This window comes from Rhizobiales bacterium NRL2, from assembly GCA_001664005.1.
GTDB lineage: Bacteria > Pseudomonadota > Alphaproteobacteria > Minwuiales > Minwuiaceae > Minwuia.
Window position 1 is genome coordinate 4,449,572 of sequence record CP016093.1, and the last position, 115,343, is coordinate 4,564,914.

The 115,343-nt window shown below is 66.3% G+C and carries 104 protein-coding genes, 1 tRNA gene, 1 other RNA gene and 3 pseudogenes (2 of these 109 running past the window's edge); 54 read left to right on the forward strand and 55 right to left on the reverse strand.

Going from position 1 to position 115,343, the window contains the following annotated elements; genetic code table 11:
• The 7 genes from TEF_20800 to TEF_20830 all read right to left on the reverse strand — a co-directional run.
• Window positions 1-142, reverse strand: partial view of a hypothetical protein gene (locus tag TEF_20800; protein ID ANK83641.1) — the beginning only. It extends 2,168 nt beyond the left edge of the window; only the first 142 of its 2,310 coding nucleotides appear in the window; it begins with the start codon at window positions 140-142; its stop codon lies beyond the left edge, outside the window.
• Window positions 136-735 carry a hypothetical protein gene (locus tag TEF_20805; GenBank protein ANK83640.1) on the reverse strand — a complete coding sequence of 200 codons (600 nt, stop codon included), beginning with the start codon at window positions 733-735 and terminating at the stop codon, window positions 136-138. The genes TEF_20800 and TEF_20805 overlap by 7 nt, the downstream gene beginning before the upstream one ends.
• Window positions 732-1,412 (reverse strand): glycosyl transferase family 2, encoded by a 681-nt coding sequence (locus TEF_20810; GenBank protein ANK82971.1) that lies wholly within the window; start codon window positions 1,410-1,412, stop codon window positions 732-734. The genes TEF_20805 and TEF_20810 overlap by 4 nt, the downstream gene beginning before the upstream one ends.
• On the reverse strand, window positions 1,409-2,221 hold the full coding sequence (locus TEF_20815; protein ANK82972.1) for a fatty acid hydroxylase: 813 nt from the start codon (window positions 2,219-2,221) through the stop codon (window positions 1,409-1,411). Before TEF_20815 ends, TEF_20810 begins: the two co-directional genes overlap by 4 nt.
• Window positions 2,222-2,281: 60 nt before the next feature.
• Window positions 2,282-2,611, reverse strand: coding sequence for an antitoxin HicB (locus TEF_20820; protein ID ANK83642.1), 330 nt, complete (start codon window positions 2,609-2,611; stop codon window positions 2,282-2,284).
• Between the two features lie 5 nt (window positions 2,612-2,616).
• Window positions 2,617-2,871, reverse strand: a complete 255-nt coding sequence (locus tag TEF_20825; protein ANK82973.1) for a HicA protein — start codon at window positions 2,869-2,871, stop codon at window positions 2,617-2,619.
• Window positions 2,872-2,952: 81 nt separating this feature from the next.
• On the reverse strand, window positions 2,953-3,816 hold the full coding sequence (locus TEF_20830; protein ID ANK83643.1) for an MBL fold metallo-hydrolase: 864 nt from the start codon (window positions 3,814-3,816) through the stop codon (window positions 2,953-2,955).
• 223 nt (window positions 3,817-4,039) lie between these two features.
• On the opposite strand from TEF_20830, the gene TEF_20835 reads away from it, so the two are divergent.
• The 7 genes from TEF_20835 (at window position 4,040) to TEF_20865 (ending at window position 12,168) form a co-directional block, all read left to right on the forward strand.
• Complete coding sequence (locus TEF_20835; GenBank protein ID ANK83644.1) at window positions 4,040-4,915, forward strand: ABC transporter permease; 876 nt, start codon at window positions 4,040-4,042, stop codon at window positions 4,913-4,915.
• 4 nt (window positions 4,916-4,919) lie between these two features.
• Window positions 4,920-6,095, forward strand: coding sequence for a hypothetical protein (locus TEF_20840; protein ID ANK82974.1), 1,176 nt, complete (start codon window positions 4,920-4,922; stop codon window positions 6,093-6,095).
• Window positions 6,092-6,850, forward strand: coding sequence for an ABC transporter ATP-binding protein (locus TEF_20845; GenBank protein ANK82975.1), 759 nt, complete (start codon window positions 6,092-6,094; stop codon window positions 6,848-6,850). The genes TEF_20840 and TEF_20845 overlap by 4 nt, the downstream gene beginning before the upstream one ends.
• A gap of 4 nt (window positions 6,851-6,854) precedes the next feature.
• Window positions 6,855-7,628: an ABC transporter ATP-binding protein gene (locus tag TEF_20850; GenBank protein ANK82976.1), complete on the forward strand. Its 774-nt coding sequence runs from the start codon at window positions 6,855-6,857 to the stop codon at window positions 7,626-7,628.
• 80 nt (window positions 7,629-7,708) lie between these two features.
• Window positions 7,709-9,529, forward strand: a complete 1,821-nt coding sequence (locus tag TEF_20855) for a fatty-acid--CoA ligase (GenBank protein ID ANK83645.1) — start codon at window positions 7,709-7,711, stop codon at window positions 9,527-9,529.
• Between the two features lie 83 nt (window positions 9,530-9,612).
• Entirely contained in the window at window positions 9,613-10,776 is a 1,164-nt protein-coding gene (locus TEF_20860) for a hypothetical protein (GenBank protein ANK82977.1), read from the forward strand.
• Between the two features lie 222 nt (window positions 10,777-10,998).
• Window positions 10,999-12,168: a hypothetical protein gene (locus tag TEF_20865; GenBank protein ANK82978.1), complete on the forward strand. Its 1,170-nt coding sequence runs from the start codon at window positions 10,999-11,001 to the stop codon at window positions 12,166-12,168.
• Window positions 12,169-12,377: 209 nt separating this feature from the next.
• Here the strand turns inward: TEF_20865 and TEF_20870 are convergent, their stop codons facing one another.
• A complete protein-coding gene (locus tag TEF_20870; protein ANK82979.1) occupies window positions 12,378-12,920 on the reverse strand; it encodes a hypothetical protein in 543 nt (180 codons plus the stop codon).
• A gap of 129 nt (window positions 12,921-13,049) precedes the next feature.
• Entirely contained in the window at window positions 13,050-14,087 is a 1,038-nt protein-coding gene (locus tag TEF_20875) for a gentisate 1,2-dioxygenase (protein ID ANK82980.1), read from the reverse strand.
• 83 nt (window positions 14,088-14,170) lie between these two features.
• Between TEF_20875 and TEF_20880 the strand changes: the two genes are divergently transcribed.
• The 12 genes from TEF_20880 to TEF_20935 all read left to right on the forward strand — a co-directional run bounded on the left by TEF_20880 (window position 14,171) and on the right by TEF_20935 (window position 25,359).
• Window positions 14,171-14,995, forward strand: coding sequence for a hypothetical protein (locus tag TEF_20880; protein ANK82981.1), 825 nt, complete (start codon window positions 14,171-14,173; stop codon window positions 14,993-14,995).
• A 71-nt stretch (window positions 14,996-15,066) separates the two neighbouring features.
• The gene (locus TEF_20885; protein ID ANK82982.1) at window positions 15,067-15,795 is read left to right on the forward strand and encodes a nitroreductase; all 729 of its coding nucleotides are present in this window, start codon (window positions 15,067-15,069) and stop codon (window positions 15,793-15,795) included.
• A gap of 86 nt (window positions 15,796-15,881) precedes the next feature.
• Window positions 15,882-16,658, forward strand: coding sequence for a hypothetical protein (locus TEF_20890; GenBank protein ID ANK83646.1), 777 nt, complete (start codon window positions 15,882-15,884; stop codon window positions 16,656-16,658).
• A 195-nt stretch (window positions 16,659-16,853) separates the two neighbouring features.
• Complete coding sequence (locus tag TEF_20895; GenBank protein ID ANK82983.1) at window positions 16,854-18,080, forward strand: carboxylate--amine ligase; 1,227 nt, start codon at window positions 16,854-16,856, stop codon at window positions 18,078-18,080.
• Window positions 18,081-18,117: 37 nt separating this feature from the next.
• The gene (locus tag TEF_20900; protein ID ANK82984.1) at window positions 18,118-20,121 is read left to right on the forward strand and encodes a hypothetical protein; all 2,004 of its coding nucleotides are present in this window, start codon (window positions 18,118-18,120) and stop codon (window positions 20,119-20,121) included.
• Between the two features lie 115 nt (window positions 20,122-20,236).
• Complete coding sequence (locus tag TEF_20905) at window positions 20,237-21,097, forward strand: hypothetical protein (protein ID ANK82985.1); 861 nt, start codon at window positions 20,237-20,239, stop codon at window positions 21,095-21,097.
• A gap of 163 nt (window positions 21,098-21,260) precedes the next feature.
• Window positions 21,261-21,707 (forward strand): hypothetical protein, encoded by a 447-nt coding sequence (locus tag TEF_20910; GenBank protein ID ANK82986.1) that lies wholly within the window; start codon window positions 21,261-21,263, stop codon window positions 21,705-21,707.
• 132 nt (window positions 21,708-21,839) lie between these two features.
• Entirely contained in the window at window positions 21,840-22,475 is a 636-nt protein-coding gene (locus tag TEF_20915) for a methyltransferase type 12 (GenBank protein ID ANK83647.1), read from the forward strand.
• Window positions 22,472-23,116: a methyltransferase type 12 gene (locus TEF_20920; protein ID ANK82987.1), complete on the forward strand. Its 645-nt coding sequence runs from the start codon at window positions 22,472-22,474 to the stop codon at window positions 23,114-23,116. Before TEF_20915 ends, TEF_20920 begins: the two co-directional genes overlap by 4 nt.
• Complete coding sequence (locus TEF_20925) at window positions 23,113-24,111, forward strand: hypothetical protein (GenBank protein ID ANK82988.1); 999 nt, start codon at window positions 23,113-23,115, stop codon at window positions 24,109-24,111. The genes TEF_20920 and TEF_20925 overlap by 4 nt, the downstream gene beginning before the upstream one ends.
• A gap of 93 nt (window positions 24,112-24,204) precedes the next feature.
• Window positions 24,205-24,765 (forward strand): hypothetical protein, encoded by a 561-nt coding sequence (locus TEF_20930; protein ID ANK82989.1) that lies wholly within the window; start codon window positions 24,205-24,207, stop codon window positions 24,763-24,765.
• A gap of 3 nt (window positions 24,766-24,768) precedes the next feature.
• Entirely contained in the window at window positions 24,769-25,359 is a 591-nt protein-coding gene (locus tag TEF_20935; protein ID ANK82990.1) for a hypothetical protein, read from the forward strand.
• Between the two features lie 53 nt (window positions 25,360-25,412).
• On the opposite strand, the gene TEF_20940 is transcribed toward TEF_20935, so the two are convergent.
• On the reverse strand, window positions 25,413-25,922 hold the full coding sequence (locus TEF_20940; GenBank protein ID ANK82991.1) for a single-stranded DNA-binding protein: 510 nt from the start codon (window positions 25,920-25,922) through the stop codon (window positions 25,413-25,415).
• Window positions 25,923-26,161: 239 nt separating this feature from the next.
• Here TEF_20940 and TEF_20945 point away from each other — a divergent pair.
• The 3 genes and pseudogenes from TEF_20945 (at window position 26,162) to TEF_20955 (ending at window position 30,469) form a co-directional block, all read left to right on the forward strand.
• Window positions 26,162-29,052 (forward strand): annotated as a pseudogene (locus TEF_20945) (excinuclease ABC subunit A).
• Window positions 29,053-29,083: 31 nt separating this feature from the next.
• The gene (locus TEF_20950; GenBank protein ANK82992.1) at window positions 29,084-29,890 is read left to right on the forward strand and encodes a short-chain dehydrogenase; all 807 of its coding nucleotides are present in this window, start codon (window positions 29,084-29,086) and stop codon (window positions 29,888-29,890) included.
• 24 nt (window positions 29,891-29,914) lie between these two features.
• Entirely contained in the window at window positions 29,915-30,469 is a 555-nt protein-coding gene (locus TEF_20955; protein ID ANK82993.1) for a hypothetical protein, read from the forward strand.
• 177 nt (window positions 30,470-30,646) lie between these two features.
• On the opposite strand, the gene TEF_20960 is transcribed toward TEF_20955, so the two are convergent.
• From TEF_20960 to TEF_20970, 3 genes are read right to left on the reverse strand one after another with little or no spacing between them, the layout of a single operon-like run.
• Window positions 30,647-31,561 carry an epimerase gene (locus TEF_20960; protein ID ANK82994.1) on the reverse strand — a complete coding sequence of 305 codons (915 nt, stop codon included), beginning with the start codon at window positions 31,559-31,561 and terminating at the stop codon, window positions 30,647-30,649.
• Window positions 31,562-31,568: 7 nt separating this feature from the next.
• Window positions 31,569-31,937 (reverse strand): hypothetical protein, encoded by a 369-nt coding sequence (locus tag TEF_20965; protein ID ANK82995.1) that lies wholly within the window; start codon window positions 31,935-31,937, stop codon window positions 31,569-31,571.
• Between the two features lie 36 nt (window positions 31,938-31,973).
• A complete protein-coding gene (locus tag TEF_20970; GenBank protein ANK82996.1) occupies window positions 31,974-32,324 on the reverse strand; it encodes a hypothetical protein in 351 nt (116 codons plus the stop codon).
• Between the two features lie 195 nt (window positions 32,325-32,519).
• On the opposite strand from TEF_20970, the gene TEF_20975 reads away from it, so the two are divergent.
• From TEF_20975 to TEF_20985, 3 genes are all read left to right on the forward strand, one after another.
• Complete coding sequence (locus TEF_20975; protein ANK82997.1) at window positions 32,520-33,368, forward strand: AAA family ATPase; 849 nt, start codon at window positions 32,520-32,522, stop codon at window positions 33,366-33,368.
• A 256-nt stretch (window positions 33,369-33,624) separates the two neighbouring features.
• Window positions 33,625-34,803, forward strand: coding sequence for a VWA domain-containing protein (locus TEF_20980; GenBank protein ID ANK82998.1), 1,179 nt, complete (start codon window positions 33,625-33,627; stop codon window positions 34,801-34,803).
• Window positions 34,804-34,895: 92 nt separating this feature from the next.
• Window positions 34,896-35,825 (forward strand): hypothetical protein, encoded by a 930-nt coding sequence (locus tag TEF_20985; GenBank protein ANK82999.1) that lies wholly within the window; start codon window positions 34,896-34,898, stop codon window positions 35,823-35,825.
• 7 nt (window positions 35,826-35,832) lie between these two features.
• On the opposite strand, the gene TEF_20990 is transcribed toward TEF_20985, so the two are convergent.
• Complete coding sequence (locus TEF_20990) at window positions 35,833-36,264, reverse strand: hypothetical protein (GenBank protein ID ANK83000.1); 432 nt, start codon at window positions 36,262-36,264, stop codon at window positions 35,833-35,835.
• A 109-nt stretch (window positions 36,265-36,373) separates the two neighbouring features.
• Here TEF_20990 and TEF_20995 point away from each other — a divergent pair, with 109 nt between their 5' ends.
• A complete protein-coding gene (locus TEF_20995; protein ANK83001.1) occupies window positions 36,374-36,937 on the forward strand; it encodes an XRE family transcriptional regulator in 564 nt (187 codons plus the stop codon).
• Between the two features lie 13 nt (window positions 36,938-36,950).
• Window positions 36,951-37,502 carry an acetyltransferase gene (locus TEF_21000; protein ID ANK83002.1) on the forward strand — a complete coding sequence of 184 codons (552 nt, stop codon included), beginning with the start codon at window positions 36,951-36,953 and terminating at the stop codon, window positions 37,500-37,502.
• Between the two features lie 161 nt (window positions 37,503-37,663).
• On the opposite strand, the gene TEF_21005 is transcribed toward TEF_21000, so the two are convergent.
• The 5 genes from TEF_21005 to TEF_21025 form a co-directional block, all read right to left on the reverse strand.
• Complete coding sequence (locus TEF_21005) at window positions 37,664-38,683, reverse strand: ABC transporter ATP-binding protein (GenBank protein ANK83003.1); 1,020 nt, start codon at window positions 38,681-38,683, stop codon at window positions 37,664-37,666.
• On the reverse strand, window positions 38,680-39,663 hold the full coding sequence (locus tag TEF_21010) for a methionine ABC transporter ATP-binding protein (GenBank protein ID ANK83004.1): 984 nt from the start codon (window positions 39,661-39,663) through the stop codon (window positions 38,680-38,682). The genes TEF_21005 and TEF_21010 overlap by 4 nt, the downstream gene beginning before the upstream one ends.
• A gap of 4 nt (window positions 39,664-39,667) precedes the next feature.
• Complete coding sequence (locus tag TEF_21015) at window positions 39,668-40,600, reverse strand: ABC transporter permease (GenBank protein ANK83005.1); 933 nt, start codon at window positions 40,598-40,600, stop codon at window positions 39,668-39,670.
• Window positions 40,600-41,583 carry an ABC transporter permease gene (locus tag TEF_21020; protein ID ANK83006.1) on the reverse strand — a complete coding sequence of 328 codons (984 nt, stop codon included), beginning with the start codon at window positions 41,581-41,583 and terminating at the stop codon, window positions 40,600-40,602. Before TEF_21020 ends, TEF_21015 begins: the two co-directional genes overlap by 1 nt.
• A gap of 71 nt (window positions 41,584-41,654) precedes the next feature.
• Complete coding sequence (locus TEF_21025) at window positions 41,655-43,235, reverse strand: ABC transporter substrate-binding protein (GenBank protein ID ANK83007.1); 1,581 nt, start codon at window positions 43,233-43,235, stop codon at window positions 41,655-41,657.
• A gap of 312 nt (window positions 43,236-43,547) precedes the next feature.
• Between TEF_21025 and TEF_21030 the strand changes: the two genes are divergently transcribed.
• Window positions 43,548-43,928 (forward strand): hypothetical protein, encoded by a 381-nt coding sequence (locus TEF_21030; protein ANK83008.1) that lies wholly within the window; start codon window positions 43,548-43,550, stop codon window positions 43,926-43,928.
• A gap of 6 nt (window positions 43,929-43,934) precedes the next feature.
• Here the strand turns inward: TEF_21030 and TEF_21035 are convergent, their stop codons facing one another.
• The 7 genes from TEF_21035 to TEF_21065 all read right to left on the reverse strand — a co-directional run bounded on the left by TEF_21035 (window position 43,935) and on the right by TEF_21065 (window position 50,847).
• Window positions 43,935-45,200, reverse strand: coding sequence for a hypothetical protein (locus tag TEF_21035; protein ANK83648.1), 1,266 nt, complete (start codon window positions 45,198-45,200; stop codon window positions 43,935-43,937).
• Between the two features lie 4 nt (window positions 45,201-45,204).
• Complete coding sequence (locus TEF_21040) at window positions 45,205-45,951, reverse strand: hemolysin (protein ID ANK83009.1); 747 nt, start codon at window positions 45,949-45,951, stop codon at window positions 45,205-45,207.
• Window positions 45,948-47,300 carry a C4-dicarboxylate ABC transporter permease gene (locus TEF_21045; protein ID ANK83010.1) on the reverse strand — a complete coding sequence of 451 codons (1,353 nt, stop codon included), beginning with the start codon at window positions 47,298-47,300 and terminating at the stop codon, window positions 45,948-45,950. Before TEF_21045 ends, TEF_21040 begins: the two co-directional genes overlap by 4 nt.
• A 3-nt stretch (window positions 47,301-47,303) precedes the next feature.
• Complete coding sequence (locus tag TEF_21050) at window positions 47,304-47,966, reverse strand: hypothetical protein (GenBank protein ID ANK83011.1); 663 nt, start codon at window positions 47,964-47,966, stop codon at window positions 47,304-47,306.
• Between the two features lie 63 nt (window positions 47,967-48,029).
• A complete protein-coding gene (locus tag TEF_21055) occupies window positions 48,030-49,079 on the reverse strand; it encodes a C4-dicarboxylate ABC transporter substrate-binding protein (GenBank protein ANK83012.1) in 1,050 nt (349 codons plus the stop codon).
• A 74-nt stretch (window positions 49,080-49,153) separates the two neighbouring features.
• Complete coding sequence (locus tag TEF_21060) at window positions 49,154-50,374, reverse strand: hypothetical protein (GenBank protein ID ANK83013.1); 1,221 nt, start codon at window positions 50,372-50,374, stop codon at window positions 49,154-49,156.
• Complete coding sequence (locus tag TEF_21065) at window positions 50,371-50,847, reverse strand: hypothetical protein (GenBank protein ANK83649.1); 477 nt, start codon at window positions 50,845-50,847, stop codon at window positions 50,371-50,373. Before TEF_21065 ends, TEF_21060 begins: the two co-directional genes overlap by 4 nt.
• A gap of 183 nt (window positions 50,848-51,030) precedes the next feature.
• Here TEF_21065 and TEF_21070 point away from each other — a divergent pair, with 183 nt between their 5' ends.
• Entirely contained in the window at window positions 51,031-52,389 is a 1,359-nt protein-coding gene (locus TEF_21070) for a hypothetical protein (protein ID ANK83014.1), read from the forward strand.
• Here the strand turns inward: TEF_21070 and TEF_21075 are convergent.
• Window positions 52,343-53,356: a hypothetical protein gene (locus TEF_21075; protein ID ANK83015.1), complete on the reverse strand. Its 1,014-nt coding sequence runs from the start codon at window positions 53,354-53,356 to the stop codon at window positions 52,343-52,345. The two genes, TEF_21070 and TEF_21075, sit on opposite strands and share 47 nt — an antisense overlap.
• Window positions 53,357-53,505: 149 nt before the next feature.
• Here TEF_21075 and TEF_21080 point away from each other — a divergent pair, with 149 nt between their 5' ends.
• Window positions 53,506-54,471 (forward strand): hypothetical protein, encoded by a 966-nt coding sequence (locus TEF_21080; GenBank protein ANK83016.1) that lies wholly within the window; start codon window positions 53,506-53,508, stop codon window positions 54,469-54,471.
• Between the two features lie 70 nt (window positions 54,472-54,541).
• On the forward strand, window positions 54,542-55,501 hold the full coding sequence (locus tag TEF_21085; protein ANK83017.1) for a hypothetical protein: 960 nt from the start codon (window positions 54,542-54,544) through the stop codon (window positions 55,499-55,501).
• On the opposite strand, the gene TEF_21090 is transcribed toward TEF_21085, so the two are convergent.
• The 4 genes from TEF_21090 to TEF_21105 all read right to left on the reverse strand — a co-directional run bounded on the left by TEF_21090 (window position 55,502) and on the right by TEF_21105 (window position 61,039).
• Complete coding sequence (locus TEF_21090; GenBank protein ID ANK83018.1) at window positions 55,502-57,835, reverse strand: hypothetical protein; 2,334 nt, start codon at window positions 57,833-57,835, stop codon at window positions 55,502-55,504.
• A 212-nt stretch (window positions 57,836-58,047) separates the two neighbouring features.
• Window positions 58,048-59,580, reverse strand: a complete 1,533-nt coding sequence (locus TEF_21095) for a methylmalonyl-CoA carboxyltransferase (protein ID ANK83019.1) — start codon at window positions 59,578-59,580, stop codon at window positions 58,048-58,050.
• A gap of 89 nt (window positions 59,581-59,669) precedes the next feature.
• The gene (locus TEF_21100) at window positions 59,670-60,359 is read right to left on the reverse strand and encodes a hypothetical protein (GenBank protein ANK83020.1); all 690 of its coding nucleotides are present in this window, start codon (window positions 60,357-60,359) and stop codon (window positions 59,670-59,672) included.
• Window positions 60,356-61,039 carry a hypothetical protein gene (locus tag TEF_21105; GenBank protein ID ANK83021.1) on the reverse strand — a complete coding sequence of 228 codons (684 nt, stop codon included), beginning with the start codon at window positions 61,037-61,039 and terminating at the stop codon, window positions 60,356-60,358. The genes TEF_21100 and TEF_21105 overlap by 4 nt, the downstream gene beginning before the upstream one ends.
• A 27-nt stretch (window positions 61,040-61,066) precedes the next feature.
• Between TEF_21105 and TEF_21110 the strand changes: the two genes are divergently transcribed.
• Window positions 61,067-61,516 (forward strand): NADPH-dependent 7-cyano-7-deazaguanine reductase QueF, encoded by a 450-nt coding sequence (locus TEF_21110; protein ANK83022.1) that lies wholly within the window; start codon window positions 61,067-61,069, stop codon window positions 61,514-61,516.
• A 66-nt stretch (window positions 61,517-61,582) separates the two neighbouring features.
• Here TEF_21110 and TEF_21115 read toward each other — a convergent pair whose 3' ends face one another.
• Both TEF_21115 and TEF_21120 read right to left on the reverse strand, forming a co-directional pair.
• Entirely contained in the window at window positions 61,583-62,401 is an 819-nt protein-coding gene (locus tag TEF_21115) for a flagellin (GenBank protein ID ANK83023.1), read from the reverse strand.
• 250 nt (window positions 62,402-62,651) lie between these two features.
• Window positions 62,652-63,350: a hypothetical protein gene (locus tag TEF_21120; protein ID ANK83024.1), complete on the reverse strand. Its 699-nt coding sequence runs from the start codon at window positions 63,348-63,350 to the stop codon at window positions 62,652-62,654.
• A 406-nt stretch (window positions 63,351-63,756) separates the two neighbouring features.
• On the opposite strand from TEF_21120, the gene TEF_21125 reads away from it, so the two are divergent.
• Window positions 63,757-65,439: a 2-isopropylmalate synthase gene (locus TEF_21125; GenBank protein ANK83025.1), complete on the forward strand. Its 1,683-nt coding sequence runs from the start codon at window positions 63,757-63,759 to the stop codon at window positions 65,437-65,439.
• A 261-nt stretch (window positions 65,440-65,700) separates the two neighbouring features.
• Complete coding sequence (locus TEF_21130) at window positions 65,701-67,392, forward strand: hypothetical protein (protein ID ANK83026.1); 1,692 nt, start codon at window positions 65,701-65,703, stop codon at window positions 67,390-67,392.
• A gap of 1,102 nt (window positions 67,393-68,494) precedes the next feature.
• Here the strand turns inward: TEF_21130 and TEF_21135 are convergent.
• The 6 genes from TEF_21135 to TEF_21160 form a co-directional block, all read right to left on the reverse strand.
• Complete coding sequence (locus TEF_21135) at window positions 68,495-68,998, reverse strand: hypothetical protein (protein ANK83027.1); 504 nt, start codon at window positions 68,996-68,998, stop codon at window positions 68,495-68,497.
• A 155-nt stretch (window positions 68,999-69,153) separates the two neighbouring features.
• Window positions 69,154-70,575 (reverse strand): iron-sulfur cluster-binding protein, encoded by a 1,422-nt coding sequence (locus TEF_21140; protein ID ANK83028.1) that lies wholly within the window; start codon window positions 70,573-70,575, stop codon window positions 69,154-69,156.
• A 122-nt stretch (window positions 70,576-70,697) separates the two neighbouring features.
• On the reverse strand, window positions 70,698-71,471 hold the full coding sequence (locus tag TEF_21145; protein ANK83029.1) for a Fe-S oxidoreductase: 774 nt from the start codon (window positions 71,469-71,471) through the stop codon (window positions 70,698-70,700).
• A 69-nt stretch (window positions 71,472-71,540) separates the two neighbouring features.
• A complete protein-coding gene (locus TEF_21150) occupies window positions 71,541-72,413 on the reverse strand; it encodes a hypothetical protein (GenBank protein ID ANK83650.1) in 873 nt (290 codons plus the stop codon).
• 8 nt (window positions 72,414-72,421) lie between these two features.
• Entirely contained in the window at window positions 72,422-73,579 is a 1,158-nt protein-coding gene (locus TEF_21155; GenBank protein ANK83030.1) for a CoA-transferase, read from the reverse strand.
• A gap of 122 nt (window positions 73,580-73,701) precedes the next feature.
• Entirely contained in the window at window positions 73,702-74,883 is a 1,182-nt protein-coding gene (locus tag TEF_21160; GenBank protein ID ANK83031.1) for an acyl-CoA dehydrogenase, read from the reverse strand.
• Between the two features lie 87 nt (window positions 74,884-74,970).
• Between TEF_21160 and TEF_21165 the strand changes: the two genes are divergently transcribed.
• A complete protein-coding gene (locus TEF_21165) occupies window positions 74,971-75,963 on the forward strand; it encodes a methionine synthase I (GenBank protein ANK83651.1) in 993 nt (330 codons plus the stop codon).
• A gap of 28 nt (window positions 75,964-75,991) precedes the next feature.
• Here TEF_21165 and TEF_21170 read toward each other — a convergent pair whose 3' ends face one another.
• The gene (locus TEF_21170) at window positions 75,992-76,648 is read right to left on the reverse strand and encodes a hypothetical protein (GenBank protein ANK83032.1); all 657 of its coding nucleotides are present in this window, start codon (window positions 76,646-76,648) and stop codon (window positions 75,992-75,994) included.
• Window positions 76,649-76,720: 72 nt separating this feature from the next.
• Between TEF_21170 and TEF_21175 the strand changes: the two genes are divergently transcribed.
• Window positions 76,721-77,509 carry a hypothetical protein gene (locus TEF_21175; protein ANK83033.1) on the forward strand — a complete coding sequence of 263 codons (789 nt, stop codon included), beginning with the start codon at window positions 76,721-76,723 and terminating at the stop codon, window positions 77,507-77,509.
• Window positions 77,510-77,536: 27 nt separating this feature from the next.
• Here TEF_21175 and TEF_21180 read toward each other — a convergent pair whose 3' ends face one another.
• The 4 genes from TEF_21180 to ssrA form a co-directional block, all read right to left on the reverse strand.
• Window positions 77,537-78,763, reverse strand: coding sequence for a hypothetical protein (locus TEF_21180; GenBank protein ANK83034.1), 1,227 nt, complete (start codon window positions 78,761-78,763; stop codon window positions 77,537-77,539).
• 96 nt (window positions 78,764-78,859) lie between these two features.
• Window positions 78,860-79,606 carry a hypothetical protein gene (locus TEF_21185; protein ID ANK83035.1) on the reverse strand — a complete coding sequence of 249 codons (747 nt, stop codon included), beginning with the start codon at window positions 79,604-79,606 and terminating at the stop codon, window positions 78,860-78,862.
• 425 nt (window positions 79,607-80,031) lie between these two features.
• Complete coding sequence (locus tag TEF_21190; protein ANK83036.1) at window positions 80,032-80,529, reverse strand: hypothetical protein; 498 nt, start codon at window positions 80,527-80,529, stop codon at window positions 80,032-80,034.
• A 63-nt stretch (window positions 80,530-80,592) separates the two neighbouring features.
• Window positions 80,593-80,906, reverse strand: a transfer-messenger RNA (tmRNA) gene (ssrA, locus tag TEF_21195).
• 75 nt (window positions 80,907-80,981) lie between these two features.
• Here ssrA and TEF_21200 point away from each other — a divergent pair.
• The 3 genes from TEF_21200 (at window position 80,982) to TEF_21210 (ending at window position 85,147) form a co-directional block, all read left to right on the forward strand.
• Window positions 80,982-81,914 carry an FAD-dependent thymidylate synthase gene (locus TEF_21200; GenBank protein ANK83652.1) on the forward strand — a complete coding sequence of 311 codons (933 nt, stop codon included), beginning with the start codon at window positions 80,982-80,984 and terminating at the stop codon, window positions 81,912-81,914.
• Window positions 81,915-83,103: 1,189 nt separating this feature from the next.
• Window positions 83,104-83,541, forward strand: a complete 438-nt coding sequence (locus TEF_21205) for a hypothetical protein (protein ANK83037.1) — start codon at window positions 83,104-83,106, stop codon at window positions 83,539-83,541.
• A 67-nt stretch (window positions 83,542-83,608) separates the two neighbouring features.
• A complete protein-coding gene (locus tag TEF_21210; GenBank protein ID ANK83038.1) occupies window positions 83,609-85,147 on the forward strand; it encodes an acid--CoA ligase in 1,539 nt (512 codons plus the stop codon).
• A gap of 4 nt (window positions 85,148-85,151) precedes the next feature.
• Here the strand turns inward: TEF_21210 and TEF_21215 are convergent, their stop codons facing one another.
• Window positions 85,152-85,424, reverse strand: a complete 273-nt coding sequence (locus TEF_21215) for a BolA family transcriptional regulator (protein ID ANK83039.1) — start codon at window positions 85,422-85,424, stop codon at window positions 85,152-85,154.
• A gap of 79 nt (window positions 85,425-85,503) precedes the next feature.
• Here TEF_21215 and TEF_21220 point away from each other — a divergent pair, with 79 nt between their 5' ends.
• Genes TEF_21220 through TEF_21230 form a run of 3 tightly spaced genes read left to right on the forward strand, consistent with a single transcriptional unit; the run spans window position 85,504 to window position 89,005 of the window.
• Window positions 85,504-86,073, forward strand: coding sequence for a hypothetical protein (locus tag TEF_21220; protein ID ANK83040.1), 570 nt, complete (start codon window positions 85,504-85,506; stop codon window positions 86,071-86,073).
• Between the two features lie 36 nt (window positions 86,074-86,109).
• Window positions 86,110-87,114 (forward strand): cobaltochelatase subunit CobS, encoded by a 1,005-nt coding sequence (locus TEF_21225; GenBank protein ANK83041.1) that lies wholly within the window; start codon window positions 86,110-86,112, stop codon window positions 87,112-87,114.
• A gap of 7 nt (window positions 87,115-87,121) precedes the next feature.
• Window positions 87,122-89,005 (forward strand): cobaltochelatase subunit CobT, encoded by a 1,884-nt coding sequence (locus TEF_21230; protein ID ANK83042.1) that lies wholly within the window; start codon window positions 87,122-87,124, stop codon window positions 89,003-89,005.
• Window positions 89,006-89,321: 316 nt separating this feature from the next.
• Here TEF_21230 and TEF_21235 read toward each other — a convergent pair whose 3' ends face one another.
• The 6 genes and pseudogenes from TEF_21235 to TEF_21260 all read right to left on the reverse strand — a co-directional run bounded on the left by TEF_21235 (window position 89,322) and on the right by TEF_21260 (window position 96,721).
• Window positions 89,322-89,753, reverse strand: a complete 432-nt coding sequence (locus TEF_21235; GenBank protein ID ANK83043.1) for an ATP synthase F1 subunit epsilon — start codon at window positions 89,751-89,753, stop codon at window positions 89,322-89,324.
• Window positions 89,754-89,808: 55 nt separating this feature from the next.
• A complete protein-coding gene (locus tag TEF_21240; protein ID ANK83044.1) occupies window positions 89,809-91,233 on the reverse strand; it encodes a F0F1 ATP synthase subunit beta in 1,425 nt (474 codons plus the stop codon).
• 50 nt (window positions 91,234-91,283) lie between these two features.
• Window positions 91,284-92,165, reverse strand: coding sequence for a F0F1 ATP synthase subunit gamma (locus tag TEF_21245; GenBank protein ANK83045.1), 882 nt, complete (start codon window positions 92,163-92,165; stop codon window positions 91,284-91,286).
• A 25-nt stretch (window positions 92,166-92,190) separates the two neighbouring features.
• A pseudogene (locus tag TEF_21250) lies at window positions 92,191-93,722 on the reverse strand (F0F1 ATP synthase subunit alpha).
• A complete protein-coding gene (locus tag TEF_21255) occupies window positions 93,722-94,282 on the reverse strand; it encodes an ATP synthase F1 subunit delta (GenBank protein ID ANK83046.1) in 561 nt (186 codons plus the stop codon). Before TEF_21255 ends, TEF_21250 begins: the two are co-directional and overlap by 1 nt.
• A 220-nt stretch (window positions 94,283-94,502) precedes the next feature.
• Window positions 94,503-96,721 (reverse strand): annotated as a pseudogene (locus TEF_21260) (primosomal protein N').
• Window positions 96,722-96,795: 74 nt separating this feature from the next.
• Between TEF_21260 and TEF_21265 the strand changes: the two are divergent.
• The 9 genes from TEF_21265 to TEF_21305 all read left to right on the forward strand — a co-directional run bounded on the left by TEF_21265 (window position 96,796) and on the right by TEF_21305 (window position 107,815).
• Window positions 96,796-97,470 carry a fructose-6-phosphate aldolase gene (locus TEF_21265; protein ANK83047.1) on the forward strand — a complete coding sequence of 225 codons (675 nt, stop codon included), beginning with the start codon at window positions 96,796-96,798 and terminating at the stop codon, window positions 97,468-97,470.
• Window positions 97,471-97,473: 3 nt separating this feature from the next.
• A complete protein-coding gene (locus tag TEF_21270) occupies window positions 97,474-98,199 on the forward strand; it encodes a hypothetical protein (GenBank protein ANK83048.1) in 726 nt (241 codons plus the stop codon).
• Between the two features lie 22 nt (window positions 98,200-98,221).
• A complete protein-coding gene (locus TEF_21275; protein ID ANK83049.1) occupies window positions 98,222-98,617 on the forward strand; it encodes a hypothetical protein in 396 nt (131 codons plus the stop codon).
• The gene (locus tag TEF_21280) at window positions 98,614-99,549 is read left to right on the forward strand and encodes a hypothetical protein (GenBank protein ID ANK83050.1); all 936 of its coding nucleotides are present in this window, start codon (window positions 98,614-98,616) and stop codon (window positions 99,547-99,549) included. The genes TEF_21275 and TEF_21280 overlap by 4 nt, the downstream gene beginning before the upstream one ends.
• A gap of 56 nt (window positions 99,550-99,605) precedes the next feature.
• Window positions 99,606-99,693: transfer RNA gene (locus tag TEF_21285), tRNA-Ser, on the forward strand.
• 1,518 nt (window positions 99,694-101,211) lie between these two features.
• Window positions 101,212-103,581, forward strand: coding sequence for a hypothetical protein (locus tag TEF_21290; protein ANK83051.1), 2,370 nt, complete (start codon window positions 101,212-101,214; stop codon window positions 103,579-103,581).
• Between the two features lie 141 nt (window positions 103,582-103,722).
• Complete coding sequence (locus TEF_21295; protein ID ANK83052.1) at window positions 103,723-104,247, forward strand: hypothetical protein; 525 nt, start codon at window positions 103,723-103,725, stop codon at window positions 104,245-104,247.
• A 1,400-nt stretch (window positions 104,248-105,647) separates the two neighbouring features.
• Window positions 105,648-106,367, forward strand: a complete 720-nt coding sequence (locus TEF_21300; GenBank protein ID ANK83053.1) for a hypothetical protein — start codon at window positions 105,648-105,650, stop codon at window positions 106,365-106,367.
• Between the two features lie 236 nt (window positions 106,368-106,603).
• On the forward strand, window positions 106,604-107,815 hold the full coding sequence (locus TEF_21305) for a hypothetical protein (GenBank protein ID ANK83054.1): 1,212 nt from the start codon (window positions 106,604-106,606) through the stop codon (window positions 107,813-107,815).
• Here TEF_21305 and TEF_21310 read toward each other — a convergent pair.
• Window positions 107,808-109,016, reverse strand: a complete 1,209-nt coding sequence (locus TEF_21310; protein ANK83055.1) for an integrase — start codon at window positions 109,014-109,016, stop codon at window positions 107,808-107,810. The two genes, TEF_21305 and TEF_21310, sit on opposite strands and share 8 nt — an antisense overlap.
• Window positions 109,017-109,347: 331 nt before the next feature.
• Between TEF_21310 and TEF_21315 the strand changes: the two genes are divergently transcribed.
• Window positions 109,348-110,124 carry an abortive phage resistance protein gene (locus TEF_21315; GenBank protein ID ANK83056.1) on the forward strand — a complete coding sequence of 259 codons (777 nt, stop codon included), beginning with the start codon at window positions 109,348-109,350 and terminating at the stop codon, window positions 110,122-110,124.
• Window positions 110,125-110,391: 267 nt separating this feature from the next.
• Here TEF_21315 and TEF_21320 read toward each other — a convergent pair whose 3' ends face one another.
• Window positions 110,392-110,940 carry a hypothetical protein gene (locus tag TEF_21320; protein ID ANK83057.1) on the reverse strand — a complete coding sequence of 183 codons (549 nt, stop codon included), beginning with the start codon at window positions 110,938-110,940 and terminating at the stop codon, window positions 110,392-110,394.
• A 371-nt stretch (window positions 110,941-111,311) separates the two neighbouring features.
• On the opposite strand from TEF_21320, the gene TEF_21325 reads away from it, so the two are divergent.
• Window positions 111,312-112,325, forward strand: coding sequence for a fatty acid desaturase (locus tag TEF_21325; protein ANK83653.1), 1,014 nt, complete (start codon window positions 111,312-111,314; stop codon window positions 112,323-112,325).
• On the forward strand, window positions 112,322-113,194 hold the full coding sequence (locus TEF_21330) for a transglutaminase (GenBank protein ID ANK83058.1): 873 nt from the start codon (window positions 112,322-112,324) through the stop codon (window positions 113,192-113,194). The genes TEF_21325 and TEF_21330 overlap by 4 nt, the downstream gene beginning before the upstream one ends.
• Before the next feature lie 15 nt (window positions 113,195-113,209).
• Here TEF_21330 and TEF_21335 read toward each other — a convergent pair whose 3' ends face one another.
• The gene (locus TEF_21335) at window positions 113,210-113,938 is read right to left on the reverse strand and encodes a hypothetical protein (protein ANK83059.1); all 729 of its coding nucleotides are present in this window, start codon (window positions 113,936-113,938) and stop codon (window positions 113,210-113,212) included.
• On the reverse strand, window positions 113,938-115,343 hold the 3' portion of the coding sequence (locus tag TEF_21340; GenBank protein ID ANK83060.1) for a hypothetical protein. It continues 544 nt past the right edge of the window; the window shows 1,406 of its 1,950 coding nt (coding positions 545-1,950); its start codon lies beyond the right edge, outside the window; its stop codon occupies window positions 113,938-113,940. Before TEF_21340 ends, TEF_21335 begins: the two co-directional genes overlap by 1 nt.

A 115,343-nucleotide genomic window follows, 5' to 3' on the forward strand; every position in this document is an offset into this window, starting at 1 on the left:
GGGCGTGCGCGACCGGCGCGCGCACGACGAAGCCGTGCAGGCAACCTTCGGGCGCGGCGTCGTCCAGATAATTGCCCAGGCCGGTGGTGAACCGCCGGTCCTCGACGCGCGTGACCGCCTGTCCGATGCCGAACTTCATGATGTACCCCCGCTCCCGGCCCTGAGCGCGGCATAATCGTCCACATCGTCGATGTCGTTCAAGGTGCGCTGGCGCGCCACCCGCGCATGGGCGGGCAGCGTGGCGAGGCTGTCGGCCAGCGTCTCGGGCACCGACCAGCGCACGCCGCGGAACAGACGCGCCGGGCGGAAGCCCCTTTTCAGTCCCACGAGCCAGAAGCCGCCATCGGCAGCCGGACCGAAGACGGCATCGTGGCGGCGCAGCGCCGCGAAGGCCGCGCCGAGGTCGTCGGCGGTCATCCCGGGTATGTCGCAGCCGACCAGCACCGCGTCGCCCGGCGTGGCATCGAGCGCCCGCTTCATCCGCTCGCCGATGTCGCCGCGGCCCTGGGGCAGGCGTGGCAGGCCGGCGGGAAAGGCGCGGCTGCCGGTGGCGTCGTCCGGCGTCACCCGGATCAGCGTCCGGACGCCCTTCAGGCCGCACCCCAGGGCGATCGTCCGCGACAGCGTCGCGCGATAGAACGCCAGCGCGGCGGCGTGACCGATACCGCGCGCCAGCCGGGTCTTCACCGAGCCCATCCGCGGGGCCTTCGCGAAGATGATGAGGGTCCGCCTCATCGGCCGTAGAGCCGGGCGATCAGGCGCGGCGGGACCCCGGCGAACCAGAGGGTCAGGCAGACGAGATTGCGCGCCGAACGCCGCCGCCAGCCATCGCGCTCGAACTTCGCCGCCGAAGTGACCGCGGCCGCGTCGAAGAAATGCAGCCGCCTGCGGCCGATGCGGCGGACGATATCGACGTCCTCCATCAGGGGAACCGGGGCGAAGCCGGCGATCTCGTCGTAAAGGCGGCGTGAGATCAGCAGACCCTGATCGCCATAGGGCAGGCCCAGCCTGCGGCAGCGCCAGTCCACGCGGCCCTCCAGCCGCCGCGCCTCGGGGGCGCCGCTGTCGAGGCGGAACCGGAAGACGCCGGCCCGCCGCCGGTTCGACGGAATGTCCATGAAGTTGCCGGCCTCGGCCTGCCAGGACGGGCTGAGCCGGGTGTCGGCGTGCAGGAACAGCAGCCAGTCGCCGCCCGCCGCCGCCGCGCCGGCGCGCAGTTGAGCGCCACGTCCCTTCGGCGCTTCGATCACCTGCGCGCCATGAGCTTCCGCGACGGCCCGCGTGTCGTCCGTCGAGCCGCCGTCGGCCACGAGAACCTCGCTCGTTCGCGGGCCGGCCACGCTGTCGATGGCCGCGCCGATGGTCCGGGCGGCGTCCAGCGCCGGAATGACGACGCTGAGGGCGGCGCTCATAGCCGCCGGAACGGCAGGGCCATCATCCACAGCAGTCCCTGCCGCGCCCCGTCGCGATAGGCGCCGAGGCCGATGTCCATGCCCCGGTGACCTTTCTCCGGCTGCGCCCGCCAGGTGCGGAAGATGCGGTCCCAGACCGAGAGGTTGAAGCCGAAGTTCGAATTGTGCTCCCGGACGATGGTCGAATGATGCACGCGGTGGACGTCCGGCGTGATGATCAGCCGGCGCAGGGGACGCTCCAGCCAGCCGGGCAGGTCGATATTGGAATGGTTGAACATGGCCAGGCCGTTCAGCGCGATCTCGAACACCAGCACGGCCAGCGCCGGAGCGCCGAGCGCGGCGATGACCGCAAGCTTCAGCAGCATCGACAGGACGATCTCGCCGGGGTGGAAACGCAGCCCCGTGGTCACGTCGATGTCCAGGTCCGCATGATGCATTCGGTGCATCCGCCACAGGAACGGGACATGGTGGAAGGCGACATGCTGGCCATAGATCACAAGATCCAGCAGCAGGACCGCGATCAGGAAATCGGCCCAGTAAGGCAGCGCAACCACGTTCAACAGGCCAACGCCCTCGGCCTCCAGCAGCGCTGCAAAGCCGACGGCAAGGGCGGGGAGGAAGAAGAAGCCCAGGCGCAGCGCCGCGGTGTCGACGGCGACCACCGCAAGATTGGCGAACCAGCGGCGCGGACGCGGCTGGCCCAGCGGGCGCTTCGGCACGAGCCGTTCCAGCCCCGCCATGCCGGCCAGAACGGCGACGAAGACCGCGATGCGGACCGCCCCCTCGTTCTCGATCAGGAAATCGCCCATGACGCCCGATCTAGCGCCCGCGGCCGCTTCGCGCCAGTCACGGCTGCGCCAGCGCCCGCCCTAACCCGCCTTGCGCGACGCTTCATCCAGAACATCCTCCGCCCACTGGTTCAGGCTCTTGCCGGCCAGCTCGGCGGCGAGGGCCGCACGGCGGTGGGTTTCGGGGGCCACGCGGAACATCATGCGGCCGCTATAGGGTTTCTGCGGCGTCTTGCCGATGCGGGCGCAGGTCTCGAGATAGTCGTCGACCGCATCGTGGAACGCCGCCTTCAGGTCGCCGACCGTATCGGCGTGAAAGCTGACCGAATCCCGGATGCCGGCCAGACGGCCGAAGAAGATTTCGTCCTGGTCGTCATACTCGATGCGGGCGCTGTAGCCCTTGTAGCTCATCGTGTTCACGGCGTGACTCCGATCTCCATCAGAAAGCGCCGGGCTTCGCGGACCTGATAGCGTTTTGCTTCCGGGGCGGGATGCGGCCGGTGGAACGACGCGACCGCGCCGTCCCTGGCGAACCGGACGCGCGATCCGCGCCCCTCGATCGACTCCGCGCCCGCGGCGACGAGCAGCTTCTCGATATCAGACCAGAGGATGGTACCGGAGACGGGATCCCGGAACACAGACTGCAGCGTCCGACGTTGCTTGCTGTTCACGCTGGCAATCTAGTTATTGATGGCAAATTCTGCAAGCACGAATCTTCGGTCATTCCTCCGTATGCCCCCGCTTGCTGCGCTTCAGAGGCTGTAGACGGCGTTCGCGGTCGGCTCGCCGTCGGCCTTCACGCGGCCGTCGCCGGCCATGTGCAGCAGATGCGCGAAGACCGAGCGCGCCGCGGCCCGGTGCAGGGAGCGGTCGACATCGGCGTACATCACCGCGACCATCTCCGGAATGGTCTTCGGCCCGTCGGCGAGGACATCCAGGATCTGCTTCTCGCGCAGTTGCCGGTGCGCGCGGTAGGCGCGGACAAAGTCGTGGACGTTGTCGATCGGCACGCCGTGGGTCGGGTAGTAGCGGACGTCGTCGCGGGCCAGCAGCTTGTCCAGCGAGTTGAAATAGTCGGTCATGTCGCCGTCGGGCGGCGAGACGATGGTGGTCGACCAGCCCATGATGTGGTCGCCGGTGAACAGCGCCTTCTCCTCGCGCAGGCCGAAGCAGATGTGGTTGGAGGTGTGGCCGGGCGTGTGCACGCACTCGACCGACCAGCCGTCGCCCTCGATGACGTCGCCGTCGCGCACCTGGTGGTCGGGCGCGAAGTCGAAGTCGCCGCCCTCCTCCACCTTCGGGCCGTCCTTGCCGGAACCGTGCGGACCATAGGCCCAGGTCTCCGCGCCGGTGGCCTCCTTGATCAGGCGCGCGCCGGGGCTGTGGTCGACATGGGTGTGGGTGACCAGCTGGTGGGTCACCGTCTCGCCTTCCACGGCCTTGAGGACCGCCGCGATGTGATTCGGGTCCGCCGGGCCGGCGTCGACGATCGCGACCCTGCCCTCGCCGATGATGTAGGTGCCCGTGCCCATGAAGGTGAAGGCGCCCGGATTGCGGCAGACGACACGGCGAATCAGCGGGCTGAGCCGGTCGGGCTCGCCATATTCGAAGTCCATCTCGCGCACGAAAGGTATCGCGTAGGCCAAGGTATTCCTCCCCTTCCCGAGCCGATTGACAGGTCATGACCGTCGCTTATGCTTCGCCGACCTGCCGGATCAAAAGCTAGCGCCTCGGACACGACAACGGAAGGCGCACCGGCGGAGGGAGAGGTCCGGGTCACCGGATCGACAGATTCAGGATGCCGGGCGGCATTGGGGAGGATGAACGCCTGTGGATACCATGCAGATCTACATCTCGTTGCTGATCAACGGGCTTTCGCTCGGCTGCATCTACGGCCTGATCGCGCTCGGCTTCGTGCTGATCTACAAGGCGACGGAAGTGGTCAACTTCGCCCAGGGCGACCTGATGATGGTCGGCGCGTTCGTCGCCTTCGGCCTGATCGGCGTGCTCGGGCTGAACTACTGGCTCGGCTTCCTGCTGACCATCGCCGTGATGATCGTGTTCGGCTTCTTCCTCGACATCGTGGTCATCCGACGGCTGATCGGCCAGCCGCAGTTCTCCATCGTCATGGCGACGATCGGCATCGGCTACGTGCTGCGCTTCGTCATGCCCTACGCCTACAATGTCGAGCAGATCGCCTTCCTGACGCCGTTCACCGGCAAGGCGATGCAGGTCGCCAGCGTGACGCTGGACGTCGGCAAGCTGGCGGCCATGGGCGGCACCCTGGTGCTGTGCGCGGTGCTCTACTTCTTCTTCCAGCGCACCCGGGTCGGCGTCGCCATGCAGGCGGCCTCGCAGAACCAGCTCGCCGCCTACTACATGGGCATTCCGGTGGCGATGATCTTCTCGCTGATCTGGGGCATCTCCGCCGGCGTGGCGGGGATCACCGGCGTCATGATGATGCCCATCGCCAACGTCATGGATCCCTCGATCGGCTTCATCGCCATCAAGGCCTTCGCCGGCGCGGTCGTGGGCGGCTTCGGCTCGATCCCGGGCGCCCTGGTCGGCGGCATCATCATCGGCATGGTGGAGCAGTTCTCGGACTATCTCCTCCCCGCCGGCTACAAGGACATCATGGTCTTCTCGGTGCTGCTCGCGGTGATGGTCTTCCGGCCCGAGGGCATATTCTCGCAGATGGGCCGGAAGAAGGTATGAGCCGATGAGATTCGTCCTCAAGACCCGCTACGAACAGGATCTGCGCCTGTGGCGCCACCGCGGCGACCTGATCGCCTACGGGCTGTTCCTCGCCTTCCTGCTGCTGCTGCCCGTCTTCGCCGACGTCTATTATGTCGGCGAGGCCAACATGTGGCTGATCTACGCCATCGCCGCGCTGGGCCTGATGATCGCGCTGGGCTTCACCGGCATGGTCAGCCTGGGCCACTCAGCCTTCCTCGGCATCGGCGCCTACGCCCACGCCTATTTCCTGCAGCAGGGCGTGCCGTTCCTGATCTCGCTGCCCATGGCCGGGCTGCTGTCCGGCGCGGTGGGCGTCGCGGTCGGCCTGCCGACGCTGCGCATGCACGGCATCTACCTGGCCATCGCGACCCTGGCCGTCGCCCTGATCACCCAGGAGGTGATGTCGAAATGGTCGTCTGTGACCGGGGGTTTCGACGGCCTGCCGGTGGCGGCGCCCGACTTCCTGTCGTTCCAGACCCAGGCGATCTACCAGGGCGAATGGTTCGCCGTCGGCGGCCTGCATGTCGGCTGGACCGAGTTGTGGAACCCGGTCTCGCTCTATTACATCTGCGCCATCGTCCTGGTGCTGGCGGCCCTGCTGGCGCGCAACCTGATGCGCAGCCCGACGGGCCGGGCCTTCGTCGCCATCCGCGATTCTGAGATTTCCGCCCAGTCCAACGGCATCAACCTGGCGCGCTACAAGACCACCGCCTTCGGCATCTCGGCCTTCGTCACCGGCATCGCCGGCGGCCTGTTCGCGCACCAGATCAGCCATCTGGCGCCGGACGCCTTCAACATCTTCATCTCCATCGAGCTGCTGCTGATCTGCGTCGTCGGCGGCATCGGCACCATCCAGGGCGCGGTGCTCGGCGCGGCCTTCCTGGTGGTGCTGAAGGTGATGCTGCCGATCGCCCGCGACTGGGTGACCGCCGGGTTCGGCGATGTCACCTGGATGGAATGGCTGGTCCGCTTCGTCAACGCGCCGGGCCTGGAGATCGGCATCTTCGGGCTGCTGCTGGTGAGCTTCATCATCTTCGAGCCCTTCGGCCTCTATGGCCGCTGGCTGAAGATCAAGACCTATTTCGACCTCTTCCCGCTGTACAAGAAGGCCACCTTCAAGCGGCAGAAATCGTACCTGAAGACGGAGCGGCTGCGGTGACGTTCTTCAAGGCAGACAGCCTGGCAATCCACTTCGGCGGCGTGAAGGCCGTCGACGGGGTCGACTTCGAGGTCGGCGCCGGCGAGGTGTTCACCATCATCGGGCCGAACGGCGCGGGCAAGACCACCATCTTCAACCTGATCAGCCGCATCTACGAGCCCTCCGAGGGGCGGCTGATCTACGACGATCAGGACATCACCGGGGTGGCGCCGCACCTGATCGCGAAAATGGGCATCGCGCGCACGTTCCAGAACATCGAGCTGTTCGAGCAGGCGACGGTGCTGCAGAACCTGCTGATCGGCCGCCACGCGCACCGCAGCGGCAACTTCCTGGGCGACATCTTCTTCCTGCCCTCGGTGCGCCGCCACGAGCTGGAGCACCGCAGGAAGGTGGAGGAGGTGGTCGAGTTCCTCGACCTCGCCCGCTACCGCGACCAGCGGATCGCCAACCTGCCCTACGGGGTACGCAAGGTGGTGGAGCTGGGCCGCGCACTCTGCACCGAGCCGCGGCTGCTGCTGCTGGACGAGCCGTCGTCGGGCCTCAACGTCGAGGAGACCACCGACATGGCGTTCTGGATCAAGGACATCCGGGACCTGCTGGGCATCACGGTGCTGATGGTCGAACACGACATGAGCCTGGTGAACCGGGTTTCCGACCGCGTGCTGGCGCTGAACTACGGCCGGGTCATCGCCATGGGCACACCCGCCGAGGTGCAGTCCAACGACGAAGTCATCCGCGCCTACCTGGGGGGCTGAGGAGTTGAGCGAGCCGATACTCACCATCTCCAATGTGGAGACCTACTACGGTCCGATCGTGGCCATCCGCGGCGTCAGCCTGGAGGTCAACCAGGGCGACATCGTCACCGTTCTGGGCTCCAACGGCGCCGGCAAGACCACCATCCTGAAGACCATCTCCGGCGTGATGGACCCCCGCAAGGGCAAGGTCACCTATCGCGGCCAGGACATCACCTCGAAGGAACCCGACTGGGTGATGCGTCAGGGCATCAGCCACGTGCCCGAGGGCCGCGAGGTCTTCCCCTTCCTGTCGGTGCAGGAAAACCTGCGCATGGGCGCCTACACGCGCAAGGACGCGCGCGGCGTCGCCGACGACATCGACATGGTGTTCAACTACTTCCCCGTCCTGAAGGAGCGCCGCGACCAGCCGGCCGGGCAGCTTTCGGGCGGCGAGCAGCAGATGCTGGCGATCAGCCGCGCGCTGATGTCGAGGCCGACGATGATGCTGCTGGACGAGCCGTCGCTGGGCCTGTCGCCGCGGCTGGTGAAGGAAATCTTCGAGATCATCACGCGTCTCAACCAGGAGCGGAAGATGACCATGCTTCTGGTCGAGCAGAACGCCCACATGGCGCTCAAGACCGCGAAGTACGGCTATGTCCTCGAGGTCGGCCGCATCGTCATGGAAGACACCTGCGAACGGCTGATCGAAAAGGAAGACATCCAGGAGTTCTATCTGGGCGTCCAGGAGGAAGGCCAGCGCGCCGAGCGGCGCTGGAAGAAGAAGAAGCTCTGGCGCTGAGGCGGCGGAGCGCAGGGAGCTTTCTGATGGTGACCACGTCTCTGATCGAGCACAGCTACGAGGGCGAAACCGGCCGGGTCGTGTGGCACGAGGACCCGGACGCGCCGACCATTCCGAAGATGTTCTGGCATCGGGTGACCGGCTGGTCGGACCATGTCGCCATGCGCAAGAAGGAATACGGCATCTGGCAGGAGATCACCTGGGACCTGTTCGGTGAGCGCGCGCGCAATGTCGGCATGGCCCTGGACAAGCAGGGCCTGAAGAAGGGCGACGTCGCCTGCGTGCTCTCCAATACCCTGCCCGAGTGGATGTACGCCGACATGGGCATCCAGTGCATCGGCGCCGTCTGTGCGGGCATCTACCCCACCGACGCCGCGGCGCAGGTGGAATACCTGGTCAACGATTCCGCCTGCCGCACGATCTTCGTCGAGGACGAGGAGCAGCTCGACAAGGTGCTGAGCGTCCGCGCCAGGTGCCCCAGCCTGGAGAAGATCGTGATCTTCGACATGGAGGGGCTGGCGGATTTCGACGACCCGATGGCGACCAGCTTCGCGGACTTCATGGCCGAGGGCGCACGCCACGCGGAGGCCAATCCCGGCCGCTGGGCGGAACTGCTGGAAATGGCGCAGCCCGGCGACCTGGCGATCCTGGTCTACACTTCCGGGACCACCGGCCCGCCCAAGGGCGCCATGATCAGCCACAACAACCTGGTGTTCCAGATCGTCAACGGCACGCAGCTGCTGCCCCAGGAGACGGGCGGCGAGCGCATGGCCTTCCTGCCGCTCTGCCACGTGGCCGAGCGGACGCTGACCTATTTCGCGCTCTACACCGGCAATGTCGCGAACTTCGTCGAGAACCCGGAGACGGTGTTCGAGAACATCCAGGAGATCCAGCCGACGACCTTCTTTGCGGTGCCGCGCATCTGGGAAAAGCTGTTCAGCCAGATCAACATCGCGGTCAAGGACGCCACGAAGCTGCAGCAATTGGCCTACCGGACCGCGCTCGGCTGGGGCTACGCGATCGCCGAGAAGAAGCTGGAGGGCCAGACGCCGGGGGCGCTGGAACAGCTGCGCTTCCGCATCGGCGACTTCCTGGTGCTGCGCAACATCAAGAACCTGATGGGCCTGAGCCGCGTCGACTGGGTCGGCACGGGTGCGGCGCCGATCTCGCCGGACCTGATCAAGTGGTACCTGGCGCTGGGCATCGAGATGCTGGAACTCTATGGCCAGACCGAGAACAGCGGCCTGGCCACCACCAACGTTCCCGGCGACCTGAAGCTGGGCTGGGTCGGCCGGTCCGTGCCCTATGGCGAGACAAAGCTGTCGCCTGAGGGCGAGATCCTGCTGAAGGGCCACCACATCTTCATGGGCTATCTGAACCAGCCGGAGAAGACCGCCGAGACCATCGTCGACGGCTGGCTGCACACCGGCGACGTGGGCCGGATCGACAATCAGGGCTATGTCAAGATCACCGACCGGATGAAGGACATCATCATTACCGCCGGCGGCAAGAACATCACGCCCTCGGAGATCGAGAACCAGCTTAAGTTCTCGCCCTACATCTCCGACGCGGTGATCATCGGGGACAAGCGCAAGTACCTGACGGCGCTGATCATGCTGGACCAGGAGAACGTCGAGAAATACGCGCAGGACAACGACATCATCTTCACCAGCTTCGGCAGCCTGGCGCGGGCGGCCGAGATCGAGGCGCTGATCGCCGAACATATCGAGCAGGTCAACCAGAAGTTCGCGCAGGTCGAGACGATCAAGAAGTTCAAGCTGATCGACAAACAGCTCGACCCCGAGGACGAGGAAGTCACGCCGACGATGAAACTGAAGCGGAAGTTCGTCGAGAAGAAGTACGAGGCGCTGATCGAAAGCATGTATGCAGACGCTGCATGATGAATTTCGCTCGCGTCTGTTAGTGTTGCCGGGGAGGCAACGTCGCCACGTGTAACGGCGGCAGACATACAGGGGAGTATTCCATGAAACGCTCAACGCTCATCGCGGGCGCGGCGGCGCTTGCGTTCGCCGGCGCCGCCCAGGCCCAGACCCGCGGTGTCACCGACGAGGAGGTCCTGTTCGGGATCCACACCGCCATGTCCGGACCGGTCGCGGTCTGGGGCGTGCCCTCGGTCGAGGGCATCAAGATGCGCTTCGACGAGGTCAACGCCAATGGCGGCGTCCATGGCCGTCAGCTCAGGCTGCTGGTCGAGGACAACGAATACCAGGTGCCGAAGGCGGTGCAGGCGGCGAACAAGCTGATCAACCGCGACCAGGTCTTCGCGATGCTGGGCGCGCTGGGCACGCCAATGAACAACGCGGTGCTGCCGCGCCAGCTCGCCGCCGGGATTCCCAACCTGTTTCCGCTGACCTCCGCGCGGCAGATGTACCAGCCGTTCCACGAGCTCAAGTTCGTCGCCGGCTCGACCTACTACGACCAGATCCGGTCAGGCTTCAAGCTGTTCGCCGAGCAGCACGGCAAGACCATGCCCTGCGTGATGTATCAGGACACGGACTTCGGCCGCGAGATCGAGATGGGCGCCAAGGACCAGGCCAAGGAGATGGGCCAGGAAGTGGTCGCCGAGACGGCGCACAAGCCGACAGACAAGGACTTCACCGCGGCCATCACCAAGCTGCGCGAGGCCGAATGCGACGTCGTCTACATGGGCACGATCGTCTCCGACACGATCATCCCCTACGCCACGGCCCGCAAGATGGGCTGGGACGTGGACTTCGTCGGCTCCATCGCCACCTACAACGGCTACACCGCCGCGGCGAAGGGTGGCGTGACCGAAGGCTTCATGGCCATGACCGGCTTCCAGATGGCCTATTCGGATGCGGAAGACGAGCGGGTTCGCCAGTGGGCCAAGGCCTATTCCGACGAGTACGGCAAGAACCCCGACTTCCCCTCGCAGCTCGGCTATCTGATCGCGGACCTGACCGTGGTCGGCCTCGAGAACGCCGGCCGTGAACTGACCGTCGATTCCTTCATCGGCGGCATGGAAGCGATCGAGGATTACCACGATATCTTCGGCGGTCCGGTGCAGAGCTTCGGCCCCGAAAAGCGCCAGGGCTCCGATCAGTCCTTCCTCTCCCAGGTCCAGGACGGACGCTGGGTCCGGATCGGCGAGAACATCGGCTACTGACCCGCGCAAACAGCGCCGTCAAACGGGGCCCGGTCGCCATTGGCGGCCGGGCCCTTTGCGTTTCCGCGGCCTCGCCTGCGCCCCGCCACAGCGGCCTCCCACGATGCGTTTTTTTGCTGACGCCGGGGAAAGCCTTCTCTTTGCGATCGTTGCATATCTGCTAAGCTGCATGGACAAGCTGCCGAGAACAACAAACGGGCGGCTCTCACAGGGAGGAAATCCATGAAACGCACACTGCTCATGTTCGGCGCGGCGGCGCTCGCGGTCACCGCGGCGGGCGCCGCCCAGGCCCAGACCCGCGGCGTCACCGATACGGAAATCGTCCTCGGCACCCACACCGCGCTGTCCGGCCCGGTGGCGGTCTGGGGCGTGCCTTCGGTCGAGGGCATGAAGATGCGCTTCGACCCGGTCAACGCGGAAGGCGGCGTGCACGGCCGTCAGATCCGCCTGATCGTCGAGGACAACGAATACCAGGTGCCGAAGGCGGTCCAGGCCGGCAACAAGCTGATCAACCGTGACCAGGTGTTCGCCTTCATTTCGGCGCTGGGCACGCCGATGAACAACGCGGTGCTGCCGCGCCAGCTCGCCGCCGGGATTCCGAACCTGTTCCCGTTCTCGTCGGCCCGGCAGATGTTCGAACCGTTCCACAAGCTGAAGTTCGCCGGCGGCTCGACCTATTACGATCAGATCCGTTCGGCCTACAAGCTGTTCGCGGAGCAGCACGGCAAGACCAAGCCCTGCGTGATGTATCAGGACACGGATTTCGGCCGCGAGATCGAGCTGGGCGCCAAGGATCAGGCCGAAGTCATGGGCCAGTCGGTCGTCGCGGAAACCGCGCACAAGCCGACGGACAAGGACTTCACCGCGGCCATCACCAAGCTGCGCGAGGCCGGCTGCGACGTCGTCTACATGGGCACCATCGTCTCCGACACGATCATTCCCTACGCCACGGCCCGCAAGATGGGCTGGGACGTCGATTTCGTCGGCTCCATCGCCACCTACAACGGCTACAGCGCCGCGGCGAAGGGCGGCGTGACCGAGGGCTTCATGGCCATGACCGGTTTCCAGATGGCCTATGGCGACTCCGAGGATCCGCTGGTCCGCAACTGGTACAACGGCTACAAGGAGAAGTTCGGCAAGAACCCCGATTTCCCCTCGCAGCTCGGCTACATCTTCGCCGACATGACCGTGATCGCGCTGGAGAACGCCGGCCGCGACCTGACGGTCGACAAGCTGGTCGAGGGTTTCGAGCAGATCAAGGGTTACCGCGACATCTTCGGCGGCCCTGTGCAGAGCTTCGGCCCGGACAAGCGCCAGGGTTCGAACGAGTCCTTCCTGTCCCAGGTCCAGAACGGCCGCTGGGTCCGGATCGGCCAGAACATCGGCTACTGATCGGCTGACCTGTGGCAAGGGGCCCGGCCGCGGCGCGGTCGGGCCCCTTCGCTTTTCGGGGAGAGAACGCCCGTCACCTCGCCGGAATACGAGGCGCAGAACCGCCCGCGGCTCAACGGCATGGCGCGCGACCCGTCCTCATCGTATTCCCGCAGGCCTGTGACTGGTTACGGCAGGACCCCGACCCGGTCCGGGCCGCCGCGGCGGCTTCAGCCGATCACTTCCATGACATACCAGTCCCCGCCCTTGCCGCGCACGTCGCCGGGCTCATCGTCGCCGGCGAAACGGTAGAGCGGCTTGTCGGCGAAGGTCAGCACCCAGGCCTTCATGTCATCGTTCCACGCCTTGCCCCAGAGCCCTGTCGTCTCCGTCGTCTCCGGGACCGTCAGGGGCCGCCACTTGTCCAGCGCCGCGCCCGTGACCGAAGAAACCCGGTAGTCGCGATCCTGTGAGGTTGCATAGAGCGTCATGTCCTGCAGATCGGTCAGGATCTTGCCGACGCCCTTGAAGTACTTGACGTTGGTGCGCCAGTAGCCGGCGCCCCGTAGCCCCTTGCGCGGGATGCGGTCGACGATGGGCCGCTGCGCGCGGCCAAAGCCATCCGAGGTCTGCCCGTAATAGGGCGCGCCCAGCTGCTCCTCCAGGACTTCCTCCAGGCTGAGCGGATCCTGGTCGCTCGGTCGGTTCTGCGCTGCCGCCGGCTGGGCGGCGATCAGGGCGGCGAAGGCCGCCATCAGTGCAATTTTGAGCATGACGTCACATCCTCGATCAGAAGCCGAGCCTGACCTCATTGTGGGGACGCGGCGGCGGAACACCAATCACAAGACGACGCAGTGTGTCATGCGCCACATGCAGGACCGAAATTCCGGCGGGCGAAAGCCTCAGTCGTTGCCGCGCTGCTCCCGCCAGAGATCCAGCTTCTGCTGGATCGGCCGGTCGGAGAAGCTGAAGATCACGCAGTCCTCCGCCGCCTCGAAGCGGTACCAGGCCCAGGACGGCGCGACGAAGTGGTCCCGCGGCCCGAACTCGAAGCGCTGCTCGCCGATCTCCACCGTCCCTCGCCCCTCCACGACCGAGAACACGGTAGCGTCCGTGGCGCGGTAGGGCACGCCCGCGAAACCGGCGGGCAGCAACTGCATGAAGGTGCCCATGGTCGGGATGGCGAAGTCGCCGTTGACCGGGTTGACGTAGGACAGCTTCAGCCCCTGGGCCGCGTCCCATTCCTCGCGCCGGCGCATGGTCTCCAGCGCCTCCCGCGTGCGGTCATAAGGGTAGCTGAAGACCGGCGAGGTGTGACTGCGCCGCTCGTAGCCGTCGGGCAGCAGGCCCTGGCCGTAGCGGGCCAGCGAGTCGCCTTCCGGGCGGCTGATCGGCTGACGGTCCTCGCCCCATTTCTCGGCGAAGCTCGCCCCGAAAAAGCCGACGACGGGAATGTCGAGGCCGTCCAGCCAGACCATGGGTTCGTCCGAATCGTTGCCATGGTCATGCCAGGTCCAGTTCGGCGTGATCACGAAGTCGCCCGGGTGCATGGTGGTTCGCTCCCCGTCGACCGCCGTGTAGGCGCCCGCCCCCTCCACCACGAAGCGCAGCGCCGACTGGGTATGGCGGTGCGCCGGCGCGACCTCGCCGGGCAGGATCAGCTGCAGCCCGGCATAGAGCGAGGTGGTGATCTTCGATTCGCCCGGCATGCCCGGGTTCTCCAGGATCAGCACCCGGCGCTCGGCCTCCTTCGCCGTGATCAGTTCGCCCGAGGCCATGATGTCGTCGCGGATGTCGTTATAGCGCCAGATGGCCGGCTGCACCCGGTGCACAGGCTCCGGCGTCACCAGCCCGTGCAGCACCTCCCACAGCGGCGCCAGGTTCTTCTTGCCGATGGCGTCGTAGTATTTCCGGCGTTCCCCGGCGTTGCTCTCGCCCATGACTGGATCCTCCCGGCAGGCGCGAAATTGCCCGCAGCGCGATCTTCGGCCACTATCGCCCCGGGGTCAAAGGAGGGCGGGAAATGCAGGTGACGTCGGACCTGGCGGCAGGGCTGGCCCTGATCCGCCGCTCGCCACTGGTCTACTTTCTCCTGTCGCTGCTCTTTCCGGCAAGTCTCGCCGCGGTGTTGCTCGGGTTCGGCCTGACGCCGGGAAGGCATCCGATCACGCTGCACACGGCGGGCGGCTTCCTGACCATCTTGCTGTCGCTGTGGGCATTCATCTATTTCACGATGATGGCGGCAGTCCGTCAGATCGCCAATGACGACGGTTCGGCGCGCGGCTTCCTGCGTCTCCGGGCCGGACCCCTGTTCGGCCTTCCGCTCGCGGTGGTCTTCACCGTCGGGCTGTCGCTGATCGCCATGATCCCCGTCTTTCTGGTGCAGTGGCTGATCGTCTCGGAAGGTCGGGATATGGTTCTCCGGGGCGCGATGCTCGGAGGCCAGGGCGATCCCGCATATTTCGTCAGCTTCGCCTTCGTCTATTCTCTTTCCACCGCGCTCGTCAGCACGGCGATCGGCAGCTATTTCTTCGCCGGCTTCGTCGTCGCGCCGATCCTGAGCGGTCTGCGCGGATCGGGGACATGGCGGGCCATCCGGGAAGGCCGCGAGGTCGCCGCGGCGGTCCGCTCACGCATCTTCCATGTACTTTTCGCGCCCATCGCCGTGACCCAGACGGTGGTCATCGTCGCTGAAGCGCTCTGGCCGATCGCGGCGATCATGCTGGGATTGATGTACGTGCAGGTGCTGACGATGGCCATGCTTCCACTGGCGGCGACTGTGGCGATCGTCGGTGAGCATCTGTCACGGACGGCCGCGCCCGGCGAAGTTCCGGAGCCGCCGGAATGAACGCCAGCCGATCGGATTGGCCTCCCGACGATCTCGCCCTATTGTCTGCGCCAATCAGGGGAGATTGACGCATGAACATCCACACGCAGTTCGCAGATGTGACACGCCACGACGCCGCCGACGTGGCCGAGACGGCGGAGGAGGCCATCGCCACGCGCCGTTCGGTGCGCGGCTTCCTGCCCGATCCGGTGCCGCTGGACCTGGTCCGCCATATCCTGGACGTATCGGCGCGCGCGCCATCGGGCACCAACATGCAGCCCTGGCACGGGCACGTGATGACGGGGACGAAGCTGAAGGAACTCTGCGACGCCGTGGTCGAGGCCTCGCTGCACGACCGGGCGAGCCACGAGAAGGAATACAAGTACTACCCGGACCAGTTCTTCGAGCCCTATCTGACGCGGCGGCGGACGGTGGGCTTCGGGCTCTACGATCTGCTCGGCATCAGGAAGGGCGACAGCCAGCGCATGGTCGAGCAGGGGGCGCGCAACTTCACCTTCTTCGACGCGCCGGTCGGCATGATGTTCACCATCGACAAGCGTCTCGAGATCGGCTCCTGGCTGGACTACGGCATGTATCTGGAGAACATCATGATCGTCGCCCGCCAGTACGGCCTGCACACCTGTCCGCAGGCGGCGTGGCCGCAATACCACCGCATCGTCAAGCCGATCCTGGGCATTCCCGACGACCACACCGTGGTCTGCGGCATGGCGCTGGGGTATGAGGACACCTCCCTGGTCGAGAACTCTCTGCGTACCGACCGCGCGCCGCTGGAGGACTACATGACCTTCCACACGGACTGACGGCGATGGCCTGGGAAACGGCGAAGGCGGCGCTGAGGGAGGCGGCGCACAGCGCGAAGGCGATGACGAGCGGCGGCGCGCGCGTGCTGCCCGATTTCGTCATCGTCGGGGCGCAGAAGGCCGGCACGACCTCGCTGTTCGCCTATCTGGCCCAGCATCCGCGCATCGCCGAACCCTCGTCGAAGGAAGTGCACTATTTCGACTACAACTACCACCGGGGCGGAAACTGGTACCGCGGGCACTTCCCCCGCGCCGAGGAGATGGCGGCCCGGGCGGAAGAGCGCGGCGGGCCGATGCTGACCTTCGAGGCCAGCCCCTATTACATGTACCACCCGCTCGCCATCGAGCGGATGGCCGCCGACCTGCCGGCGCCGAAAGCCGTCGCCATGCTGCGCGACCCGATCGCGCGCGCCTACTCCCACTACTGGCACGAACACAACAAGGGCCAGGACGACCTCAGCCTGGAGGAAGCGATCGCCCAGGAGCCCCGGCGCCTGCAGGGCGAGGAGGAACGCATCCGGGAACAGCCCGAATACCGCTCCTACGCGCATCAGCACTTCTCCTATATCGGGCGCAGCCGCTACGCCCCTCAGGTGGAGCGGCTGTACCGGGTGCTGGGGCGCGAGAATGTCTGCCTGGTGAAGTCGGAGGCTTTCTTCGCCGATCCGGCGACCGAGACCGAGCGCGTCTTCGGCTTTCTGGGTCTGCCGCGCGCCGACGGCATCGACTACGCGCCGCGGAACGTCGGCGCCTATGACGACGAGATACCCGAGGCGACGCGCCGCCATCTGCGCGATCTGTTCGACGCCGACTACCGCCGGCTGCGCGAGGTCGCCGGCCCCGAATTCGACTGGTTCGAATAGGGTCTGGGCCGGCTCGCCGGGGCCAGCGGTTGCGCCACGGCCGCTCAATGCCTACGCTTGGCACCGACGACCCACGCTGACGATTTGCTCGCCGGGTTCGATCCTCCCGCACCGTGACCGTTCTTCTGGTCCGCCGCGAGCAGCGGTGGTCGTCGTGTTGTGTATCACCGGTCGCACCCGACCGAGAGAGGAGACATGAACAACTACAATCCCGAGAAGGGCTACGTGGCGCTGCTGGGCTGGAGCCTGAACGCCATCGACGCCGTCGACCGTTTCGACCGGCGCTACATTGTCGTCGCGCCCCCGTGGGCGGAGGACTACTGCAAGGAACACGGCATTCCCTACATGCCGTGGAATTTCGACCGGCTGAACGAGCGCTCTCACGAACTGGCGCACCAGCTCAAGGACGAGGGCGTGGATGTCGCAATCCCGCTGTTCGAGGAGACCGTGGAGTGGGCCGGCGCGGTCAATTCCGTGTTGCTGGGCAATCCACGGCTGCTGGGCCAGTCGATGCTGTTCCGCGACAAGTCGCTGATGAAGCGCCGGGCCCAGCTGGGCGGCATCCGCGTCGGCGTCTTCGAGGAGGCGCAGGACCGCAGCGACGTGATCCGGTTCCTCAAGCGCGTCAACCAGACGCTGCTGAAGCTGGACGGCGACCCGAACGATCCCATTCACTTCAAGGCGTTCGACAAGTCCGGCACCGCCGGCCACCGCGTCATCCGCACGCCCGAGGACGTCGACAACATTCCCGACGAGGAATTTCCGGCGCTGCTGGAATCGCATCTCGACGGCTGGGAATTCGCTGTCGAGGCCTGGATCAAGGACCGCAAGATCCAGTTCCTGAACATCTCGGAGTACGTCACCCTCGGCTATTCGGTGTTCGTACCGGCGACGCCGGAACTCGAGTCGCACCGGGCGCGTATCACCGAGGAAATCGAGAAGCTGATCGAGACCTTCGACATCGATTTCGGCTTCATCCACCCGGAATATTTCCTGACCAGCGACAACAAGCTCTACTTCGGCGAGGTCGCCTACAGGCCGCCGGGCTTCAACGCGCTGGAGCTGATCGAGCGCGCCTACGGCTTCAACGGCTATCAGGGCCTCGTCGTGATGTTCGACCCGAAAACCAAGCAGGAGGAGATCGACGCCTTCTTCCCCGAGCCCGTGAAGGGCGCCAGGGGACATGCGGGCTGCTTCGGCGTCTATCCGCGCCGCCGCGTCGTCAGCCAGCTAAGAGTGCCAGAGGAAACCGCCAATCACCCCTATTTCGAGTTCCACGAACTCGCGGATCCGATGGAGCAGAAAGTGGCGAAACGCACCGCCTTCGGCACGCACTGGGGGCTGGCCTATTTCTTCGGCGACGATCCGCACAAACTGCGTGATCTGCTGAAAGCCCAGGAAGAACTGGACTTCTACGTGTGATGGAAGCCAACGGCCCGCCTCGCCGGAGCGAGGCGCCATGACGGAAGCGAGTGCGGAGGTCGAGCGTCTCGCCGGGACGCTCGACGTCGCCCTGCAGCGCCTGGAACAGGCCCGAAGCTTCGCCAAGCAGCGCCATCAGCGCCCGGTTCTCGACGTGATCGGGCGGTTGCTCCGGCTTGCCGGTGGCCCGGATGCCGTCTATCAGCGCGCGCCGCGCCTTGACGCGGCCGGGCTCTTCGCCGGCTCGGACTGGGAGAATCCGACGGTGCTGCTGCCGCAGCTGGTGAGCCCGTCTCTGGACAGCCCCGATGAGGCCCTGGCGAGTCTGGAGGCGGCCAGTCTGCTGCGCTTTCTTGCCGTCGCCTGCGGCGAGGCCCAGCATCCGACGCTGGGCGGGGATCATGCGCAGCATTTCCTGACCCAGATCCTGGCCCTCAACCTGAGGCGATTCTTCAACCTGTCCGACGAATCCAGCCGGACGAGCGGGGAACGGGCCGACGTGAACGCGCGGCTTCTGCACTTCATCGCGGCGCGGATCGGCCTGCGCGACGTGCTCGGCGTCCTCGTTGCGGAAATCTGGCGGATTCTCGAACAGCGGCCGGTCCAGGTCGGGCCGGTCAAGGACATGATCACGCAGATCGCCGTCGCGCTGAACCGGCAGGGCAGCGAGCCGGGCGCCGAACGCCTCGGCGCGGAGCGGCTGGTCAGCGCCCTGTTCGGGCCGACGGCGGAAACGCTCGACGACCCGGGTCTCGAAGCCTATCGCGAGCGGCTGTCGCACATGGACGATTCCGGGTTGTCGCGGGAAGCGATGGGTTTCGCGCGATCGATGCACGACACCGGCCTCGTATCCGACTATCACGTCGCCTTTCTTCTCTGGGCCCTGGATTATCCCGACCGGCCGCTCGTTCCCGAGGCGATGGGGCTGGGCTCGACCGGGCTCGACTGCTGGCGGAATTTCCGCGGCCTGACGGAGGAACTCATCCGCGCCGCGGTCACGCCGGCGACGCCGCAGGCGCTCTACGGCCTGGCGTCGCTGATGGAGAGGGGCGTGCTGCATCACGCGCCCATGCCACCGTCCCTCAAACGCGTTCTCCGCCTCGAACCCACAACCGCGGTGCGCGAACGCCTGGCGCAGGCCTTCGGCCCGGGAACTTCGCCGGAGTCCCATCTCCTGGCGGGCGCGCTGGAAGTGCTCGGCCTGCCCCTGGGCGTCGGCCAGGGCGCCAATCCGACCTGCCAGTCCGCACGCGCGATCTCCATGTGGGCGCTGAACGACCCCGACTACCTGCTGCATCTGATCGTGCAGGCGGGTGAGGCCGAAACCATCCTGATGCACTTCGAGGGCGAGGCGGTGAACTCCGCCGACCTGCCGGCGGGGCTCGCCGGGTTCGGCCCGATCGACGCCGATCCGGTCTCGGTCCTGCTGGTGCCGCATCTGGACCGGATCTATGCCGAGATGGGCCGGCGCTGCGCGGGGCGGCCGGGCGACCCCCATCGCTGGATCAATCCGGAGTTCCATGGCTGGTGGGTGGCGCGCGACTGTGCTGTGGCCGTCGACATCGCCACCGGCCAGCTTGCCGACTACGAGGGGTTCGTCGCCCGGTTCCACGAGACCTATCACCCCGCCTACAACGGGGACCGCCCGCTGATCCATCCGCAGCCGGCCGGGATCGCCTTCACGGACGCCACGGGCGCGTTCGTCGGCTGGCACGCCATCACCATCCTGCGCGTCGCGCCGGGACGGTCGGGGGAGATGCGCGTGTACTTCTTCAACCCCAACAATGACAGCGGTCAGGACTGGGGCCATGGCGTGACGGTGACCACAGGCGGCAACGGGGAGCGCTCCGGCGAGGGATCGCTGGAGTTCGAGCAATTCCTTTCGCGCCTCTACCTGTTCCACGACCAGCCGCTCAGAGAGGCGCGGCGCGGCGCCGTTCCGCGCGACGTGGTCGAGCGGGTTAGGGAGATGGCCGTGGGCAGCTGGGCCGCCGACCGCATCCCCGTGACGTCGCTGGCCGGAGAAGCACCAGGCGGATAGGCGCGGGGCAGGACCGGTCGCGGGAGAGCGGGACGCCGGAGATGGCTTGGCCTCGCGCGTCGCAACGCTACATTGCCCCGCAGCCAGTCAATGAAATCAGCAGGGAGCGGAAGAGATGAAATTCGGGATCGTGCCGGTGAATGTCGGCGTGCAGTCGGCGGCGCAGATGATCGCCATGGCGCAGGCGGCCGAGGAACTCGGCTTCGACAGCGTCTGGACCTTCGAACACGTGATCGTGCCGCATGACTACGATTCGAAGTATCCCTACAACAAGTCCGGCAAGATGGGCGCGGCCCCGGAGACCAACTTCGTCGATCCGCTGATCGCGCTCACGGCGATCGCCCAGGCGACGAGCACCATCAAACTGGCGACGGGCATCAACATCGTCTCCCAGACCAACCCGCTGCTGCTGGCCAAGCAGGCGGCGAGCCTGGACTTCGTCTCCGGCGGGCGATTCATGCTGGGCGCGGGCATCGGCTGGCTGCGCGAGGAGTTCGAGGCCATGGGCACGCCGTTCGAGCGCCGCGGCGCGCGCTTCGACGACTACATGGTCGCCCTGAAGAAGGTCTGGTCCGGCGAGACGGTCGAGCACGAGAGCGAGTTCCTCAGCTGGCACAACTTCAAGAGCTATCCCGTGCCGGTGCAGCGCCCGGGCGTGCCGATCCACATGGGCGGCAACAAGGGCAGGATCTTCGAACGGATCGCCAAATACGGCGATGGATGGTTCATCCCCGGCGCCGACCTGCGGCAGCTTCCCGGCCAGCTCGACGAGCTGAAATCGGCGCTGGAGGCCGAGGGCCGCGAAATCGGCGAGATCGAGCTGTCGACCATCTGGGTACCGCAGATGGGCCGGGAGATGCTGGAGGGCCTGGAGAAGCTGGGCGTCGAGCGCGCGGTGATCATGCCGAGCGCGCTGGGCGGCGACGGCGGGCCGGAGGCGTTGAAGGACTTCGCCAAGGACTTCATCGCCGGCTGATCCCTGACGGGCCGCAGCCGGTGGGGGCGCGCTTCGCGAAGCGCGAACTGCGCCCCCTGCGCAACCTGCGAAACCTGCGGCGCAGCCGGCGCAATCGCGCTGGCGGCGTGCCGGCGGCCTCTGCATCTCTCCGCCATCGCCAACCCGATGCGGAGAGACCGCCATGGAATTCGCCCATACCGCCCTCGCCTTCGCCGCCCTCATTCTCGGCGCCGTCCAGATCGCCGGGCGCAAGGCCGGCCGCCGCCACCGCCTTGTCGGCCGTGCCTACGTGGCGGCCATGGCGCTGACGGCGCTGAGCTCCTTTTTCCTGACTTCGCTGACCGGCGGCTTCAGCTTCCTGCACGCGCTCTCGGCCTGGACGCTGTTCACGCTGGCCTGGTCCATGGCGATGGTCCGCCGCGGCAATCTGGCCGGCCACGGCTATTCGATGATCATGCTCTATGGCGGACTGGTCACCGCCGGCTTCTTCGCCGCTCAGCGCCATGGCCTCGACCTGCCCGCGACCGCCCTCGTGACGCTGGTCGCCGGCTTCTGGATCGTCTGGATCGCGTTCGCAGAGATGCTGCGCCGGCGGCTTGCGCGGCGGACGGCGGATTTGCGATCCTGAACCTAAGGCAATCATGGCCGGACACGACAGCCGATGAGCGGCAAGGATCCGAATGAGGTGGATGAAACGAACGTGAGGACCGCCGCCCGCCGTGGGCCGCCGCCGCCGACCGAGCCGGCCTGCCCGGTCTGCCTGTCCGCGCGAACCGCGGTCCTGCTGGCAGTGGACGGGCGCGACTACTGGCGATGCCGCGATTGCGAGGCCCGCTTTCTCGATCCGGCTCAGCTGCCGGCGCGCGCGGCCGAGCGGGCCTATTACACAGGGCACCAGAACGACGTTGGCGATCCGAGCTACCGGCGTTTTCTCTCGAAGCTGGCGCTGCCGCTGCTCGACCGTCTGGAGTCCCCGTCGGCCGGACTCGACTATGGCTGCGGGCCGGGCCCGGCTCTCGCCGCGATGTTCCACGAGGCCGGTCACGAAGTGGCGCTCTACGATCCCTTCTTCGCGCCCGATCCGACAGTGCTCGAAGACGTCTACGATTTCGTCGTCTGCAGCGAGACGGCGGAGCATTTTCACCGGCCGGCGGAAGAGTTCCGCCGGCTGCGCCGGCTCGTACGGCCCGGGGGCTGGCTCGGCATCATGACGTGTTTCCAGACGGACGACGCGCGCTTCGCCGCCTGGCACTACCGCCGGGATCCGACCCATGTCGTGTTCTACCGCGAATCGACCTTCCGCCATCTCGCCGACAGCTGGGGCTGGTCCTTCCGCACGCCCGTCAAGGATGTCGTCCTGATGCAGCGGCCCGAGCCGGGGAATGACGGCGAATGACCACCTTGCTGCATACGCAACGGCTGGATTCGGTCTGCGCCGCCATCGACGAGAGCGGGCCCGCCAGCCTCGTCGATCTGGGCTGCGGCGACGGCGATCTCCTCGTGCGACTGGCGCGGAATTCCGGCATCGGACGGCTGGTCGGGATGGATCTGTGTCCCCGGGCGCTGGACCGTCTGAGGGAGAGACTGAAGACCGAGGCGGACGGCGCCGGGCGGATCGAAGTCCGTATGGGTTCGATGCTGGAACCCCAGACGGACCTGCGGGGGTTCGACTGCGCGGTGCTGCTGGAGACCATCGAGCATATCGAGCCGGAACGGCTGTCGAAGCTGGAGCGCGCAGTGTTCCACGACCTGCGCCCGAAGACCGTCATCGTGACGACGCCGAACGTCGAGTACAACGCCATCCTCGGCGTGCCGGCCCGCCGCTTCCGCCATCCGGGCCACCGCTTCGAATGGCCTCGGGCCAGGTTCCGGAAATGGGGCGCCAGGGTCGCCGGAAGCGCCGGCTACCAGGTCGAATTCCGCGATATCGGAGGCGTTCACCCCGAGTTGGGGGGCGCCAGCCAGATGGCGGTTTTCCGGTCGGACGCGCATGATGCGTTGGCGCGGCGGAATCCCGGCGGTAGCTTGGACGCATGAATGCCATCGACCCGATTCAGGCGGCGCGCTGGGACGCGGCGCGCGAACTGCACCACCGCTACTTCATCGGCCTGATCCTCTTCGTCCTGCAGAAGCACGGTACGGATGCCGCAGCCGAGATGATGAAGCGCACCTTCGAGCGCCAGCGGGGGCAGAAGTTCCTGCAATCCATCGAGAAACTCGGCCTTGCCGGCCTGCCGCCGGCCGAGACGGCGGCGAAGTTCCTCTATCTCGCCAACAAGCTGGGCGGTGTGCTGGTCGAATGCGCCGTCGAGAGCCCGGAAAAGGCCTGGATCCGCTATCCCACGCCGCGCTGGATGTACGACGGCACGGCGATCTGCGCCATTCCGCCCGAAGTCTCGACCGCGCCCATGCGCGGCTTCCACAGCCAGATCGGCGCCACCCTCGGCGTCGAGAGTCTCGGCTATGTCTGCGTCGGGCAAACGGCGGAGGGCCACCCGGGCCTGGAAGGGTTCTTCATCGACCGGGGCCGGCCGCTGGCGCCCCATGAACGACTCAGTTTCGAGCCGGACCACCCCCGGCCCGACTACGACCCGGCGCAATTCCCGACGGTCGACTGGCCGGAAGACCGGCTGCTGAAGGTGAAACGCAACTACGCCGTCACCTATCTGACCAACGCCCTGCCGGCGCTGATCGAGGTGCTCGGCGCGCGCGACGCCGGGGAGGCCGGCCACGGCGCCGGGGTCAGGATCGGCCTGCACTACTATGGCAAGCTGCGCGATATCATGGGCGAGTCCGGCGACTTCGGCGATTTCCTGCTGGCTCTGCTGTCCGGGATGGACGAGGCGGCCGGGCGCGAGGACGCCCATACGGTCGCGCAGACCGGCTGGCGCACCATGCGCGGCCGGGAGGACCAGTTCGATCCCCTGCTGCGCGCCTGGTCGGGACTGATCGAGGGTTGTCTTCTGGTCCACGACCGCACCCGGCGCTTCCGCGTCGAACGCGACGGCGAACGGATCGTCTGGCGGTTCTGATCCGCGGCGCCGCGCCACTTGACCCAGATCAAGCCTGCGGCGGCCGTCCCGTGATCTATTGTCCATCTGAACCCTGTAAAATGGAGGTGGGCGATGATCCTCTCGCCACGCAATGGCGGCATCCTGCTGGGTGTCGTCTTCTTCGCCGCGGTCCTGCTGGTGAAGCCCATCGGCGTCTCGACCCAGTTCGTGATCCTGGACGGCATGATCTGGGACCTGTTCGCGCCTGAAATCGTCGTCGTCGACGAGACGGCGAAGAGCGGCTACGCCAGCCCCAACGCCTATCTCGACAAGAGCGGCGGGAGCTATGCGAAGAATGTCGCCAACCCGCTGAACTACAGTTTCGTCTTCGTCATCGCGATGATGGCCGGCGCCCTCGTCTCGGCGCTGCTTCGCGGCGGCGTCGGCCGGGAAGAGCGTACGATGCCGGCGGTCTGGCGCGCCAACTTCGGCGACTCTCCGGCGAAGCGCTACACCGCGGTCTTCGTCGCCGGATTCATCGTGCTCTTCGGCGCCCGCCTGGCCGGCGGCTGCACCTCCGGCCACATGATGAGCGGCATGATGCAGACCGCCCTTTCCGGCTACGTCTTCGCCGCCGGCGCCTTTCTCGCCGCGATCCCCGTGGCCCTCATCCTGTTCCGCAAGGAGGCCTGAGCCATGACCGAGATGCTTCTCGCCATCGTCCTCGGCGCGGCGTTCGGCGCCACGCTGGACCGGATCGGCGCCACCAATCCCGGCTACATCATCCGCATGCTGAACCTGACCGAAACGCACCTGATGAAGACCATCTTCACCGGCATCGGCGTCGCATCGGTGCTGCTGTTCGGGGGCCTGCTGCTCGGCGTGGTCGACCCGGGCCACCTGTCGGTGAAGTCGGCCTATGCCGGCGTCTTCATCGGCGGCCTGCTGCTCGGCGCGGGCTTCGCGGTCGCCGGCTACTGCCCCGGGACAGGGCTGACGGCGCTGGCCACGGGGCGCAAGGACGCACTGTTCTTCGCGATCGGCGGTCTCTGCGGTGCGGCGGCCTACATGGTGAGCTACGAGGACTTCGCCGGCAGCGCGATGCTGGCCGACATCGCCGGCGGCAAGACGACCCTGGGTCTGATCGAGGGCGCCGGCTACCCGGCGCTGTTCGAGAGCCTGAGCGGCGAGATCGTCGGCATCGTCATCGGCGTCGTCTTCATCGCCATCGGTCTGCTGCTGCCGCACCGTCTGGCCGGCAAGCCACGGTCGATCGCCGCGGAATAGCAGACCGGCAACCGGGGCCGGACACCGCAGTCCGGCCCCATTTCGTGCCGTCCCTAGAACGGAATTTCGTCGTCCAGGTCGCTGCCGCCGCCATAGTCGTCGCGGCCGCCGCCGCTACCGCCGCCGGCGCCGCCACTGCGGCCGCCGCCACCGTAACCGCCGCCGCCATCGCCATAGCCACCGTCATCGCCGCCACCGCTGCCGCCACCGCCGCCGCGGCTGTCGAGCATCTGCAATTCGCCCCGGAAGCGGTTGAGCACGACCTCGGTCGAGTAGCGGTCCTGGCCCGACTGGTCCTGCCATTTCCGGGTCTGGAGCTGGCCCTCGATATAGATCTTGGAGCCCTTCTTCAGATACTGCTCGGCGACGCGGGCAAGGTTCTCGTTGAAGATCACCACGCGGTGCCATTCGGTGCGCTCGCGGCGTTCGCCCGAGTTGCGGTCGCGCCACTGCTCGGACGTGGCGAGGCGCAGGTTCACCACCGGATTGCCGTCGTTCATGCGGCGCACTTCCGGGTCGGCGCCCAGATTGCCCACCAGAATGACCTTGTTCACCCCTGCCATGTTCAGCCCTCCGCGCCGGAATCGATTCTGCCCCGAGTCTTAGCCCCTCGCGGCGGCGGACGCCACCGGCTTGCGACTGTCGGCGAAGGGGGCGGCTGATCGGCGCACGCCGCAGCCGGGGCGGTCCAAATCCGGCTGCACGCCCTATATTGTGCGGAGACGCGCCGAGGGTCTGGTCTGGCCCGGCGAGGCGCGATAGGTTTTCCATTCGTTCCGCTTTTTCCGGCAGATGGTGTTTCATGCAGAAGGTCATCAGTGTCCGCGGCGCCCGCGAGCACAATCTGAAGGGCATTGACGTCGACATTCCCCGCGACCGGCTGGTGGTGATTACCGGGCTGTCCGGTTCGGGCAAGTCGTCGCTGGCCTTCGACACCATCTACGCCGAAGGGCAGCGCCGCTATGTCGAGAGCCTTTCGGCCTATGCGCGCCAGTTCCTGGAGCTGATGCAGAAGCCCGATGTCGACCACATCGAGGGACTGAGCCCGGCCATTTCGATCGAGCAGAAGACGACGTCGAAGAACCCGCGCTCCACCGTCGGCACCGTGACCGAGATCCACGACTACATGCGCCTGCTCTGGGCCCGGGTCGGCATCCCCTATTCGCCCGCCACGGGGAGCCGATCGAGAGCCAGACGGTCAGCCAGATGGTCGACCGGGTCATGGCGATGGAGGAAGGCACACGGCTCTATCTGCTGGCGCCCATGGTGCGCGGCCGCAAGGGCGAGTACCGCAAGGAGTTCCGGGATCTCAGGAAGGGCGGCTTCCAGCGCGTCAAGGTGGACGGCGAACTCTACGACATCGAGGACGTGCCGGCGCTCGACAAGAAGCTGAAGCACGACATCGAGGTGGTGGTCGACCGCATCGTCGTCCGCGACGACATCGCCACCCGCCTCGCCGACAGCTTCGAGACCGCGCTGGCGCTGGCCGAGGGCATCGCCATCGCCGAGAACGCCGACGGCGGCGAGCGAACCGTCTTCTCGGCCAAGTTCGCCTGCCCGGTCTCCGGCTTCACCATCGAGGAAATCGAGCCCCGGCTGTTCAGCTTCAACAATCCCTTCGGCGCCTGCCCGGCCTGCGACGGCCTGGGCACGGAGATGTATGTCGACGCCGACCTCGTGGTCCCCGAGAAGGACCTGAGCCTGCGCGCCGGCGCCATCGCGCCCTGGTCGAAAACCACGTCGCCCTACTACATGCAGACGCTGGACAGCATCCTGCGCCATTTCGGCCAGTCCATGACCACGCCCTGGGAGGAACTGCCCGAGGCGGTGCGGGACGTGATCCTGTTCGGTTCGGGCAAGGAGCAGATCGAGTTCCGTTATGATGACGGCCTGCGCAGCTACAAGACCGCCAAGGGCTTCGAGGGCGTCGTCCGCAATCTGGAGCGGCGCTGGCGCGAAACCGATTCGGCGCGCATGCGCGAGGAGATCGAGACCTATCAGGCGAAGACTGCCTGCTCGGTCTGCGGCGGCTACCGGCTGAAGCCCGAGGCGCTGGCGGTGAAGATCAACGGCCTGCATATCGGCCAGGCCTCCGAATTCTCCATCAAGGGGGCGGCGGAGTGGTTCGGCGGGCTGGAGCCGAAGCTGACCCCGAAACAGCGGGAGATCGCCGAACGTATCCTGAAGGAAATCAACGAACGCGTCGGCTTCCTCAACAATGTCGGCCTGGAGTACCTGACGCTCAGCCGCAATTCCGGCACGCTGTCGGGCGGCGAGAGCCAGCGGATCCGCCTGGCCAGCCAGATCGGGTCCGGCCTGACCGGCGTGCTCTACGTTCTCGACGAGCCCTCCATCGGCCTGCACCAGCGCGACAACGGCCGCCTGCTGGAGACGCTGAAGAACCTGCGCGATCTCGGCAACACGGTGATCGTCGTGGAGCACGACGAGGAAGCCATCCTGTCGGCCGACCACGTCATCGACATCGGCCCGCTGGCCGGCGCCCATGGCGGCGAGCTGATCGCCGAGGGCACGCCCGAGCGGATCATGCAGACCGAGGCCTCGATCACCGGTCAGTATCTCGCCGGCATCGCCCAGGTGCCGGTGCCGCAGCGGCGGCGGGAGGGCCATCGCGACCGCTTCCTGCGCATTGTCGGCGCCACCGGCAACAACCTGAAGAACGTCACCGCCACCCTGCCGCTCGGCGCCTTCGTCTGCATCACCGGCGTTTCGGGCTCGGGCAAGTCGACGCTGACCATCGAGACCCTGTACAAGGCCCTGGCGCGGCGGCTGCACGGCGCCAAGGCCGCGCCGGCGCCGCATCAGCGCATCGACGGGCTGGAGTGGCTGGACAAGATCATCGACATCGACCAGTCGCCCATCGGCCGCACCCCCCGCTCCAACCCGGCGACCTATACCGGCGCCTTCTCGCCGATCCGGGACTGGTTCGCGGAACTGCCCGAGGCCAAGGCCCGCGGTTACAAGCCCGGGCGCTTCAGCTTCAACGTCAAGGGCGGGCGCTGCGAGGCCTGCCAGGGCGACGGTCTGATCAAGATCGAGATGCACTTCCTGCCCGACATCTACGTCACCTGCGACGTCTGCAAGGGCCGGCGCTACAACCGCGAAACCCTCGACATCCTGTTCAAGGGCAAGTCGATCTCCGACGTGCTGGAGATGACCGTCGAGGAAGGCCAGGAGTTCTTCAAGGCGGTGCCGGCGGTGCGCGAGAAGCTGGACACGCTGATGCGGGTCGGGCTCGGCTACATCAAGATCGGCCAGCAGGCGACGACGCTCTCGGGCGGCGAGGCCCAGCGCGTGAAGCTGGCCAAGGAGCTGTCGAAACGAGCCACGGGCCGCACGCTCTACATCCTCGACGAGCCGACCACGGGCCTGCATTTCGAGGACGTGCGGAAGCTGCTGGAAGTGCTGCAGACGCTGGTCGACAGCGGCAACAGCGTTCTGGTGATCGAGCACAACCTGGAGGTCATCAAGACCGCCGACTGGATCGTCGACATCGGCCCGGAGGGCGGCGACGGCGGCGGCGAGATTGTCGCCTGCGGCACGCCCGAGGAGGTCGCGACCGTCGCCGAGAGCCACACCGGCCGCTATCTGGCCGAGGTGCTGGCCCGGCGTGCGTCGAAGGCGCTGCCGGCGCCGAAGAAGGCGAGGACGCGGAAGCGGCGCAACGCCGCCTGAAGCAGGCCGCGGTGCGGCGGAGGGGAACAAGATGGCGGATACCGAATCCTTCGGCCTGGAGGGCAAGGCGGCGCTGGTCGTCGGCGGCGGCGCGGCGGGCGACGGCATCGGCAATGGCCGGGCGGCGGCGATCCTGCTGGCCCGCGCCGGCGCGCGCGTGATGGTCGCCGACCGCGACGGGACGCTGGCCGAGCGCACGACGGAAATGATCTTGAGCGAGGGCGGCGAGGCCCGCGCCTTCGAGGCCGACGCCACCGACGAAGCACAGTGCGAGGCCATGGTGCGGGCGACGCTGGACGCCTTCGGCCGGCTCGATGCCCTCGACAACAATGTCGGCATCGGCAGCCGCGGCAGCGTCGTCGCCACCAGCCAGACCGACTGGGAGCGGGTGATGCGGGTCAACGTGGAAACCATGTTCCTGGTCTCGAAACACGCCATCCCGGCGATGATCGACAGCGGCGACGGCGGCGCCATCGTCAACGTCTCGTCGATCTCGGCGCTCAGGCCGCGCGGTCTGACCGCCTATTCCGCCTCCAAGGGCGCGGTGATCGCGCTCACCCGGGCCATGGCGGTCGACCATGGACCCGACGGGGTCCGGGTGAACTGCGTCGCGCCGGGGCCGGTCTACACGCCCATGGTCTATGGCCGCGGCATGAGCGAGTCAGCGCGCGCCCAGCGGGCGAAGGCCTCGCGGCTGGGCATCGAGGGCACGGGCTGGGACGTGGGCCAGGCCGTGCGTTTCCTGCTGTCCGCCCAGGCGCGCTATGTCACCGGCCAGACGCTGGTGGTGGACGGCGGGGTGACGCTGACCGGGCCGGAACGGGATTCGGCCGGCTGAGGCAGCCAGAGGGGGGACCGGAAAATGGCGCGCGTGAAATACCTGACGAAAGATGACCTGGCAGAGGACGACAGGCCGCTGCTGGAGCGTTCGGGCATCAACCTGTTCCGGGCATTGGCCAACAATCCGTCCGCCGCGCGGGCCTTCGCCCGCCTGGGCAACCACATCCGCAACGTGAGCGAGCTGGACGGGCGGATCCGGGAACTGGCCATCCTGACCGTCGGCTGGCTGGCGCGCTCCCCCTACGAGTGGTCGCATCACATCAGGATCGGCTACGACTTCGGCGTCAGCGATACGGATATCGAGGGCCTGATCGCCGAAGCGGAAGGCTGTGAAAGCGAACTCGATCCGCTGGCGAAGCTCGCCTGCCGGGCAGCGCGGGAGATGACGCTGGACGGCGCGGTCGCGGACGCGACCTTCAGGGCCCTGGAGGATCATCTGGGCCACGACCTGATCATCGAACTCGTGCTGGCCGTGGCGACCTACAATGCGGTCGTCCGCATCCTCGGCAGCCTGCAGATCGACGTCGAGGACGCCTACATGCCCTATCTCGAGCGCTTCCCCCTGCCGGAGAAGTAACTGCCGCCAGCGGAGAATATGATCTGACTGAATCGCCGCGGATCATTTCTTTGTCATGCCCGCCTCCGTGCGGGCATCCGGTGAACTATTGACTCGCGGCGAAGCCGCACCGGACCCCCGCACAGGGCGGGGGTCACAGGCCGGGCGGGTGGCTCTCCAGTCAGATGCTGGACGACATCAATGGCTCTCCAGCGTCAGGCGCAGACCGCTGCGGAAGTCGGTCTCCGCGGGGACGTTGAAGGCGGCGTCGGCTTTCGCGGGATCGCCCAACGAGGTGCGGATGTCACCGGCGCGCGGCTCGGCGAAGGTGATGTCGGCTTCGGCGTCCGACAGCTCCGCGATCGTGTTCGCCAGATCCAGCACCGAGGTCTTGCGGCCGGTGCAGACATTGAAGACCGTCCCCTCGCCGCCGCCGCCGTCCATCGCCGCCAGCAGGTGGCGCACCACGTCGCCGACATAGACGAAGTCCCGGACCTGCTCGCCGTCGCCGAAGATCGTGATGCCCTGACCGGCGCGGATGCGGTCGGTGAAGATGGCGATGACGCCGGAATAGGGCGACTTCGGATCCTGGCGCGGCCCGAAGACGTTGAAGAAGCGAAAGCCAGTATTGGGCACGCCGTGCACGCCATGGGCGACGCGGCCGTGCAGCTCGCAGCCCAGCTTGTCGGCGCCATAGGCCGAGAGCGGCCTGGTCCGTGCGTCCTCGTCCAGCGGCACGTCGGGGTTGTCGCCGTAGACGGCGGCCGAGGAGGCGTAGATCACCGGCCGGCCGCCGGCCTGGCGGGCGGCGTCGAACACCGTGATGGTGCCGGTCAGGTTGGTGCGGTGGCTGGTCACCCATTCCTCGGTGCAGCGCTGCACCGAGGCCACGGCGGCGAGGTGGAAGCAGCCATCGGCCTTTTCCATCAGCCGCCGGACCAGCGCGGCGTCGGCCACGTCGCCCTCGACGACCTCCGCCTCGGCGGGTGCGTTCTCCCGCTTGCCCGTGGACATGTCGTCCAGGATCGTCACCGCGTCGCCGCGCGCGGCCAGGGCGTCGCAGAGATGGGAGCCGATGAAGCCGCAGCCGCCGGTCACGAGCCAGTGCGCCATGGCCGGATCAGCCTTCCAGCGTCCGGCGGACGGCTTCGATGAACTCGTCGACCTGGATCGGTTTGGGCAGATAGGCGTCGGCGCCCGCCGCCCGGATCATCTTCTGGTCGCCGGCGGTCGCCATGGTGGTGACGACGATGATCGGCACGTCGGCGAGCTTCGGATCGGCTTTCATCTTCTGCACCAGGTCGAGCCCGGAAACGCCGGGCAGCATGATGTCCATGATGATCAGGTCCGGCCGCTCCTCCTCGGCCAGCGCCATCGCCTCATGGCCGTCATCGGCGGTGACGATGTCGCAGTCGAGCTTCTGCAGCGCCGACGCATAGACTTCCTGGACAAGCATGTTGTCCTCGACCACCAGAATACGCTTGTTCATACGCTTCCCTTTTCTCCCCTCGGCGGCGTCCGGCGTTCACGGCAGGCCGGGAAACGTCTCGCGGATGGCCGCCGCCGTCTCCGGCGCCAGCGCAATCAGCGCGCGGGCGTGCTCCAGCGCCGCATCCTCGCGCCCCTCCTTGACCGCGAATTCGCATTCGCTCGCCTTGTCCCTCATCGCGCCCAGCCCCACAGAGCCGGAACTGGAGGTCAGATCGTGAGCCTGCTGGCGCACCTGGGCCATGTCGCGGGCCTCGACGCCCTGGCGCAGCAGGCCGATCTTCTCCTCCATCTGCACGAGATACTTTCCGAGCAGCATCCCGACCATCTCGTCGCCCAGGGTCTGCCTGAGCGCGCCGAAGGCCGCCGCGTCGAAATGTTCGGTCATGACCAGTCACCCCCCGGAACGAATCAAGCCGGCCGCACCGGTACCGGCCGGCAAGCTACAGCAAGTGCCGCGCCAAGGCGAGCGGCCGCATGGCGCATGCGCGCCGCCCGCGCCGGCAGGCTTGATCGTACCCGCGAGTAGACCTAGTTTGCCGGCCAGCTACCGAAGGAACCAGATGACGGGGATGGAGTGAACATGCGTTTCGAAGGCACCAGCACCTACGTGGCGACCGAAGACCTGATGGTCGCGGTGAACGCCGCCGCTACCCTTGAACGGCCGCTGCTGATCAAGGGCGAGCCCGGCACCGGCAAGACCATCCTGGCCCACGAGGTCGCGAAGGCTTTCGACACCCAGCTCATCGAATGGCACGTCAAGTCGACCACCAAGGCGCAGCAGGGTCTCTACGAGTACGACGCCGTCAGCCGCCTGCGCGACTCCCAGCTCGGCGACGAGCGGGTCAACGACATCCGCAACTACATCAAGCGCGGCAAGCTCTGGGAGGCCTTCACGGTCGAGAAGCGCCCCGTGCTGCTGATCGACGAGGTCGACAAGGCCGACATCGAGTTCCCCAACGACCTGCTGCTGGAACTCGACCGCATGCAGTTCTACGTCTACGAAACCGGCGAGACGGTGGTCGCCAAGCAGCGCCCGCTGATCATCATCACCTCCAACAACGAGAAGGAGCTGCCGGACGCCTTTCTGCGCCGCTGCTTCTTCCACTACATCCGCTTCCCCGACGACGACACCATGCGGGAGATCGTGGACGTGCACTATCCGGGCATCCAGCGCGAGCTGGTCTCCGAGGCGCTGCGCATCTTCTACGACATCCGCGACGTCCCGGGCCTGAAGAAGAAGCCCTCGACCTCGGAACTGCTCGACTGGCTGAAACTGCTGATGTCCGAGGATCTGCCGGCCGAGACGCTGAAGTCGCGCGATCCGAAGAAGCTGATCCCGCCGCTGCACGGCGCGCTGCTGAAGAACGAGCAGGACGTGCACCTGTTCGAGCGGCTGGCCTTCCTCGCCAAGCGCGAGCAGAACAAGTAATGTCGGCTGGGGCGAAGTCGCCGGCCCCCGGGCCGGCATGCTTCGCTCCCATGACGGATCATGCGAAATCCGCCCTCGGGGCGGCCCTGCGGACGGATTTCACGATTTCGGCCGGCCGGCGGCGTCGCCGCCGGGACAGGCGCGAAACAAGTTGGTCGACGCGGCGCAGAGCCGCCTCAAGCCGCGTCGACGCCGGATTGACTGGCAGGAAAGTACACCGAGCGCAGCGAGGGACTTTCCGCCAGGGGAGGATGCCGTGTTCGTGAATTTCTTCCTCGAGCTGAGGCAGCACAAGGTGCCGGCGACGCTGCGCGAGTACCTGACGCTGCTGGAGGCGATGAAGCAGCACGTCACCGACTACCGCGTCGACGAATTCTACTACCTCGCCCGCGCCACGCTGGTGAAGGACGAGAAGAACATCGACAAGTTCGACCAGGTCTTCGGCAAGTGCTTCAACGGCCTCAACTTCGTCTCCGCGGAGGAGACCCACGAGATCCCCGAGGAGTGGCTGGAGAAACTGGCCGAGAAGGTGCTGACGCCCGAGGAAATGGCCGAGATCGAGGCCATGGGCGGCTTCGAGAAACTGATGGAGGAGCTGAAGAAGCGCCTCGAGGAGCAGAAGGGCCGCCACCAGGGCGGCAACAAGTGGATCGGCACCGCCGGCACCTCCCCCTTCGGCGCCCATGGCTACAACCCCGAGGGCGTCCGCATCGGCCAGAAGGAGAGCCGCCACCGCCGCGCGGTGAAGGTATGGGACAAGCGCGAATTCAAGAACCTGGACGACGACGTCGAACTCGGCACCCGCAACATCAAGGTGGCGCTCCGGCGCCTGCGCCGCTTCGCGCGCGAGGGCGCGGAGCTGGAGCTCGACCTGCCCAACACCATCAAGTCGACCGCCGACAACGCCGGCTATCTCGACATCAAGATGGTGCCCGAGCGGCGCAACACGGTGAAGGTGCTGCTGCTGCTCGACATCGGCGGGTCGATGGACGACCACATCCGCACGCTCGAGGAGCTGTTCTCGGCGACCAAGACCGAGTTCAAGCACCTCGAATACTACTACTTCCACAACTGCCTCTACGAGAAGCTGTGGAAGGACAACCGCCGCCGCCACACCGAGTTCGTCGACAGCTGGCAGGTGCTGCACACCTTCCCCGCCGACTACAAGCTGATCTTCGTCGGCGACGCCACCATGAGCCCCTACGAGATCGTCTATCCCGGCGGTTCGGTGGAGCACTGGAACGAGGAAGCCGGCGAGGCCTGGATGCGGCGCTTCCTGGACGTCTACCACAAGGCGATCTGGCTCAACCCGGTGCCGCAGAAGTACTGGGACTATACGCCGTCGATCAAGCTGCTCCAGGACCTGATGGGCAACCGGATGTTCCCGCTGACCCTCGAGGGCCTGGAAGACGGCATGAAGGAACTGTCGAAGTAGGCTGACGGTCCGCCGGTTGGCAGGGCCGCCGGCGCTCGCCACATCCGTGACCGGAGCGATCCGGACACGGAGACCATCCCATGCAGAGATTGATGATTTCAGCCGCCGCCGCGCTGCTGACGCTCGCCTCCGCGGGCGGAGCCGCCGCGCAGGATCAGGGAACCGCCTATCGCTGCGGCGACGTGGATGTCGACCTCCAGCGGACGGACAGCGGACCGGAGATCATGATCGGCGATGAGCGCCGCCAGCTCATCCGGGTGCGGTCGGCCTCGGGCGCGCGCTACGAGTCAGCGGGCGGCGGCGAGCCGGTACTGTTCTGGGACAAGGGCGCCACGGCGCTGCTCAAGGTCGGCGCCGCGGAGACCCTGGACTGCCGCCGCGCCGAACACGGACCCTTCCTGCCCTTCGAGGCCAGGGGACAGGAACCGGGCTGGCTGCTGGAGATCACGGCGGACCGCCTCCGGCTGGAGGCCGACTATGGCGAGCGCACCGTCACCATGCCGACGCCGCCGCCCGAAACCGGCCCCGGTGTCCGCACCTACCGCGCCGCCACGGAAGACCACGCGCTCGATATCCGCATCGACGACCGGCTCTGCCAGGATTCCATGGCCGGCACGCCCTATCCGAAGACGGTGACGGTGACCCTCGACCATGAGACCTGGGAGGGCTGCGGCGGCGAGCCGCGCGATCTGCTGGTGGGCGCGCGCTGGGCGGTGACGGCGCTGGCCGGAGCCGATTCCGTGGGCGAGCGACCGCCGTCGATGATCTTCGACCGCGAAGGCCGTCTCTACGGGCAGGCCGGCTGCAACGCCTACACCACCAGCTACGACCTGAACGGCCCCGAGTTCTCCACCGGGCCGGTCGCGGCGACGAAAAAGGCCTGCGCCGGGCCTCTGATGGAAACGGAAAGCCGTTTCCTTCACCTGCTGGGCGAGGTCCGCGGCTACCGGATCGGCGAAGACCGCGTCCTGGTCCTGGACGCGGGTCAGGCCGGAGAGATCACCGCGCGGCGCACGGAATGAGCCGCACTCATCCCGTTTTCGCGGGCGGCAGGGCGTAGGAGCCGGTGATGTGGGCGACCATGTCGTCCTTGCCCTCCGAATAGATCGCGACCTCGCCGACGGCCAGCCGCCGGCCCAGCTTCATCAGCCGGACGTCGGCGATGAGATCGGCGCGTTCCGGCTTGCTGAGGAAGTTCACCGTGGCGTTGGCGGTCACCGCCATCGCGGCCGCCTCGGTTCCCAGGTCCGCCAGCACGGCGATGTAGAGCCCGAGATCGGCGAGCCAGAACAGCGTCGGCCCGGAGACCGTGCCGCCGGGGCGCAGATTGTCCTCGCCGATCGGCATGCGCACCCGCGCCTTGCGGCCGCCGGCCTGCTCCACGCGCAGGTTGAGGTCGGCGATCTGGGGGAAGGCCTCGGCCAGAAAGGCCTCGATCTCGCGGGGGGTGGCTTCGGGCACGGACGCTCTCCTCTGCTGCGGCGCGCGGAGGGGACCATTGGCCCGGCGGCCGGTCAAGCGCCTGAATGCGGGCTTGCGTCTGTCCCATTTTCAGGATTTATTCCCGAATATGGGAGGACAGGATACCGATCTGACACTGCGCCTGGCCGGACGGCTGAAACGCCTGCGCGGCGAGCATGGCCTGTCGCTGCAGGAGCTGGCGGCGCGGAGCGGCGTCAGCCGGGCGACACTTTCCCGCCTGGAGAACGCCGAGGTCAGCCCGACAGCCGAGGCGCTGGGCCGGCTCTGCGCCGCCTACGGCCTGCCGATCTCGCGGTTGATGACCATGGTCGAGGACGACTGGCGGCCGCACATGAAGCGCGGGGAACAGCCGGTCTGGACCGATCCGGACGCGGGCTTCGTGCGCCGTTCGGTCTCACCGCCCGCGCGCGGCCTGGCCGCCGAGGTGATCGAGTGCGAGCTGGCGGCGGGCGCGGAGATCGCCTACCCGTCCCCGCCGGTCGCCGGGCTGGAGCATCACCTGGTGATGCTGAACGGCGCGCTGGAGATCGAGCACGAGAACGCCGCCTGGCGGCTCGGACCCGGCGACTGCCTCCGCTACCAGCTGCACGGCGCCAGCGCCTTCCGCACGCCCGCCGGCAGCGGCGCCCGCTACATCCTCGTCGTCGTCTGAGAAGGAAACGGACATGGAAGGCATCAGGATCGAGGAGGTCGACGCGGCCGGGCTCCAGGCGCGGCTGGACGGCTTCACCGAGGTGCTGCACGCCGCCGTCCAGGCCGGCGCCAACGTGAACTTCATCTGGCCCTTCCCCCGCGAAGAGGCCGAGGCCTTCTGGAGGATGAAGGTGCTGCCGCCGCTCCGGGCCGGCGGACGCATCCTCTGGGCGGCGCTCGACGGGGAGCAGGTCTGCGGCACGGTGCAATTGCTGCTCGACATGCCGCCCAACCAGCGCCATCGCGGCGAGGTCACCAAGCTGCTGGTTCATCCCGGCTGGCGGCGGCGCGGCATCGGCCGGGCGCTGATGGCGGCGCTGGATGCGAAGGCCGCGGCGCTGGGCAGAACGCTGGTGACGCTCGACACCCGGACCGGCGATGCGGCCCAGCCGCTCTACGCGGCCGCCGGCTACCGGGTGGCGGGCGAGATCCCGCGTTTCGCCATGACGCCCGAGGGCGGGCGCTACGACGCCACCACCTACATGTACAAGCTGTTCCCGGCGGACCGGCAGAACGCCAGGTGACCGATTGAATCGGTCCTGGCCCTTCGGTGTCATGCCCGCCCCCGTGCGGGCATCCGGGCCATTTTCAAAGTTGCGGCGAAGCCGCTCCGGACCCCCGCACTGAGGCGGGGGTGACGCGCAGCGCAAGTGGCGGTCAGGTCAGGTGCGGAACCGGTCCGGCGTCAGGCGCGCTCGCCCCAGGGCGGCAGGCGGCCTTCCTCGACGGCGTGGCAGGCGACCATGGACGGCCCGGCGTGGATCGCATTCGGCACTTCGACGCGGCAGCGGTCATTGGCCAGCGGGCAGCGCGGATGGAACGGGCAGCCGGGCGGCGGATCGATGGGGCTCGGCACCTCGCCGGCGACCGGCGTGCGCGCGCGTCCCGACATTTCCAGGTCCGGGATGGCGTCCAGCAGCATGCGCGTATAGGGGTGCCGGGGCTCGGTGAACAGCGTGTCCGTCTCCGCCCACTCCACCAGCCGTCCGAGGTACATGACGCCGACGGTGGTGGAGACGTGATAGACCACGGCCAGGTCGTGGCTGATGAACAGGTAGGTCAGGCCGAGCTCTTCCTGCAGATCCTTCATCAGGTTCAGGATCTGCGCCTGCACCGACACATCGAGCGCCGAGGTCGGCTCGTCGCAGACCAGGAACTCGGGCTCGCCGGCGAGCGCCCGTGCGATCGAAACCCGCTGGCGCTGGCCGCCGGAGAACTCGTGCGGATATTTGGCCCCGTCCTTCGGGCTGAGGCCGACCTGGGAGAGATGCTCGCCCACCCGGCGGCGGATTTCCGCCTCGCCGGTCGCCAGCTTGAGATGGCGGATCGGCTCGGCCACGATGTCTTCGACCCGCCAGCGCGGATTGAGCGAGGCGTAAGGGTCCTGGAAGATCATCTGCATGCGCCGCTGGGCCGACGGGTTACGCCGCCGCGCCCGGTCGCCGGCCACGTCCATCCCGTCGAAGGTGAGCCGGCCCGCCGTCGGGTTGTAGAGACCGACCACCAGGCGGGCGACGGTGGACTTGCCGCAGCCCGACTCGCCCACCAGGCTGAAGGTCTCGCCACGCCCGATCTCGAAACTGACGCCGTCGACGGCCTTCACGAAGGCCTTGGGCCGGCGCTCGATCACCCGGTTGAGCCAGGGCGGCGAGACGTCGAAATGGCGGACCAGCCCCTCGACCTCGAGCAGGACGTCGTCGCTCATACCACGCCCTCCTCGACCGGCTCGTGCAGCCAGCACGACGCGTCGTGGCGCCCGTCGCCCATCAGGTCGGGCCGGACGGTATGGCATTTGAACATCACCTTCGGGCAGCGCGGGTGGAAGGCGCAGCCGTTGGGAATGTCGGTCAGGCGCGGCATGGAGCCGTCGATCTGGGTGAGCTTGCCGACGCGGCTGCCGAGCGCCGGAATCGCGCCCATCAGCCCCTCGGTATAGGGATGCTTCGCCCGCTTGATGACGTCCTGGACGGGGCCGATCTCGGCCACCCGTCCGGCATACATCACCGCCACGCGGTCGGCGGTCTCCGCGATCACGCCCATGTCGTGGGTCACCAGCATGACCGAGGTGCCGTGCTCGGCGCAGAGCCGCTTCAGCAGGGTGATGATCTGGGCCTGGATGGAGACGTCGAGGGCCGTCGTCGGTTCGTCGGCGATGATCAGCTTCGGCTCCGCGCACAGCGCCAGCGCGATCACCACCCGCTGGCGCATGCCGCCGGAGAACTGGTGCGGATAGTGATCGATCCGCTCCTCGGCGGCGGGGATGCCGACTTCCTTCAGCAGGTCCAGGGCGCGCTGGCGGGCCTGCCGGTCGGTGAGGCTGGTGTGCGTCTGGATGGTCTCGACCAGTTGTTCGGAGACCTGGTAGAGCGGATTGAGGCTGGTCAGCGGATCCTGGAAGATGGCGCCGATTTCCTTGCCCCGGACGCGCCGCATCAGCTCGTAGGGCAGATTGTCGATACGCCGGCCGTTGAGCAGGATCTGGCCTTCGGCGATACGCCCGGGCGGCTCGATCAGGCCGATGATCGCCGCGCCGGTCATCGACTTGCCGGCGCCGGATTCGCCGACGACGCCCAGCACCTCGCCCTCGTCGATGGTCAGCGAGATGTCGTCGACGGCCACCAGCGTGCCGCGGCGGGTCGGGAACTCGACCCTCAGATTCTTCACTTCCAGAACCGGCGTCGCCATCGGGCTACCTCAGCTTCGGGTTCAGGGCGTCGCGCAGCCAGTCGCCCAGCAGGTTCACCGACAGGACCAGGAGCGCCAGGAAGATGCCGGGGAAGATGACGATCCACCACTCGCCCGAGAACAGGAAGTCCTGACCGATGCGGATCAGCGTCCCCAGCGACGGCTGGGTCGCCGGCACGCCGACACCCAGGAATGAGAGCGTCGCCTCCAGCAGGATCGCGACGGCGAGGTTGATGGTGCCGATGACCAGCACCGGCCCCATGACGTTCGGCAGCACGTGACGGAACATGATCGCCCCGCGCGACAGGCCGATGACCCGCGCGGCCTGCACGTACTCCTTGCCCTTCTCCACCATTGTAGAGCCGCGCACAGTGCGCGCGAACTGCGGCCAGATCGACAGTGCGATGGAAATGGTGATGACCGCGATGGCGATGTCCGTATGGCTCTCGCCGGGAAAGAAGGCCTTGGAAACGCCGCTGATCAGCAGCGCGATCAGCAGGGCGGGAAAGCTGAGCTGCACGTCGGCGATGCGCATGATGATCGAATCCGCCGTGCCGCCCAGATAGCCGGCGAGCAGGCCCAGCGTGACGCCGATCAGGATCGCCAGCAGCACCGAGGCGAAACCCACCAGGATCGAGACACGCGAGCCGTAGAGGATCGCCGAATAGAGGTCGCGGCCCTGGTCGTCGGAGCCGATCAGGAACGGCCAGTAGCCGTCCGGATGCCAGATCGGCGGGGTGAAGGCGTCGAAGATGTCCAGCGAGGCCGGATCGAACGGGTTCTGCGGCGTGATCAGGGGCGCGATCAGCGCGGCGACGATCATCAACAGCGCCAGCGAGGTGGCGGCGACGGTCACCGGCGAGGTCCGGAAACTGTGCCAGATGTCGCTGTCCAGAAAGCGGGCCAGATTGTCCTTCAAGCGCGCCCAGGGCCCCATCAGTGGCCGCCCCCCGTGCGCTCGACGCGAAGCCGAGGATCGACGGCGTAATAGAGGATGTCGACCAGCAGGTTGAGGGCCACGAAGATGAACGCGACCAGGATCAGGTAGGTCGACATGACGGGGATGTCGACGAATTGGATCGCCTGCAGGAAGAGCAGCCCCATGCCGGGCCACTGGAACACCGTCTCGGTGATGATGGCGAAGGCGATGAGTGAGCCGAGCTGCAGACCGGTGATGGTAATGACCGGCACCAGGGTGTTCTTCAGCGCATGGCGATAGTGGACAGCGCGGTTGCGCAGGCCCCTGGCCCTGGCGAACTTGACGAAATCGGTGCGCAGCACCTCCAGCATCTCGGAACGCACCAGACGCATGATGAGCGCGAGCTGGAACATGCCCAGGGTGAAGGCCGGCATGATGATCGACTTCCAGCCGGAAACCGTCAGCAGCCCGGTCGTCCAGAGGCCGATGTCGACGGTCTGGCCGCGTCCGAAGGTCGGCAGCCAGCCGAGCACGACGCCGAAGACGAGGATCAGCAATATCCCGATCAGGAAGGTCGGCAGGGAGATGCCGATCAGCGACACCGTCAGGAAGACGTGACTGAGCCAGCTTCGGGGATAGAGACCGGTGTAGACGCCCAGCGGCACGCCGACCACCAGCGCGAATATCGCCGCCAGTATGGCGAGCTCCAGCGTCGCCGGCAGACGCTCCTGCAACAGTTGGTCGACCGGCCGGCCGATTCGGTAGGAGATGCCGAAATTGCCCTGCACGACATTGCTGACATAGCGCCCGAACTGGACCGGAACCGGGTCATTGAGCCCCAGCCTCTCGCGCAGTTCCGCCCGTTCGGCCAGCGAGGTGTCCTGGCCGACCATCTGCGCCACAGGGTCGCCCACGAAGCGGAACATGGTGAAGCCGATCAGCGCCACGACCAGCATCACGATCATGGCCTGGATCAGGCGTCGAATGACGAATGCAATCATGCCGGCCCCTTAACGGAACGGCCCCCCGCCGCCGGGTGGCGGGCGGAGGGCCGCAATCACGTCCGCGTCGATCAGTCGATCGTGACGTGGCGCCACGAGAACTGGTTGTCGGCGCGCTGCTTGACGTTGACGCCCTTTCGCACGCCCCAGGCCAGAGCCTGCTGATGCAGCGGAAGATACGCCACCTCGTCGGTGGTGATCGTCCAGGCCTGCTTGATCATGGCGTTGCGCTTCTCCGCGTCGGTTTCCGACAGGATCTTCGCGGTCAGAGCGTCCACTTCCTCGTTGCAGTAGCGGCCGAGGTTGAACTTGCCGTTGCCGGTTTCCTCGTTGTAGCAGCCATGCAGGTTGTAGAGCGCATTCCAGCTGTCGAAGGAACCCGGCGTCCAGCCCAGCAGGTAGAACGACGTGTCGAGGCTCGGCGCCAGAATCTTCTTGAAGTAGAGCGCCTTCGGCTGTGCCAGCAGGTTCACCTTCACGCCCACCTGCGCCAGCATGGAGACGACGGCCTGGCAGATCGCTTCGTCATTGACGTAGCGGTCGTTCGGGCAGTCCATGCCGACCTCGAAGCCATCCGGATAGCCGGCTTCGGTCAGCAGCGCCCTGGACCTGTCCGGGTCGTAGGGCAGACGCTCGAAGGACGGGTCGGAGCCGTTGATGCCCGGCGCCACCATCAGCGCGCTCGGCTCGGAGAGACCGCGCATCACCTTCTGCTTGATCGCGTCGGCGTTGATCGCGTGATGGAAGGCCTGCCGCACGCGGACGTCCTTGAAGGGGTTCTTGCCCTTGACGCTGGAGTACAGCAGTTCGTCGCGGTGCTGGTCCATGCCCAGGAAGATCGTGCGCAGTTCCGGTCCCACCAGCATGGAGGTGCCGTCATTGCCATCGACGCGGTTCATGTCCTGCACCGGAATCGGATAAGCCATGTCCACTTGGCCCGAGAGCAGGGCCGCGACCCGGGTCGCGTCCGAGCCGATCGGCTTCAGCGTCACCTTGGTCAGGTTGTGCGACTTGTTCGCGTTGTCCCACCAGTCCGGATTGGCTTCCGCCACGGTCTCGACGTCGGCCTCGCGGCTGACCAGCCTGAACGGGCCGGTGCCGTTGGCATTGCGGGTGGCGTGGTTCTCCTGGTCGCCGGTCGCCGACTGGGCGGTGACGGCGCCGTTCTCCTCGGCCCAGCCTTTCGACATGATGCCCCAGGTTTCCCACTCGAAGTGCAGGATCGGGTTCGGCTCGTCGGTGACGAAATCGACCGTGTAGTCGTCGACCTTGATCACCTCGGCAACGCCGGCAAGACGGGTCTTGAGGTCCGAGCCCTCGCCGCGGACGCGATCGGCGGAGAAGACCACGTCGTCGGCGGTGAAGTCGCGGCCGTCATGGAACTTCACGCCCTTGCGCAGGTGGAAGCGCCAGCGCGTCGGCTCGATGATCTCCCAGCTTTCGGCCAGGGCCGGTTCGATCTCCAGATTGGCGCCGCGCCGGACCAGGCCCTCGTACATGTTGCCCATGAAGCCGAGGGTGAAGGTCTCGTTGAGGTTGTAGGGGTCCATCGAGTTGGCGTCGCCCTGGAATGCGAAGGTCATGTCCTTCGCCGACGCCGTCCCCACGCCCAGCGCCAGCGCCGCAGCACCGGCCAGAAGCATGTTCCGCATTTTCATGTGAAGCCTCCCGCTTGAGTCGGGTTGAAATGGTGAGGCGCGCCTTGCGCACCCACGACCGGGGCATAGTGGCGATGCCCCCGAACAGCCGTCAACGGCTTTGTTCCGGAGTGATGCGCGTGTCAGGTCGCCGCTGCGTCAACATGCTCGCCATTGGCCACGCGCCGGGTGGTGTTGATCCGCCACCATCGATTCATCGTTCAAGTTGGGGAAAGATCCATGGGGTGGAACCACCGCCGCCGCATCCTATCTGACAGACGGCGCGCGCCGGTCCGGCCGCGTCGCACACGGAGAGACGAGACGACCATGAAGAAGAAGATTCTGACCCTGCCCGTGTTCCTGCTCGCCCTCGCGCTCGGCGGCGCGGCGCAGGCCGAAGGTGACCCGGCGTCCGGCTTCAAGGTCTTCAAGAAGTGCGGCGCCTGTCACAAGATCAAGCCGGGCCAGCCGAGCCAGGTGGGTCCCAACCTGCACGGCCTGTTCGGGCGCGAGGCCGGGACCGCCGACTTCGGACGCTACTCCGAGGCCATGAAGGCGTCCGACGTGGTCTGGACCGAGGAGACGCTCGCAGCCTGGCTGCGCGACCCCCGTGGCTTCATGCCCGGCAACAAGATGGCCTTTCCCGGCCTGAAGAAGGAGGAGGACGTCCGCGACCTCATCGCCTTTCTGAAGCGCGCGACCAGGTAAGATTCGTCAGTCGCGCACCAGCAGCGCGGCGAGCTCCACGTCCGGCGCCCAGAAGAACTGATCCAGCGGCTCGACAGCTGCCAGCCGGAAGCCGGCATCGGCCAAGATGCGCGCATCGCGGGCGAAGGTCGCCGGCGCGCACGAGACGTAGATCACCCGCGCCACGCCCGACCGGGCGATCTGTTCGCACTGCTCGCGCGCGCCCGCCGCGGGCGGATCCAGCATCACCAGGCCGAAGCCCGAAAGCTCGCCGGCCTGGAAGGGCCGGCGCTGCAGGTTGCGGACCGCGGTTTCGAGTTCGACGCCGGGCGCCCGGTCGACGCCCGCCTTCAGCGCCGCCACGGCGGCCGCATCCGAATCGGCGGCCAGATCCCCGGCCCTGAGCGGCAGCGCCGAGGCCAGGGTGCCGACGCCGCAGAAAAGGTCCGCGGCGCGACCGGCGTCCGCCGACCATTCGGCCACCAGTTCCCGCATGCGCGCTTCTATCCGGCGATCCGCCTGCAGAAACGCCCCCGGCGGCGGGGTGACGCTCAGCGGTGGCCAGCGCAGCTCGGGCCGGCGGCGTTCGACCAGCGTCGTCGGCGCATCGCCCGCCCGCTGCAGCGAAAGCCGCGCCAGGTCGCGGGCGGCGGCGAAATCCGCCAACCGTTCGTGCAGCGCCAGGCTTTCGGTCAGATCGCCGGCGATGAGCAGGTCCGCGCCCGCGTCCGTCAGGTTGACGGTCAGCCGCGCCTCCCCGCGCAGCGTCAGCAGACCCTCCATTGCCAGCTTCAACGCCGGGATCAGGGACTCGATCTCCGGCTCCGTCACCGGGCATTCGCCAATGTCGACCAACGCCCGGCCGCGGCGTTCGTGGAAACCGAGCGATATGGCGCCGCGGCGGTCGGCGCGGGCCGTGAAGACGGCGCGGCGGCGGCGCGCCGGGCCGCCCCGGAATGTCGGCGCAACCGGCGGCTCCTCGAAGCCCCGGCGGCCCAGCGCCGTGATCACGGCGGCGCGCTTCCAGTCCGCCAGAAAGCCTTCCGAAAGATGCTGCAGCGCGCAGCCCCCGCAGCGGCCGAAATGCCGGCAGGGCGGCTCCACGCGGTCGGGACCGGCCTCGATCAGGCGGCCGATGCGGCCGCGCCTCGGCGACCCGCGGCCCGTCTGCGGTTCCACGCGCAGTTCGATCAGGTCGCCCGGCGCGGTGAAGGGCACGAAGACGCGCTCGCCGTCCGCCGTGACGACGCCGTCGCCGGCCTGGCCGACGGTCTCGACCCTGAATTCCATGATGAAGCTACTCCGGTGCGAATGCTGCGAGCAGATATTCCCGATTGCCGTCCGAGCCCGCAACGGGACTGTCGGTCACGCCCGCGGCCCGCCAGCCCGGATCCCCTTCCAGCCAGTCGACGACGGCGTCGACCGTCCGACGCCGGACCGCCTCGTCTCGGACCACGCCGCCCTTGCCGACGCTCTCCGGGCCGGCCTCGAACTGCGGCTTGATCAGCGCCACGAGGGCCGCCCCCGGCGCCGCCAGAGCCAGGGCTGCGGGCAACGCGGTCCTGATACCGATGAAGCTGACGTCGCAGACGACGAGTCCGGGCGGCTCGGGGATCAGCCCGCGATCGAGCGCGCGGGCGTTGACGCCTTCCAGGGAGATCACCCGCGGATCCGCCGCCAGGCGCGGATGGAGCTGGCCGTGACCCACGTCCACGGCGTAGACGCGGGCCGCACCGCGGGCCAGCAGAACATCGGTGAAGCCGCCGGTGGAAGCCCCAAGATCGAGCGCCACCTTCCCGGCCGGATCGATCTGGAAATGCTCCAGCGCCGCCTCGAGCTTCAGGCCGCCCCGGCTGACCCAGGGATGGTCCGGTTTCGTCAGTTCCACATGCGCCGCCCGCGCCAGCATCTGCCCTGGTTTGGCGACAGGTTGGCCGTCGGCGCGGACCTTGCCGTCCAGGATCAGGGCCCGGGCGCGCGCCCGGCTGTCGGCCAGACCGAGATCGACCAGCAGCCGGTCCGCGCGCTCGCGGCCGGCGGTCACATCTGGGCCGGCAGCCAGGTGATGATCGCGGGGAACATCACCAGTCCGGCGACGGTCAGGACGTCAGCGATGAAGAAGGGCCCGATGCCGCGGAAGATGTCGGATAGCGGAATATCCGGTCTGACGCCGTTGACGACATAGCAGTTCAGTCCGATCGGTGGCGTTATCAGACAGATCTCGACCATCTTGACGACGATGATGCCGAACCAGATCGAGACTTCCGTGGCGCTCTCGAAGCCCAGTTCCGGGCCCAGCTTGATCACCGCCGGATAGACCACCGGCAGGGTCAGCAGCAGCATGCCGATGGCGTCCATGAACATGCCGAGCACGGCGTAGGCCAGCAGGATCAGGATCATCACCACCCACGGGTCGAGCGGCAGGTTGACGATCCAGTTGGCGAAGGCGTTGGGCAGACCCGCGAAGCCCAGGAAGCGCACGAAGATCAGCACGCCCCAGATGATCGAGAAGATCATCACCGTGAGCTTGGCCGTCTCCAGCAGGGCGTCCTTCAGGCTGTCCCATTTCATGCCGCGGAAGATCGCCATCACGAAGACGACGAAGGCGCCGAGCGCGCCGGCCTCGGTCGGCGTCGCCAGACCGAAATAGATGCCGCCGATGATGATCGCCATGACAAGCAGGATCGGAAAGGTGCCGGGCACCGACTCGAAGCGCTGGGCCCAGGTGAAGCCCTTGATCGGCCGGCCGAGTTCCGGATTGCGCCAGGCGCGGAAGACGATCAGCATGGCGTAGATGACCGCCGAGAAGATGCCGGGCAGAAAGCCCGCCAGCAGCAGCGCGCCAACCGATTCCTCGACGATGATGGCGTAGAGCACCAGGATCGCGCTGGGCGGAATGAGCGACGCCAGCGTGCCGCCCGCGGCGACCACGCCGGCGGCCAGTCGCCGGTCGTAGCCGTTCTTCAGCATTTCCGGAATGGCGATGCGCGCGAAGACCGCCGCGGTGGATGTCGACGCGCCGGAGACGGCGGCGAAGCCGGCGGTGGCGAAGACGCTGGCCACGGCGAGGCCGCCCGGCACCCAGCCGATCCAGCGCCGGGCCGCTTCGAACACCGCCTTGGTGATGCCGGCGTAGAAGGCCAGGAAGCCGATCAGGATGAACATGGGCAGGACGCTCAGCGGATAGGCCACCGCCTTCGAATGCGGCGTCTGGCCCGCGATGCCGCCGGCGACCTCGAAGGCGCGCAGCAGATCGAAATTGGGTTTCACGTAGAAGATCGCCACGAGGCCGAGCAGACCGACGAGCGCGGTGGCGAAGACCACGCGCATGCCGATGACGATGAGCACGGCCAGAACGGCCATGCCCAGCACGCCGATTGTCAACGGATCCAAGGCTCAGCCCCCCTGCCGGTAGCGCGATTCATCCGATTCGTCGATTTCGTGACGCGCGATTTCTTCGATGGTCTGGATGGTCGGCACGGCCACCGGCTCCTTCTCCGGGGAGGCGACCAGCCGCAGGAAGGCCACGAACTGCAGGAGCAGGCGGAGCCAGAGCAGGGAGAAGGCGACCGGGACGAGCAGTTTCGAAGGCCAGACCGGAAGACGGATGTCGATCGTCGAGTCCTCGGATTCGACGGCGCGAAGGAAATGCTCGATTCCGTAGTAGACCAGCACGGCGACCACGAAGAGCGACAGCAGGATCGCCGTCGCTTCGGAAATCCAGAGCGCCCGCCGCGAGAGGCCGCGGAGCGCCAGATCCATGCGCACGTGCCCGCCCATCTTCTGGCAGTAGGCGATGCCGAGAAAGGCGAACAGCGCAATGGCCTGCTCGACGACGTCGATGTAGCCGACGATCGAAAAGCCGAGACCGAGTTCGAAGCCCCACGCCGCGGTCATGCTCTGGTCGAGCCAGAGCAGGATGCGGCTGAACACCTGCACCACGCCGAGCAACATCAGCCCGAAGATCGAGAACGCGGCGATCAGGTTGAACGCCGTTTCGATCGCAAAGAGCCACCGGTCCGTGCGGGACAGACCGCCGGCCGCACTCTGTTCTGTCATGTATCTATCCTGGAAAGGGCAGCGTCAGGGCGGCCGCCGCGGCGGCCGCCCATTGGCCGTGCCTCAGGAGCCGCCGCGCACCTTCTCGGCTTCCGCCAGCAGGAAGTCGAGCAGTTCCTGCGTCGGCAGACGGTCGGCATAGCGATCCACGAAGCTTTCCTGCCAGATCGGCACGCCGATCTGCTTGCGGAACTCGGCCAGCTCGTCCTCGGTGAAGCGGACCTCGGTCAGCTGCTTCTGGAACATCGGAATGTTCACTTCGTCGGCGGCGAGGTAGGCGGCCTTCTGCTTCTCGTAGACCTCCCACTTCAGCTCCATCAGCAGATCCTGGTACTGCTTCGGCAGGGCGTTCCAGGCGTCGATGTTGAAGACCGTCGGGCAGTCCGCGGTGCCGGGCTGGAAGTTGCCGGTGAACCAGTCGGCGACCTCATGCACCTTGTAGGCGGCATGGGCGTAGGAATACGGGAACGAAACCGCGTCCACGGTGCCGCGTTCCAGCAGGGTGTAGACTTCGGTCGCCGGCACGGTCATCAGCGTGGCGCCGAGCTTCGACATCGCGTCGGCGACACCGCCGCCCGCACGCACCTTCTTGCCGTTCCAGTCCTCCAGCTTCCGGGGCGGCTCGCCGCGGCCGAGGAACTCGTACTGGGGCAGCACGCCGGCCATGTAGATCATGGCGTTCATGCCGGCCATTTCCTTCTTCACGGCCGGATGCTGGTAGTAGGCGTCCGAAGCCTTGATCCGCACTTCCCAGTCGCCGATCGGCAGGAAGGGCAAGGAGAAGATCATGGCCGACGGGGTGCGGTCCGGGCTGTAGAAATTGCAGAAGTTCGCGGCCTCGAAGGCCCCGATCTCGATACCGTCGAGATTCTCCTTCGGCTTCGAGAGGCCGCCATAGTTCAGGTTGTACTCGAACTTGCCGCCGGTGCGGCGCGCGAGTTCATCCGACAGGTGTTCGAGACCCATGGTGAAGGCGCGGGGCTTGCCCCAGAGCGAATGGTTCCAGGTGACGGCCGGACCGTCGACCATGTCGTCGGCCGACCAGGCCGCGCCCGCGAAGGCGAAGGTCGTCGCGGCGGCGACCGCAAGACCCGTCAAGGTACGATGAAGCATTAAGAAGTCCTCCCTGATTAGCTTTCTTTTGAAGCTGTTTATGGAGAGTACCTTAACCGCCGGCCCCGGGGGGATCAATTCGGTTCTGATGCAGTCCCTTCGGCGATCATGGCGTCGATCCCGGCGTCGTCCAGTCCCGCCTCCCTGAGATAGCGCCGCGTGTCCGCGCCCTTGAGCGGCGGCGGGCTCGGCGTCTCCACCTGAGCCGAGGCGTCGCCGAACAGGAAGCCGGGCCCCAGCACATCGATACCGCGGCCCAGCCCGGGCACGTCGTCGACATGGCGAATCAGTCCGCGTGCGGCGACCTGCTCGTGCGCCGCGATCTCGCCGACATGGCGCAGCTTGCCCGCGGGCACGGAAGCCGGCGCCAGCAGCGCCTCCCACTCCAGCGCCGAGCGCGTGGCGAAGGCCGCCGCCAGCAGCGGCTGGACGCGCGCCGATATTTCCGGGCGGCCCTGCCAGGGCATGACGTCCGGATTGCCTGCCAGATCCTCGCGCCCGATCACGCGGCACAGCGACGACGCCTGCTTCGGCGTGTTCGCCGCCACCACCAGAATGCCGTCGGCGGTGTCGAACATGCCGGAGAAGGGACTGCCGGACGCCGCCTGGCGGCCGGTCTTCGCCGGCAGGCGGCCGCTGGTGAGCCAGGGACCCACGGCCGGTCCCATGATCGACAGCGCGGCGTCCAGCATGGCCACATCGACATACTGCCCTTCGCCGCTCGCCTGCCGGCGGTAGAGCGCCGCCGACAGCGCGAAGGCGGCGGCCAGCCCGGCGACGTAGTCGATCACCGGCCAGCCGACGCGCATGGGCCCGGTCGATTCGTCGCCCTGCAGCGCCATCATCCCCGAGATACCCTGCACGAAATGGTCGTAGGCCGGCACGTCGCGCAGCGGCCCCGTCTGGCCGAAGCCCGAAACCGAGCAGTAGACAAGCCGCGGGTCCGCCGCCATCAGGTCCCCGGGTCCCAGCCCCAGCTTCGCCATCGTGCCGGGGCGGTAGTTCTCGATCACCACATCGCTGGTCTTCGCCAGCCGGCGGAAGGCGTCCTGGCCTTTCGGCGACTTCAGGTCGAGCGCGACGGACGCCTTGTTGGCATTCTGGATCAGGAAGGCGTCGGCCATGCCGGCGCGCTGCTGGTCCTCATCGGGCGAGGCGTAGCGGATGAAGTCCAGCGGCTCGACCGCCTCGACCCGGATCACCTCCGCGCCCAGCCAAGCCATCTGGTAGGTGCAGAACGGCCCGGCGAAGACGTGCGTCGCATCCAGGATGCGGATGCCCTCGAAAGCCTTCATCGCTGCCCCTCCCCGCCTTTCGGCACCCACAGGATCAGCCATTCGGCGTAGGCGATGGGGTCCGGATTGCCGTCCTGCTCGAAATGGTTGGCGGTCTTGACCATCAGCCGTCCGCCGGGCCGCCACGTCGTTTCCATGATGGAGATACGGTCGCGTATTCGGGTCTGCGGGCCCGTCACCAGCGGCGCCAGATAGCGCACCCGGTCATAGCCGTAGTTCAGCCCGAAGGCGGCGTCGCACGGGCGCATGCGGACATTGTCCATGAAGTGGCTGAGCAGGCTGGTGACCAGGAAGCCGTGCGCCAGCGTGCCGCCATAGGGGCCGTCGCGGACCGCGCGCTCCGGGTCCAGATGCAGCCAGTGGCGGTGCTCGGTGGCCACGCCGAACATGGTCACGCGTTCCTGGTCGATCGCGACCCAGTCGCTGACCGCGAACTCGCGGCCGGCGAGTTCCGGATAGTCGGCGATCGCCAGTTCGCCGGGCTGCGGATCCGTCGGCTCGGTATTCATCATCGCGCTTGCGCCTCCCCGCGCCGTTCATGCCTCCCGGCGGCAGGGTATCGCCAAACTTGTCCGAAGCCCGAGGAAAATTGCCTCGTCCGCGGCCGCGCCGCCGCTAGTTCATTCCCGCGAACCAGGAATGAAAAGGACACGCCGATGAATGCGAGGACCGCGCGCAGCCGCACCGCCCTGCTGGAGGGGCCGATCGGGCCGACGCTCGCGCGGCTCGCCGTCCCCGGCATCGCCGCCATGGCGATCCAGTCGTCCATGAGCATCGTCGAGGCCTGGTATCTGGGCCGACTGGGCACGGTGGAGCTCGCCGCGGTCGCGCTGGTCTTCCCGATCCTGATGCTGGCCAACATGCTCTCGGCCGGCGCGGTGGGCGGCGCGGTCAGCGGGGCCACGGCCAACGCCACGGGTGCCGGAGACGAGGCGCGTGCGGAGACGATCCTGCGCGCGGCGCTGCTGATCGCGCTGGGCTGCGGCCTCGCCATGGCGGCGCTGTTCCATCTCGCCGGTCCGGCCTTCTATCGCCTGCTCGGCGGCGAGGGCGACGTGCTGGCTGCGGCGCTGGCCTATTCGGATCGGCTGATGCCCGCCCTGGTGCTGATCTGGCTGTTCAACATGGCCGCCGGAGTGATGCGCGGGGCCGGTGACATGCTGCGCCCGGCGATGCTGCAGGCGCTGGTCGCGGCCAGCCATTTCGGCCTGAGCTGGCTGCTGATCCTGCGCCTCGACCTCGGCATCGCCGGCGCCGCCTGGGCCATGGGCGGCGCCTATGTCGCCGGCCTCGCGGCAATGGCGCTGCTGTTCGCGGGCGGCGGCGCGACCGTCGCCTTCCGCCCCGGCCCGGTCCCGCGATCGCTGGTGACGCCGCTGTTGCGCATCGGGTCGCTGGCCGGGTTCCAGGCGGTGATGACCATCGTCACCGCGCTGACCGTGACCGCCCTGGTGGGCCGCCTCGGACCCGTATGGCTGGCCGGTTACGGCATCGCCGCCAGGCTGGAGTTCCTGATGATCCCGATCATCTTCGGCATCGGCTCGGCGATGATCGCCATGGTGGGCGCCAACCGCGGCGCCGGGCGCATGGACCGGGCGCAGGCCGTGGCCTGGCGGGGCGCGGGGGCGGCGGCCCTGATCGTGGGCGCGATCGGTGTGGCCTCGGCCCTGTTCCCGGCCTTCTGGGCGTCTCTCTACACCGCCGATGCGGCGGTGATCGAGGCCTGCGCCGTCTACATGCGCCGCGTCGCGCCATTCTACGCCTTCTTCGGCCTCGGTCTGTCGCTCTACTTCGCGGCTCAGGCGATGCAGACCATGGGCGTGCCGGTGATCGGCTCGCTCAGCCGCTTCGCCATCATCGCCGGCGGCGGCGGCGCGTTGCTGGCGGCCGGACGCGCCGAGCCGGTCGCCGTGTTCATCTGCGTCGCCCTCGGCATGGCGGCCTATGGCGTGATCGTCGCCGCGGGCCTCAGATGGGTCTCGTGGCGGCCGCGTCCTGATCGTCGGCCGGCATGAGCGCCGCGCGCCGGCGCCGCCGCCAGCCGAACCAGTCGTCCACCAGCCCCACGGCGAGCACCAGTCCCACGGTCACCGCCGCCAACCCGGCGAGCTGATAGAGCGTCGGGATCTCGCCCAGCACCGGCGCGCCGATCAGGATGGTCAGACCCGGCACCAGCGACGGAAAGACCGCCGCCCTGGCCGGCCCGATCTTCGAGACCGTGATGACGAACAGCAGGGTCGCCAGGAAGCCGTTCATCACCCCCTGTCCCAGCAGCTGCACGCCGATCTCCCCCCAGCCGATCCGCATCAGCGCGTCGTAGTCGGCGAAGGCGATGTGGAACGGGATCAGGCCGATCGAGCCGATCACGACGACGGCGGCGGTGCCGCGCACCGGATCGATCCGCCAGACCCGGAGCAGCAGGGTAAAGACGGCCCAGCAGGTCGGCGCGCCGATCACCAGCAGGTCGCCCATCAGCACGTCGGCGTTGAAGGTCGCCAGGAAGGAGAGGCCGGCGACCATGACGACGCCGGCCGTGATCAGCACCAGACCGGCCAGGCGCAGCCGGCTCAGCCGCTCGCCGATGAAGATCACCGCCAGCAGCGTCGCCATCAGGGTCAGGGAGGCCGGCGCGATGACCCCGGCGTGGGAGATGGGCGTGTAGCTCAGCCCGAAACTCATGAACAGCGCGAAGGGCGGGCCCGCGAAGACGGTCAGCACCAGCCCGCGGCCCCAGCCGACGCCGCCCAGGTCGCGGAGCCCCGCGCGCAGCAACACCGGCAGCATGATCAGCCCCGCGGGCCAGTAGCGCGCGGCGGCCATGTCGATGGGCGCGAAGCCGCCAGTGACGCCGTCGCGGACCAGCACCATGTAGGCCGACCAGATCAGCGCCGTGGTCAGGCCGAGGGCGACGCCGAGGCCGAGCGAGGCGGTATCGCCCGCGCCGTGAGGGGCGCCGGACGGGCTGGACGGCGGGGATGACATGGGCGGCCTCTTCTCGGGATCGGAATGCTGCCCAACATGTTGCGCCGCAGCGGGATCCGGCAAGTCAAACCCGCCCGCGCCGGACGCAATGCGGCCATGCCCGGACGCCGAACATTGCCGGAACGGAGGGCGGCTGGCATCCTGCGGCCATGGGCGCGGAAAGGGAAAAGCCGGTCTGGGAGCGGATCGCCGAACTCGGCTTCGCCGATGCGGTGGAATCCACGGGGTTCCGGCGGGTCAACGCCACCCACTGGAAGATGGAGGGCGAAGGGCTGACCTGGCGGATGCGGCTGGTCCGGGGCTACAAGGCGACGCCGACCTCCTTCCTGCCGGTCCACGGCGCGTTCGTGCACGGCCTGGACGAACTCTACGCCAGATGGGACGGCTCGAAGGCGAGCCAGTATCTCCACGGCGGCGGCCAGCGCGTCCACATGCAGAGCGATACCGGCATGGACGTCATCCTGGCGCAGAAGCGCGAGTTCGACCGTCTGCATCCGCCCCCGCCGCCTCTGCCCGGGCGCGGCGGCTGGCGGGGATTGCTCGACGAAATCTTCCAGCCCGTTCGGCCCGACTTCGAGAAGGAATTCCTCGACATCAGGTACTGGGGCCGGGCGGGCAATGACCTGCGCGCGCAGGCCTTCCTCACCGAGGGGCACGACCTGCGGGACGTAGCCGCCACCATCATCGGCTACTGGGAACGCTACAGCTGGCCCTGGATCGAGGCGCGGCTGGACTTCCGGAACCTCTACCGCTTCCACTGGGGACCGGGGACGATTCCCGATATCCGCCATCCCGATCCGTTCTACTACGCCGTGGCCAGGCTTGCCGGCGACCAGGCGCATATCGAACGCATGGCGGATGCCGCCTTCGCCGAAGCCCGCAAGAGCTACGAGGACGTCTGGAAGGAATGCGAGCGGGAGGGCTCTTTCGAGCGCTCGAATGTAACATCGGGCGAGATTTCCAGGGATCAATTGGCAAAGAACAGTCAGATGCTGCGGCAAGGGCGAGCATACCGGTTGGAGAAGATCGGGCGCGCGCTGGATATACGCCTTCCCCCCTCGGGCATCGACTACACCGAGTTCTTGGCCGTCATTGAACAGGACAGAACTCGCTGACCGCGTGCCGTCCGGCCATGCCCGGACGCCGAACATTGCCGGAACGGACGGCGGCTGGCATCCTGCGTGGATGGCGGAGAGCAAGGAAAAGCCGGTCTGGGAGCGGATCGCGGAGCTGGGTTTCGCCGACGCCGTGGAATCGAGGGGATTCAGGCGAGTCGGCAGGACGCACTGGCGCCTCGACGGCGACGGCATCGTCCACCACGTCAAGCTCTATCGCGGGTTCTCGACCGAACCCGGTTCGTTCCGGGATTTCCTTGGTGTCTATATCCCCCAATTGGACGAAATGTGCGAGCGGGTGGGCGAATGGCGGCGAAGCCGTCGAATACCCTATGGGACGGCCCCCATCCATTTTGAAGATAGTATTTACGAACGCTATGTTGATGCCGAATTTGAGCGATACTGCCATATGTATCCGGCGGGCCGAAAAGGCAGACCCAGCTTCACCCTTGGTTTCTTGCGACCATTGCCATTTTACGAATCACGAATCACCGCCGATTCTGGAAGTGGCGCATGGTTGAGCCAAGGGGCCGACCTTCACGAATTGACGTGTACCGTGGCGGAATCGTGGCTCCGCTACGCTTGGTCGGATATTGGACAGGGCCCTGACTATCTGTCGTACTATGCTCAGGTGCTAAGAAAGGGACTTGGTCGCACCCACTTTCCGAGATCGGTCAGCTTCATTCTGGCAAAGATTGCGGAGGATGGAGAAATGATTGAAAATCTGGGCCACAAGCTCTTCGAGCGCGCCTCTCTCGATTTTGCGACCGAGCAGGATCGTGTGAAAAATCACCGAATGCGGCTGGCTGGCGGCCCTGGCTCAAAGAATCCCGTTCTGCAGCAGGAACTCCGGATCGAAATAGAGAAGGAAACGGTCCAGAACGTCTTCAGACCCAGACAGGTCGCGAGGAAGATTTTGCGTCATTCGCAAATTCTCGGCTATGACATCAAGGATCCCGGCATTGATTTTGACGAACTCGAACGAGCGGAGCGGAATAAAAGATGGGGGCAATGGCTGGGAGCCAAGTGATCAAAGCGAGAGGCCTTCTGCCGCCACAAGGGCCGCTTCCACGGCCGATTCAAGAGTGATAATGACAGAGGTATTGCGATCCAATTCGTGAATCGTTCCTACCCCCTCCACAACAGCAGCAACGACTTCGCTTGAATATCCCTTGCTTTCCAATACCGCACGAATTTTATGTTCCAGCCTGTCTCGCGGTATTATATGAATTGGCGTCCTGATAATCTCCGATGAGGAAATTTCGATTTCCAGATCCGTTGCCCGTAGGGGCATGATTTCATTTTCAGCGTCACCGATACTGTCGTCGAATTTCTTCTGATTTGGTGAAAGTTTCGCCCGCCCGGATTTCACATCACCCGCCACTCCCTTGACTCGGTCAACGGTCTCAAACATGCCTTTCCGGGTCGAAGGCACAATGTCTCGCATTCTCATAGTATCAAATATTCTCACTATTCCAGCTCGATTCTGGAAGGCAAGGGGCAACCTCCGCCCCGCGCTATCCATGGCTAGATCACCCAATTCAAATAGTGCTGCAACGACCTCTTGCCCCTTTCTTCCGCTGATCGGATTCAAGGTATTTTGTATTCGTGTAAGTTCTTGGCGTGGCAAGGTGGCCAAGGCCGGATTTTTCTTTGCCATCTCGAATACGGAGAGTGCCTTTCCCTTCATTCTGTATTTTGAAATCATTTCGGTAGTCACAAGGAAGACTGCCTGCCGCCTGATAAAATCTTCATGCTCTTCGTCAGGAATGCCGAGTTTCCTCAGGTTTCGCCGCGCTTTCAGCGAGAACTTTATCGGGTCGCCGATGATCGGCACCAGTCCGACCATGGCGAGGGACGCGTCGGAGAGGTGCTGCAGGCGCTCTTCGGCCGTGTCGGCATTGGCGGCGTGCCACAGGGCAAGAATGCCGTCGTGTATGGCGAGCGCATCTCCGGCGACAGGTACGAAGTCGAGCAGGAGGCGGAGGTCTTTTGGGCGGAGCCCCATTCCTTCGCCGATTCGGGCGAGAACGCGCTGATTGGCTTCGGTCGCTGAAAGGTCCGGATCGGCGTCGAGATAGCGCTGCTTGAGAATGTCTGCCTGGGCCAGGACGCGGCGCCGGTAGTCGAGCCCGTCCGAAGCCTTCATGCTGTCGAGTTGCGGCCCAAAGGGATCCTGCACGCTGCGGCGCGTGTGGAGCGTCAGACGCCGCAGACGGTCCTCGATCTGCTCGGTGGTGAAGGATCCGACGATCCGCTCTTCCTGAGCGGTAATCTCGCTCAAGCGTTCCGGATTTTCCGCGGCGCGCGCAAAGGGCGTGCTTCGGAGCATGCGATGGACACGGTCGAGGTCCGGATCACCCGTGACCCCGGGAACCGCAGCGGCCTCGACACGGTCGGATGCCTCGCCGCCCTGTGCCGGGCTCGCCGCGTCGCCGCGCGCCGCCGCCTCGGGCCGGGCGGCGTCTTCGTCTACGCCGGCCGGTCCGGTCGTTTCCGGGTCGCCGCCGAGGCTGTCCTCGCCCGAACCGCCGTCGAGCGCGTCTTCGCCTGCTTCACCATCGAAGCCGTAGAGCGCATCGGTGCGCCGGGTCTCGGCCATGTGGGCGAGGCCGTGGGCGCGGAGGGTCTCCAGCATCGCCGCCTGGGTCTGCGGACGGGCCTCCGGGTCGGCGGAGATCAACAGCGGTTCGGCTGCGGCGGGGCCGGATGCGGGGTTCTCGATGTCGAAGCCGAAGGCGCGGTCGAGGGCCGGCTGCAGCAGCTCGTCGAGCCTGGCCTGGGTCGGCCCGAAGGGGTCCATCCGCCGGTCGGTCTTCAGCCCGAAGCGGCGCTGGAAGGCGCCGAGGCCGAATTCGAAATCATGATCGTCGGCCTTGCCCGTCAGGCCGTCGGGCCGGCGCACCTTCTCCGGCGGGTAGTAGCCCAGCAACCCCAGCGCCGCCTTGGCCGCCTTCACATCCGCCTCGCGGTTGGCGCCGCCCTCACCGACCGACAGATCAAGCGGCAGGTTGGCGCCCCGGCCCAGCAGGTCCCGCGCCGGCCGCTTTGCACCCGCCGTCGCCTTCGCGTGCCGGGCCGCGTCCAGCGCCTGGGCCGTCGGGCCCGCCGGACCCATCGCGCCGTCCGGCTCCAGACCCTTCGACTTCTGGAAGGCCTTCAGCCCCTCGAACAGCCGCCGCTCGGCGACCGGCTGGAAGCCCAGATCCGGCCAGGGCCGGTAATGGCCCACATCCGCCAGCGCCCGTTGCGCACCCACGATGTCCTCCCCGCGCATCGGCGTCTTCGCCGAAACCCAGTGGGCGGGGCGGAAGGCTTCGGGCGTGCGGAAGGACCGCGTCGGCGGGGTCGGGATGGCCGGCATCTGTCATGCTCCCTGGCTGGGCGTCGCACATGACAGAGGTATTTATACCGGCACAGCCTTAAGCGTGCCGGGATTCTTCAGGCAGGCCGAGAAGGGGTGCTCCGGGAACAGGGCGGTGCTGCTCCACCACGGCGAGCCTCACCCCCCTCTCCCTTCGAGGGGAGGAGAAGTCATTTCGTCCGAAACCAGGAACAATGCCGAATCGCGACCGCTCAGAGCGGGATGTTGTCGTGCTTCTTCCAGGGGTTCTCGAGTTTCTTCGACTTCAGCATCCGAAGCGACTTGATGATCCGGAAGCGGGTGTTGTGGGGCATGATGACGTCGTCGATGAAGCCCCGCGCGCCGGCGATGAAGGGGTTGGCGAAGGTCTGGCGGTACTCCTCGGTACGCGCCGCGATCTTCTCCTCGTTGCCGATGTCGGCGCGGAAGATGATCTCCACCGCCCCCTTGGCGCCCATCACCGCGATCTCCGCGTTCGGCCAGGCCATGTTGACGTCGCCGCGCAGATGCTTGGAGCTCATGACGTCATAGGCGCCGCCATAGGCCTTGCGCGTGATCACCGTGACCTTCGGCACCGTCGCCTCGGCATAGGCGAACAGCAGCTTGGCGCCGTGCTTGATGATGCCGCCGAATTCCTGGGTCGTGCCCGGCAGGAAGCCCGGCACGTCGACGAAGGTGACGATCGGGATGTTGAAGCAGTCGCAGAAGCGCACGAACCGCGCCGCCTTCTTCGCGCTGTCGATGTCCAGACAGCCGGCGAGCACCATCGGCTGGTTGGCGACGACGCCCACGGTGTGCCCTTCCATGCGGCCGAAACCGCAGATGATGTTCTTGGCGAATCCCGGCTGGATCTCGAAGAAGTCGCCCTCGTCCACGACCTTCTCGATCAGTTCCATCATGTCGTAGGGCTTGTTCGGATTCTGCGGCACCAGGGTGTCCAGCGAATGCTCCTGGCGCTCCGGGTCGTCGAAAGTGGGCCGGTGCGGCGGCTCCTGCCGGTTGGAGGCGGGCAGGAAATCGATGAAGCGCCGGGTCTGGGCGATGGCCTGGACATCGTTCTCGAAGGCCAGGTCGGCGACCGAGGACTTCGTCGTGTGGGTCACCGCGCCGCCAAGCTCCTCCGCCGTGACGGTTTCGGCCGTGACCGTCTTCACCACGTCCGGACCGGTCACGAACATGTAGGAGGTGTCCTTGACCATGAAGATGAAGTCGGTCATCGCCGGGCTGTAGACCGCCCCGCCGGCGCAGGGGCCCATGATCATGGAGATCTGCGGCACCACACCCGAGGCCAGCACGTTGCGCTGGAAGACGTCGGCATAGCCGGCCAGGCTGTCGATACCCTCCTGGATGCGGGCGCCGCCCGAATCGTTGATGCCGATGACCGGCGCGCCGACCTGCATCGCCTTGTCCATGACCTTGCAGATCTTGCGCGCGTGCATCTCCGACAGCGCGCCGCCGAAGACGGTGAAATCCTGGCTGAAGACGAAGACCAGCCGGCCGTTGACCGTGCCGTAGCCGGTGACCACGCCGTCGCCCGGCACCTTGTTCTCGGCCATGCCGAAATCGGTGCAGCGGTGCTCGACGAACATGTCCCATTCCTCGAACGAGCCCTCGTCCAGCAGCAGTTCGATGCGCTCGCGCGCGGTCAGCTTGCCGCGGCCGTGCTGCGCCTCGATGCGCTTCTCGCCCCCGCCCAGGCGCGCCTTGGCGCGCTTCTCTTCCAGCATCCGTACGATGTCCTGCATCCGCCTCTCCCGGCGCCATTCCCCAGATATGGCCCCTCGATAGCATCGGGCATTCGGCCCCGCCAGCCCTTTGGCGGGACGCAGCCCTGTCAGAGCGCGCCGATCAGGCGCTCCACCCGGGCCAGTTCGCCGCGGATCGCCGCGCGCCGGTGCGCGGCCTCCGCGTCCTCGCCCCACTCCTCGATCTGGAAGCTCTCGTCGAGCTGCGCCGCATCGAAGGCGGCGGCGGCGTCCACCCGGCGCTCCACCAGGGCCAGGCCGATGACCAGCGAGCCCGCCGCGCCGGCGGCGACCGACAGGCCGACCAGCCGGAAATCGTCATAGCTGCGGACGGCGCCCTCCAGCGCCGCCAGCGCCGCCGGGCTCTGGCGCACCGGGTTCAGGCTGGAGGTCACCTGCAGCCTGGCGCCGAAACGGTCCTCCGCCCAGTCCAGCAACGGCCGCCAATGCGCCTGCTGACGCTCGATCAGGCGCTGAGGCTGGTCCGCCCAGTAGCAGAGCATGTCGGCATCGGCGAAGCGCGCGACAGCTCGCCGGGTGTCCTCGCGGCGGCCTGCGAAGCCGTCGACGGCCGTGCCGGCCATACGGGTCAGCGGCATGGACTGATGATCGATCTTCTCGCCCTGAGCCGCCCATTCGCCCGCCACCAGATCGGCCAGCGCCCGGGTCGGGAGACGGAAGGGCTGCCGCGCGGGCGTGCGCATGGCGCGGCCGTCCAGGCGGACCTCCCAGCCCCCCGGCGCCTCTTCCACGCCGACTTTCTCGTAGAAACGCTTCACGCCGCCCGGGCTCCCCCCAGCAGCGCGGCGACGGCGGCCGGGATCTCGTCGCCATGACCCACGATCCGCGCGGCGCCCGCGCCTTCCAGTTCCCCGGGCGGATGATAGCCCCAGGCGACGCCGATAGCGCCGCAGCCGGCGGCCCGCGCCATCTCCATGTCGTAACTGGTATCGCCGATCACCACCGCGTCCGCCACATCCACGCCGGCCTCGGCGCAGGCCTGCAGGCACATGTCGGGCGCGGGCTTGCCGGCCATGACGTCGTCTGCGGTCTGCAGCGTGACGAAGCGGCCCTCCAGCCCCAGTCGCTCGACCACCGCGAACAGGCCGCGCCGCGACTTGCCGGTGGCGACGCCCAGCAGGTAGCCCGCCGCATCGAGCGCGCCGATGGCGTCGAGCACGCCGGGAAAGTCCGGTTCGGGCAGGTCGCCGCCGGCGCGCAGCTCCCGGAACAGCGCCTTGTAGGCGCCCGCCACCTGCCAGACGTCCGACGCGCCTAGTTCCGGCGCCAGCCGGCCCACCGCCTGGTCGAGGCTGAGCCCGACGACGCGCTTGACCGCGTCCGGGTCGGGTGCGATCAAGCCGAAGCTCAGGAACGCCTGCTGCATCGAGCGGACGATACCGTGCTGGCTGTCGACGAGCGTGCCGTCGCAGTCGAAGATGACGAGCCGAAGGGTCATCCCGCCAACCTGCCACAGGACCGGGCCATGAATGATGCGGTAAAATATCTCGGAAAGCAGAGCGCCGTGCCGGAGAGCCCCGGGGAAGCGGTGCTGGACGCCGTGCCCGATCCGCATCCGGACGCCAAGTACGTGGTGCGGTTCACCGCACCGGAGTTCACCTCGCTCTGCCCGGTCACGGGCCAGCCGGACTTCGCGCGGCTGGTCATCGACTACGTGCCGGCCGGCCGCATCGTCGAGAGCAAGAGCCTGAAACTGTTCCTGGGGTCGTTCCGCAATCACGGCGCCTTCCACGAGGACTGCACGGTGACGATCGCGAAGCGGATCGTGGCGGCGATCGGGCCGGACTGGCTCAGGATCGCCGGATACTGGTACCCGCGCGGCGGGATACCGATCGACGTCTTCTATCAGACGGGAGAGCCGCCGGCAGGAGTCTGGCTGCCCGAACCGGGCGTCGAGACCTATCGCGGGCGGTAGGGTAGCGACATGAAGGGGGACCGGCCCGGAGGCCGGCCCCGATCATGTGGGTGCTCCGCCGCCGGCCTAGCCGAACAGCGAGAGGATCGACTGCGGCGCCTGGTTGGCGATCGAAAGCGCTTGGGTGCCGAGCTGCTGCTTGATCTGCAGCGCCTGCAATCGGGCGCTTTCCTTGGCCAGGTCCGCGTCCACCAGGTTGCCGACGCCGGTGTTCAGGCTGTCGATCAGCTTGTCGACGAAGTTGGTGTGGATATCCAGCGTCTTGGCCCGGGTGCCGAGCACCGCGAGCTGCTGGTTGGCGGCGTCGATCGCCGCATCGATGCCAGAGCGGGCGGCGGCGGCGTTCGTCGCCGTGGACAGGCTGAGCGCGCTCAGCGTCAGTCCGGCCGTCCCCGTGGTCATGTTCTGCGCCGTCACCGTGATGGTGTCGCCGTCCGGATTGGCCAGCACCGACATGGAGCTGACGGAACCGTCCAGGGCGTTGAAGCCGTTGAACTCCGCGTTGCCGACGATGGTCGCGATCTGGTCGCGCAGCGCGGCAAAGTCATTCTGCAGCGCATTGCGGCTGGAGGTCTCGAGCGACTGATCGAGGGCCGCGACGGCCTTCTCCTTCATCTCGATCAGCAGATCCGAAACGGACTGGCCGGCGGCCAGACCCACATCGATGACGCTGACCGCGTTGTCGAGGGCCGTCTTCACGGCCTCGAAGCCGGCGATCTCGCCGCGCATGTTCTGCGCGATGGCGAAGACGGCGCCATCGTCCTTGGGACCGGCGATCTTCAGGCCGGTGTTGATCCGGGTCTGGACCTCGGAAAGATCCCTGTTGGTCGCATTGAGCTGCTGCAAGGCCAGCATCGCGCCCGTATTGGTGTTTACCGAAAGCATTTCTCTCTCCTGTTCAGACGGGCTGCCTTCATGAGCCCCGCGGTTCACCCACAAGCGCCGATATGGCGCAGGCCTCACAACTCAACCGCCGTGCCAGTCGAGAAAATCCGCGCCAAACCGTTGTGTTAAATAAGCTTTCTTGAATCTTCCGGACGCGGGCCGCCAGGACGCCCCGGCAGGATTTGCCGCTGCAGGGCGCGCTTCGTCGTCGAAACAGGGTCAGAACTTGCCGGGCGCGGCCCGGCCGCGCTCAGGTTTCGCCGGAACCGTCGCCGTCCGGAACGGGGGCGATCGTGGCCCGGTCGATCGGCAGGGTCCCGCTGCTCATGACGGCCAGCACCGTGTCGGCCAGCATGTCCGGCATGACCGGATCGTCGATCAGGATCGGCCCGGGCCGGTTCAGCACCGCGTTGGAGCAGGTGGAGAGAACGATCTGGAAGCCGAAGCGGAAACGGGCGCGCACCGCCTCGTTCGCTTCCTCGGGCCAGAGCCGGCCGTAGAAATCCCAGGCGCGGCTCACGGTCTTCTGTGCGACCGGCCTCAGCGGCGAAAAGGCTTCCTTCTCGCCCAGATGACGGGCGACGACGGCGCGGACGAAGCCGGGATTGTCGCGGAAGAACTCGACGATCAGCGCGGTGACGCACCGTATCGCGTGACGCCGGTCGCCGCCGCCCAGCGCCTCGAGAGTGATCTCCCGATCGACCCGCTCGGCCATACGCGCCAGGCGCTCGCCCACAAGGGCGTCGAGCAGCCCGTCCTTGTCGCGGAAGCGCTGATAAAGGGTGCCGACCGAGCTGTTCGCCTCGGCCGCGATATCCTCCATCTTCATGCGCTCGTAACCCAGTCCTTCCACAAGACGGTTCGCCGCGTCCAGGATGGCGCGCCGGCGGCGCTGGCTACGCAACTGCTTGGCCGGAAGGACGCCTTCCGAATAGGGATCCCTGTCCATCGGTTCCTGTCATCGTGATCCGCGCCGTCGGACGTCGTCGTCGGCAATCGGCGCTTGACGGAGGCGGCGGGGCCGCCGGAGACAAAAGTGAAGTGACTTTGCTTGACGCCGGGCGGGAGATCAAGTCCCCAGCCGGGAACCCCTTTTCGGTTGACGCCGCGCGAGGCCGGGCCTAGGTTTCAGCCCATGTCCGGCGCAAAGCGTCATATCCTGCTAGGCCTCGTCCTAGGCAGCCCGGCTCTCGGATAGAGTCGGGTTAAGCCTTTCGCGCGTCGGGGCCGGGCATCCGGTCGACATCATTTCTCGAAATCGCCAAACGACTGAAGACCACGCTGCGTGCGCGGTCCGACACGGGTCACAGACCCCGACGCCTCCAAAGCTACAAGCGTCACCGGAGACAACGACCATGCCCACCATGCCCAACCTCCACAAGTACCGGGCCTTTCCGAAGATCGACCTGCCGGACCGGACCTGGCCGACGAAGACCATCGACAAGGCGCCCATCTGGTGTTCCGTCGATCTGCGCGACGGCAACCAGGCCCTGATCGAGCCGATGAACCGCGACCGCAAGGTCCGCTTCTTCCGCCACCTGCTCGCGGTCGGCTTCAAGGAGATCGAGGTCGGCTTCCCCGCCGCCTCCGACACCGACTTCGATTTCGTCCGCCACATCATCGAGAACGACATCATTCCCGACGACGTCGCCATCCAGGTGCTGGTCCAGTCGCGCGAGGAGCTGATCCGCCGCACCTTCGAGGCGGTGAAGGGCGCGAAGAACGTCATCATCCACTTCTACAACTCGACCTCGACCGTGCAGCGCCGCGTGGTCTTCGGGCTGGAACAGGAGGGCATCACTCGGATCGCCGTCGACGCCGCGAAGCTGATCCGGGAACTGATTCCGACGCTCGAGGGCAGCAATGTCCGCATCGAGTACAGCCCGGAAAGCTTCACCGGCACCGAGCTGCCCTATGCCCGCGACATCTGCCACGCAGTGATGGACGTGTTCGAGCCGACGCCGGAGAACCCGATCATCATCAACCTGCCGGCGACGGTCGAGATGGCCTCCCCGAACTACTACGCCGACCAGATCGAGTGGATGCACCGCAATCTGCGGAACCGCGATTCCGTCATCCTCAGCCTGCATCCGCACAATGACCGCGGCACCGCGGTGGCGGCAACCGAGCTCGGCGTCATGGCCGGCGCGGACCGCATCGAGGGCACGCTGTTCGGCAATGGCGAGCGCACGGGCAATGTCGACCTCGTCACGCTGGCGCTGAACATGTTCACCCAGGGCGTCGATCCGGCGCTCGACTTCTCCAACATCACCGAGTCGATCGCGGTGGCGGAATACTGCAACCAGCTGCCGGTGCACCAGCGCCATCCCTATGCGGGCGAGCTGGCCTATACCGCGTTCTCCGGCTCCCACCAGGACGCCATCAAGAAGGGCATGACCGCGGTGAGGCAGTCGAACGACGGCCTCTGGGAAGTGCCCTACCTGCCCATCGACCCGATGGACGTGGGCCGCGCCTATGAGGGAATCATCCGGGTCAACAGCCAGTCCGGCAAGGGCGGCACGGCCTATATCATGGAGAACGATTTCGGCGTCGAGCTGCCCCGGCTGCTGCAGGTGGAGTTCAGCCAGGTGGTGCAGAAGATCGCCGACACCACGGGCAAGGAGATCCTGCCCGCCATGATCTGGCAGAGCTTCGAGGACACCTATCTGGAGACCACCGAACCCTTCGAACTGGTCCGCTACAAGGTCGCCCCGGGATCGGGCGACGGCATGTCGGCGGTCGAGGCCGAAGTGATCCGTGACGGCGAAACGGTGACGGTCGCCGGCGAGGAGAACGGTCCGATAAGCGCCTTCTTCCAGGGCATGAAGGACGCCTTCGGCATCCGCGCCAACCTGACCGACTACCGCGAGCACGCCATCCACGCCAGCGAGAAGGGCAGCCGCACGCGCGCGGTCTGCTTCATCCGCCTGGCCAACCGGCATGGCGAGCAGCGCTTCGGCGTCGGCATCGACGAGAACACCACCACCGCCTCGCTGAAGGCCATCGTCTCGGCGCTGAACCGCCTGGCGAAGGTCTGAGGCCCGGGCGCAGTAAGGCGCGCGCCAAGGACGATGCGTGTCCCGGGGACGACCTCCTGCTGGGCGCCGGGATCGAGTCCCGGCGCGGGCAAGTGAGGCTGACTGGCCGGCGACAAACTCTCCCCCGTCCCGGGGCTTGACCCCGGGACCCAGGGGCGACCTTCGGGAGGGACGCCCCTTCCATGCCGGAATCGCCTTTGGTTCCCGGCCTGACGTCGCGTATATCTTCGTTGCGGAGACGACACAGGGGAGCGCGGCGTCATGCACGATCTGGTCATTCGGGGCGGCACCATCATCGACGGCACCGGCAGGGCAGCCTTCACCGGGGACGTGGCGGTCCGCCGCGGCGTGATCGTGGAGGCCGGCGGCAAGGCCGGGCCGGCGCGGCGCGAGGTCGAGGCCGGCGGGGCGATCGTCACGCCGGGCTGGGTCGACATCCACACCCACTACGACGGCCAGGCGACCTGGGACGGCGACCTGACGCCCTCGGCCTGGCATGGCGTCACGACGACGGTCTTCGGCAATTGCGGCGTCGGCTTCGCGCCGGTGAAGCCGGGCGCCGAGCCCTATCTGATCAACCTGATGGAAGGCGTCGAGGACATCCCCGAGATCGTCCTCTCGGAGGGCATCGACTTCCGCTGGGAAAGCTTCCCGGAGTTCATGGACGTGCTGGCGGAGACGCCGCGCACCATGGACATCGGCTGCCAGGTGCCGCACGCGGCGCTGCGGTTCTACTGCATGGGCGACAGGGGCGCGGACTACCAGGCCCTGCCGTCGGACGACGAGATCGCCCATATGGGCCGGCTGCTGGAGGAGGCGCTGGCCGCCGGCGCGCTGGGCTTCACCACCTCGCGGACCATCAAGCACAAGGCCGCGGACGGCCGCTTCACGCCGTCTCTCACCGCGCGCGAGGCGGAGCTGTTCGGCATGGCCGACGCCATGCGCCGCGCCGCCAAGGGCGTCCTGCAGGTCAATTCGGACTTCGAGGACGGCGACTTCGCCATCCTGCGCGCCGCCGCCGAGCGGGCCGGACGGCCGCTCTCGGTGCTGCTGATCCAGGTCGACAACGCCCCCGACCGATGGCAGGAAACCCGCGACGGCATCCGCGCCGCCAACGCGGCCGGCATCGCTGCCAACGGCCAGGTGGGCACGCGCCCGATCGGCATCCTCATGGGGCTGGAAACCTCGGTTCATCCCTTCCTGCGTCACCGTACGTGGAAGGAACTGGAGCATCTGTCACCGCGCGAGCGGTACCTGACGCTGAAGAACAACGCCGAGGTCCGGGAACGGCTGCTGGCCGAGGACCGCAGCCACGGCCACGCGAAGTGGATGGAGTTCGGCCTCGACAAGGCGCACCCGCTGGCCCTGCCGCTGGACTACGAGCCCGATCCGGCCAACTCGGTCGGCGCCCGCGCGAAGCGGGAAGGCCTGGACAAGTGGGAACTGGCGCTGGACCTGATGATGGCCGACGAGGGCAAGGCGATCCTGCTCTACCCGTTCGAGAACTATTATCACGGCGACCTGGAGGTCGTGCGCGAGATGATGACCGACCCGTACACGGTCTGCGGCGTGGCCGACGGCGGCGCCCATGTCGGGCTGATCTGCGACAGCTCCGCGCCGACCACCCTGCTTACCCACTGGGGTCGCGACCGCCGCCGCGGCGAGCGCTTCGACCTGCCCTTCCTGGTGAAGAAGCAGACCCGCGACACCGCCCGCGCCTACGGGCTCACCGACCGCGGCACGATCGAGGCGGGCATGAAGGCCGACCTCAACGTCATCGACTTCGACAATCTCGCCGTGACCATGCCGGAGGTGGTCTACGACCTGCCCGCCGGCGGACGGCGGCTGATTCAGCGCGCGAAGGGCTACCGCCACACCATCAAGGCCGGCGTCGAGACGCTGGCCGGCGGGGAGCTCACCGGGGCCCGGCCCGGCGGCCTGATCCGAGGGTAACGGTCAGGAGGCGAATTTCGCATCCTAAGTTGTTGTTGCTAGGAGAATTCCGCAGGGCCAAAATGATATTCATAATCAACGCGTCGCACGATCAACTTATTTATACACCGCACCGCCACCTTACCATCAGCCACCGGATGACCAAACAGCGCTAGATTTGGAATTGACAAAGATTCCTCAATTTCTTTTGTAGATGGGAATCTGCGAAGCGAAATACCGTATGCCGTACGCAATGGCTCCGCACCAGTTCTAAGAACGCTAAAAAAGGACGGAAATAATAATCCATCATAGCCCTTCTTATACGCCGTTTCTGCAATGAATCTTGCCAAATCATATGAATGCAAGCCGGCCATAAAAAGAAAATGAATTGCCAAATCCAAACTTTCAAATTCCGTACAGTTTTCATCCAAAAGTTTGGTTAAATTTAGGAGTTTCAGTTCCTTTTTTGGCTGGAGCGTGGCGCAATATATTTCATCTTCTACAGTGAATCTACACTCGTGAATGCATGTATCTATGTCTTCCGACGCATACAATACAGATAGATTATCTGAATCTAAACGACCGTGCCCAGATAATTCAACAGGAGGAGAGTCATACTCTTTATCATTATCGGGATTTTTCGGCAATTTTCTAATTCTATAGAATTTTTTTCATTTCCAATAACTACACTTGGGTATTTTGAAAAAATCTCATTTACCTGACCATTTCTCCGGACCGGATCAAGCAATCTTTTAAGAGGCTCAATTTCACCTATCATCCATAACCTAGGGCCATAATGGAAGAAGCCGACCCCCAATTGCCTGCAAGCTAACTCTATATCTTCATTCAGTTCTTTTTGCGAACTTATTTCATTTTCTCTCTTGTCATTGAATTGAATAATGGGAGCAAATCCATACTCCTGCCTTGTCATGGTTCCCATCACGAAAAATCTGTGGACGAGGTGTATGCCCGTTTCAGTGTCCAATTTTCTCCCGGCGCTAGATCCGCAATGACTGCAGACAACGTTGTCGACCGCTCCTAGTCGTTCCGCATCAAGGCGCAGACCTTCATCACGAAAGCAGTCTGAGCAGAATGCGTAACTCTGACTCGGCTCATCCACGATCTAGAACACCAGCGTACGGCGGACATATTGCCGCCAGTCATCCTTCGGGCTCTGGCAGATGCGGTCGCGGCCCTGGCGGGTGATCAGCGCCACGGCGCCGCGCCGCCAGAGCCGGACGAACAGCTCCGGGTCGGAGAGCGCCACCTGATGCAGCGCCGGGCCCTGCAGCGGGCGGATGTGCTTGCGCGAAAACAGCACCAGCGCCAGCAGCAGCAGCGCGAAGGTGATGAAGCCGAGCGACATCTGGGATCCGACGACGCGATAGCTGATCTCGTGCAGGCCGAGCCACTCGGCCAGCGCGAACCAGGCCGCCATCAGCGCCAGCGAAATCGGCAGGAACCAGTCGCGGATCAGTACCGCGCGCCGGCCGACCTGGGCGGCCAGTACGTCGCGGAACCCCTCGACGCGGCGCGCCTTGCGGTAGCTGATGTGCATGGACATCTGTCCCTGTTCCATGCCGAGCCGCATGGCCTCGAGCAGTTCCGGATCGCCATCACGCGCCATGGTGCGCTCCAATCCGGTCTGCCTCTCCCCTGGTGGGGGAGGCCGGCGCGCGGCGCCGAATGGGGGGCAAAAGCGAGTGGGTGCAGGTGTGCCACCCCCTCCCCGTCCCTCCCCCATCGAGGGGGAGGGCGAGCCCCCGCCCGCACTTGTGCGCCCTACCCACGCTCGCCGGCCTTCCAGCGGTCGATGAAGGTGCGGCCCTCGGGCGCGGGCATGTCGCGGCTCTTTGTCCAGGCGCGCGCCAGCGGCAGGTCGCGGAACCGCCCGCCGCGGCGGCGGCCCAGCCGTCCCATGACGCCGATGCCGATCCGCGCCGCCAGCCGGTAGGCCCAGGGATGCCTGGCCATCCAGGCCCAGCCCTTCAGCGCCAGCCGCTCCCGAGCCGGCGGCAGGCCGCGCTCGAAGGCTTCCTCGCGCCAGTGGCGCATGATCTTCGGCAGCGGGATGCGCATGGGACAGACCTGCTCGCAGCGGCCGCAGAAGGTCGACGCGTTGGGCAGATGCCGGGCCTCCTCCAGCCCGACGAAATGCGGGTCCAGCGCCGCGCCGATGGGGCCGGGATAGACCCAGCCATAGGCGTGGCCGCCGACGGCGGTGTAGACCGGGCAATGGTTCATGCAGGCGCCGCAGCGGATGCAGCGGAGCAGATCCTGCTTGTCGGTGCCCAGCAGGTCGGACCGGCCATTGTCCAGCAGCACCACGTGGAAGCCCTCGGGCCCGTCCAGGTCGCCCTCCCGCTTCGGCCCGGTGGAGAGCGTGGTATAGGCCGACATCTCCTGCCCTGTCGCCGAACGCGCCAGCACGCGCAGGATCGTCGAGACGTCCTCCAGCGTGGGCACCACCTTGTCGATGGCGGAGATGACCACATGCGCCTTCGGCAGCATCTGGGTCAGATCGCCATTGCCCTCGTTGGTGACGATGATGGTGGAGCCGGTCTCCGCGATCAGGAAGTTGGCGCCCGTGATGCCCACATCGGCGTCGAAGTATTTCTGGCGCAGCACCTCGCGCGCTTCGGTCACCAGGTCCTCGGCCTCGGTCAGGCGCTCGGTCCGGCCGTATTTCGCATGATGCTCGTGGAACAGGTCGGAGACCTGCTCCTTGGTCTTGTGCACCGCCGGCCCGATGATGTGGCTGGGCGGTTCCTTGGCGAGCTGGATGATGTATTCGCCGAGATCGGTCTCGACCGGTTCGATGCCGTTGGCCTCGAGGAAGGGGTTCAGCGCCACCTCCTCGGCGACCATGGACTTGCCCTTGGTCACCGACTTCGCGCCATAGCGGCGGCAGAGTTCGAGGATCGTCTGGCGCGCCTCTTCGGCGGTGGCGCAGAAATGCACCGTGCCGCCGGCCTCGGTCACCTTTTCCTCGAAGCGCTCCAGGTAGAAGTCGAGATTGGCGAGGATATGGTTCTTCAGCGTCACCGCCTCGTCGCGGAGCGCCTCGAACTCGTCCAGACCGTCGGCGGCGCGGGCGCGCGCGGCGACGAAGCCGGTCTGGAGATTCTTCAGGGCGGACTGGAGATTCGCGTCCCCGATCGCCTTCGTCGACTCTTCCTTGAACAGATGCGACTTCGGCTGCATGGCTCAGTTTCCCGTCATGTAACCGGCGCCCTTGGACTTGATCCAAGGGCCCAGCAAAAAGAATGACTGGGTCCTGGGGTCAAGCCCCAGGACGCCGCATGGAGAGTCGACCACGCAGCACATCACCCCTCCTCACCGATGGCGGGGCCGTCGGTCATCCCGGCCAGCACCTCGGCGACGTGGCGCACCTGGATGTCCGCGCCCTCGCGCTTCAGCTTGCCAGCCATGTTCAGCAGGCAGCCCATGTCGCCGGCCAGCAGCAGGTCCGCACCGGTGGCCTGGATGTCATCGGACTTGCGCCGCACCATCTCCGCGGAGACGTCGGAATACTTGATGCAGAACGTGCCGCCGAAGCCGCAGCAGGTCTCGGCGGTCGGCAGTTCGACCAGTTCCAGTTCGTCCACGGTCGCCAGCAGCCGTCGCGGCTGTTCCTTGATCTTCAGTTCGCGCAGGCCCGAGCAGCTGTCGTGATAGGTCACGGTCCGATCCAGCTTCGCCTCGACCTCGGTCATGCCGCAGACACCGGTGAGGAAGGAAACGAGCTCGAAGGTTCGGGCGCCGAGATCTGCCGCGCGCCGCGCCCAGTCGCCATCGTCGGCGAACAGTGTCGGGTAGTGATGGCGGATCATGCCGGCGCAGGAACCCGAGGGCGCCACGACATAGTCGAAGCTCTCGAAGGCCTCGATCACCTGTTTCGCGATGGCGGCGGTGTCCTCCCGGTCGCCGGAATTGTAGGCCGGCTGGCCGCAGCAGGTCTGGGCCAGCGGCACGTCCACCGCGCAGCCGCCACGCTCCAGCAGCTTCACCGCGGCGAAGCCGACGCTGGGCCGGTAGAGGTCGACCAGGCAGGTCACGAAAAGCCCCACGCGGGGCCGGGCATTGGCATTGTCGCTCATGGCGACGGTTATAGAGGAACTGGCTGGCGCTGCTAAGCGTCTATGCGACATCGCGCGCCGCGCGGCGGGTCAGGCGACCGGCAGCGGCGGCTTCCGGGCCGGCCAGAGCGCCAGGGCAAGGCCGGCGAAGACCAGCAGGCCGCCGGAAACCTGCAGCGCCGACAGGGTCTCCCCGAGAACGAGGGCCGACAGCGCGACGCCGAACACCGGCACCAGCAGGAAGAAGGGTGCGACGGCCGCCGACGAGTAGGCAACCAGCAGACGGCCCCAGATGGCGAAGACGAGGACCGTCGCCAGCACGCCGGACCAGACGAGCGCGATGACGGTCGGCCAGGTGACGGTCGCCGCGAGATCCGCGGCCGAACCGTCCGATTCGAGAACCAGGGACAGGCCCAGCAGCGGCAGCGGCGGCACCAGGCTCATCCAGACCGAGACGCGGAGCATGTCGGTCTGGCCCAGCGACTTCATGATGTTGTTGCCGATCCCGCCGGAGAGCGCAGCCAGCAGGATCAGCAGCAGGGCGACGGCCGAGCCGGCGCGGCCGCGGTCGATGGCCAGGACCGCGATGCCCGCGGCCGCGATCAGCAGCGCCAGCAACTGCCGGCGCCTCATCCGTTCGCCGAACACGGCCATTGAGATCAGGATGGTGAAGAAGGCCTGGGTGTGCACCAGCACCGAAGCCAGCGACGCGCTCAGTCCCTGCGTCATGGCGATGAAGGTCAGCGCGAACAGCACCGCGCCGAGGAACAGGCCAAGCAGGATCAGTTTTCCGGCCGGGATCCGCGGCCATGGCACCACCACGACGAAGCACGCCGCACAGGCGAAGCGCAACGCGGTGAAGAAGATCGGCGGCGTGTCCTGCAACGCGATAGCGGAAAACGGGTAGGTCGCCCCCCAGATGAAGGCGGCCATGACGGCCAGCAGGGTGTCGCGCCGGGTCATCGACACCTTCAGAACACGCCGCCTTCCTTCATCGCAGCGATCTGGTCGTCGGTGTAGCCCAGTTCCTTCAATGTGGCGGCGGTGTGCTCGCCGACTTCGGCGAAGGCGAGGCGCGGCCTGCCGGGCTCGGCGGCGAACTTGATCGGCACGCCGATATGCTCCCAGCCACGCTCGTCCTCGAAGATCATCTCCCGGTGGCGCACCTGCGGGTCGTCGCAGGCCTCGCGCAGGTTCTTCACGGGCGCGAAGGCGGCGTCGACGCCCTCGAACCACTCCACCCACTCGGCCTGGGTCTTCGTGCGGAAGGTCTCGCGCAGGAACTGACGCGCCGGCTCCTGCGTCGGGCCCGGCGGCGGCTTGCAGGCCTCGATCAGGTCCTCGCGGCCGAACTTCCGCATCACTGTCTCGGCGAAGTGCATCTCCGAGGCGCCGAGCACCACGTGCCGGCCGTCCTTCGTCTCGTAGATCTGGTAGAAGGCGTAGCCGCCGCCCGTCCGCTCCTCCTTCCAGACCGGCGGCGTCTTGTGGGCGAAGGTGGAGCCCATCAGGTTCGGCATGGCCGCGAAGAGCGAGTCCATCATGGCGAGGTCGATATAGTCGCCCTTCCCCGTCTTCTCGCGGCGGAGCAGCGCCATCAGCACGCCAGACAGGCCCATCATCGACGACAGCATGTCGGCGTTGGCGATGCCGGGGATGGCCGGCTTGCCGTCCTGACCCTGGTTCAGCGAGAGGACGCCGGCCAGCGCCTCGGTCGCCAGGTCGTGCGCCGGCTTCTTCACATAGGGGCCGCTCTGCCCGAAGGCGGAGATCGAGAGATAGACGAGGCGCGGATTGCGGGCGCTGACGCTCTCGTAGTCGCAGCCGAGGCGCTTGACCACGCCGGGGCGGAAGGCCTCCACCATGACGTCGCAGCTTTCGACCAGCTTCATCAGGGCCTCCCGGCCCGCATCGGTCTTCAGGTTGAGCTGGATCGACTTCTTGCCGCGATGGGTGTTGGCGAAATAGACGGTGACCCCGTCGCGCACCTGGCCGATCTCCCGGTTCGGCTCGCCCGAGAGCGGCTCCAGCTTGATCACCTCGGCGCCGTGGTCGGCCATCATCTGGGTCAGCAGCGGCCCGGGCAGGAACAGCGACATGTCCAGGACGCGGATGCCTTCGAGTTTCATGTGGATCTCCGGATTACCTTGATCGGCGTCCTCGGGCTTGACCCGAGGACCCAGTCATTTGTTTCGCTGGGCCCTCGGATCAGGTCCGAGGGCGGCGTGAAAGGGCGCGGCAGCGCGCCCCTTCACGCCGGATTCCGCGCCAGCATCTGCCGCGCGATGATGATGCGCTGCATCTCGTTGGTGCCCTCGCCGATGCACATCAGCGGCGCGTCGCGGAAATAGCGCTCGACCGGGAACTCCGCCGAATAGCCGTAGGCGCCGTGGATGCGCATGCATTCGGTGGCGTTCTCCAGCGCGGTCTCGGAGGCGAAGAGCTTGGCCATGCCGGCCTCCATGTCGCAGCGCTCGCCCCGGTCGTAGGCCATGGCCGCGTCCAGCATCAGAAGCTCCGCCGCCCGGCGTTTCGTCGCCATGTCGCCGATCTTCAGCTGGATCGCCTGGTGTTCGCCGATCGGCTTGCCCATGGTTTCGCGGATCTGGGCGTATTCGACCGCGCGGTTGAGCGCCGCCGTCGCCACGCCCACGCCGCGGGCGGCGATGTTGATGCGGCCGAGCTCCAGCCCGCCGACGGTCTGGTGGAAGCCCTTGCCCTCCACGCCGCCGATCAGGTTGGCGGCCGGCAGGCGGTAGTCCTCGAAGATCAGCTCCGCCGAATCGATGCCCTTGTAGCCGAGCTTCTTCAGCTTGCGTCCGGTGGTGAAACCCGGTCCCTTTTCGGCGATGAACAGGCTCATGCCCTTGTGGCGCGGTTCGATGTCCGTGTCTGTCTTCGCCAGCAGGGCGACCGCCCCGCCCTCGATGCCGTTGGAGATCCAGGTCTTGCCGCCATTGACCACATAGTCGTCGCCGTCGCGCACCGCCTTCGTGCGGATCGCCTGCAGGTCGGTGCCGCAATGCGGTTCGGTCAGCGCCAGCCCGCCGCGCAGTTCGCCCGAAGCGAAGCGGGGCAGGAAGCGGTTCTTCTGCTCCTCGGTGCCGAAGCGCTCGACGGCCGCCGCCATCATCAGGTGCGAGTTGAAGATGCCGGTCAGCGACATCCAGGTCTCGGAGATCGTGGCGACGATCTTCGCATAGGTCTGGGCCGGCAGGCCGAGGCCGCCATATTCGGTCGGGATGGTGGCGCCGAACAGGCCGAGCTCCTTCATCTGCGCGACCATCTCGTGCGGATATTCGTCGGCGTGCTCCAGATCGAGCACCTTGTCCTCGACATCGCGCCTCAGCCAGACGCGGATCGTGTCGAGCAGCTGGCGTTCGTCCGCCTCGCTGATCTCCGCGCCCGACCGGCTGCGTATGATCTTTTCCATGTCTGCGACCCTCCCCGTCGTTTCATGGATAGTTGACCCCCGCCGGCCATGCTAGGCGAGAATCCGGATATCCATGAGAACATAGCCATGCTGCTGTCGGAACTGCTGGAAAAACGCGATTGCCTGCTGGCCGACGGCGCGACCGGCACCAACCTGTTCGCGATGGGGCTGCCGCCGGGCAATGCGCCCGAAGCCTGGAACGCCGACGAGCCGGAGAAGATCCGCGCGAACTACCGGAGCTTCGTCGACGCCGGCTCCGACATCATTCTCACCAACACTTTCGGCGGCACCCGCTATCGCCTGATGCTGCACGGGCTGGAGGACCGGGCGGAGGAACTCAACCGCCTCGGCGCGGCGCTGGCCCGCGAGGTCGCCGACGCCGCCAACCGGCCGATCGTCGTGGCCGGCTCCATGGGGCCGACGGGCGAACTGATGGCGCCGCTGGGACGGATGACCCACACGGATGCGGCGGCGGCCTTCGCCGAACAGGCGCGCGGTCTCAAGGCCGGCGGCGCCGACGTCGCCTGGATCGAGACCATGTCAGCGCCCGAGGAGATGCGCGCCGCCGCCGAGGCCGCCATCGCCGAGGGCCTGCCCTATGTCTACACCGCCAGTTTCGACACCGCCGGGCGCACCATGATGGGCCTGCCGCCGGAACTGCTGGCCGGCGTCGCGGCCACCTTGCCCGTCCCACCGGTCGCCTTCGGCGCGAATTGCGGCGTGGGCGCCTCCGACCTGCTGCTGGCGGTGCTGGGCATGGCCACCGAGACCGGCGTCGTCATCGCCAAGGCCAATTGCGGCATCCCGCAGATTCGCGGCGACAAGGTGGTCTATACCGGCACGCCCGAGTTGATGGCCGCCTATGCCCGCTTTGCTCGGGACGCCGGGGCGCGGATCATCGGCGGCTGCTGCGGCACCACGCCCGAGCATATCCGGGCGATGCGGCTCGCCCTGGACACCAGCGAGCGCGGCCCGCGCCCGGACCTGGCGGAAATCACCGCGGCCCTCGGCCCCCTGATCGCGCCGCCTGCCGCCAATACGGAGAGCATCCGTCACGTTCGCCGGCGCCGCCGCGCCTGAGACCAATCCCTGACGCGCGGCATCTTGTTCAGGTCACGCGATGATAGCGGGCGGTGAGTCCGAAGCCGGACCATTCGAGCCTGAGCCATGCGCCATCGGAGCCGTACCAGATGTCGAAGGCGCGGCTGGTGTCGACGAAATAGCGCCTGGCCGGCCGCTCCCGTCCCAGCGCCTCGATGGTCTCCAGACCCCGATAGGCGATGTCGACGGGGCGGATGACACCGGTCGCGACGTCGAGGAATCGCTCCCGCTCCACCGCCGCCGGCCGCCAGAAGGCCGAGGTCGGCCACATGTCACCGTCGACGATCCGGTCGCCGGCGCGGCGGCTCTGCACAGCAATCCGCCCCTCCCCGTTCCGCTCGGCGACCACATGATCGCGGTCATCGCCATCGACGGTGCGGGATTCGAGACGCAGCAACCGGTCGCCGCGCCAGGTCTCCTCGGCCTGCTGGCGATAGTCGAACACGGTCACGAACATCAGCCGCACGCGCATGGCCACATCCACCGTCACCCGCAGGTCGCCCGCGGCGTCGCGGCGGAAGGCCAGCCGGTGGTGACCGACCGACTGGCCGGCGATCCGCACGTCGAAGTCGATATCCCAGGCCGTCGGCGCGGCGGCGAAGGCAGGCGCCGCGAGGCTCGCGGCCGCGCCGGCCAGGAATGCGCGTCGGTCGATCATGGTCATAATCTGGTAAGCCGCTTTGGATTTCCGAGTGCGCGCCCAACATGAGGAAGGGAATGAACGGAGCCTGACCGAATGATTCCGCTGCATGACGACGCGCCGGCGCACCGCACGCCCTGGGTCGTGCGGTCGGTGGTCGGCCTGTGCGTCCTCGTCTTCCTCTATCAGCTCGTCCTCGACGAGCGCGCGGAAGTCGCGCTGATCTATCAGTTCGGCATGATCCCGGCCGCCCTGTTCGGTCATGGCGCCCTACCCGCGGATCTGGCCGTCGTTCCGCCGGTGCTGACCCTGGTCACGACGATCTTCCTGCATGGCGGCTTCATGCACCTGATCGGCAACATGCTGTTTCTCTGGGTCTTCGGCGACAATGTGGAAAGCGCCATGGGCCACTGGCGCTTCGTGGCCTTTCTGCTGCTGACCGGCGCCATCGCCGCGCTGTGCCATGGCCTGTGGGACACGACCTCGGAAGCGCCGCTGATCGGCGCGTCGGGCGCGGTCTCCGGCGTGCTGGGCGGCTACATCATCCTCTATCCCAGGGCCCGGATCCTGGTCGGCATCCCCATCGGCTTCCTGTTCATCCCGCTGCGCCTGCCGGCGCTGGTGCTGCTGGGCCTCTGGTTCGGGCTGCAGGTCCTCAACGTGCTGCGCGTCGGCAGCGAGAGCGACCCCATCGCCTGGTTCGCCCATGTCGGCGGCTTCCTGGCAGGGGCGGCGCTGGTGCTGCTTTTCCGCGACCGCGATCATCCGATCCTGTCGAAGGAGAAGGAGATGGCCCTCGCCCCCTTCGGCAAGGACGCCGCGATCCGCATCCTGCGGCCCGAGCCGCATCCGGACTCGCCCTACAAGCGCGGTCCCTGGGGCTGAGATGCGGCAAGCGGCGCCGCCAACGCCTCAGACCAGTATGGTTTCGGCCTCCGCCGGGGCGTAGCAGGCAACCGGCGAGCCGCGTTCGGACAGCATCTGCTGCGCCGCCTCCAGCTTGGCGTCGATGGCGGCGTCGTTCTGGTCGGGGTCGTGGTGGAACAGGTAAAGCCCCTTCACGTCGGCCTGGCAGGCCAGTTCCACCACCTGGCTGAGGCAGGAATGGCCCCAGCCGATCTTGGAGCGGTATTCGTCGTCGGTGTAGGTGGTGTCGGTGACCAGCATGTCCGTGCCGCGCACGAAGTCGGCCAGGTTCTGCATGTAGTCGGGCGCGTGATAGTCCGAATCCGGCAGGAACATCTCGTTGTCGGTGATGTAGCAGAACGACCGTCCCGCATAGTCGACGCGATAGCCCAGGCAGTAACCGGGATGGGACAGCAGCATGGTCTTCACCGGAATGCCGGAGACGTCGTACTCGCCCTCGCGCAGATCGCGGTAGGTCACGCGGGCGCCGAACTCGCGCACGGTGATCGGGAAGTAGGCGCCGCTCATCTGTTCCGAAACCAGCTTCTCGATGCCCATGGAGCCGTGCATCGGTCCCAGCACCTCGTAGTCGTTGCCGGGAATGAACAGCGGCGCGAAGAACGGCAGGGCGTTGATGTGGTCCCAGTGCGGATGGGAGATGAAGATCTTCCCCTCCGAGCGGGTCTTGCCTTCGGCCAGCAGGTTGGAGCCGACCTCGCGGATGCCGCTGCCGGCGTCGAAGATGAAGAACTGCCCGCGCGGGAAGGAGAGCGTCACGCACGAGGTGTTGCCGCCGTATTTGAGGCTGTCCGGCCCGGGCTTGGGCAGGGTGCCTCGCACGCCCCAGAACTTCACCGCGATCCTGTCGGACAGCACGCGCTCGACCGTCTTCAGGAAGCTGTCGGCCTTGATCGGCTTCAGGATGTAGGCGTCGGCGCCCAGCTCCATCGCGCGGGCGCGGTCGTACTCGAAGGCCTTGCCGGAAAAGACGAAGATGCGCATCTCGTCGAAGGACGGATCCTCGCGCAGTTTCTGCGTCAGTTCCATGCCGTCCATCTCCGGCATCATGACGTCGGTCAGCACCGCGTCCGGCCGGTCGCGGCGCACCGCTTCCAGCCCCTCGATGCTGGAGGCGAAGACGCTGACCTCGTAGCCGGCGCGCTCGAGCACCGCGCGCGCGTGCCCCGCAGTCAGGCGATCATCGTCGATGATAACGAAGCGTCCGCTGGCCAATGGACTGTTCCCCTCATGCGCGGCCGCGAGGCCGCCGTTCCCCTCGGGCGAAAATGAACGATCTTGCGGACATATGCAATTTCAGGTCCGCGGCGGTCAGCCGCCGAAGACCCGTTGCAGCAGCGCCGTGGTCCGCTCCGCCGGATTGTTGCGGATCGCCGCCTCCTCGCGCGCCAGGTAGTGGAAGATGCCGTCCAGCCCCAGGGTGAGCACATGATCGGTGAGGTCGGCGCGCAGGTCCGGCACCATCGGCATGCTGCGGAACTCGCCGACGGTCTGTTCGTATGTCTCGATCGCGCCGACCTCGGCCAGGCTTTCGTCCACCACCGGCTTCATCTCGGCGCGCAGGCCGGGCGTCATCTGGCGGCGGAAATACTGCGTCGCCGCGTCGTCGGGACCGTTGAAAATCTCCATGACGTCCTGGATCGTCATCGCCTCGACGGCGTCCACGAACAGCGGCTTCGCCCTGGCCGCCGCGGTCTCCGCCGCGCGGTTGAGCCGGTCCTCCAGCGCGTCCAGCTGGTTCGACATGCCCAGCCGGCCGAGGATCGACTGGGCCCTGGCGAGGTTCTCCGGCAGCGGGATGTGGATCGCCGGATCCGCGTCGAAACCGTCGATGGCGCTGACCTGATCGACCACCCGACCCGAGCCGACGCGCAGCGCTTCCTTCAGGCCGGCGCCGATCTCCGAGCGGCTGAGGCCGCCCTGCCGCTCGCCGCCCGCGGCAGGCGCGTTCTTCACGGCGCCGCCCAGCAGGTCCTTCGCCTTGCCGAAAAGGCCGTCGGCCTGAACCGGGCCCGCGATGGCGAAGAGCAGCACTGGCAATATGAACATGCGGCGCATGGCCGAACCTCTTGATCGATGGGACCGGAAGCCATGGTCGCAGACAGGGGGGCGTGGGGAAAGCCGAAGACCACGGCGGCCGACGCGGCATGGATTGGGGGGTCGGGGATCCTGATTACCGCATCAGCCGCCGGGAGCCTTCCGGCTGACCGACAGTCAGCAAGTAGCAGGCCATGCGACCGCCACCGGCGCCGCGCGGGCCAGATTGTGATCGAGGATTCATCTAACCGATTGCGGCGGCATGATCTTTCTTGCCGCACACTTTCCGTGAAGGCACCCGGCGGCGTCTCCGGAATACGGCGCGCCATGTGCCGGAGACGCGGAATCCGCCGCGGATCGCAAACTGACAGCCATTTGGTTCGGGCCGACGCGGGGCGCAGGTGCAAATTGCGATTCGCCTGTCGCGGGTGCGGCGGCCGGCGGGTTCAGCTCTTCTTGCGGAACGCGTCCAGGGAAACGACCTCGCCCTGCTTCTCCTCCTCGGCCGGGGCCTCGTCGGAGATTTCGTCGGCCTCGTCACTGTCGCCGCCGACGGGCAGGTTCCGGGCCGGATCCACCGGCCCTTCGGCCGGCGCCCATTCGCCCTGGGGCTGGAACTGCAGCCCGAACTGGACGCTGGGATCAGCGAAGGATGTGATGGCGACGTACGGTACCCGGATGCGCGTCGGCAGCTTGTTGAAGCTGAGCGAAACCTCGAAGGCCTCGTCGCCGATCTCCAGATCCCAGTACTGGTGCTGCAGGACGATGGTGATATCGCTGGGATAACGCTCCAGCAGATGATCGGGCAGTTCCACGCCGGGGAACCGCGTCAGGAACGTGACATAGAAATGATGGTTGCCGTGCAGCCCGTCCGTCGCGGCCTTCTGCAGCGCCGCGCGGACCACGCCACGCAATGCGTCTTCGACCATTTCGGAATAATTCATCCGAGCCTCCCGGACCTTTCGGCCCACGCCCCCTTCTGGCCGCCCCCACGGCGGCGCGAATTCAGTGGGGGACTTCTGTTGCCCGGCGTCCCCCGTGCCGCGCTTACCTGGCAATATTAGGCAGCGAGCGCCATTTCGTTGTCATTGGCACTTGTGAAAACGGCCCGATAACGGCGGAGCCATTCCGGGCGAAAACCACGTCTTTACCACGCACGTCGATCCTGTTTCGCCCCCATGAAGCCCCCGCGAGGCGGGAAATTGGTGGAGGCGCCGGGTACTGCCCCCGGGTCCGTTACGCTTATTCCACGTAGCGTTTATCGCCATAGTCGGTCACCCGACGCCTGCAATATAAGCAATCGGCTGGAATTTTCCAGCGCGCCGAAGAGCCCCTTCGGCGGACGGCCGCGAATCGGCTTATGATCGCCGTTCCCCTGGCTACGGAGCATCACGACATGCCGCTTTCCGCCCAACAGCTTCGCGAGATCGAGGAACAGCGGGCCGAGGCGACCCCGACGCGGCGCGCGGTCTCGCCGGCGCTGGAGGAAATGCTCTACCGCCCCATCGAGGTGCTGGACCACGGCTTCGTGCGGGTCATCGACTACATGGGGGACGACGCGGCGGTGGTGCAGGCCGCACGCGTTTCCTACGGCCGCGGCACGCGCAAGGTCAGCCAGGATTCGGGCCTGATCAACTACCTGATGCGCCACCGGCACACCACGCCGTTCGAGATGTGCGAGATCAAGTATCACGTGAAGCTGCCGATCTTCGTCGCCAGGCAGTGGATCCGCCACCGCACCGCCAACGTCAACGAATACTCCGCCCGCTACTCCATCCTGGACCGGGAGTTCTACATCCCGGCGCCGGAGCAGCTCGCCGCCCAGTCGCGCTCCAACCGCCAGGGCCGGGGCGACGTGCTGCAGGGGGAGGAGGCGGAGCGCGTGATGCGCCTGCTGCGCGAGGATTCGGAGCGCGCCTACGAACACTACCAGGAGATGCTGAACGAGGACGACGCCGGCGCGCCGCTGGATGCGGAGCGCAGCGGGCTGGCGCGGGAACTGGCGCGGATGAACCTGTCGCTCAACTTCTACACCCAGTGGTACTGGAAGACGGACCTGCACAATCTGATGCATTTCCTGTCGCTGCGCGCCGACAGCCACGCGCAATATGAAATTCGCGTCTACGCGGATGCAATGATGGAGACGCTGCGCGCCTGGACGCCGCTCTGCGCCGCCGCCTTCGAGGAATACCGCATGGGCGGCGCGCACCTGTCGGCGAAGGGCGTGGCGGCGCTGCGCCGGATGCTCGACGGCGAGGCCGTGACGCAGGAAAACAGCGGTCTTTCGGCGCGCGAATGGCGGGAGATGATGGCCGCGCTCGGCCGATGATCACGAAGCCCACAGTCTTTGTTGTAGGTGCAGGAGCGAGTGCCGAAGCCGGATTGCCTATCGGCGACACACTAAAATCGAGCATCGCCACGAAATTAGACATTCGCTTCCCAGATGGGTATCAACAAACATCAGGTGATACAGAAATAACACGCGCACTCAAGCATGTTGTGCGTCAATCAGATTCGGAAAATATCAACCCCCTTCTTCACAAATGTTGGTTTATTAGAGACTCCCTTGTTCAAGCTGCATCAGTTGATAACTTTGTGCAAGCCCACAATCACGATGAGGATATTGGGATGCTGGCCAAATTGGCCATTACCCGCTGCATTCTGAATTCAGAAAAGAAGTCGATGCTTTACATTGATCCGCGAGCCGCAAATCCCCGCATGAATTTTGATTCTCTTAATAAAATATGGTACAGTAAGCTATTCAAAATTCTAATTGAAGGTGTTGATCGAAATAACATAAAGAGTCTACTTAACAAAGTATCGTTTATAATATTTAACTATGATCGATGCGTTGAGCATTATTTATTTAACGCTATTCAATCATACTACGACCTTAGCGACGAGGAAGCAGGTGAAGTTTTGAACCAATGCTCGTTTGTACACCCGTACGGAACCGTTGGAACCCTTCCTTGGCAAGGAAGCTCAAATACGGTCCAATTTGGCAAAGAACTATCAGCTATTCCCACCATTTCTGCGTCGAACAGTATTCTGACATTTAGTGAAAGCATGAAATCAAAGGAAGTTGATATATCAATAAGGAAAATAAACAATTCTGGAAATCGTATCATTTTTCTTGGTATGTTTTATCATAGACAAAATTTGGAAATTATATTCCCTAGTAATAAAAACACTATACGAATATTTTCGGAACTGCTTTCAAAATATCTGACTATGATACTGAAGTCATAAAGAATATGTTATCTCAAAAATTTGGGAGCCCCAGCCATCTAGCTGAAATTCACATTAGAAATGATCTAAAATGTGGTGATTTCTTTGATCATTTTAGACTCGGAATTGCAGATTAGGTGGCTGAATGAACACTCTCAAGCACCTCAGCCTGATTGGTGTGAAAATTGCTTGCAACGTAGGGTCGCGCCCATTGCCTTGATGGGTCAGAGGGGCTAGAGGGAAGGGGTTTCCGTGCGTGTCCGCAGCCGGCAGGAAAGAGACGTTTTGCGATGAGCGAACCCAGCGGCGAGTCCCGTGCCGATAGTCCGGACGCGGCGATGACGGAACGCTTCGACCGCTGGCTCCAGGCCTTCGGCAGCGCCTGGCAGAACCAGAACGCCGAGGAGATGGCGGCGCTGTTCGCCGGCGACGGCGGCTTTTTCGAGACGCCCTTCGGCCCGCCCTGCCGGGGCCGGTCCGAGATCCTGGCCCACTGGCAGGAAGCCCTGGGGCGCCAGGACAACGTGGTTTTCATGTACAGGACGATGGCCGTGCGCGACGACTTGGGCGTGGCCCGCTGGGCGGCCCAGTTCGATCTCACCGAGGCCGGCCTCCGGCTGGAGTTCGATGGCGTCATCGAATGCCGCCTCGCCGCCGACGACACTGCCCGCCTGGTGCGCCTGTGGTGGCACGACCGCGAGGCGCCCCGACGCAAGCAGCCCGCCTGACTCGTCGCATTTACCTTCGCGCCCGCGCCGTTATCATCGCCCCTCGCATCGAAGGGGAGGATGAGACATGGCGGTCAAGGTCTATGACTGGCTGGCGAAGAACGCGGCGTTCCGCGGCGATCACCTGGCAATGTGCGACCTGGCGAGCGGACGGCGCTTCTCCTACAGGCGCGCCAACGACCGCGCCGGCCGGGTCGCCACCTGGCTGACGGAGGATTTCGGCATCGGGCGCGGCGACCGCGTCGGCGTGCTGGCCCCCAACACCACGGACGTGCTGGAAATCCAGTTCGCCTGCGCCAAGCTGGGCGCGGTCTTCCTGCCGCTGAACTGGCGGCTGACGGTGCCCGAGCTCTGCTTCATCGCCCGGGACGCCGGTCCCAAGGCGCTGATCCACGGCGAGGAGTTCGCCGACAGCGCCAGAGCCGTGGCGGCGGAAGTCGGCATCCCGCACCTGGCGCAGACCAAAGGCGACGGCTCCGATTCACCCTATGAGCGCGGCATCGCCCGCCACCTGGTGCCGACGGAGATGGTGGCTCTCGACCACGACGACCTCTGGACCATCATGTACACCTCCGGCACCACGGGCCTGCCGAAGGGCGCCATGATCACCCACGGCATGACCTTCTGGAACACGGTCAATCTGGGACTGCCGCACCGGATCACGCCGGACGCGGTGCAGCTCACCGTGCTGCCCCTGTTCCACACCGGCGGCCTCAACTGCTACACGAACCCCGTGCTGCACGCCGGCGGTACGGTCCATGTGATGAAGGCATTCGACCCGAAGGCATGCCTGGACCTGCTCACGGACCGCAAGCTCGGCATCACCCACTTCTTCGGCGTGCCCGCGAACTACCAGTTCATGGCGCAGCAGCCCGAATTCGAGACCGCCGACCTCTCCGGGGTCCGGATGGCCGGCATCGGCGGCGCGCCGTCATCGCTGTCGCTCCTCGAGACCTGGGACCGGAAGGGGCTGGGCCTGGCGCAGGGTTTCGGCATGACCGAGACGAGCCCGTCCGTGCTGGTGCTGGACGCCGCCGACGCCATGACCGCGCCCGGCTCCTCGGGCAAGCCGGTGATGCACAACGATGTGCGGATCGTCGACGAGAACGGCGAGGACGTGGCGCCAGGCGAGGTCGGCGAGCTCTGGGTCCGGGGGCCGAATATCACCCCCGGCTACTGGAACCGTCCCGAGGCCACGGCGGAGACCATCACCGACGGCTGGCTGCACACCGGCGACGCCACGCGCATGGACGAGCGCGGCTTCTACTACATCGTCGACCGCACCAAGGACATGTACATCTCCGGCGGCGAGAACGTCTATCCGGCGGAGGTCGAGAACGTGATCTACCAGCTCGACGGCATCGCCGAGGCGGCCGTCATCGGCCTGCCCGACGACAAGTGGGGCGAGATCGGCTGTGCGGTGATCGTGCTGAAGAAGGGCGCCGAGCTGACCGGAGAGGCGATCATCGCCCACTGCCGGCGGAACCTGGCCACCTACAAGACGCCGAAGCGGGTCGAGTTCATCAGCGAGTTGCCGCGCAACGCCACCGGCAAGGTGCTGAAACGGGAACTGCGCGACAGCATCGGCAAGGCCGACGCGGCCTGAGCCGTCAGGCCGCCTCCGCCGGGGTCAGGGTCTCCAGCGAGAGCGCGTGCACGCGCTCGTCGAGCTCCGCCTTCAGGGCGCGGTAGACGGCGCGCTGGCGGGCGACGCGGTTCTGGCCGTCGAAGGCCGCCGCGACGATGCGGACGTGAAAATGGGTCTCGCCCTCGGGACGGTAGCCGGCGTGACCGCGGTGCTTTTCGGAATCGTCGCGGATCGTCAGTTCGGCCGGGCTGAAAGCCGCGTTCAGCTTGCTCTCGATCCGCTCGCGATAGGTCATCTCGTTTCCCTTTCAGGGGCGCGGTCTGTCGCGCCTGTCAAGCTTGTTCGTTGCTCCGGCCGCCACCATACTCCGCAGCATGCTGAGAGGCCGGAACAAGAAATATCAGACCAGCGCGGAACGCAACCGCCCCATCGAGCGGTTCTGCGATCGCGAGGAATGCGAGGCCGAAGGCGCCTTCCGGGCCCCGAAATCGCGCAATCCGGCCGACGGCTATCACCATTTCTGCCTCGACCACGTGCGCGAGTACAACAAGTCCTGGAACTACTTCGAGGGCATGAGCGAGGTGGAGGTGGAGAACTTCCAGCGGTCCGTGCACTGGGCGCACCGGCCGACATGGAAGCTGGGCGAGCGCGTCTCGCGGCGCTTCCACCCGGACGATCTGCGCGACCCGTTCGGCCTCTACGACCATCCGGAGACGCCGCCGGAGCCACGCCCAAAGCCGGAGAAGCGCTTCACGGCGGCGCAGCGCCGCGCGTTCAACGTATTGCAGATCGAACCGACCGACGACTTGCGTGAGGTCAAGCTTCGTTATAAGCAACTCGCCAAACGCTTTCATCCTGATGCCAATGGCGGCGATCGCGGCTATGAGGATCGGTTGAAGCACATCAACGAAGCCTATGGCGTGCTGAGCGCCAGTCTTGGCTGACGGACCTACTTCCCGTTCCACGATCAGGGATTACGCATGACCTCCACCGACTATGCCGCCGACCTGCCGACGCTGCCCCAGGGGCTCCCGGACATGACCGTTTCCGTGCGGCAGGCGTTCGGAATCGATAGCGACATGGAAGTGCCGGCGTTCTCGGAGTCCACCGACCGCGTGCCGCAGTTGGATCCCGCCTACCTGTTCGACCATGACACCACGCTGGCCATTCTGGCCGGCTTCAAGCACAACCGCCGCGTCATGATCCAGGGCTTCCACGGCACCGGGAAGTCGACCCATGTGGAACAGGTGGCCGCACGCCTGAACTGGCCCTGCGTGCGCGTCAACCTGGACAGCCACATCAGCCGTATCGACCTGGTCGGCAAGGACGCCATCGTCCTGCGCGACGGCCAGCAGGTGACCGAGTTCCGTGACGGAATCCTGCCCTGGGCGCTGCAGAACCCCGTCGCCATGGTGTTCGACGAGTACGACGCCGGCCGGCCGGACGTGATGTTCGTGATCCAGCGCGTGCTGGAGCATGACGGCAAGCTGACCCTGCTGGACCAGAACCGCGTGCTGAAGCCGCACAGCTGCTTCCGGCTGTTCTCGACCACCAACACCATCGGACTGGGCGACACCACCGGCCTCTATCACGGCACCCAGCAGATCAACCAGGGCCAGATGGACCGCTGGAACATCGTCACCACGCTGAACTACCTGGAGCATGACGCCGAGTGCGACATCGTGCTGGCCAAGGCGCCGGCCTACGACACCGCCGAGGGCAAGAAGGCCATCAGCGCCATGGTCAACGTCGCCGACCTGACCCGAGCGGGCTTCGTCAACGGCGACATCTCCACGGTCATGTCGCCGCGCACGGTGATCACCTGGGCGGAGAACGCCGAGATCTTCGGCGATATCGGCTTCGCCTTCCGCGTCACCTTCCTCAACAAGTGCGACGAGATGGAACGCCCCGTCGTTGCCGAGTACTACCAGCGCTGCATGGGCAAGGACCTGCCGGAATCCGCCGCCAGCGTCACGGTGAACTGAGGCAGGCTTGAGCAAGGGCAAGGAACCACCGACCGAACCGTTCAAGCGCGCCGTCGCCGCCGCGCTGCGCGCCGTCGCCGAGGAGCGGGACGCGGAGGTCACCTATGGTCCGGAGACGCCCGCCCTCCGGGGCAAGCGCGTGCGCCTGCCCGTGCCCAGTCGCCGCATGGAAAAGGCCGAGCTGGCCCAGATCCGCGGCGCCGCCGACGCCTTCGCGCTGAAGCTGAAACATCACGATGCCAAGGTGCACCGGCGCAACCTGCCCCAGGGCGGCACCGCGCGCGCGATCTACGAGAGCATCGAGCAGGCCCGCGTCGAGGCGATCGGCGCGAAACGCATGTCTGGCGTGGCGGAAAACCTGAACGCCGCGCTGGAGGAGCGCTGCCGCGTGCGCGGCTACGGCCGTCTGCGCGACCAGTCCGAGGCCCCGCTCTCCGAGGCGGTGGGCTTCATGCTGCGTGAGGCGCTGGGTGTCCAGCCCCTGCCCGACGATGCGCGCAACGTGCTCGACCTGTGGCGCGACGAGCTGATGGAGAAGGCCGGCGGCGACGTCTCCGAGCTTCTCGACAATCTCGACGACCAGGAAGGCTTCGCCAGGGCCGCGCGGCAGCTGATCCGCGATCTCGGCTACATGGAGGACGAGCCCGCCGAAGGCGAGGAGGACGATCAGGACTCCGAAGAGGACAACAGCGAACAGCAGCAGCAGTCGGAGCAGGAAAGCGAAGACGGCAGCGATCAGGCCTCCGAGCCCCAGTCCGCCGAGCAGGGCGACGGCGACGAGGGCGCCGACGAGCAGGGCGAGCAGGTCCAGGCCGCCGGCGAGGACGAGATGGAGGGCGACGGCGAGGAGGCCGGCAAGGGCAAGCGCCCGGTCTATCCGGACGATTTCGCCAACGACCCCGAGCGCAAGCAGTACCGCCCCTTCACCACCGCCTTCGACGAGGTGATCGAGGCCACCGACCTCTGCGACGCCGAGGAACTCAGCCGTCTGCGCGGCCAGCTCGACCAGCAGCTCCACAGCCTGCAGACGGTCGTCGCCAAGCTGGCCAACCGCCTGCAGCGCCGCCTGATGGCGAAGCAGAACCGCTCCTGGGAGTTCGACCTGGAGGACGGCTATCTCGACACCTCGCGGCTGGCCCGCGTGGTCGCCAACCCGGTCCTGCCGCTGAGCTACAAGATGGAGCGGGACATGGATTTCCGCGACACGGTGGTGACCCTGCTGATCGACAATTCCGGCTCCATGCGCGGCCGCCCGATCACGGTCGCGGCCATGTGCGGCGACATCCTGGCGCGCACGCTGGAGCGCTGCGCGGTGAAGGTCGAGATCCTGGGCTTCACCACGCGCGCCTGGAAGGGCGGGCAGTCGCGGGAAAGCTGGCTGGCGGCCGGCAAGCCGCCCAACCCGGGCCGGCTGAACGACCTGCGCCACATCGTCTACAAGCCGGCCGACGCGCCCATGCGACGGGCGCGCAAGAACCTCGGCCTGATGCTGCGCGAGGGGCTGCTGAAGGAGAACATCGACGGCGAGGCGCTTGGCTGGGCGCATGACCGCCTGATGGCGCGGCCGGAGCAGCGGCGCATCCTGATGGTCATCTCCGACGGCGCCCCGGTCGACGATTCCACGCTTTCGGTGAACGCAGGCAACTACCTCGACCGCCACCTGCGCCAGAGCATCGAATGGATCGAGAAGAACTCGCCGGTCGAACTCATCGCCATCGGCATCGGCCATGACGTGACCCGCTACTATCGCCGGGCCGTCACCATCGTCGACGCCGAGCAGCTCGGCGGCGCGATGATGGAGAAGCTGGCGGAACTGTTCGATGACGACACGGGGGCCGCAAACCCGCAGCCCCGCCGCCGGCGCAGGACCACGGGCGCGCTGGTTTCCTGACACCGCGCCGGCGCGCGCTTTGCGCTTCGGCTCCCGCGGCCCCATATATCCCCCCGACACGTCTGTCGAAGAACGAGAACGGGGGAATCCGCCATGTACATCTCGCCCACGCTTGTCGAAGGTCTGATCGCCCTGATCGGCGGCATCGCCATCCTGATCGCGCCCAGGCTGCTCAACTACATCGTCGCCGCCTATCTGATCATCGTCGGCGCAGTGACGCTGATCGGTCTCACCTGACCGCCCGGCCAGGGGCCGAAACGAAAAGGGGCCCGGCGCGAACGCCGGACCCCGGATCGGTTGCAGAAGACGCGGAGCGTCAGGGGATCATGGTCGTGTCGCTGCCGAGGACGCCCTTGATGTCCTCCAGCTGCGACAGTTTCTCCTCGATCGCCGTGCGCTTCTCCTCGTCGTCGCCGGCATCCTCAAGATCCTCGCGCGCGTTCTGGATTTCCTGATCCAGGTGATCGCGGCTGAGATCCTCCAGCGGGATCGCCGTCTCGGCCAGGACGGTGAAGCTGTCCAGCGCCACTTCGGCAAAGCCGCCCGCGACGAAATAGCGGGCGGAAGGCGCCCCACCGTCGTCCTCGTAGATCTCCAGCGCGCCAGGGCGCAGCGTCGACACCAGCGGCATATGGCCGGGCATCACAGCGAAATTGCCCTCGGTGCCGGGTACCACCACCATCTCGGCCTCGACCGTGGCGAGCAGCCGCTCGGGCGAAACCAGCTCGAAGTTGATCTTGTCGGCCACTGTCTACGCTCCCTGATCGGATGGCGACGGACGCTGCACGGGCAGGACCTCTGTCCTACGCCGCCTCGGCGGCCAGCTTCTTCGCCTTGTCCAGCGCCTCGCCGATGGTGCCGACCATGTAGAAGGCGTTCTCCGGCAGGTCGTCGTGCTTGCCTTCCAGGATTTCCTTGAAGCCGCGGACGGTCTCTTCCAGGTCCACGAAGACGCCCGGGGTATTGGTGAAGACCTCGGCGACGTGGAACGGCTGCGACAGGAAACGCTGCATCTTGCGCGCGCGGGCGACGACCAGCTTGTCCTCTTCCGAGAGCTCGTCCATGCCCAGAATGGCGATGATGTCCTGCAGCGCCTTGTAGCGCTGCAGCACTTCCTGCACCCGGCGGGCAACCTCGTAGTGCTCCTCGCCGACGACGCGCGGATCGAGAATGCGCGAGGTCGAATCGAGCGGGTCCACCGCCGGGTAGATGCCCAGCTCCGCGATCTGACGCGACAGCACCGTGGTGGCGTCCAGATGCGAGAAGGACGTCGCCGGCGCCGGGTCGGTCAGGTCGTCGGCCGGCACGTAGATGGCCTGCACCGAGGTGATCGAGCCCTTGTTGGTGGAGGTGATGCGCTCCTGCAGGGTGCCCATGTCGGTGGCCAGCGTCGGCTGATAGCCCACCGCCGAGGGGATGCGGCCCAGCAGCGCCGAAACCTCGGAGCCCGCCTGGGTGAAGCGGAAGATGTTGTCGACGAAGAACAGCACGTCCTGGCCTTCCTGGTCGCGGAAGTATTCCGCCAGGGTCAGGCCGGTCAGGGCGACGCGGGCGCGGGCGCCCGGCGGCTCGTTCATCTGGCCATAGACCAGCGCCGCTTTCGAGTTGCCGCCCTCGAGGTCGATAACGCCCGACTCGATCATCTCGTGATAGAGGTCGTTGCCCTCGCGCGTGCGCTCGCCGACGCCGGCAAAGACGGAATAGCCGCCATGGCCCTTCGCGACGTTGTTGATCAGCTCCATGATCAGCACGGTCTTGCCCACGCCCGCGCCGCCGAACAGGCCAATCTTGCCGCCCTTGGCGTAGGGCGCCAGAAGGTCCACGACCTTGATGCCGGTCACCAGAACCTCGGACTCGGTGGACTGGTCGGCGAAGGACGGGGCTTCGGCATGGATGGGCGCCGTCATCTCAGCGCCGATCTCTCCGCGCTCGTCGATCGGCTCGCCGACGACATTGATGATGCGGCCCAGCGTCTTCGGCCCCACCGGCACCATGATCGCCTCGCCAGTGTCGGTCACTTCCTGGCCGCGGACCATGCCCTCGGTGGCGTCCATCGCGATGGTGCGGACAGTGCTCTCGCCCAGATGCTGCGCCACTTCGAGCACCAGACGCTTGCCGTCCAGTTCCGTGTGCAGCGCGTTCATGATCGCCGGCAATTCGTTCTCGAACTGCACGTCGACGACCGCGCCCAACACCTGCGTGACCTTACCGACAACATTGGTAGCCATTTTCTGCTCCCGCCTTCTGAAAGGTTGGACCTTTCGCTAACCCTTATCCGCTACAGCGCCTCGGCGCCGGAGATGATTTCAATAAGCTCGTTCGTGATCGCCGCCTGGCGCTGCCGGTTGTACTCCAGCGTCAGCCTGTCGATCATGTCGCCCGCATTGCGCGTGGCGTTGTCCATCGCGGTCATCCGCGCGCCCTGTTCGGAGGCCGCGTTCTCCAGCAGACCGCGGAAGATCTGCACCGAGATGTTGCGCGGCAGCAGCTCGCGCAGGATCTGGTCCTCGTCGGGCTCGTAGGTGTAGACCGCGCCTTCGAGATCGGGCGGCTCGACATCGCCGGAAACCTGGGCGGGGATGAGCCGCAGCACCGTCGGCTCCTGCGTCAGCACGGAGACGAACTTCGAGAAGATCAGGTGACAGACGTCGAACTCGTCGTTCTCGAACATCTTCAGCAGGCGCTGGCCGATCGGGCTGGCGTGCTCGAAGCCGACATTGCGTACGCCCGCGAGTTCGATCGTGTCGATGATCTTCCGGCCGTGCATGCGGCGCAGCGCGTCGCGGCCCTTGCGGCCCACGCAGAGGATCTGCACGTCCTTGCCGGCTTCTTCGAGCTCGGCGATCTTGGCGCGGGCGCGCTTGGCGATGTTGGCGTTGAAGCCGCCGCAGAGACCGCGTTCGGCGGTGGCGACGACGATCAGGTGACGCTGGTCGGCGCCCGTGCCTGCCAGCAGCGGCGGTGCGTCGTCGCGGCCTTCCATGCCGGAGGCGAGCGTGCCGATGACACGCTCCATCCGCTCGGCATAGGGCCGGGAGGCTTCGACCGAGTCCTGCGCGCGGCGCAGTTTCGCCGCGGCGACCATGTTCATCGCCTTGGTGATCTTCTGCGTCGACTTGACCGACGTGATGCGGCCGCGCAGCGCTTTCAGATTGGCCATGGGCTTGTCGCTCCGGCTTTACTGTTCAGGCGGCGAAGGTCTTGGCGAAGTCGTCCAGGATGGACTTCAGTTTCTCCTCGGTCTCGCCGGAGAGCTCGCCGGAGTTCTGGATCGTGTCCAGCACGTCCTGATGCCTGGCGTGCATCTCGCTGAGGAGCGACTGCTCGAAGTCCGTCACCTTGTCGACCGGGATGCCGTCCAGATAGCCGTTCACGCCCGAGAAGATGGACACGGCCTGCTCGGCCACCGTCATCGGCGAGAACTGATCCTGCTTCAGCAGCTCCGTCAGCCGCGCGCCGCGGTTCAGCAGCCGCTGGGTCGAGGCGTCGAGGTCGGAACCGAACTGCGCGAACGCCGCCATCTCGCGGTACTGCGCCAGCTCCAGCTTGATCGAGCCCGAAACCTTCTTCATCGCCTTTGTCTGCGCCGCCGAGCCCACGCGGGACACGGACAGGCCGACGTTGATGGCCGGCCGGACGCCCTGGAAGAACAGGTCCGTCTCCAGGAAGATCTGGCCGTCGGTGATGGAGATGACGTTGGTCGGGATGAAGGCCGACACGTCGCCCGCCTGGGTCTCGATGATCGGCAGCGCCGTCAGGGAACCCGCGCCGTGCGCGTCGCTCATCTTCGCGGCGCGCTCCAGCAGGCGGCTGTGCAGGTAGAAGACGTCGCCCGGATAGGCTTCGCGGCCCGGCGGACGGCGGAGCAGCAGGGACATCTGGCGATAGGCCACGGCCTGCTTGGACAGATCGTCATAGACGATCACGGCGTGCATGCCGTTGTCGCGGAAGTACTCGCCCATGGTGCAGCCGGTATAGGGCGCCAGGAACTGCAGCGGCGCCGGCTCCGAGGCGGTGGCGGCGACCACGATGGAGTATTCCATCGCGCCGTTGTCCTCCAACTGCTTGACGACCTGCGCCACGGTGGAGCGCTTCTGGCCGATGGCGACGTAGATGCAGTAGAGCTTCTTCGATTCGTCGTCGGAAGCGTTGATGTTCTTCTGGTTGATGAAGGTGTCGATGGCGACGGCGGTCTTGCCGGTCTGGCGGTCGCCGATGATCAGCTCGCGCTGGCCGCGGCCGACGGGGACCAGGGCGTCCAGCGCCTTCAGGCCCGTCTGCATCGGTTCGTGCACCGACTTGCGCGGGATGATGCCCGGCGCCTTGACCTCGACGCGCTTGCGCTCGGCGCCCTCGATCGGCCCCTTGCCGTCGATGGGATTGCCCAGGCCGTCGACCACGCGCCCCAGCAGGCCCTGCCCACGGGCACGTCGACGATGGTGCCGAGGCGCTTGACGGTGTCGCCTTCCTTGATCGCCCGGTCTGAACCGAAGATCACGACGCCGACATTGTCGGTCTCGAGGTTGAGCGCCATGCCCTTGATGCCGTTCGGGAACTCGACCATCTCGCCGGCCTGGACCTTGTCGAGGCCGTAGATGCGGGCGATGCCGTCACCGACGGAGAGCACCTGGCCGACCTCGGAAACATCGGCTTCGGAGCCGAAGTTCGCGATCTGCTCTTTGAGAATGTCGGATATTTCTGCGGCGCGGACGTCCATCATCCAACCCCTTTCATCGACAACCGTAGACTGTTGAGTTTCGTGGCCAGCGAGTAGTCGACCATGCGGGAGCCGACCCGGACGACCATGCCGCCGAGCAGCCCCTCGTCCACGCTGGTTTCAATGTTGACGTCCCGTCCCACCGCCTGCTTCAGCGTATCGGACAGCTTCTGGCGCTGCTCCTCGCTCAGCGGCTGGGCCGAGGTGACCGAGGCCGAAACCTCGCCCCGGTGCCGGGCCAGAAGCTCGTTGTAGGCGCGGATCATGCCCGGCAGCGCGAACAGCCGGCGGTTCTGCGCCACCACGCCGACGAAATTCCTGACCGTCTGGCCAGCGCCGGCCGCCTCGAGAACGGCGTCCATCGCCCTGGCCTGATCCTGGCGGCTGATGACGGGCGACCGCACCACTTTCACCAGATCCGCGCTCTCTTCGAGAAGGCTCGTGATCGTCTGCAGGTCGCGCTGTACGTCGTCCAGCGCATTCTGTTCTTCCGCGAGATCGAACAGAGCCGTCGCGTATCGTCCGGCGATGCCGGCTGTAATCGATTTATCGGCAGCCAAAAAATCCGTCCCCGAAGGTGAGTGCCCTGCCCGACGTTCTCTAGCGTCTTCGCTTCGGGAACAGCCGGGCCTCCAACGCTCAGACAAAGCGGTCACAGCGCGGTGCCCCCTGCATCGCGTGCAACCCGGCGGCTTCTAGCATGCGCTCTTTCAGAACGGCAATCCCCCCCATTGCGGCATTGTGTCCATTGCGGCGCCGGGGGCCGCCAGGTCCCGGAAATCAAAGGAAACTGTGGGGGTCCACGTCGATGACGAGACGTGCGGCGGCGGGCAGCTTCACGTCCTTCAGCCACTGGCGGACATAGGGCTGCAGGGCCCGGCCGGAACGGCTGGAGACGAGGAACCGGAAACGATGGCGGCCGCGCACCACGGCGATCGGCGCCGGCGCTGGACCCAGCACGCGGATGTCGCTGTCGCCCGCCCCCGGCACCGCGCGGGCCAGCATGGCCGCCAGGTCGCGCGCCTGGGCGTGTTCCGGCGCCGAGAGCACCAGGGCCACCAGCCGGCCGAAGGGCGGCATCCCCGCCGCGCGGCGCGAATCGAGTTCGCGCTCGACGAAGGCGTCCGTGTCGTGGCGCGCCAGCGCCTGGAGGACCGGCGATTCGCTCTGGTGGGTCTGCACCAGCACCCGCCCCGGCTTCTCCGCGCGCCCGGCGCGGCCCGCGACCTGATGGAGCAGCTGGTGCGTGCGCTCGGCAGCGCGCAGGTCCCCGCCCTCCAGGCCAAGGTCGGCGTCGACCACGCCGACAGTGGTCAGTCCCGGGAAATTGTGGCCCTTGGCGACGATCTGGGTGCCGATCATCAGGTCGATCTCGCCGCGGTTCATCGCCTCGATCAGTTTTTCGGCCTGTTCGGGCCCGCGCACCAGATCCGAGGTCATCAGCGCCAGCCGCGCCTCCGGAAACAGCGCCGCCGCCTCCTCGGCCAGACGCTCCACGCCCGGCCCGCAGGCCTTCAGGCGGTCCTCCGCGCCACAGGAAGGACATTCCTTCGGCTTGCGGGTTTCGTAGCCGCAGTGATGGCACTGCAACCGCCCAAGATAGCGGTGTTCGACCAGCCAGGCGGTGCAGTGCGGGCACTGCAGGCGGAAGCCGCAGGCGTCGCAGAGCGTCAGCGGCGCATAGCCGCGGCGGTTCAGGAACAGCAGCGCCTGCTCGCCCGCTTCCAGCGATTTACGGACCGCCTGCTCGAGCGGGGGCGAGATCCAGCGCCCGGGCGGCGGCCGCGCCTCGCGCAGATCGACCAGCGTGATCGCCGGCAGTTCGGCGACGCCGTAGCGCTGCGGCAGGCGGACATGGGCGTAGCGTCCGTCGCGGACGTTCTTCACCGTCTCCAGGGAAGGCGTGGCCGAAACCAGCACCGCAGGCCGTTCCAGAATCGAGGCCCTGAGCACCGCCATGTCGCGGGCGTGATAATGCAGCCCATCCTCCTGCTTGTAGGAAGTATCGTGTTCCTCGTCGACGACGATCAGGCCGAGATCGGGAAAGGGCAGGTATAGCGCCGAGCGCGCGCCGACGGCGATCCGGGCCTCGCCGGTGACGATGCGGCGGTAGGCCAGCCGCCGGTCCCGGTCGCTCAGGCCCGAATGCCACTGCACCGGCGCCGCGCCGAAGCGTTCGGCGAAGCGGCCGACGATCTGCTGGGTGAGCGCGATCTCCGGCAGCAGGACCAGGACCTGCCGGCCCGCCGCCAGCGTCTCCGCCACCGCCTCGCAATAGACCTCGGTCTTGCCGGCGCCGGTCACGCCCTCCAGCAGAGTGACCGAGAAGCCCTGCCCCACCGCCCGGCGCAGCGCGTCCGCCGCCTTCTGCTGGTCGGGGTTGAGTTCGGGCCGCCGCGCCGCCGGATCGGGCTGGGCCAGCGGCGGGTCCGCCGCGCGCTCGAAGGCCTCCAGCGCGCCCTGTTCGGCCAGTCCCTTGACCACCGAGGGGCCGACGCCGGCGATCTCGGCCAGGTCCTTCGCCGTCATGGGCGGCGCGCCGCCGGCGGCCTCCAGCACGCGCTCGCGCGCCGGGGTCATTCGCTTCGGCGTCCCGCCGGTGGCGCGGTAGACGGTGACCGGCCGGGGCGGCCGGGCGTGGCCCAGCCGGCGGGTGACCATCGACAGCACGTCGCCCAGCGGCCGGATATAATAGCGTGCAGTGACCGTGAGAAAGCGGCGGAAGGCATCGTCCAGCGCGGGCAGACCGTCCAGGATCTCGAGCACCGGCTTCAGCTTCGCCGCCGGGACCGGCGCGGCCTCGCCCCCCTCCGGTTCGTCCCAGACGACGCCGGTCACCTCGCGCGGACCGAGGGGGACGCGAACCACCGCGCCGGGCGGCGGAACCCGGTCCCCCGGCGCCAGATAGTCATAGGGCTCCCGAACGGCAGCGGCAGCAAGACCTTGACGCGGGCCGGGCCGGACGCAACAAGTCGGGGGGAGGAACCGGGGTCGGACATGCCGGCCAGTCTATGGCGGCCGGTTCGCGCAGCAAGCCGCGCAGGGCCCCGCCAGCAAACGCAATGGGTTAAGCATGAAGTTCTTTGTCGACAGCGCGGATGTGGCGGCGATTCGCGAGCTCAACGCGACCGGGCTGGTGGACGGCGTCACCACCAATCCTTCGCTGATCGCGAAGTCGGGCGCACGCATCCTGGACGTGGTGGCGGAGATCGCCGGCCTGATCGACGGCCCCGTCTCCGCCGAGGTCACCGCGACCGACCACGAAACCATGCTGAAGGAAGGCCGGAAGCTGGCGAAGATCGCGCCCAACATCGCCGTCAAGGTGCCGCTGACCATGGACGGGCTGAAGACCTGCAAGGCGCTGAGCGACGACGGCGTCATGGTCAACGTGACGCTGTGCTTCAGCGCCAACCAGGCGCTGCTGGCCGCCAAGGCGGGCGCGAGCTTCATCTCGCCCTTCGTCGGCCGGCTGGACGATATCGGCCAGGACGGCATGGAGCTGATCTCCGACATCGTCGAGATCTACGAGAACTACGCCTTCGAGACCGAGGTTCTGGTGGCCTCGATCCGCCACCCCATGCACCTGCTGCAGGCGGCCAAGATCGGCGCCGACGTCGCCACCCTGCCGCCGGACGTGCTGCACCGGCTGGCGGACCACCCGCTGACCGACAAGGGCCTGAAGGCCTTCCTCGACGACTGGGCGAAAACCGGCCAGTCGATCCTGGACGCCGACACGGCCGAGGCCTGAACGGTGGCCGCCCGGTGTCCCGGACAGAACCCGCCAGACGGCCCGACCGAGGACGAGGTCGCCGACTTCCTGGCCCGCCATCCCGATTTCCTGAACCGCCGGCCGGAGCTGCTGCGCCGGCTGGCGCCGCCGTCCCGCTTCGAAGAGGCCCCGGGCGACGGCGCGGAGATCGTCGACATGCAGGGCTTCATGGTGACACGCCTGCAGCAGGACCTGGCCCGCACCCGCGACAGCCATGACGAACTGATCCAGTCCGCGCGCTCCAACCTGTCCAGCCAGGCCCTGATCCACCAGGCGGTGCTGGCCCTGCTCGACGCCCGCGACTTCGAGGAACTGATCCACACCGTCACCCACGACCTGCCGCTGCTGCTCGATGTGGACGCGTCTTCGCTCTGCATCGAATCGGATGGCACGCCGGCCTCGCGGACCCAGGGCGTCTACGTCCTGCCCGTGGGCGCCGTCGACCAGGCGCTGGGGCCGGAGCGCCGCGTGCTGCTGCGCGAGCGGGCCGAGGACACGGAACGGATGTTCGGCCCGGCGGCGGCGCTGGTCCGCTCCGACGCGCTGGTCCGGCTGACGCCGAACAGCCACGCCCCGGTGGCGCTGCTGGCGCTGGGCAGCCGGGAGGGGGGCCGCTTCCACCCCGGCCAGGGCACCGAACTGCTCGCCTTCATGGCCGAAGTGCTGGAAAGATGTCTGCGCAAGTGGTTGAATCTTCCCGCGGCCTGAACCGCCGGCGAGGGAGAACGCAATGAAACCCGAAATGATCGTGCCCGACGGACAGGGCTGGGCGCCGAAGCACTTCCACATGGCCCCTGCGACGCGCGCGAAGGGCATGATCTGGATGTCCGGCGTGGTCGCCAACCAGAGCGAGGCGGGCGACGGCGCCATGGAGGCCGCGATCGAGCAGGCCTTCGAGACCATTGGCCAGACGCTCGCCGCGGCGGGCAGCGACTGGGAACACGTGGTCGACATCACCTCCTACCACACCGATCTGGACGGCCAGATGAAGACCTTTATGGCGGTCAAGGACCGCTATCTGAAGGGGCCGGACTACCCGGCCTGGACGGCGATCTCGATCACCGCGCTGGCCATCCCGACGGGCGTCGTGGAGATCAAGGTCACCGCCGTCGAGAAGGACGGGTGAGCGGAGTTTCCCAGGACTTCCTACGATCGGCCCGCCGGGCCTGGCTCGACTGGCTGGAGCACGAACGCCGCCTGGCGGCGCGGACGCTGACCGCCTACGCCGCCGACTTCGACGACCTGACGGACTTCCTGACCGGCCATCTGGGCGGTCCTGTCGACCATGCCGCGTTGAGCGCGCTCCGGCCGGCCGACCTGCGCGCCTGGCTCGCGGCCCGGCGCCGCCGCGGCGTCGGCGCGGCCTCCAATGCGCGCGCCATCGCGGCCGTCCGCAGCTTCTTCCGCCGCATGGACCAGATCGGCCGTCTGAGCAATCCGGCGGCCCAGTCGCTGGAGCCGCCCCGCAGCCCCCGCCGCCTGCCCAAGCCGGTCTCCGAAGCGGCGGCGCGGGCGCTGGTCGACGGGCCGGTGGCGACACGGCGCGACTGGCAGGCGCTGCGCGACCGGGCGGTGCTGCTGCTGCTCTACGGCGCCGGGCTGCGCATCTCGGAGGCGCTGGCGCTCACCGTCGACGACGCGCCGCTGGGATCGGCGGTCACGGTGGACGGCAAGGGCGGTCGGGCGCGCCGCGTGCCGCTGCTCGCGATCATCGGGGAGGCGGTCGAGGACTATCGCCGCGCCTGCCCGCACGAGGAGACGCCGGACCGGGCGCTGTTCGTCGGCGCCCGCGGCGGCGCGCTCAGGCCGGAGATCGTGCAGGCCGCGGTGCGGCGGCTCCGGGGCGCGCTCGGCCTGCCGGAGACGGTGACGCCCCATGCGCTCCGCCACAGCTTCGCCACCCATCTGCTGGGCGGTGGCGGCGACCTGCGCGCGATCCAGGAACTGCTCGGCCACGCATCGCTCTCGACCACCCAGCTCTACACCGAAGTCGACGCCGAAGCGCTGTGGGAGACCTACCGCCGGGCCCGTCCGCGCTTCGACCGCGGCGGTGGATGAATCGGCGACCATCGGGCTTGATCTGAGGACTCGCGCGGCTATAGTCCCGGCCTTCCGGAGGGATGGCCGAGCGGTTTAAGGCGCACGCCTGGAAAGCGTGTTGGGTGCAAGCCCTCGGGGGTTCGAATCCCCCTCCCTCCGCCAGTTCTCCTATCTAACATATTGACATTTATAAATAGTCTGTGGATTGATCTGCGAAAACCCCACCATCAACCCCACTATCTGATGGCCAAAGGCAGTGTTTTTGCCCCTGCGGCTGCGCCATCTTGCCATTCATCCGCCGCGCTGCGCCATCTACGGTCGGGCCTTTAGTCCGGCAGATCGACGCCCTGGAGGGAACAATCCCGCGAAAGGGGGGCCTCCCCCAAACGGCGGGGGGTGTCGTTTGTGTTCCTTTGGTACACCGGCCCGTTCAAAAATTTTTCGGGGCTTGTTTCAGGCCGTTTCGCCCCAAGCTGAGGCCAAACAAAGCAGGGGAACCGGAGCGCATGAAGCGTAGCAGTCCCAAATATGAGGGCATTCTTGCTGCGCCCATGAAACCAAGTGCCAGCAACCCGCTTGATATGCTCGAACGCGTGTTCGCTTTGAAAGAGCACTACAGGATCACAGGGAACCTGGACGAGGGCGGCTTGATGCAGCTCTTGCTTGCGCTTGCAGCTGATCATGTTCCTGGGTTCCGCTTCGCGGATGAGTCAGCGGCTCTGATTCCAGAAACGAGCGCCACCAGAGATTTGGTGCTCTTAGTGGAAGTCCACAAGTTGAGCAAGGATGGGGGCGGTCCGCACAGCGTAAGAAATGCAGCTGCAATTGTTGCGAAGCAGCGTCCAGACTTAGGCCTCACCGCTAAGAGTGCAAGAGTCAGATACGCAGAAATGATATCGAAAAATAGCGACAGAGGGTCAAAGCGACGTCTCGAGCTGGCGAAGCTCATTTCTCTTTTAGAAAAATCAGGGTTTCCAAGAAAGTTGTAGTCATCGGGATTTCAGCCTCCACTACAACTCCAAGATAGTTGTCTTCTCTGCTCAGGAAGCACCCCTCCGTTTCCGCACGGGTGCGCACTGGCAAGCAGCGAGGACGATATGAACACACGATCTGGAACCCGCATTGTCCGCGAGCGCGAGCGCGCGTTCATCACCGGTATCAGCCGCTCCACCTGGTGGCGACTTCATCAAGCTGGCGAAACACCCAAGAAGGTTCGACTGAGCAAAAACAGCGTTGGGTGGTTGCTCGATGACCTTCAAGACTGGCTGCGGGAACGCGCCGGCCGGGAGGTGGTGTGATGCAGCGCCTCTTCAAACTCGGTCCAATCTGGATGAGCATGGTCTCCGGGTGCCATACCAAGCCTTGGCGTAGGCCCGGCAGAGGCGCCGCGATGTCCGCTCTGGGGGTTGCATGTGATCTGTCTGACTGCGCATGCGCGGGCGCCCGGTTGCCGGAGTTCTATCATGAGGGATCGCTTCTTCGGGCAGTTCGTGTGGCTCATCGCCTTGGCGTCGATCAGCCTTCAAGGCCGATCGACAGCGTGTCGCCTCTGGCAGCTGGGATACTGCTAGCCAAGGGGCTACATATCTTCACGGTAAGCACCAGCGACGAGTTCGCAGAGGAATGGCTGAAATTCCTCACATGGGCTGCGCCCGACACCGAATTCCTGGAGCCGGGCCGATGAAGTCGATCTTCGATCTCTGGCCCGAGAAGGGCGAGCACTGCCTGTTCTCAGCCCGCGACGGTGGTCACCCCGAACACCATTGGGTCTCCGATCGCGCGGAGGCCGAAGCGAAGGCGCGGGAACTGGATAAGGCCGGTTGCGAGGTGTACTTCGCCCCTGCGGCCTTCGAGAAACAGAGCCGCAAGCAAGAGATGGTGGTGCAGGTCCAGAGCCTGTGGATCGACATCGACTGCGGGCCGAAAAAGCCATATGCCGCGGTTCAGGAGGGGCTTGCCGCTTTCAGTGAGTGCGTAACAACCGGGCGGCTCCCTCCCCCGTCCGCCGTCGTTCAGTCGGGACATGGCCTGCACGCCTACTGGAAGTTCAGTGAGCCAATCGTCTGTGAACGGTGGAAGCCGCTCGCCGAAGCCTTCAAGGCGTATCTGCGTTCTATCGACCTGAAGATCGACCCTGCCTGCACGGCAGATGGGGCGCGCGTGATGCGTGTTCCTGGTACGCACAACCGGAAGACTCAGCCGTTGAAGGTCGAGGTGCATTTCTCGGAAGCCGCGTACGACCCCGCAGAACTGGAAGAGCTGACAAGGGACTTCGCCAAACCGGAGTCCGGTCGGCCAGAGAGTTCGCGGTGGACGGCCGGCATGGAGCAGGAGTTTCCGCCGGCGCGTATCGAATCCATCGAGGAAGGGTGCGCCCAGATGGCCCATGTGAAGGCGGAAGGCGGCGCTGTCAGCGAACCCCTATGGCGTGCGGCACTGTCCGTGCTCTGGCGCTGTGAAGGCGGCAAAGACCTGATCCACGAATGGAGCAAGGGTGACCCTCGCTACGACACGGCGGAGACAACGGCCAAGGCTGACGGGACGCAAGGCCCCTATACCTGCGAGACGTTCGCGGAGCTAGGGGGCGACGAGCGGTGCACCGGGTGTCCGCACAAGGGCAAGGTGAAGAGCCCGATCATCCTGGGCCAGTCGCGTCTGCCCGCATTACCTGTTGTGCTTGATGGCGAGGTGCTTCCTCCGGGTGGCACCTGGACCGACGAGCGGCTTGCCGCCGCCTTTACGCACAAGTTCGCAGACCGCCTGCGATATGTCGCAGCATGGGGCGTGTGGATGATCTGGGATGGCCGACGCTGGCGAAGGGATGAGACCCTGGAGGCCAAGGATCTTGCCCGCCGCGTCTGCCAGGCCGTCGCGTCACAGGCCAAAGATAACGGCAAGGGGCTTGGCTCGCGTAGAACCATCGATGCCGTCGAGGCGCTGGCAAGGGCGGACAGAAAGCACGCGGCAACGGTGGATCAGTGGGACGCCGATCCGCTGCTGCTCAACACGCCCGGCGGAATGATCATGCTCGGGAGTGAGCCTGAAGTTCTGCCACATGACCCCGAACGCCACCAGACCAGGATGACGGCAGTAGCGCCCGATTTCGAAATGGACACGCCCCTGTGGGATGCCGTTCTCGACCGAATCACAGGGGGCGACGTGGAACTGCAAGCCTTCCTGCAACGGGTGATGGGCTACGGCCTGACCGGTGAGACAGGCGAGCACGCCGTGTTTTTCCTTTATGGCAAGGGCGCCAACGGCAAGTCCGTATTCGTGGAGACGGTTGCGGGGATCTTGGGCGACTACAGGTCCAACGCCCCGGTCGATACCTTCATGTCATCGTCGAATGACCGGCATTCAACTGAACTCGCGCGGATGCAGGGGGCGAGGCTGGTGACCGCGACCGAGACGCCGGAAGGAAGGCGCTGGGATGAGGCCAAGATCAAGGCCCTGACTGGTGGCGACATGATCACGGCTCGATTCATGCGACAGGACGACTTCGAGTTCAAACCGCAGTTCAAGCTGGTGATCTCGGGCAACCACAAGCCCGGCCTGCGAAGCGTCGACGAGGCTATGCGGCGGCGCATGCACCTGATCCCTTTCGACGTAACGATCCCGCCGGAAGAGCGTGATCCCCAGCTCTTCGAGAAGCTGAGAAGGGAATGGCCCGGCATTCTCGCCTGGATGGTGAAGGGCTTCATGGAATGGCGACGGATCGGGCTGGCACCGCCTGCCAGTGTCAGGGCGGCGTCGGATGAGTACCTGGAAGACGAGGACAGCTTTGGGCAGTGGCTGGAGGGGAACGTGGAAGAGGACCCTAGCGGCTTCATGTTGACCGGGCTGTTATATGCAGACTGGCAAGGGTACTGCATCAGGGCCGGGGAACATGCGGGAACGGAACGCCAGTTCAGTCAGAAACTCCGTGACAAAGGTTTCGAGCGGCACCGCACCAATACCGGGCGGGGCTTCAAGGTCCGTCTTGTCAAAAAATCTGGACATACTTCCGGGGCTGGTGACGGCAGTGACGCTTGTGACGGTAAAAACCCATAGTGCTCTATAGGCGAAACGAATGAACTTTTCCTAGAGGGTAATAGGAATCTCCCGTCACAAGCGTCACTCGCGTCACTTGTGCCGATATGGCACAATGCCAATAGCTTGCAGGCTTGGAACAACCGCATCTGGAACAAGACAATGAGCACAGGACATCGAGCCCCGACCGGCCTCACCGTCGACCAGGAGCGGTTTGCCCACCTGCTGTTGTCAGGCTACAGCCAGAGCGACGCCTACCGCGAAGTCTGGCCGCGTTCCCGGCGCTGGAAACCGGAGAGCGTCCACACGGCAGCCTCCAGGATGGCCGCCAAGGTCGCGCCAAGGTGCGCGGTGCTGCTGGAACTGGAACTCACGGGTGCGCGCCTCACGATCGAGCAGACAATCGAGGACCTGCACCAGGCACGCGAACTGGCGATGGAGAAGGGTGATGCGGCTGGGGCGGTGAGGATGACGGGTGCGCTGGCACGGTTGTGCGGGTTTCTCAGGAGGGCCGGTAAACGACATCGGCTAGACGATACTCGGGCTTTTGATCCAGCAAGCTTGCTCGCGGCGGTGCAGGGAAAGATGAACCCCAGTGAGCCTGTTGCCGACAGCCTCCAATCACGTCAGCCGGCAGCACCTGAAGCGTTACGTTGGCGAGTTCGATTTCCGCTATATCACCCGTGATATGACCGACGCGGAACGCGCCCACGAAGCTCCTCGGGCATCGCCGGCAAGCGCCTCACCCATCGGCGGACTGACGAAGCCCAAACTGCCTAGGCACAAGGCCCGCCGCTTCGTACGATGGCGTGCAAGGAAACGTCGGCAATAGGCGCGTGCGCGTTGCGCGACTAGTCACCGGGAACAGGAATGCAGACGTACCTATTGCGGAAGTTATGATCCAGTGGGCCTTCCTCCAGGGGGGTGTCGTCGAAACGGTCTTCAGTCGCGTCCGCTTCCTTCGTAAGCGACAGGGCAACTTCGGCACAATCGGCCGGATCTTCATGCCGATAACCTGTGTCGAGATTTGTTACCCCAATGTCTGATACAGGGATCAGGACGACCAGCGCCCAGACAATATCCACTTATGCCCCCCTTGCCGTGTATGGTTTGCGCCTTTTGCCGAAGGTGATACGGTACCTAGCCACTAGTCAATTTAATAGCCAAGAGCATCGTCCCCCGTTGACGCTAAGGAGCCAATAAAATGTGGAAATCAGGCCTGATATTGGCAGCAATGTTGCTGCCGGTTCCCGCAGTTGCTGGATGCGGACTTGCTTCCAATTGCTCGACGGATTCACAGGGAAATACTTATATAACGCGGGACAATCTGGGCGGTGGTCAGAATACTTATCGAAATGGAAGACTCCATTCTCAGACACAGCAGAATCTTTCTGGCGGGTACACAGAGAGGTTCAGCAATGGCTCAAGGCAGTATCACAGCACCAACCCATATAATCAGCCCGGTCCATCAGGGCCTTATGACAGCCAGCGAGACCCCTTTCGTATCAATGAATGACGGTGCTGCGCCATAGAAGCGGCTGCCTAGTTGGTTTCGTGGCGACTGCTTGATCAGGTCGCCGCATATTCACCCCAAGCCTGCATCAACTCCCGCCGCTTCTCCAGCGCATCCCCCCGCCGATACGCGCGCTCGGTGCTGTCGCCAACCACATGGGCCAATGCGGCCTCCGCAAGTTCCAGACGGAAGTCCGTTTCCCCGCTTACCCGATCGCGATCCTCTTCGGTCAACTGCCCGGCCTACCCATCGTCATATCTGCTGAGCAGCGGGGCTCCCGCCGATGCTGATCGAAACCGCCCGCGAGCCACATACTCCGCAGCGTAGAGACCGCTTCAACCTGTCCAGGGGGTAGTCCCCGCCCAGCCGTCTCGCCAGTGCAGCAAGATCCAGCGTCGAGCAATGGCGGCATTCGTCGCAGAAGGCGTGAACCTGGAAGCCACGGAAGTCGTCGAGGGTTTCAAGTATGATCGGGCGATGCATGAACGTCAGGAGAACACAGAGTGCCGCCGAACTTGCCTGTCATGGCGTCGCGCTGCATTGTGACAGCATCCGAATTTTCGTGGGGCAGGGAATGCGAGCGCTGATCCTATGCGTCGGGCTTCTCTTTCCCCAGCTCGCCCCCGCCCAGGTCCTCCAGGTCGATTATGAGGGCTTCACGGTCTGGGTCGATTGTGACCGGCGCGGGGCCGTGCTCTTTCATTACATCGCCGGCCCGGACACGGGTAACGAAGAGCGGGAATCCGACTACGAGCACGATCCGGAGATCCCGGCGCGGTGCCAGTCCCTGAGCACGGACACCTTTCAATCGACCATCCCGGATGGTGGTCCGCGTTATGACGTGGGTCACCAGGTACCGGCCAATCACATGGACGGCTCAGAGATCGCCATTGCCCAGACGAATTACTGGACGAACCTGCTGCCGCAGACGGCATCCATGAACCGAGGCGCGTGGCGCGAGACGGAAGATATCATCGAATGCCTGCGGGAGCTGGTTCCGCTGGAAGTCTGGGGCGGGCCGATATGGGGCGCGAACTTCGCGGATGACCGCTTTGTCGGCACGCATGGCATCCAGACGCCGGCCGCTTTCTGGAAGGTCGCTATCCGCATGGACAGCCGCGAGGCGAACGCATGGATCATTCCCAACGGGCCAGCGCCGCGCAGTTCGCTCGATCAGTGGCTGGAAGCTGTCGGGACGGTTGAGAAGGTGACGGGCCTGACGTTCAACGCGGCGGACAAGGACCTCAAGCCCGCGGCGTCATGGGCGCAGCCTGACGGATGCGACATCAGTTAGCGTGTGTGCGCCGAGTGGACATCATCAAAGCAATAGGGATGCGGCGCGCCCACGTCGCCATTCACTATGCTTTCAACCTCAATCGACATGTGAAGCGTTGAGTTGACTGCGACAGTCAGCGCCGTGGCGCGGATGTGTGGATCTATGGGGCGCAGCGGCTCTCATTTCTGAAGTCACAGCCTCCGGGAAACTCGGCGCGGTTCACTTGCCGCCAAGAATACAGGCGATGTAGGCTGATGAGCATGAAATGCCTTGTTCTGATTTTCGTCCTTGTACTGACAATGCCCTCACTCGTTTGGGCAGATTTCGATGATGGACTAAGGGCATACGACGCGGGTGATTACGCCACAGCGATTGAACAATTCCGCCGCGCCGCTGACCAGGGGCTTGCTGTCGCGCAACACAATCTCGGCCTCATGTACGATCAAGGACAGGGCGTAGCGGAGAACGACATCGAAGCGGTGAAGTGGTACCGACGCGCAGCTGAACAGGGCGATGCAAGGGCGGAAACCAGTCTAGGCGCCATGTATTACAAAGGCCAAGGGGTGGCGCAGGACGACGCCGAAGCCGCCAAGTGGTTCGGGCACGCTGCGGAGCAAGGCTACGCGAGGGCTCAGTTCCTGCTCGGCTTGATGTACGACGATGGCCGGGGCGTGGCGCAGGACAAGACCAAAGCCGCCAACTGGTACCGACGCGCCGCTGAGCAAGGCGATGAAGGGGCGCAAGTTGTGCTCGGTGGTATGTACGACGAAGGTCAGGGGGTGGCTCAGGATTATGCCGAAGCCGCCAAGTGGTACCGACTCGCCGCTGAGCAAGGCAACGCAGGCGCGCAGTTGCTGCTTGGCGACATGTACGCCAAAGGAAAGGGCCTGGCGCAGGACGATGGCGAGGCTTCGAAGTGGTTCCGACGCGCCGCTGAGCAGGGGCATGTAGAGGCGCAGTTCGTGCTCGGCATCCGTTATATGAATGGCCTGGGCTTGGCGCAGGACGATGGCGAGGCTTCGAAGTGGGTCCGACGCGCCGCTAAGCAGGGGCATGTAGAGGCGCAGTCCGTGCTCGGCTACATGTACAGTGCAGGGCGAGGCGTAGCCGAGAACTATGTTGAAGCCTACCGGTGGACCAGCCTCGCATCCGCAACAGGGCATGCGCGGTCCCGGCGATTACTCAAAGCTCTAAAGGGGGAGATGACCCCTACGCAAATCGCCGAAGGTCAGCGACTGGCGGCTGGTGGCAAGATCGGCCCAAACGTGGCGGGCTGGGATGCGGTCAGTCGGCCAGATATCAAGCGTATTCAACAGGCGCTGAGCCATCTTGGCTTCGATGTTGGCCCGATTGATGGCATCGCGGGCGATCGAACCAAGTCGGCGTTAAGGACCTTCCAGCGTGTTCGGGAGCTGCCGGTCGGTGAGCCGGATCCTGCGACGCTTGAGGCTCTCGGCATCAGGTAGGCGCGTTTCCTTCGCGGACGTAGCGAGCCCACGCATCCATCAACTCCCGCCGCTTTTCAAGCGCATCCCCGCGCCGGTACGCCCGCTCGGTGCTGTCTCCGGTGACGTGGGCCAGCGCAGCCTCGGCGATCTCGCGTCCGAAGTCCGTTTCCTCGCCTACCCAATCGCGGAAGGCCGAGCGGAAGCCGTGGACCGTGTAGGGCAATTCCATGCGGCGCAGGATCATGCCCATTGCCATGTTCGACAGCGGCTTTCCCTTCCGCTGGCCGGGGAACACATAGGCCGCCCCCAGGTCGGTATCCTCCGGCAGGAGTAGCTGCATCTGCTGTAGTATCTCGACCGCCCTGTCCGGGAGTGGGACGCGGTGGATGCGTCCCGCCTTCATTCGCGCGGCGGGCACGGTCCATACCGCCTTCTCCAAATCCATTTCGCTCCAGCGCGCGCCGGTGACCTCGCCGGTCCGTGCGGCTGTCAGGATCAGGAACTCCAGCGCCAGCGCCCCGGTTGAGGGCTGCGCCCTGAGTTTCTCAACGAACGCCGGAACGTTGCCATAGGGCATCGCCTTGTGATGGCCACGCGTCAGCTTCGCCCGCCGAGGCAACAGCTTGTCCAGATGCCCGCGCCAGCGCGCCGGGTTCTCCCCCTCGCGCAGCCCCTCGGCCTTGGCCGCGTCCAGAACATTCTCGATGCGCCCGCGCAGCCGAGAGGCCGTCTCCGCCTTCGCCGTCCAGATCGGCCGCAGGATCTCCAGCACGTCCGCCGTATCGATCGCATCCACGGACTTGCGTCGGATCGGCTTGCAATATTCGGTCAGCGTCATCTTCCACTGCGCCCGGTGCTTGGCGTTCCGCCACTCAGGGCCCTTGGCCTCGATGAATTGGTCCGCATACGCCCCGAAGGTGGGAATGGCCGTTGCCGTCTCCCGCACTGTCTGCCGTGTTGCGAGAGGATCGCGCCCCGCTTGCAGGCAATCGCGGTAATCCTGAGCCAGCTCACGCGCTTTGGCGAGTCCAACGCCGCCGCGCCCTGCCGGTCCCAACCCCATTTCCGTCCGCTTGCCGTTGCGCGTGTACATGAACGCCCAGTTGCGGCTGCCCGCCGGCGTGACGACCAGGTAAAGGTATCCGCCGTCGCTGTAGCGTCCGGGCTTGGCGATTGTGTCCACCTGGCGGGCGGAGAGCTTGTTGAGTACCCGAGCCATGGCTTTCCCTTTGCTTCCATCAACCCTACTACCAACCCTACTATGGAAGCGAGATCAGGTGAAACACCTTGATCAAGGGAGAGCGTATCATGATGCTGGAAAGCCGGAAACAAAGGGTTTTTGGGGAATGAATGAAACATCAAGAAACAGGGTGGACACGAAGTTAGGCGGACCCTCCCTCCGCCAGATGCCTATCACGTCATTTTATATCGTAATTTCAATATCATAGTTGAGAAGTCCGCTTGGGCTTCCCCACACGTTTTTCCCACACGCTTGGTCGGGACTGGCTCACTGACTTAAGGTGGAGTGAACCACCGTGTAGGCAGCTTCAATGAGCCTGGATTTCGACGACATACCAGACAGCCCGTTGGAACGGGCTTTGATGCTTCAAGATATGCTGATCGACTTGGCAGAGAATGGTGGGATTGATCAGGCTCTGTATCGTCGAATTCGGTCGGATTTTATGGAGGGCGAGACCCGGAACCTACTACCCCAATTTGTTCGCACAAGCCGGGACAGTGGGGCGCTTTGGGCGCATTTTCGACGGGTCGCGTACGGCAGCGGCGCTTGGGCGGCAAGGCGGGACCACATCCACGCAGAGTTTCAACCTCTCCTTGATCACTTGGAGGGGAGTAACAACGCCCCAGCCGATGCCGCGATCTCTGAGGCGCTCACGTCCTTAGACCCCGATGGGGTTCATCGCGCTTGGGAGCGCGCCTTGGGCCGACGGCACAGCGAACCGGAGGGCGCAATAACAGCAGCGCGGACGCTGCTGGAGACCGTCTGCAAGTACATTCTGGATGAGGCAGGAGAGACCTACGGAGACGATGACCTGCCTAAGCTCTACAATAAGACTGCCAAGCTTCTGAACCTTTCCCCCTCCCAACACACCGAAGAAGCGTTCAAGGCGATCCTAGGGGGCTGTCATACAGTCGTGCAGAACCTCGGCACGTTGAGGAACCGGATCGGGGATGCGCATGGGCAGGGAAAGAACCCGGTTAGACCGCTTCCACGTCACGCTGCCCTCGCCGTCAACCTGGCGGGGTCGATGGCCACGTTCCTAGTGGAGACATGGAAGGCCAAGACCACCGAGGGAACTGATTCCTAGCGGCCTTCTGGAAATCCTGCCGCAAATCTCTGAGCAGCTCTCACACTGCCGCGTCCTCCGCTCTTCCCCCATCGGGGTGGGCGACCTCGTGTAGGCGAGGCGTTTCCCCCTGCAGGCAAGGGGCGGTCGACCGGGCCGTAGCTACAGGGATGTGCGGACGGTCTAGCAAGGACCCACAATGCCTAGCTGGCGAAATTCGTATCGGCGCGAACGCCAGACAACCAGCGAATGGCAGTGAGGCCCTAGAGACAACTCCGCCGACCGCTTTCAATCGTCGCGTTGCAACGCCTCTGAAAGGGCATCCGCACTGATCTGGTGGCGCTCGAACAGCGCCCGGTAGCGCACAGTCTTGGGCAGCGGATTGGCACCAACGCTAATGTAGTTGCCGCCTGAACTAACAAATGGACGCTCATCGCCCCTCTTGAGCAGAAACAGCACGTAGGGAGCGTCACTGTCTCTATAGTCCTTCCAATGCCGCTCGTCCTTTTCGCCTATTAATAGAAGATAATCATATTTTTTTCCGCCGGCCTGCCCATAAATCTTGTTCCACTGCCATCGTCGCCCGGGACTTCCCTTTACAGAGACATTTGCCTTCGAGTATTTTACTTCGACACGCGCCCCGTTGGACATCTCCAAGTCGAAGAGTTCAGTGTGATGTGTGAGTTGACCTCCGGTGATAGCTGCAACGAGTTGCTCGCCTCTCGCGCCATAGCCGAGCGTTGTGTGCCCTTCCCAGAAGGCAAGTTTTCGCTCTAGTTCAATCACCCTAGCCTTGAGGCGCTCGTTGTCCTCTCGCAATTGCTCGGCCTCATTCATTCCGACTTCCCCCGCCTTGCTCGTGTTTAACAAGATGTACCGAAAAGGTATCCGTCAATCGAGCCACCTGGTACCAAATGAGCGATCCTTGGGTCGGCTCTATGGAGGAACGCAATACAGATGCGAGGGCGCTGCTCTTAGTCGAGACGTGGGCGCCCCTCCCTCACACCCGCCAAGGCGGAGGTGGAACCGGGGCGGTGTCGTCACCACATGATGATCAATGGCCTGCAGACGTCAGGCTTCGCGCCTGTCCGAAGCCTATGGAACAGGCCGTGCGGACGCGGCGCGCAGCGGCCGCCCGGCGCCTGATCCGGCCGCATCAGCGTTCCATCCCCGATTTCCGGGTCCGATTCCTCCTCAAGGGAGACAGCATGAGCCCACAAGCCGACCTTCGCCGCCACACGCGGCGATTCCAGGCGCCTGTCCCGCGCAAGGGCGTGTCCCAGACACTCACCTCCTTCGGCGGTTTCTTCGCCAGCTGTGCGGCGATGTACGTCCTCAGCGGGTTCTCCCACTGGGCGGCGCTGGCGCTGGCCCCGCTGGCCGCGGGCTTCCTGGTGCGCATCTTCATCATCCAGCACGACTGCGGACACTACTCGTTCTTCGGCGGACGCCGGGCGAACGCCGTTCTCGGTTTCGCCTGCAGCCTGCTGACGCTGGCGCCCTATGCCTCCTGGCGCCGCCAGCATGCCGGCCACCATGGGATCTGGAACGATCTCGACCGCCGTCAGAGCGGCGCCGACATCTATTCGTCCTGCCTGACGGTGGCGGAGTACCGGGCGCTCAGTCCCATGCGCCGCGGCTGGCACCGGGCGACCCGGCACCCGCTGGTCGCCAACCTGCTGCTGCCGCCGCTGGTGTTCATCGGCCTGTTCCGGTTCCCGTTCGACACGCCGCGGACCTGGAAGCGCGAGCGCCGCGCGGTTCACGTCACCAACCTGGCGCTGATCGCCATGTTCGGCGGACTGGGCCTGCTGCTGGGCTTCGGCGAAGTGGCGGCCGTGCAGCTGCCGATCATGGCGCTGGCGTCGATCATCGGCGTCTGGCTGTTTTCCGTCCAGCATCGCGGCGAGACCACGATCTGGGCGCGGAACGCCGACTGGGATCCGGTCACGGCGTCGGTGCGGAGTTCGACCTATCTGCGGCTGCCGGCCGTTCTGCGCTGGTTCACCGGCAATATCGGCTATCACCATGTCCATCACCTGAACCCCCGCGTGCCCAACTACCGGCTCCGGGAGTGCCACGAGTCCGCGCCGGCGCTGCGCGACGTGCCCACCCTGTCGTTCCGGGACGGGCTGCGCGCGGTGCGCTACTGCCTCTGGGACGAGGCGCGCGGCCGCATGGTCACCTTCCGCGAGGCGGCCGCGGCGGAGGCGCGAGCTTGACCCGGCTGACGGTGCAGCACCGCACGGCCTACCGCTACCGCGTTCCGGTCGCGCCGGGTCCGCACCGGCTGATCCTGCGTCCGCGGGAGAGCCGCACGCTGCAGCTGCATGCGCACGAGCTGGAAATCTCCCCCGCCGCCACCGTGACCTGGGCCAACGACGTCGCCGGCAACGCCATCGCGACCGCGACCTTCGGCGAACCGACGGACACCCTGGTCATCGACAGCACCGCCGAGCTGACGCTCGACGCCGACCGGTGGCCGGTTTTCGACATCGACGCTTCGGCGGCCAGCTATCCGTTCCTGCTGAGCGAAGACGAGATGACCGATCTCGGCGCCCTGCGGCTGCAGGCCTATCTCGATCCCGCCGGGCGGCTGCGCGAATGGGCCGAGGGTTTCGTCGCCGGCGCGGGCACCGACACGCTGTCGCTGCTCAAGGACATCGGCAACGGCGTCGCCGCCCGGATCGAATATGAGGAGCGTGAGGACGATGCCGCGCAGTCGCCCGTCGAGACGCTGGCCCGCGGCCGGGGCTCGTGCCGCGATTTCGCGGTGCTGTTCGTGGATGCCGTGCGCAGCCTGGGATTCGGCGCGCGGATCGTCTCCGGTTACCTCTACGACCCCGACCGGGACGCGATCGGTTCCGCCGGCGCGGGCTCGACCCACGCCTGGGCCGAGGTCTACGTCCCCGGCGCCGGCTGGATCATGTTCGATCCGACCAACCGCAGCGTGGGCGGCTTCAACCTGATCCCGACCGCGGTGGCGCGCCATATCCGCCAGACGATGCCGGTGTCGGGCAGCTTCGTCGGCGATGCGGCCGCATTCGAGGCGCTGGACGTGGCCGTGACAGTTACGCCCGCGCCGGCGTAGGCGGCCGCCCGCCGGCTACTGCGCCAGGCGCTGCAGCAGCCGTTCCGCCTGCCGCCGGCAGCCGGCCCCGGCCATCCAGGCGGCGCGCCGGGCGTCCGTCTCCAGCGACGCCGGCACGAAGCGCAGCCGCATCTCGGCCGGACGCGGCGCGATGGCGAGGCGGATGGCGTAACGCCCGCCGTCCTCGGCCGGCAGGGCCGCGGGCCAGTCGAGGAACTGTTCGCCTTCCAGCCACAGTGCAGTGACCGGCCCGCCCGTGCCCGCAGTCAACACGGTCTCGGATTCGGCGGCCATCAAGGCCGGGCGCCAGAGCCGGATCGCAGCGCCTTCGGGCACGCAGACATCGCCCGAACGGCCCACGTCGACGACATAGACCGCCTCGGCCACCTGGCCCGGCGCGGCGCGGATCGCGCCCAGCACCTGCTTCTCCTCCTCGCGCTCGCTGACCAGCTTTCCCAGATTGGCCATCAGCCCGCCGCTGCCGGAATCGGTCGCGGCGGCTGCCCCCAGCGGGCCCTCGAAGGGGCCGTCGACGGTGCGGGTCGAACCGTCCGGTTCGACGATGACGATGCTGGCGCCGGCGGGCAGGCTGACGGCCTCGGCCGGATCGAGAAAGGCGCCGGCCTCGAGGCCGGGCGCGGTCGATTCGATGACGACGATCTCGCTGGCCTCGGCGGCCCCTGTGAAGAGGCCCGCGGCCATGAAGAGCGCGGCGAACAGCGCGCGGCGGAGCGGGTGGTCCATCACTTCTCCCTCAGTTCGAAGGTCGAGCCGCGCTCGCCGGCCGCCAGCCGTGCCAGATGCAGGGCGATCAGCGGGTCTGCCGGGTGCCGCCGGCCCAGTTCCGCAAACCGCCGCACTGCCTCCTCGGGCGCATTGTCGAGCGCTTCCATGGCCGAGAGATAGCATGCTGCGTCCTCGCGCTGTAGCCCGTCGAGCGGGGCGAAGACCGCGACCGGCGTCTTCTTGCCCTTCAGCACAACGTGGCCTACAGGGCGCAATGCGGGCAGATCGTCCGCACCGCCGGCCTCGGCGATCGCAGCGCCGCTGATCGCCACCCGGGTCCCGAAGCTCTTGTTCGCGCCCTCCAGCCGGGCGGCGGTGTTCATGGCGTCGCCCATCGCGGTGTAGTCGAAGCGCCGCTCGCCGCCAAAATTGCCGACCGTCGCCTCGCCGCTGTGCACCCCGATACGGGTCACACCCAGACCGTCGCCGGCATGGCGGCGGCGGAAATCCTCGGCGAAGACGTCCAGCGCCAGGGCGCAATCGATGGCGCGGCGGGCATGGTCGGGTTGATCAACCGGCGCGCCGAACAGCGCCACGACCGCATCGCCGATGAACTTGTCCAGCGTGCCGCCATGGGCGAGGACGATGCGGCTCATGCCGTCCAGATAGGCGTTGAGCAGCGCCGTCAGTTCCGCGGCGGGCAGCTTCTCGCTCATCGAGGTGAAGCCGGCGATGTCGGTGAACAGGAAGCTCAGCCTGCGCCGCTCGCCGCCCAGCTTCAGCCGCTCCGGCGCGGCGGCGAGGGCGTCGACGAGCTGCGGCGCGACGTAGTGGGCGAAGGCGTTGCGGATGAAGCGCTTCTCGCGCCGGTTGCGCAGCGCGTCCAGACTGCCGGCCGCAGCGAAGGCAAGCACGAAGGCGGCGGCCGTCGGGGCGACCGGCAGCAGCAGGTCCTCGGCGCGGATGGCCTGAAGCGCGGCGGCGAGCCAGGCGGCCGGCAGGACAAGGCCTGCCAGCGCCTGCTGCCAGAAGGGCCGGCCGCTGAACCCGACCGCCGCGCCGAGCAGTCCCGCCGCCAGGGCGATGGCCAGGGCGCCCGTGCGCCCGATTCCGTCGAGCGCGCGGCCGTCCAGCATCTGGGCCGTGACATGGGCGTGGACGATGACGCCCGGCAGGCTGGCCGGGGCTTCCGGGTCGGCCGAAAGCGCGGTGCGGTGGCGGTCCTGCTGCGGCAGGTCGGCGCCGATCAGCACCGCCCGGCCCTCCAGCCAGTTGCGCAGTACGGCCGGCCGGGCCGCCATCAGGGGCAGGCCGTGCGCGGGCAGGATCTGGAACGGCTCCTTGCCGTCGGCGGTACGGCCCAGCCAGTCGATGATCTCCGGCGCCCGCGCTTCCGATGCCACCGCCGCGGCCGGCAGGGAGC

Bases quoted from the DNA above. Each gene is read 5' to 3' on its own strand.
- TEF_20805 (ANK83640.1), bottom strand. From the start codon at position 735: ATGAGGCGGACCCTCATCATCTTCGCGAAGGCCCCGCGGATGGGCTCG.
- TEF_20810 (ANK82971.1), bottom strand. From the start codon at position 1,412: ATGAGCGCCGCCCTCAGCGTCGTCATTCCGGCGCTGGACGCCGCCCGG.
- TEF_20815 (ANK82972.1), bottom strand. From the start codon at position 2,221: ATGGGCGATTTCCTGATCGAGAACGAGGGGGCGGTCCGCATCGCGGTC.
- TEF_20820 (ANK83642.1), bottom strand. From the start codon at position 2,611: ATGAGCTACAAGGGCTACAGCGCCCGCATCGAGTATGACGACCAGGAC.
- TEF_20830 (ANK83643.1), bottom strand. From the start codon at position 3,816: ATGGACTTCGAATATGGCGAGCCCGACCGGCTCAGCCCGCTGATTCGC.
- TEF_20835 (ANK83644.1), top strand. From the start codon at position 4,040: ATGCAGATCTACATCTCGTTGCTGATCAACGGGCTTTCGCTCGGCTGC.
- TEF_20840 (ANK82974.1), top strand. From the start codon at position 4,920: ATGAGATTCGTCCTCAAGACCCGCTACGAACAGGATCTGCGCCTGTGG.
- TEF_20860 (ANK82977.1), top strand. From the start codon at position 9,613: ATGAAACGCTCAACGCTCATCGCGGGCGCGGCGGCGCTTGCGTTCGCC.
- TEF_20865 (ANK82978.1), top strand. From the start codon at position 10,999: ATGAAACGCACACTGCTCATGTTCGGCGCGGCGGCGCTCGCGGTCACC.
- TEF_20870 (ANK82979.1), bottom strand. From the start codon at position 12,920: ATGCTCAAAATTGCACTGATGGCGGCCTTCGCCGCCCTGATCGCCGCC.
- TEF_20875 (ANK82980.1), bottom strand. From the start codon at position 14,087: ATGGGCGAGAGCAACGCCGGGGAACGCCGGAAATACTACGACGCCATC.
- TEF_20880 (ANK82981.1), top strand. From the start codon at position 14,171: ATGCAGGTGACGTCGGACCTGGCGGCAGGGCTGGCCCTGATCCGCCGC.
- TEF_20885 (ANK82982.1), top strand. From the start codon at position 15,067: ATGAACATCCACACGCAGTTCGCAGATGTGACACGCCACGACGCCGCC.
- TEF_20895 (ANK82983.1), top strand. From the start codon at position 16,854: ATGAACAACTACAATCCCGAGAAGGGCTACGTGGCGCTGCTGGGCTGG.
- TEF_20900 (ANK82984.1), top strand. From the start codon at position 18,118: ATGACGGAAGCGAGTGCGGAGGTCGAGCGTCTCGCCGGGACGCTCGAC.
- TEF_20905 (ANK82985.1), top strand. From the start codon at position 20,237: ATGAAATTCGGGATCGTGCCGGTGAATGTCGGCGTGCAGTCGGCGGCG.
- TEF_20910 (ANK82986.1), top strand. From the start codon at position 21,261: ATGGAATTCGCCCATACCGCCCTCGCCTTCGCCGCCCTCATTCTCGGC.
- TEF_20920 (ANK82987.1), top strand. From the start codon at position 22,472: ATGACCACCTTGCTGCATACGCAACGGCTGGATTCGGTCTGCGCCGCC.
- TEF_20925 (ANK82988.1), top strand. From the start codon at position 23,113: ATGAATGCCATCGACCCGATTCAGGCGGCGCGCTGGGACGCGGCGCGC.
- TEF_20930 (ANK82989.1), top strand. From the start codon at position 24,205: ATGATCCTCTCGCCACGCAATGGCGGCATCCTGCTGGGTGTCGTCTTC.
- TEF_20935 (ANK82990.1), top strand. From the start codon at position 24,769: ATGACCGAGATGCTTCTCGCCATCGTCCTCGGCGCGGCGTTCGGCGCC.
- TEF_20940 (ANK82991.1), bottom strand. From the start codon at position 25,922: ATGGCAGGGGTGAACAAGGTCATTCTGGTGGGCAATCTGGGCGCCGAC.
- TEF_20950 (ANK82992.1), top strand. From the start codon at position 29,084: ATGGCGGATACCGAATCCTTCGGCCTGGAGGGCAAGGCGGCGCTGGTC.
- TEF_20955 (ANK82993.1), top strand. From the start codon at position 29,915: ATGGCGCGCGTGAAATACCTGACGAAAGATGACCTGGCAGAGGACGAC.
- TEF_20960 (ANK82994.1), bottom strand. From the start codon at position 31,561: ATGGCGCACTGGCTCGTGACCGGCGGCTGCGGCTTCATCGGCTCCCAT.
- TEF_20965 (ANK82995.1), bottom strand. From the start codon at position 31,937: ATGAACAAGCGTATTCTGGTGGTCGAGGACAACATGCTTGTCCAGGAA.
- TEF_20970 (ANK82996.1), bottom strand. From the start codon at position 32,324: ATGACCGAACATTTCGACGCGGCGGCCTTCGGCGCGCTCAGGCAGACC.
- TEF_20975 (ANK82997.1), top strand. From the start codon at position 32,520: ATGCGTTTCGAAGGCACCAGCACCTACGTGGCGACCGAAGACCTGATG.
- TEF_20985 (ANK82999.1), top strand. From the start codon at position 34,896: ATGATTTCAGCCGCCGCCGCGCTGCTGACGCTCGCCTCCGCGGGCGGA.
- TEF_20995 (ANK83001.1), top strand. From the start codon at position 36,374: ATGGGAGGACAGGATACCGATCTGACACTGCGCCTGGCCGGACGGCTG.
- TEF_21000 (ANK83002.1), top strand. From the start codon at position 36,951: ATGGAAGGCATCAGGATCGAGGAGGTCGACGCGGCCGGGCTCCAGGCG.
- TEF_21005 (ANK83003.1), bottom strand. From the start codon at position 38,683: ATGAGCGACGACGTCCTGCTCGAGGTCGAGGGGCTGGTCCGCCATTTC.
- TEF_21010 (ANK83004.1), bottom strand. From the start codon at position 39,663: ATGGCGACGCCGGTTCTGGAAGTGAAGAATCTGAGGGTCGAGTTCCCG.
- TEF_21015 (ANK83005.1), bottom strand. From the start codon at position 40,600: ATGGGGCCCTGGGCGCGCTTGAAGGACAATCTGGCCCGCTTTCTGGAC.
- TEF_21020 (ANK83006.1), bottom strand. From the start codon at position 41,583: ATGATTGCATTCGTCATTCGACGCCTGATCCAGGCCATGATCGTGATG.
- TEF_21025 (ANK83007.1), bottom strand. From the start codon at position 43,235: ATGCGGAACATGCTTCTGGCCGGTGCTGCGGCGCTGGCGCTGGGCGTG.
- TEF_21030 (ANK83008.1), top strand. From the start codon at position 43,548: ATGAAGAAGAAGATTCTGACCCTGCCCGTGTTCCTGCTCGCCCTCGCG.
- TEF_21050 (ANK83011.1), bottom strand. From the start codon at position 47,966: ATGACAGAACAGAGTGCGGCCGGCGGTCTGTCCCGCACGGACCGGTGG.
- TEF_21055 (ANK83012.1), bottom strand. From the start codon at position 49,079: ATGCTTCATCGTACCTTGACGGGTCTTGCGGTCGCCGCCGCGACGACC.
- TEF_21060 (ANK83013.1), bottom strand. From the start codon at position 50,374: ATGAAGGCTTTCGAGGGCATCCGCATCCTGGATGCGACGCACGTCTTC.
- TEF_21070 (ANK83014.1), top strand. From the start codon at position 51,031: ATGAATGCGAGGACCGCGCGCAGCCGCACCGCCCTGCTGGAGGGGCCG.
- TEF_21075 (ANK83015.1), bottom strand. From the start codon at position 53,356: ATGTCATCCCCGCCGTCCAGCCCGTCCGGCGCCCCTCACGGCGCGGGC.
- TEF_21080 (ANK83016.1), top strand. From the start codon at position 53,506: ATGGGCGCGGAAAGGGAAAAGCCGGTCTGGGAGCGGATCGCCGAACTC.
- TEF_21085 (ANK83017.1), top strand. From the start codon at position 54,542: ATGGCGGAGAGCAAGGAAAAGCCGGTCTGGGAGCGGATCGCGGAGCTG.
- TEF_21090 (ANK83018.1), bottom strand. From the start codon at position 57,835: ATGCCGGCCATCCCGACCCCGCCGACGCGGTCCTTCCGCACGCCCGAA.
- TEF_21095 (ANK83019.1), bottom strand. From the start codon at position 59,580: ATGCAGGACATCGTACGGATGCTGGAAGAGAAGCGCGCCAAGGCGCGC.
- TEF_21105 (ANK83021.1), bottom strand. From the start codon at position 61,039: ATGACCCTTCGGCTCGTCATCTTCGACTGCGACGGCACGCTCGTCGAC.
- TEF_21110 (ANK83022.1), top strand. From the start codon at position 61,067: ATGAATGATGCGGTAAAATATCTCGGAAAGCAGAGCGCCGTGCCGGAG.
- TEF_21115 (ANK83023.1), bottom strand. From the start codon at position 62,401: ATGCTTTCGGTAAACACCAATACGGGCGCGATGCTGGCCTTGCAGCAG.
- TEF_21120 (ANK83024.1), bottom strand. From the start codon at position 63,350: ATGGACAGGGATCCCTATTCGGAAGGCGTCCTTCCGGCCAAGCAGTTG.
- TEF_21125 (ANK83025.1), top strand. From the start codon at position 63,757: ATGCCCACCATGCCCAACCTCCACAAGTACCGGGCCTTTCCGAAGATC.
- TEF_21130 (ANK83026.1), top strand. From the start codon at position 65,701: ATGCACGATCTGGTCATTCGGGGCGGCACCATCATCGACGGCACCGGC.
- TEF_21135 (ANK83027.1), bottom strand. From the start codon at position 68,998: ATGGCGCGTGATGGCGATCCGGAACTGCTCGAGGCCATGCGGCTCGGC.
- TEF_21140 (ANK83028.1), bottom strand. From the start codon at position 70,575: ATGCAGCCGAAGTCGCATCTGTTCAAGGAAGAGTCGACGAAGGCGATC.
- TEF_21145 (ANK83029.1), bottom strand. From the start codon at position 71,471: ATGAGCGACAATGCCAATGCCCGGCCCCGCGTGGGGCTTTTCGTGACC.
- TEF_21150 (ANK83650.1), bottom strand. From the start codon at position 72,413: ATGACCCGGCGCGACACCCTGCTGGCCGTCATGGCCGCCTTCATCTGG.
- TEF_21155 (ANK83030.1), bottom strand. From the start codon at position 73,579: ATGAAACTCGAAGGCATCCGCGTCCTGGACATGTCGCTGTTCCTGCCC.
- TEF_21160 (ANK83031.1), bottom strand. From the start codon at position 74,883: ATGGAAAAGATCATACGCAGCCGGTCGGGCGCGGAGATCAGCGAGGCG.
- TEF_21165 (ANK83651.1), top strand. From the start codon at position 74,971: ATGCTGCTGTCGGAACTGCTGGAAAAACGCGATTGCCTGCTGGCCGAC.
- TEF_21170 (ANK83032.1), bottom strand. From the start codon at position 76,648: ATGACCATGATCGACCGACGCGCATTCCTGGCCGGCGCGGCCGCGAGC.
- TEF_21175 (ANK83033.1), top strand. From the start codon at position 76,721: ATGATTCCGCTGCATGACGACGCGCCGGCGCACCGCACGCCCTGGGTC.
- TEF_21185 (ANK83035.1), bottom strand. From the start codon at position 79,606: ATGCGCCGCATGTTCATATTGCCAGTGCTGCTCTTCGCCATCGCGGGC.
- TEF_21190 (ANK83036.1), bottom strand. From the start codon at position 80,529: ATGAATTATTCCGAAATGGTCGAAGACGCATTGCGTGGCGTGGTCCGC.
- TEF_21200 (ANK83652.1), top strand. From the start codon at position 80,982: ATGCCGCTTTCCGCCCAACAGCTTCGCGAGATCGAGGAACAGCGGGCC.
- TEF_21205 (ANK83037.1), top strand. From the start codon at position 83,104: ATGAGCGAACCCAGCGGCGAGTCCCGTGCCGATAGTCCGGACGCGGCG.
- TEF_21210 (ANK83038.1), top strand. From the start codon at position 83,609: ATGGCGGTCAAGGTCTATGACTGGCTGGCGAAGAACGCGGCGTTCCGC.
- TEF_21215 (ANK83039.1), bottom strand. From the start codon at position 85,424: ATGACCTATCGCGAGCGGATCGAGAGCAAGCTGAACGCGGCTTTCAGC.
- TEF_21220 (ANK83040.1), top strand. From the start codon at position 85,504: ATGCTGAGAGGCCGGAACAAGAAATATCAGACCAGCGCGGAACGCAAC.
- TEF_21225 (ANK83041.1), top strand. From the start codon at position 86,110: ATGACCTCCACCGACTATGCCGCCGACCTGCCGACGCTGCCCCAGGGG.
- TEF_21240 (ANK83044.1), bottom strand. From the start codon at position 91,233: ATGGCTACCAATGTTGTCGGTAAGGTCACGCAGGTGTTGGGCGCGGTC.
- TEF_21245 (ANK83045.1), bottom strand. From the start codon at position 92,165: ATGGCCAATCTGAAAGCGCTGCGCGGCCGCATCACGTCGGTCAAGTCG.
- TEF_21265 (ANK83047.1), top strand. From the start codon at position 96,796: ATGAAGTTCTTTGTCGACAGCGCGGATGTGGCGGCGATTCGCGAGCTC.
- TEF_21275 (ANK83049.1), top strand. From the start codon at position 98,222: ATGAAACCCGAAATGATCGTGCCCGACGGACAGGGCTGGGCGCCGAAG.
- TEF_21290 (ANK83051.1), top strand. From the start codon at position 101,212: ATGAAGTCGATCTTCGATCTCTGGCCCGAGAAGGGCGAGCACTGCCTG.
- TEF_21295 (ANK83052.1), top strand. From the start codon at position 103,723: ATGAGCACAGGACATCGAGCCCCGACCGGCCTCACCGTCGACCAGGAG.
- TEF_21300 (ANK83053.1), top strand. From the start codon at position 105,648: ATGCGAGCGCTGATCCTATGCGTCGGGCTTCTCTTTCCCCAGCTCGCC.
- TEF_21305 (ANK83054.1), top strand. From the start codon at position 106,604: ATGAGCATGAAATGCCTTGTTCTGATTTTCGTCCTTGTACTGACAATG.
- TEF_21310 (ANK83055.1), bottom strand. From the start codon at position 109,016: ATGGCTCGGGTACTCAACAAGCTCTCCGCCCGCCAGGTGGACACAATC.
- TEF_21315 (ANK83056.1), top strand. From the start codon at position 109,348: ATGAGCCTGGATTTCGACGACATACCAGACAGCCCGTTGGAACGGGCT.
- TEF_21320 (ANK83057.1), bottom strand. From the start codon at position 110,940: ATGAATGAGGCCGAGCAATTGCGAGAGGACAACGAGCGCCTCAAGGCT.
- TEF_21325 (ANK83653.1), top strand. From the start codon at position 111,312: ATGAGCCCACAAGCCGACCTTCGCCGCCACACGCGGCGATTCCAGGCG.
- TEF_21335 (ANK83059.1), bottom strand. From the start codon at position 113,938: ATGGACCACCCGCTCCGCCGCGCGCTGTTCGCCGCGCTCTTCATGGCC.